84 protein-coding genes, 2 pseudogenes and 1 riboswitch are annotated in these 84589 nt (G+C 43.5%); of the genes and pseudogenes, 57 read left to right on the top strand and 29 right to left on the bottom strand.

Features of this window, described 5'->3' with window-relative positions; translation table 11 throughout:
* Window positions 1-237: 237 nt before the first annotated feature.
* The 3 genes from GX348_11850 (at window position 238) to GX348_11840 (ending at window position 1717) form a co-directional block, all read left to right on the top strand.
* Window positions 238-459 carry a hypothetical protein gene (locus GX348_11850; GenBank protein NLP42849.1) on the top strand — a complete coding sequence of 74 codons (222 nt, stop codon included), beginning with the start codon at window positions 238-240 and terminating at the stop codon, window positions 457-459.
* Window positions 460-530: 71 nt separating this feature from the next.
* On the top strand, window positions 531-749 hold the full coding sequence (locus GX348_11845; GenBank protein ID NLP42848.1) for a DUF1294 domain-containing protein: 219 nt from the start codon (window positions 531-533) through the stop codon (window positions 747-749).
* 35 nt (window positions 750-784) lie between these two features.
* Window positions 785-1717, top strand: a complete 933-nt coding sequence (locus tag GX348_11840; GenBank protein NLP42847.1) for a DUF1848 domain-containing protein — start codon at window positions 785-787, stop codon at window positions 1715-1717.
* 4 nt (window positions 1718-1721) lie between these two features.
* Here the strand turns inward: GX348_11840 and GX348_11835 are convergent, their stop codons facing one another.
* Together GX348_11835 and GX348_11830 are read right to left on the bottom strand one after the other, a co-directional pair.
* Complete coding sequence (locus GX348_11835) at window positions 1722-1982, bottom strand: thioredoxin family protein (GenBank protein ID NLP42846.1); 261 nt, start codon at window positions 1980-1982, stop codon at window positions 1722-1724.
* Window positions 1983-2129: 147 nt separating this feature from the next.
* Window positions 2130-2318, bottom strand: coding sequence for a hypothetical protein (locus tag GX348_11830; protein NLP42845.1), 189 nt, complete (start codon window positions 2316-2318; stop codon window positions 2130-2132).
* 254 nt (window positions 2319-2572) lie between these two features.
* Here GX348_11830 and GX348_11825 point away from each other — a divergent pair, with 254 nt between their 5' ends.
* The 3 genes from GX348_11825 to GX348_11815 all read left to right on the top strand — a co-directional run bounded on the left by GX348_11825 (window position 2573) and on the right by GX348_11815 (window position 6783).
* Window positions 2573-3787: a dicarboxylate/amino acid:cation symporter gene (locus tag GX348_11825; GenBank protein ID NLP42844.1), complete on the top strand. Its 1215-nt coding sequence runs from the start codon at window positions 2573-2575 to the stop codon at window positions 3785-3787.
* Between the two features lie 277 nt (window positions 3788-4064).
* Window positions 4065-4334, top strand: coding sequence for a metal-sensitive transcriptional regulator (locus tag GX348_11820; protein NLP42843.1), 270 nt, complete (start codon window positions 4065-4067; stop codon window positions 4332-4334).
* Window positions 4335-4359: 25 nt separating this feature from the next.
* Window positions 4360-6783, top strand: a complete 2424-nt coding sequence (locus tag GX348_11815; GenBank protein ID NLP42842.1) for a copper-translocating P-type ATPase — start codon at window positions 4360-4362, stop codon at window positions 6781-6783.
* A gap of 50 nt (window positions 6784-6833) precedes the next feature.
* On the opposite strand, the gene GX348_11810 is transcribed toward GX348_11815, so the two are convergent.
* Entirely contained in the window at window positions 6834-7028 is a 195-nt protein-coding gene (locus GX348_11810) for a hypothetical protein (protein ID NLP42841.1), read from the bottom strand.
* 1 nt (window position 7029) lies between these two features.
* Complete coding sequence (locus GX348_11805) at window positions 7030-7950, bottom strand: YIEGIA protein (protein NLP42840.1); 921 nt, start codon at window positions 7948-7950, stop codon at window positions 7030-7032.
* Window positions 7951-8146: 196 nt separating this feature from the next.
* Between GX348_11805 and GX348_11800 the strand changes: the two genes are divergently transcribed.
* Together GX348_11800 and GX348_11795 are read left to right on the top strand one after the other, a co-directional pair.
* On the top strand, window positions 8147-8539 hold the full coding sequence (locus GX348_11800; protein NLP42839.1) for a cytochrome c: 393 nt from the start codon (window positions 8147-8149) through the stop codon (window positions 8537-8539).
* A gap of 29 nt (window positions 8540-8568) precedes the next feature.
* Window positions 8569-10158 (top strand): nitric-oxide reductase, encoded by a 1590-nt coding sequence (locus GX348_11795; protein NLP42838.1) that lies wholly within the window; start codon window positions 8569-8571, stop codon window positions 10156-10158.
* Between the two features lie 21 nt (window positions 10159-10179).
* On the opposite strand, the gene GX348_11790 is transcribed toward GX348_11795, so the two are convergent.
* Together GX348_11790 and GX348_11785 are read right to left on the bottom strand one after the other, a co-directional pair.
* Window positions 10180-11793 carry an FMN-binding glutamate synthase family protein gene (locus GX348_11790; GenBank protein NLP42837.1) on the bottom strand — a complete coding sequence of 538 codons (1614 nt, stop codon included), beginning with the start codon at window positions 11791-11793 and terminating at the stop codon, window positions 10180-10182.
* Between the two features lie 27 nt (window positions 11794-11820).
* Window positions 11821-13230, bottom strand: a complete 1410-nt coding sequence (locus GX348_11785; GenBank protein NLP42836.1) for an FMN-binding glutamate synthase family protein — start codon at window positions 13228-13230, stop codon at window positions 11821-11823.
* A 329-nt stretch (window positions 13231-13559) separates the two neighbouring features.
* Here GX348_11785 and GX348_11780 point away from each other — a divergent pair, with 329 nt between their 5' ends.
* The 7 genes from GX348_11780 (at window position 13560) to GX348_11750 (ending at window position 22065) form a co-directional block, all read left to right on the top strand.
* Window positions 13560-14552: a ketoacyl-ACP synthase III gene (locus tag GX348_11780; protein ID NLP42835.1), complete on the top strand. Its 993-nt coding sequence runs from the start codon at window positions 13560-13562 to the stop codon at window positions 14550-14552.
* 144 nt (window positions 14553-14696) lie between these two features.
* Window positions 14697-15821, top strand: coding sequence for a betaine/proline/choline family ABC transporter ATP-binding protein (locus GX348_11775; protein ID NLP42834.1), 1125 nt, complete (start codon window positions 14697-14699; stop codon window positions 15819-15821).
* A 69-nt stretch (window positions 15822-15890) separates the two neighbouring features.
* Window positions 15891-17396, top strand: a complete 1506-nt coding sequence (locus GX348_11770; protein NLP42833.1) for an ABC transporter permease subunit — start codon at window positions 15891-15893, stop codon at window positions 17394-17396.
* A 14-nt stretch (window positions 17397-17410) separates the two neighbouring features.
* A complete protein-coding gene (locus tag GX348_11765; protein ID NLP42832.1) occupies window positions 17411-17935 on the top strand; it encodes a DUF2179 domain-containing protein in 525 nt (174 codons plus the stop codon).
* A gap of 125 nt (window positions 17936-18060) precedes the next feature.
* Window positions 18061-20784, top strand: coding sequence for a response regulator (locus GX348_11760; protein NLP42831.1), 2724 nt, complete (start codon window positions 18061-18063; stop codon window positions 20782-20784).
* A 19-nt stretch (window positions 20785-20803) separates the two neighbouring features.
* Entirely contained in the window at window positions 20804-21103 is a 300-nt protein-coding gene (locus tag GX348_11755) for an Hpt domain-containing protein (GenBank protein ID NLP42830.1), read from the top strand.
* 20 nt (window positions 21104-21123) lie between these two features.
* Entirely contained in the window at window positions 21124-22065 is a 942-nt protein-coding gene (locus GX348_11750) for a diguanylate cyclase (GenBank protein NLP42829.1), read from the top strand.
* A 51-nt stretch (window positions 22066-22116) separates the two neighbouring features.
* Here GX348_11750 and GX348_11745 read toward each other — a convergent pair whose 3' ends face one another.
* From GX348_11745 to GX348_11735, 3 genes are all read right to left on the bottom strand, one after another.
* Window positions 22117-22584 (bottom strand): hypothetical protein, encoded by a 468-nt coding sequence (locus tag GX348_11745; protein ID NLP42828.1) that lies wholly within the window; start codon window positions 22582-22584, stop codon window positions 22117-22119.
* A gap of 375 nt (window positions 22585-22959) precedes the next feature.
* On the bottom strand, window positions 22960-23340 hold the full coding sequence (locus GX348_11740; GenBank protein ID NLP42827.1) for a GIY-YIG nuclease family protein: 381 nt from the start codon (window positions 23338-23340) through the stop codon (window positions 22960-22962).
* Window positions 23341-23367: 27 nt separating this feature from the next.
* Window positions 23368-24132 (bottom strand): DUF2087 domain-containing protein, encoded by a 765-nt coding sequence (locus GX348_11735; protein ID NLP42826.1) that lies wholly within the window; start codon window positions 24130-24132, stop codon window positions 23368-23370.
* A 215-nt stretch (window positions 24133-24347) separates the two neighbouring features.
* Here GX348_11735 and GX348_11730 point away from each other — a divergent pair, with 215 nt between their 5' ends.
* The 18 genes from GX348_11730 to GX348_11645 all read left to right on the top strand — a co-directional run bounded on the left by GX348_11730 (window position 24348) and on the right by GX348_11645 (window position 43215).
* Window positions 24348-25277, top strand: a complete 930-nt coding sequence (locus GX348_11730; protein NLP42825.1) for a hypothetical protein — start codon at window positions 24348-24350, stop codon at window positions 25275-25277.
* 111 nt (window positions 25278-25388) lie between these two features.
* Complete coding sequence (locus GX348_11725; GenBank protein ID NLP42824.1) at window positions 25389-26174, top strand: 2-keto-4-pentenoate hydratase; 786 nt, start codon at window positions 25389-25391, stop codon at window positions 26172-26174.
* Window positions 26175-26555: 381 nt separating this feature from the next.
* Window positions 26556-27137 (top strand): RNA polymerase sigma factor, encoded by a 582-nt coding sequence (locus GX348_11720; protein NLP42823.1) that lies wholly within the window; start codon window positions 26556-26558, stop codon window positions 27135-27137.
* On the top strand, window positions 27124-28065 hold the full coding sequence (locus GX348_11715; GenBank protein NLP42822.1) for a hypothetical protein: 942 nt from the start codon (window positions 27124-27126) through the stop codon (window positions 28063-28065). The genes GX348_11720 and GX348_11715 overlap by 14 nt, the downstream gene beginning before the upstream one ends.
* Window positions 28066-28270: 205 nt before the next feature.
* Entirely contained in the window at window positions 28271-29128 is an 858-nt protein-coding gene (locus GX348_11710; protein NLP42821.1) for a protease complex subunit PrcB family protein, read from the top strand.
* A 165-nt stretch (window positions 29129-29293) separates the two neighbouring features.
* On the top strand, window positions 29294-30490 hold the full coding sequence (locus GX348_11705) for a multidrug efflux MFS transporter (protein ID NLP42820.1): 1197 nt from the start codon (window positions 29294-29296) through the stop codon (window positions 30488-30490).
* Window positions 30491-30622: 132 nt separating this feature from the next.
* Window positions 30623-31207 (top strand): TetR/AcrR family transcriptional regulator, encoded by a 585-nt coding sequence (locus GX348_11700; protein ID NLP42819.1) that lies wholly within the window; start codon window positions 30623-30625, stop codon window positions 31205-31207.
* Between the two features lie 107 nt (window positions 31208-31314).
* Window positions 31315-32406, top strand: coding sequence for an efflux RND transporter periplasmic adaptor subunit (locus GX348_11695; GenBank protein ID NLP42818.1), 1092 nt, complete (start codon window positions 31315-31317; stop codon window positions 32404-32406).
* Window positions 32407-32418: 12 nt separating this feature from the next.
* Entirely contained in the window at window positions 32419-35520 is a 3102-nt protein-coding gene (locus tag GX348_11690) for an efflux RND transporter permease subunit (GenBank protein ID NLP42817.1), read from the top strand.
* A 211-nt stretch (window positions 35521-35731) separates the two neighbouring features.
* Entirely contained in the window at window positions 35732-36565 is an 834-nt protein-coding gene (locus GX348_11685) for an MBL fold metallo-hydrolase (protein NLP42816.1), read from the top strand.
* Window positions 36566-36658: 93 nt separating this feature from the next.
* Window positions 36659-37150 (top strand): DUF134 domain-containing protein, encoded by a 492-nt coding sequence (locus tag GX348_11680; GenBank protein NLP42815.1) that lies wholly within the window; start codon window positions 36659-36661, stop codon window positions 37148-37150.
* Between the two features lie 64 nt (window positions 37151-37214).
* Window positions 37215-37862 carry an HAD family hydrolase gene (locus GX348_11675; protein NLP42814.1) on the top strand — a complete coding sequence of 216 codons (648 nt, stop codon included), beginning with the start codon at window positions 37215-37217 and terminating at the stop codon, window positions 37860-37862.
* 341 nt (window positions 37863-38203) lie between these two features.
* Window positions 38204-39064, top strand: a complete 861-nt coding sequence (locus tag GX348_11670) for a zinc metalloprotease HtpX (protein NLP42813.1) — start codon at window positions 38204-38206, stop codon at window positions 39062-39064.
* 123 nt (window positions 39065-39187) lie between these two features.
* Window positions 39188-39829: a DUF421 domain-containing protein gene (locus GX348_11665; protein ID NLP42812.1), complete on the top strand. Its 642-nt coding sequence runs from the start codon at window positions 39188-39190 to the stop codon at window positions 39827-39829.
* Between the two features lie 93 nt (window positions 39830-39922).
* Window positions 39923-41230, top strand: coding sequence for an HlyC/CorC family transporter (locus GX348_11660; GenBank protein ID NLP42811.1), 1308 nt, complete (start codon window positions 39923-39925; stop codon window positions 41228-41230).
* A 102-nt stretch (window positions 41231-41332) separates the two neighbouring features.
* Window positions 41333-42103, top strand: coding sequence for a hypothetical protein (locus GX348_11655; protein NLP42810.1), 771 nt, complete (start codon window positions 41333-41335; stop codon window positions 42101-42103).
* A 180-nt stretch (window positions 42104-42283) separates the two neighbouring features.
* Window positions 42284-42706 (top strand): universal stress protein, encoded by a 423-nt coding sequence (locus GX348_11650; GenBank protein ID NLP42809.1) that lies wholly within the window; start codon window positions 42284-42286, stop codon window positions 42704-42706.
* Window positions 42707-42795: 89 nt separating this feature from the next.
* Window positions 42796-43215 carry an EamA family transporter gene (locus GX348_11645; protein NLP42808.1) on the top strand — a complete coding sequence of 140 codons (420 nt, stop codon included), beginning with the start codon at window positions 42796-42798 and terminating at the stop codon, window positions 43213-43215.
* 1 nt (window position 43216) lies between these two features.
* On the opposite strand, the gene GX348_11640 is transcribed toward GX348_11645, so the two are convergent.
* Window positions 43217-43633: a DUF2892 domain-containing protein gene (locus GX348_11640; GenBank protein ID NLP42807.1), complete on the bottom strand. Its 417-nt coding sequence runs from the start codon at window positions 43631-43633 to the stop codon at window positions 43217-43219.
* A gap of 425 nt (window positions 43634-44058) precedes the next feature.
* On the opposite strand from GX348_11640, the gene GX348_11635 reads away from it, so the two are divergent.
* Window positions 44059-44208: an aspartyl-phosphate phosphatase Spo0E family protein gene (locus GX348_11635; protein NLP42806.1), complete on the top strand. Its 150-nt coding sequence runs from the start codon at window positions 44059-44061 to the stop codon at window positions 44206-44208.
* Between the two features lie 42 nt (window positions 44209-44250).
* Here GX348_11635 and GX348_11630 read toward each other — a convergent pair whose 3' ends face one another.
* The 4 genes from GX348_11630 to sdaAB form a co-directional block, all read right to left on the bottom strand.
* The gene (locus GX348_11630; GenBank protein ID NLP42805.1) at window positions 44251-44571 is read right to left on the bottom strand and encodes an AzlD domain-containing protein; all 321 of its coding nucleotides are present in this window, start codon (window positions 44569-44571) and stop codon (window positions 44251-44253) included.
* Window positions 44561-45253, bottom strand: coding sequence for an AzlC family ABC transporter permease (locus tag GX348_11625; protein NLP42804.1), 693 nt, complete (start codon window positions 45251-45253; stop codon window positions 44561-44563). Before GX348_11625 ends, GX348_11630 begins: the two co-directional genes overlap by 11 nt.
* Before the next feature lie 200 nt (window positions 45254-45453).
* Window positions 45454-46350: an L-serine ammonia-lyase, iron-sulfur-dependent, subunit alpha gene (sdaAA, locus tag GX348_11620; protein NLP42803.1), complete on the bottom strand. Its 897-nt coding sequence runs from the start codon at window positions 46348-46350 to the stop codon at window positions 45454-45456.
* 10 nt (window positions 46351-46360) lie between these two features.
* Window positions 46361-47026 carry an L-serine ammonia-lyase, iron-sulfur-dependent, subunit beta gene (gene sdaAB, locus GX348_11615; protein ID NLP42802.1) on the bottom strand — a complete coding sequence of 222 codons (666 nt, stop codon included), beginning with the start codon at window positions 47024-47026 and terminating at the stop codon, window positions 46361-46363.
* Between the two features lie 99 nt (window positions 47027-47125).
* Here sdaAB and GX348_11610 point away from each other — a divergent pair, with 99 nt between their 5' ends.
* The 4 genes from GX348_11610 (at window position 47126) to GX348_11595 (ending at window position 48263) form a co-directional block, all read left to right on the top strand.
* Window positions 47126-47494, top strand: a complete 369-nt coding sequence (locus GX348_11610; protein ID NLP42801.1) for a hypothetical protein — start codon at window positions 47126-47128, stop codon at window positions 47492-47494.
* Complete coding sequence (locus GX348_11605) at window positions 47475-47630, top strand: YezD family protein (protein NLP42800.1); 156 nt, start codon at window positions 47475-47477, stop codon at window positions 47628-47630. Before GX348_11610 ends, GX348_11605 begins: the two co-directional genes overlap by 20 nt.
* A gap of 11 nt (window positions 47631-47641) precedes the next feature.
* On the top strand, window positions 47642-47824 hold the full coding sequence (locus GX348_11600; GenBank protein NLP42799.1) for a YezD family protein: 183 nt from the start codon (window positions 47642-47644) through the stop codon (window positions 47822-47824).
* Between the two features lie 232 nt (window positions 47825-48056).
* Complete coding sequence (locus tag GX348_11595) at window positions 48057-48263, top strand: hypothetical protein (GenBank protein NLP42798.1); 207 nt, start codon at window positions 48057-48059, stop codon at window positions 48261-48263.
* 36 nt (window positions 48264-48299) lie between these two features.
* Here the strand turns inward: GX348_11595 and GX348_11590 are convergent, their stop codons facing one another.
* Window positions 48300-48971, bottom strand: coding sequence for a DUF1624 domain-containing protein (locus GX348_11590; protein NLP42797.1), 672 nt, complete (start codon window positions 48969-48971; stop codon window positions 48300-48302).
* Between the two features lie 122 nt (window positions 48972-49093).
* The gene (locus GX348_11585) at window positions 49094-50173 is read right to left on the bottom strand and encodes a mechanosensitive ion channel family protein (GenBank protein NLP42796.1); all 1080 of its coding nucleotides are present in this window, start codon (window positions 50171-50173) and stop codon (window positions 49094-49096) included.
* Window positions 50174-50318: 145 nt separating this feature from the next.
* On the opposite strand from GX348_11585, the gene GX348_11580 reads away from it, so the two are divergent.
* From GX348_11580 to GX348_11540, 9 genes and pseudogenes are all read left to right on the top strand, one after another.
* The gene (locus GX348_11580) at window positions 50319-51380 is read left to right on the top strand and encodes a cell wall-binding repeat-containing protein (protein NLP42795.1); all 1062 of its coding nucleotides are present in this window, start codon (window positions 50319-50321) and stop codon (window positions 51378-51380) included.
* A 131-nt stretch (window positions 51381-51511) separates the two neighbouring features.
* A pseudogene (locus GX348_11575) lies at window positions 51512-51766 on the top strand (hypothetical protein).
* A gap of 190 nt (window positions 51767-51956) precedes the next feature.
* A riboswitch (SAM riboswitch) is annotated at window positions 51957-52057 on the top strand.
* A 143-nt stretch (window positions 52058-52200) separates the two neighbouring features.
* Window positions 52201-53352, top strand: a complete 1152-nt coding sequence (locus GX348_11570) for a homoserine O-acetyltransferase (protein NLP42794.1) — start codon at window positions 52201-52203, stop codon at window positions 53350-53352.
* 24 nt (window positions 53353-53376) lie between these two features.
* A complete protein-coding gene (locus tag GX348_11565) occupies window positions 53377-53529 on the top strand; it encodes a hypothetical protein (protein ID NLP42793.1) in 153 nt (50 codons plus the stop codon).
* 53 nt (window positions 53530-53582) lie between these two features.
* The gene (locus GX348_11560; protein NLP42792.1) at window positions 53583-54872 is read left to right on the top strand and encodes a homocysteine synthase; all 1290 of its coding nucleotides are present in this window, start codon (window positions 53583-53585) and stop codon (window positions 54870-54872) included.
* 183 nt (window positions 54873-55055) lie between these two features.
* Window positions 55056-55593 (top strand): annotated as a pseudogene (locus GX348_11555) (hypothetical protein).
* Between the two features lie 205 nt (window positions 55594-55798).
* Window positions 55799-56734 carry a cysteine synthase A gene (gene cysK, locus GX348_11550; protein NLP42791.1) on the top strand — a complete coding sequence of 312 codons (936 nt, stop codon included), beginning with the start codon at window positions 55799-55801 and terminating at the stop codon, window positions 56732-56734.
* Window positions 56735-56867: 133 nt separating this feature from the next.
* The gene (locus GX348_11545; GenBank protein ID NLP42790.1) at window positions 56868-58391 is read left to right on the top strand and encodes a PAS domain S-box protein; all 1524 of its coding nucleotides are present in this window, start codon (window positions 56868-56870) and stop codon (window positions 58389-58391) included.
* Between the two features lie 102 nt (window positions 58392-58493).
* Complete coding sequence (locus GX348_11540) at window positions 58494-58901, top strand: cupin domain-containing protein (GenBank protein NLP42789.1); 408 nt, start codon at window positions 58494-58496, stop codon at window positions 58899-58901.
* Between the two features lie 40 nt (window positions 58902-58941).
* Here GX348_11540 and gmd read toward each other — a convergent pair whose 3' ends face one another.
* From gmd to GX348_11520, 4 genes are all read right to left on the bottom strand, one after another.
* Window positions 58942-60027, bottom strand: coding sequence for a GDP-mannose 4,6-dehydratase (gene gmd / locus GX348_11535; protein NLP42788.1), 1086 nt, complete (start codon window positions 60025-60027; stop codon window positions 58942-58944).
* Window positions 60024-61970, bottom strand: a complete 1947-nt coding sequence (locus GX348_11530; protein NLP42787.1) for a glycosyltransferase family 4 protein — start codon at window positions 61968-61970, stop codon at window positions 60024-60026. Before GX348_11530 ends, gmd begins: the two co-directional genes overlap by 4 nt.
* Before the next feature lie 18 nt (window positions 61971-61988).
* Window positions 61989-62867 carry a glycosyltransferase family 2 protein gene (locus tag GX348_11525; protein ID NLP42786.1) on the bottom strand — a complete coding sequence of 293 codons (879 nt, stop codon included), beginning with the start codon at window positions 62865-62867 and terminating at the stop codon, window positions 61989-61991.
* Between the two features lie 93 nt (window positions 62868-62960).
* Window positions 62961-63188 carry a hypothetical protein gene (locus GX348_11520; protein ID NLP42785.1) on the bottom strand — a complete coding sequence of 76 codons (228 nt, stop codon included), beginning with the start codon at window positions 63186-63188 and terminating at the stop codon, window positions 62961-62963.
* Between the two features lie 181 nt (window positions 63189-63369).
* Between GX348_11520 and GX348_11515 the strand changes: the two genes are divergently transcribed.
* Together GX348_11515 and GX348_11510 are read left to right on the top strand one after the other, a co-directional pair.
* The gene (locus tag GX348_11515) at window positions 63370-64704 is read left to right on the top strand and encodes a UDP-glucose/GDP-mannose dehydrogenase family protein (protein NLP42784.1); all 1335 of its coding nucleotides are present in this window, start codon (window positions 63370-63372) and stop codon (window positions 64702-64704) included.
* On the top strand, window positions 64697-65632 hold the full coding sequence (locus GX348_11510; GenBank protein ID NLP42783.1) for an SDR family oxidoreductase: 936 nt from the start codon (window positions 64697-64699) through the stop codon (window positions 65630-65632). Before GX348_11515 ends, GX348_11510 begins: the two co-directional genes overlap by 8 nt.
* Before the next feature lie 59 nt (window positions 65633-65691).
* Here the strand turns inward: GX348_11510 and GX348_11505 are convergent, their stop codons facing one another.
* From GX348_11505 to GX348_11485, 5 genes are read right to left on the bottom strand one after another with little or no spacing between them, the layout of a single operon-like run.
* A complete protein-coding gene (locus GX348_11505; protein ID NLP42782.1) occupies window positions 65692-65997 on the bottom strand; it encodes a hypothetical protein in 306 nt (101 codons plus the stop codon).
* A gap of 60 nt (window positions 65998-66057) precedes the next feature.
* Complete coding sequence (locus tag GX348_11500; GenBank protein ID NLP42781.1) at window positions 66058-66909, bottom strand: glycosyltransferase family 2 protein; 852 nt, start codon at window positions 66907-66909, stop codon at window positions 66058-66060.
* A gap of 3 nt (window positions 66910-66912) precedes the next feature.
* Complete coding sequence (locus tag GX348_11495; protein ID NLP42780.1) at window positions 66913-68001, bottom strand: glycosyltransferase; 1089 nt, start codon at window positions 67999-68001, stop codon at window positions 66913-66915.
* Between the two features lie 21 nt (window positions 68002-68022).
* Window positions 68023-68823, bottom strand: a complete 801-nt coding sequence (locus GX348_11490) for a hypothetical protein (protein NLP42779.1) — start codon at window positions 68821-68823, stop codon at window positions 68023-68025.
* Between the two features lie 21 nt (window positions 68824-68844).
* Window positions 68845-69657: a hypothetical protein gene (locus tag GX348_11485; protein ID NLP42778.1), complete on the bottom strand. Its 813-nt coding sequence runs from the start codon at window positions 69655-69657 to the stop codon at window positions 68845-68847.
* Between the two features lie 265 nt (window positions 69658-69922).
* Between GX348_11485 and GX348_11480 the strand changes: the two genes are divergently transcribed.
* The 7 genes from GX348_11480 to GX348_11450 all read left to right on the top strand — a co-directional run bounded on the left by GX348_11480 (window position 69923) and on the right by GX348_11450 (window position 76116).
* On the top strand, window positions 69923-70882 hold the full coding sequence (locus GX348_11480) for a glycosyltransferase family 8 protein (GenBank protein NLP42777.1): 960 nt from the start codon (window positions 69923-69925) through the stop codon (window positions 70880-70882).
* Window positions 70883-71055: 173 nt separating this feature from the next.
* The gene (locus GX348_11475; GenBank protein ID NLP42776.1) at window positions 71056-71721 is read left to right on the top strand and encodes an amino acid ABC transporter permease; all 666 of its coding nucleotides are present in this window, start codon (window positions 71056-71058) and stop codon (window positions 71719-71721) included.
* Window positions 71702-72379, top strand: a complete 678-nt coding sequence (locus GX348_11470) for an amino acid ABC transporter permease (GenBank protein ID NLP42775.1) — start codon at window positions 71702-71704, stop codon at window positions 72377-72379. Before GX348_11475 ends, GX348_11470 begins: the two co-directional genes overlap by 20 nt.
* A 60-nt stretch (window positions 72380-72439) precedes the next feature.
* On the top strand, window positions 72440-73141 hold the full coding sequence (locus tag GX348_11465; protein ID NLP42774.1) for an amino acid ABC transporter ATP-binding protein: 702 nt from the start codon (window positions 72440-72442) through the stop codon (window positions 73139-73141).
* A gap of 27 nt (window positions 73142-73168) precedes the next feature.
* Window positions 73169-74029 (top strand): transporter substrate-binding domain-containing protein, encoded by an 861-nt coding sequence (locus GX348_11460; protein NLP42773.1) that lies wholly within the window; start codon window positions 73169-73171, stop codon window positions 74027-74029.
* 413 nt (window positions 74030-74442) lie between these two features.
* Complete coding sequence (locus tag GX348_11455; GenBank protein NLP42772.1) at window positions 74443-75594, top strand: hypothetical protein; 1152 nt, start codon at window positions 74443-74445, stop codon at window positions 75592-75594.
* A 3-nt stretch (window positions 75595-75597) separates the two neighbouring features.
* Window positions 75598-76116 carry a hypothetical protein gene (locus GX348_11450; GenBank protein NLP42771.1) on the top strand — a complete coding sequence of 173 codons (519 nt, stop codon included), beginning with the start codon at window positions 75598-75600 and terminating at the stop codon, window positions 76114-76116.
* A gap of 101 nt (window positions 76117-76217) precedes the next feature.
* On the opposite strand, the gene GX348_11445 is transcribed toward GX348_11450, so the two are convergent.
* Window positions 76218-76922: a hypothetical protein gene (locus GX348_11445; protein ID NLP42770.1), complete on the bottom strand. Its 705-nt coding sequence runs from the start codon at window positions 76920-76922 to the stop codon at window positions 76218-76220.
* 475 nt (window positions 76923-77397) lie between these two features.
* Here GX348_11445 and GX348_11440 point away from each other — a divergent pair, with 475 nt between their 5' ends.
* Window positions 77398-78786, top strand: a complete 1389-nt coding sequence (locus tag GX348_11440) for a hypothetical protein (protein ID NLP42769.1) — start codon at window positions 77398-77400, stop codon at window positions 78784-78786.
* 39 nt (window positions 78787-78825) lie between these two features.
* Here the strand turns inward: GX348_11440 and GX348_11435 are convergent, their stop codons facing one another.
* The 3 genes from GX348_11435 to GX348_11425 all read right to left on the bottom strand — a co-directional run.
* Window positions 78826-79554: a hypothetical protein gene (locus GX348_11435; GenBank protein NLP42768.1), complete on the bottom strand. Its 729-nt coding sequence runs from the start codon at window positions 79552-79554 to the stop codon at window positions 78826-78828.
* A gap of 128 nt (window positions 79555-79682) precedes the next feature.
* Window positions 79683-82496, bottom strand: coding sequence for a hypothetical protein (locus tag GX348_11430; GenBank protein ID NLP42767.1), 2814 nt, complete (start codon window positions 82494-82496; stop codon window positions 79683-79685).
* Between the two features lie 144 nt (window positions 82497-82640).
* The coding region (locus GX348_11425; protein ID NLP42766.1) for a hypothetical protein at window positions 82641-84589 on the bottom strand (1949 nt) is incomplete at its 5' end.

Raw genomic sequence — 84589 nt, 5'->3', positions numbered from 1 at the left:
TCCCCGTGTTTCTCCCCGTGTTTCTGTGTAGCAAATTTTTAATATGCAACATTTTAACTAATAAAAATATTTTTTAATTTAAGCTTGAAAATTAAGAGTAGCAGGATATAACATATAATAAGTTTACCGGCACTGAAAAAAAGATCTCCGGAGTAGCCTCGGTCTATGACCAAACTTTAGAGATTTAGCAAGGAGGTAGTCCCTATAGATGCAATAACAAAGGCAGCCGTTTTTCTTATGATGATTGGCTTGGAAAAAGGTCAAAGCATACTAGCATTGATGGATGATAGCGAGATTAAAGCCATTGTTTCTGAAATCCAGAGCGTGACATCGCTTTCGCCAAAAGTACAACAAAGTGTTTGGGCTGAGCTAAAAGAGTTAGGCTATGAGGATAAGATGAAACCTTCTGAGGCGCTAACTATTATACGATTGCTATCTAATGGCAGTAAGATTAGGTAATAAGGGCAGAGAGAGATGGTTTAGTGATTACATTATATATTCTTTGGAATCTCGTCGGTTTTTTTCTGGTGATGCTAGATAAACAGCGGGCTAGGCAAAATGCGTGGCGCATTAGAGAACGAACTTTCTTTTTGGCTGCTTTTGCTTTCGGGGCGGTCGGCATTCTTATTGGAATGCAGATATTCCGTCATAAAACACGCCATTGGTCCTTTAAAGTCGGCATTCCGTTACTGTGTATTTTCAATATTATTATTGTTTATATTTTCTGGCAGCGAGGTTGGCTTGTTTAAACGCAAATTATTGCATTTTGCTAGGAAGTGATTGCTTGATTTTAAGTGTTAGTCGGCGAACGGACATACCAGCTTTCTATTCGGATTGGTTTTTTAAACGTTTAAAGGCGGGGTATGTACTTGTCCGGAATCCAGTAAATTTTCAGCAGGTAAGCAAGGTAATACTAAGTCCCGAGGTAATCGACTGCATTGTCTTTTGGACAAAGAATCCTGTCCCCATTTTAGATAAGTTAGAGTTGCTGGCGGAATATGACTTTTATTTTCAAATCACGATTACGCCATATAATGAAAAAATCGAAGCCAATGTGCTTGCTAAGCCGGCTGTAATAGAAGCATTTAAACAGCTGTCTGCAATTATTGGCAAGGAAAGAACAATTTGGCGTTATGATCCGATTATTTTAACAGACGAACTAGATTTTGAATATCACAGCCGCAAATTTGAAGCTATTGCGAATGCATTGCAAGGACGGACTGATCGCTGTATAATAAGTTTTTTAGATTTGTATAAGAAAGCTGAACGGAACATGAGCAATATTCCGCTAAAGCCCATAAACGTCCAACTTATGCTTGAAATTGGCGGCAGGTTTAAAAACATTGCCAGTAAGTATGGGCTGATAATACAAACTTGCTCCGAGTTAGTCGACCTGTCATCAGTAGGGATTGAACATGGAAAATGTATTGATGATTGTTTGATAGCAAGGATAATTGGGCAAGAACTACGCCTTGATAAGGATAAAAACCAGCGAACTATGTGTGGGTGCGCAGCCAGTGTTGATATTGGTGCTTACAACACTTGTAAACACGGGTGTTTGTACTGTTATGCCAATTTTAGTGCTAATGCGGTGAAAAATAACTTATTAAAGCATGATCCTAATTCACCAATGCTTAGTGGCAATCTTGAACCGGGTGATAAAGTTACTGAGCGCAAGATGAAAAGTTGCAGAACTAAGCAATTGGGGTTATTTTAAATTTTTAGTTTTGCGCTTTTTCAAATACATTTCGAATTTTATCTTTACTGGGAACGCCTTCATGAACCTTAACGCCGTGGACAAAGTAGGTCGGCACATAGTAATAGTCATACTTTCCGGCAATATCAGGATGAATATTCTCATCAATTATTTCAATTTCCAAATTGGCGTAGGCTGGATTTTCCTGCTTTAGCTCGTCCATCCATTGCAGGGCTCTTACACAATGCGGACAAGACTTCATAGTAAACATCAGAATAGGTTTCATAGATATCCTCCTTATGCTCCTGTATTCAACAATAATATGCCGGCAAGGAGGGCGAGCTATACTGCAGTATTTTATTCAACACGAGAGAACAAAAAAGGCAGTTTGATAGGCTTAAATATGCTATCAAGACTGCCTTTGTGATTAAAGCTAATTTGCTAATGCCGCTTTATTAATATTCTGCTGGATCACAAAATCAGATTCGGCTCCGTGCAAGCCGCACTCCGGGCACCACCAAGCTTGGATTTTCTGAATGACCGGCGTCTCTTTGCCATGATAATTAACAAAGGTAAACTTTGAAATCTTTTCCTCATGCTCACACCAAACTTGCTTTTTCAAACAAATCGCTCCTTTATTATTATCATTACTAGTACGGGGTTAGGGATACCCTTGCGCCTATCTCCCAAATCACAATAATGTATATGCGGCGTGCTATGATTTAAGCCTTACCTAAAAAAGGCATCGGTGCATTAATTGCTGAATATTCAATATAATTTAGCCGTTATTTACAACTAGGTAATTTTATTTGTATAATAGCTTTTGTGGGTACTACGGAAAAATTATCTATATTTAATCTTAAAGGAGGTCATTAAATGCATCTATCAACCAAGATTCTTGTCGGCTTAGTACTAGGCGTTATCGCCGGGTTAATTGCTGGGCCGGATAATGTTGGATTTATTAAAATGTGGATTGCGCCAATCGGGACATTATTTATTAATTTAATTAAAATGATAATTGTACCATTAGTATTTGCATCCTTGGTGGTAGGCGCCGCCAGTTTGGGGGATGTTAAAAAGTTAGGCCGCATAGGCGGTAAGACAATGGCATTTTACTTAATTACCACAGGTTTTGCAGTGGCCATTGGCATTGCTATGTCGCTGATTCTAAATCCCGGATTAGGTCTTTCACTGCCTGCTGATGTAGTTTATAAGGGCAAAGAGGCCCCATCAATTATGAGTGTTCTGGTTAATATAGTGCCGACCAACCCGATTCAAGCTATGGGATCAGGCGATATGCTGCAAATTATAACATTCGCCTTATTTGTAGGTGTTGGCATTACAATGGTTGGTGATCGTGCTAAGCCGGTAAATGACTTTTTTGATGGTTTGGCTGAAGTGACTTACAAAATTGTTAACGCTATTATGTTAGTTGCACCATACGGCGTTTTCGCGCTTATTTTACCGGTAGTGGCCGAAAACGGTCCTAAAGTGCTTATACCTTTGGCCAAAGTAATTGGAGCGGTTTATATCGGATGTTTGGTGCATATGGCGCTAACATATAGTGGTATTGTATCTGTCCTAGGGCGTATGAGTCCTGTGAAATTTTTCAAAGGCATAGCACCTGCGCAGTTAATTGCCTTCTCAACTTGCAGCAGCGCAGCAACCCTGCCTGTTACCATGAAAAATACTCAGGAGAACTTAGGGGTATCAAAAGAGGTCTCTAGTTTCGTATTACCGCTTGGCGCAACGATAAACATGGATGGCACAGCAATATATCAAGGTGTATGCGCACTGTTTGTGGCGCAGGTTTACGGCATCGATTTGTCCTTAGGCCAGATGGCTATTCTAGTTTTGACCGGTACCTTGGCATCAATCGGTACTGCAGGTGTGCCTGGAGCCGGCCTGATTATGTTGACCCTTGCTTTGCAATCTGTTAATTTGCCGATTGAAGGAATTGCTTTAATTGCCGGTGTTGACAGGGTATTGGATATGGCTCGTACCACTGTTAATATAACTGGTGATGCTGTTGCTACCGTATTCATCCAGCGTAGCGAAGATATGGCGGCAAACAAAGATTTATCAGCATAATTTTTAACGATTATAACAAAAAAGAAGGTGGCATAGCCACCTTCTTTTTGTCGTTTTACCAGAGTTTATAAATGTTCTTTTGTGACATAAGCGCAACTGGCGGCTTGCGCTTTAGCAAAGCTCGGCGCAAGCCGGGTTTCTAAAAGTTGTGCAGTTTTTTAGCGGTTGTATAAGATATATTCTGTATTGCTATAATAGGAATATTCATTTGACAAGGGCCTTTAATAACTATATTATATACTATACGGGGGTATAGTATATAAAGGAGATGTAAAGCATGCTAAACGACCAGGAAAGAAATGATCTTACTAAGCGCTTGCGAAGAATCGCTGGGCAAATAAATGGCATTGAAAAAATGGTTAATGATAAAAGGTATTGTGTCGACATTTTACAGCAGGTTGTAGCGGCGCGATCAGCTTTAAACCAGGTAGGGCTGAAAATTCTCGAGAGTCATACTAAAAGCTGTGTTGTCAATGCAGTTCAAGAAGACCGCGCCGAAGAATCAATTAATGAGCTCATGACTGTCTTGTCCAAATTTACAAAATAGTGGTCTGACTAAGTAGGTGAAAATTATGACGAAAGAAAATAGTACGACTAAAATAACCTCGGCTACGCTTAAGATAGGCGGCATGTCGTGCGCTGCCTGTGCCAGCAGGATTGAAAAAGGCTTGGGACGTTTGCCCGGCGTTGAAGAGGCTAGGGTAAACTTTGCTGTCGAAAAGGCTTCGGTTGCTTACGATTCAAAGCAAATTAGCTTAAAAGACATTGCGGCCAAAATTGAAGGTTTGGGTTTTCAGGTTATAAAAGATAGGGTTGAGCTCAAAATTACCGGTATGAGTTGCGCTGCTTGCTCAAGCCGAATTGAAAAAGCTTTAAGTAGAATGAACGGTATATACAGCGCGACTGTAAATTTAGCGGCCGAGAAAGCAATTATTGAATTTAATTACGGCGACGTTAGCGTTAGTGATATTAAGGCAAAAATTGAGAACTTAGGATTTGGCGCGCATAACGCGACTAGCGCTGAAGAGTCCGATAAAGCAAAGGAAGTCAGGCTGGCAGAAGTCAGTCACCAAAAATTCCGCTTATTTCTTGCCGCTGTGTTTTCAATTCCCCTTTTAATGGCGATGATTTTTCACGTAATGGGCGCGGTAGGGCCCGTTGCTCATATTCTGCTCAATCCGTACTTTCAGTGGGCGTTAGCAACACCTGTCCAGTTCATCGCCGGGGGGCAATTTTATCGCGGGGCCTATCTGGCCCTGAAAAATGGCAGTGCCAACATGGATGTTTTAGTAGCGCTTGGCACCTCAGCCGCTTATTTTTACAGTATTGTTAATGTATTTCAAAACAATAATGAGTTGTATTTTGAAACCTCTGCAATTCTCATTACGCTCATTATTTTAGGAAAATTATTAGAAGCCAATGCCAAGGGCCGTACATCAGAGGCCATAAAAGCATTGATGGGTTTGCAGGCTAAGACGGCCAGAGTTGTGCGAGAAGGGCAGGAAGTTGATATTCCGGTAGAAAACGTGATGGTTGGGGATATTGTAATTGTCCGGCCCGGCGAAAAGATTCCGGTCGACGGGATAATCACTGAGGGGAATTCAACGGTTGATGAGTCAATGCTAACTGGAGAAAGTCTGCCAGTTGACAAAAAGCAAGCTGATGAAGTAGTTGGAGCCACGATTAATAAATTCGGCACTTTCAAATTTAGAGCAACCAAAGTCGGTAAAGATACTGCTTTAGCTCAAATAGTGCGGATTGTCGAAGCGGCACAGGGTTCAAAAGCGCCTATTCAGCGTTTTGCCGACGTTGTATCGGGCTATTTTGTGCCGGCCGTTGTTGGTATTGCGCTATTAACATTTGCCGGTTGGTATTTTATCTTTGATCCAGGGAATTTCTCTCGCGCGCTTGTAAATTTTACAGCCGTACTGGTTATTGCCTGCCCGTGTGCTCTGGGATTGGCTACCCCGACATCGATAATGGTCGGAACGGGTAAAGGTGCTGAGAATGGGATTCTAATCAAGGGGGCAGAACATCTGGAAAATGCCCATCGTTTAACAACGATTGTTTTAGATAAAACTGGGACCATAACCAAGGGCCAGCCAGAAGTTACTGATATCATTGCCTTGGCCGGGCTTTCACAAGCAGAGGTTTTAACGCTGGCCGTACGGGCTGAAAAAAAATCTGAGCATCCATTGGCCCAGGCAATTGTTGATTACGGCAAACAGCAGAGGGTCGCAGCTGATGATCCCGATGAGTTTGAAGCTATTCCCGGTCACGGTGTAAAGTCCGCAATCGATGGCCGGCAGATTCTTGTCGGTACCCGCAAGCTGATGCGTGATAACAATATTGATTTTAATGATATGCTTGCCGATATAGAGCAGCTCGAACAGCAAGGCAAAACTGTTATGCTTATGGCTGTTGATAATAAAATGGCTGGTTTACTGGCAGTAGCCGATACCGTGAAAGAAAGTTCTGCTGAAGCAGTAGCCGAACTTAAGAAATTAGGTATCGAAGTCTGGATGTTAACCGGCGATAATGAACGGGCCGCTAAGGCCATCGCGCAAAAGGTCGGCATTAATAATGTACTGGCTGAGGTCTTGCCGGAAAATAAGGCCGAAAAGGTACAGGCGCTTAAGCAAGAGGGGAAGGTGGTAGCCATGGTTGGCGATGGCATCAATGATGCTCCGGCGCTGGCGACCGCAGATGTCGGTTTTGCCATCGGAACCGGAACTGATGTGGCAATCGAAGCAGCCGATATTACCTTAATGCGCGGCGATTTAAACGGTATCGTAGCGGCCATAAAGCTGAGCAAAGCAACTATGCTCAATATTAAACAAAACCTGTTCTGGGCGTTGATTTACAACACCCTGGGAATTCCCGTTGCCGCTGCCGGTTTTTTATCGCCGGTCTTGGCCGGTACCGCAATGGCCTTCAGTTCTGTATCAGTAGTAACTAACGCCTTGCGGCTCAAGCGGTTTACGCCTGATAAATAAGCTGAATGAACAAAGACTGGAAAGACGATTTGCGTCTTCCAGTCTTTTAACTACCTAACAAGAATAAATATCCCATTGCTTAACTTTACTACATCGGCTTTGATGGCCTTAGCCACATCCTGCATCAGCTTATATTGCTCTTCTTCATTGGCAGCTTCAATCATAAAAGCCGTGCCTGAGCCAGGGACTTTATGGTGGGGCAGGGTGATTGCCGCTGCAATTTCAATACTTTGTTTGGTTTCCATTTTAGTCTCCTACTATGTTTGATTTCATTACGGAATGACTTTTCTTTACTGATTCCAGTAATGGTGTGTGGCTAACGACGCTAATCAGCTTTTCTTGATCGCGGATGAGTGGGACAAGCACGATTATTGTCTTGCCGCTCTCGTAATCTTTGCGTGTATAGTGATAGCGTTTAACACCGACACTGCGGGTTGCTTCGAACAGTATTGCCTTGCGCTGACCAAAGTTATCCAAAGTAATCCGGTAATGCTCCTCATTAGGTTCAATTACTAACGCCAGCCCTTCAGCGAGAACCATTTTCTGCGCATTCTCAGTGCCTAAAGTGTTGCTGACAAAAATACCGTCAACATAAAGTTCTGAGCCTCTTACTTCGATTTGACCGGGCTTAATTTTGGCAATATCGCCTACCGTCTTACCTTTAGCAAAGCGGCTTAGTCCGATATAAACAAAATAACCGACAAATATTCCTGCCACCGACTGGACAGCCAGATTGGTGAAGCCTAGGCCGCGTAGTGATTCCATGGCTGCTGCTGTGCTTAGCGAGACAAGAAGCGAAAAATAGTTGCGCGCTTCAAAGGTTTTTGCGATGCCGTCTATATACGCTTCGCCTCGCGGGGTAAACTCAGTGCTTTCTAAGCCTCTAAGACTTTCGCGCTCGGTTTTCCGAACGTCGCGAAAGTGCTGAATAGCAATTGCTAAGAAAGTTACCGCAGTGAAGTTGTTGCTTTTTATTGCCGGAATTGCCACAGCACCAATCCCAGCGGCGATGAAAGCAATAACGAGATGAATGAGATATCCGTTAGGATGGGAGGGATACTGCCGGTAATCTACTTTTAATGTAAGATAACGGGCCAGTGTTCCCACTATTGTTGCGACGACAATAAGCGTAAGAGTATCTATCGAGATTGGTCCTTTTCCGTCCAGCTTTACCACATCCTTGTAGTATTGATACTATAAGGATGGCATATGCGCTATTTAATAATTCATTAGTCGATGCAAATTTCATAAAAAAATTGCTCAAGAACGCACTTGCAGGCGGCGCACTTGGCAAGCTAAGTCTTTTCTAATATTTTTTCCTAAATTGGAGAAAATTGTACTAACTGGTTTCGCTGGAGGGAATATGCGCCGGATGCTACTAATTTATTGTGCCAGTTTAATTCTGGCTGGGATAGGTTTTGGTAGTTTAGTTTCACAATCAATAAGCAGTATTGAAATGAATATGATTCCAAGCGCAGCTGCACAGGGCAAACAAATCTTTCAAAGTAAGGCGTGTATTGAATGCCACACGGTATTTGGTAACGGAGGTTACTGGGGGGGAGATTTAACCAAGGCTTATGCTAAGTTTGGTCCTGAGAGGATAATAGGGTATTTAACCGCTGCGCCGCTGCTTAATGGTGCGAAACATAAACGGCATGAGCAGTTAACGTTATGGGAAGCTCAGCAAGTCAGTGCCTATCTTGAATTTGTTAACTCAATAAACACATTAGATTGGCCTCCTTCGGCTAATAAGTAGGTAACTAAAAACTATGGGTTGGAGCGATTATGATTAAGTTGCTAAGAAATATTTGCCAACTAACCGATACAACGCAAGCGCCATTACAGCCAATTTTACCTGCGGCGGTTTTTCAATCGCAACGGCTATCCTATAAATATTCATTGGCAGCTTTTATGTTCTTTGGTATCCAGGGACTAGTTTCGTTAGGCGGAGCTTTAGAAATGGTTTTTCTTGATATCCCCAGTCCAATCCCGTACACAGTCGGAAGATCCTTTCACTTAAATATCAGTGTACTGTGGATGCTAGTAGGCATGACCGGTGGTATTTACTACTTTTTTAGTCAAGAGGCCGAACGTGAGATTTATAGCGCGAAATTGATTAATATTAGCTTCTGGTTCCTAATACTGACGCTTATTTCTATTCTTGGGTCTTTGTTGCTAGGTTTTAATGACGGCAGGGAGTATCTAGAGGCGGTACAGCCGCTCAAGCTAGCAGTGCTGATAGGCTGCCTGGCTTTATTTTATAATCTTCTGCGGACATATATGAGCTGCGGCGTGCCAAAAACGAGGGGGACATTGGTTGGCATTATCTCAGGCTGCTTGAGCCTGATTATTTTTTATTTACCCAATATAATGTCTTATGCTCATCCCACAATCGAAGAGATATTTAAGTTTTGGTATATTCATTTGTGGGAAGAAATGAGCATGGAATTAATCGGGGTAGGTTTGATGTCTGCACTGCTGATAGTAGCGACTGGTGTAAAAAGAGAATCACTCGAAAAATTGATTTATCTTGATCTTATTATGATAGCTGCAGCGGGAATTTTGGCAACAGGGCATCATTATTACTGGATTGGGGTACCGGGCATATGGATTTGGATAGGCGGAATCTTTAGTGCGATACAAGCCATCCCTGTTCTTTTGCTGGTTTTTAGTCTAACTAAGACCAGCGATACAGAACGTTTTAGTCAGTTGTCTCTCCGCGAAAAAATCACCATTGCCTTAGTTGCCTCTAGTGTGTTCAACCACATTTTCGGGGCTAGTATGTTGGGATTAATTATGTCTTATCCAAATATCAACAGATATACACATGGGACGTATATTGTGTCAGCACATTCACATCTTGCTTTATTCGGGGTGTTCGGTTTTTTGGTCTTAGCAGTATGTTTTTATATTTTTTTTACTGGCTTTAAATTAAACCATCGCGATTACCGGTTATGTTGGCTGGCTATTCTTGCCCTGAATGGCGGTTTGATTATTATGAGCATAGCGCTACTGGCTGCTGGGTGGCTGCAGGCGTATCTGCTTAATATAGCCGGATTAGCAATTATTGAGGTTAATGAAACGGTTCGCCCGTATCTTATTGCGCGAGTAGTTGGGGGGCTTGTCTTCTCATTTGGCAGTTCGCTCTTTGCTTGGGTGATTGCAAAGAATGCTTGGTGCCATAGAGATGTTTTCTTTGAGGACGGGGCGCAGTCTGATAACCGCCCTATCCAGAAATTGCAACAAATACAGCTTAGTATACGAAACTTGATGGGTAGTTTAAAAGAAATTGAGGTGTTGCTCGGTGAAGTAAAATACCTATCAAAAATGTTGGCGGTCATAAAAAAGATGAAAGAAAAGAAGAAAAAAGAATGACAAGGATATTCATAAACTTTATTAAGGAATTTTATCTAAGATTCCCTTTTGTTGAACTAACGCATTGTACTCGCTTTTTAAGCTCTGGATACGGGACAGGCTGTTGCTATAGCATAATTCTAGCAACACAGATTCCATTAGCTGTTCCAGGCTGTGAGCATAGCGTAAGGAAGCGGTTAATTGTTCAAGTGACTTCCGGCATTGCTGTTCTTCATAGCTGGACTGTTGAGTAGTGGGATTCTTATAATCAAAAACCCGTTTCACTTTCGTAATTTCCGCAGTATATGAATCGAGAGCAACGAGGTCATCAGGACTAAGCTCTTTCAAGGATGACTTTCCTAAAGCCCGCATTGCCTCTTCCATTTCTAAAACCATAGATGTCATTACATTTGCTACACTTGTGGCAGCTTGGTCAATATTTAGCAGTTTTTTCATTGGTGAGTTATAATATACCAACGTTGTAGGCGGTTCCCATGGGGTCACTTTTGTGGTTTGGTTATGGGCTAGGGCCAAGAGGGGAACGGTACCCAAATAAATGGCGTCCGCCCCTAAGGCCAATGCTTTAAGGCATTGGCCTGGTGTAAAAAATCTGCCAGCCGCGATTATACTAATCTGTGTATTTCTCAAATAGTGTTTTGCCCGAATCAAAGCATGTAAGCTAGGTATGCCGAAATCATCTTGTTTAATTGGCGCAGTTGCGTGTGAACCGGCACCGGCGCCATCAATAACGATAGCGTCAAAACCTAAATCGACCGCAACAGCTAATTCTTCCTCAAGGCGGTTAGTAGCCATAAGTTTTAGGGCGATGGGAATACCTTTGGCCCTTTGCCTCAGATCTTTCATGAACTTAGGCCAATCTTCAGGAGTCTGAATCCCCGGCGGGGCCGGAAGGGCTATCGCCGGTTCGCCGGGAGCGAGGCCTCCCAGAATGCGTGCTCTGCCTTCAATATCTTTAGCCTCGATACGCGCTGTTCCCAGGTCAGCTCCTTGTCCCATTTGGACTTCGAGCATATCAGAAACGGCAATCTGTTGATCAGTTCTCGCGCCCCATGATGGCCAACGGCAAATTTGCAATATAAATTTGCCGGCCGCTTCCGGTTCCTCGGGTAAAAATGGTCCTTCACCGGAATTGGTAGCCGTTTGCAGTATCTTTGATGCTCTGGCCAAGGCGATTTTTGCTTCCTCGCTCAGCGCTAAACCATAAGCCATAGCACCAATCATAAGCGGGATTTTTAGAGTGAGCGGTTTTTCGGCATTTACGCCGATAGTGACGCTCATGTCTATTTGGGCATTTTCAGGCAACGAGAATCTAGTCATCTGCCGGGGGGAGAACATTAGGTTATCAAAGCCTAAAAACTGCTTAGGAGAGCCCAAAGGCCGCGTTATAGCTTTGCCGCTTTCGGCACGTAAACTCATTTCAAGTAAATTTAACAGCGAAAATCGCTTTAAGGACGGAAGTAGTTCTGCAAGATTTTGGTCATAGTCATCCGATAACAGTTTTGCCATAGCATCGTTGGTTACTCGAGAAATAACGTAACGCATTAGCGGTTTAGCCAAGAATAATGATGCTATCACAAGAATTATAAGTGCAAGCGCCGGTATGTACCAATTGATATCAGATATTATTATTTGCATATTAATTATCCTCAGAGTATTTTGTAGCTATTTTTGGTTATTCAGTGGATCAGAAACAAGCTTCACTCCCGTAATATCGGCAGTAAGGGGATCAAGAGCGACAAGATCATCAGGACCAAGCTCATTTAAAGAAGATTTTCCCAAGGCGCGCATTGCCTCCTCCATCTCTAAAACCATAGAGGTCAATACGTTTGCTACACTGAGCGTAGCTTGGTCAACATCAAGCAGTGTTTTGGTTGGAGAGGTATAATATACTAGCGTGGTAGGCGGCTCCCACGGGGTTACTTTTGTGATTTGGTTATGCACAAGGGCTAACAGGGGAACAGTGCCCAAATAAATGGCATCCGCTCCTAAGGCCAGGGCTTTAAGACACTGGCCTGGCGTAAAATATCCACCAGCTACGATTAAACTAATCTGGGTGTCTTTCAAATATCGCCTTGCCCTAATCAGGGAATGAAAACTAGTTATGCCAAAATCATCTTGTTTAGTTGGCGCTGTTGCATGGGACCCACCCTGGGAACCATCTATAACGACAGCATCAAAACCTAAATCCACGGCAACAGCTAATTCTTCTTCGAGGCGGTCGGTAGCCATGATTTTTAGGGCGATAGGAATACCATTAGCCCTTTGTCGCAGATTGCTCATGAACATAGGCCAGTCTTCAGGAGTTTTAACTCCGGGGGGGGCCGGAAGGGCTATCGCCGGTTCGCCGGGAGCTAAGTTACCTAGTATACGTGCTCTGCCATCGAGTTCTTCGGCCGCGATGCGAGCTGTTCCTAGGTCTGCTCCTTGCCCCATCTGAACTTCCAACATATTGGCTGATGCTATCTCTTGGTCGGTTCTCAAGCCCCATGACCAGCGGCAAATTTGCAAGATAAACTTTCCGGCCTCTTTCGGTTCCTCGGGCAAGAAAGGCCCTTCACCAGAGCAGATAGCGGTTTGCACTGCTTTTGCTGCTTTGGCCAAAGCAAGTTTTGCCTCCTCACTCAGACCCGAACCATAGGACATGGCACCAATCATCAGCGGGATCTTTATGGTAAGCGGTTTTTTTGCATTTGGGCCGATTGTCACACTCATATCTATTTGGGCATTTTCAGGTAGGGATAATTTAGTCATTTGCCGAGGGGAGAACATTAAGTTATCATAGCCGAAAAAATGCTTTGGCGAACCTAAGGGGCGGCCTACGATTTTTCCGCTTTCGGCACGTAAACTCATTTCAAGTAAATTTAAAATTGAATATCGCTTTAATGATGGAAGTAGCTCGGCAAGATTCTGGTCATAGTCATCTGATAACAGTTTGGCCATTGCATCATTGGTAACGCGAGTTACAATATAACGTAAAAGTGGCTTAGCCAAGAGTATTAAGGCTATCAGCATAGAAATCAGTATTGTAATCAAGAACAGCAAGAACTGTGAATTAGTTATAATTAGTTGCATACAATTAGTTATCCTCGATAGGCTTTATTGAGAATAGTATTCCGCTTTAAATAAGGTTTAAATCCGCCTTTGAGATGGAATGCCAAATTCAGTTTAAGCGGCGCAGTGCTGCATCTCATAGGTAATGTAGACATGTTTATTTAATGTGGACTTAAGGCCAAATTTACTGTATTATAGTGATTGTCGCACTATTTAATCAAATCGACTTGCCTCTGTATTAATGAGCTTGGAATGACGGCTTTAAGATTTAGTAAGCGTAAATCGAGATTAGTTTGACGACCATTTGGTAATATTGATAATAATAGAAAGTGTTCGAGAGGTGGCCGTAAATGATTGAAAAGTCAGTAGGAATTTTAGGAATTGGCTCGTATGTGCCGGAAAAGATTGTTACAAATTATGACTTAGAAAAAATGTTTGATACATCTGATGCTTGGATTGTTGAACGGACAGGCATTCGCGAGCGGCGGGTGGCCGCCGAAGGTCAGGCTTCATCCGATTTAGCGACTAAAGCGGCTGAACTTGCATTGCTTGATGCAGGAGTAAAGGCTGAAGAAATTGACCTGATAATTGTCGGAACCGTTTCGCCCGATATGGTATTTCCCTCGGTCGCTTGCATAGTGCAGGATAATCTAAAAGCCTATAATGCGGCAGCCTTTGACCTTACGGCTGTGTGTTCAGGCTTTATTTATGGGCTTATAACCGGCAGTACGTTTATTAAGTCGGGAACTTATAAAAAGGTACTTGTTATTGGAGCGGAAACGCTTTCGAAAATTACCGACTGGAGCGATCGCAATACTGCGATTTTATTCGGCGATGGCGCCGGAGCAGTCGTATTAGGAGAGACTGAACCTGGCTATGGCATTCTCGGCGCTTATTTAGGGGCAGATGGCGCCGGCGGTGACCTTTTGAAGGTGCCTGCAGGGGGTTCGCGCCAGCCGGCTTCAGAAAAAACAGTAGCAGAGCGGGCTCACTTTATTCATATGAATGGCAACGAGGTTTTTAAGTTTGCTGTTAAGGTAATGGGGGAAGCCGCCAATAAGGCTCTTGAAAATGCCGGAATGGAACCAAAGGACGTTACATACCTGGTGCCGCACCAGGCTAACATGCGGATAATTCAGTCTGCGGCTAAGCGGCTTGGTTTGCCTATGGATAAAGTTGTCGTTAATGTTGACAAGTATGGTAATACTTCTGCCGCATCCATTCCGATTGCCCTTGATGAAGGCGTAAAAAGCGGCCGGATTAAAAAAGGCGATGTTGTTGTTATGGTTGGTTTCGGGGGCGGCTTAACTTGGGGTTCAAGCGTAATTAGGTGGAATAAATAGAATATGCTTTTGTATCAAACCGTCGTTTTTCGCTGATGAAGCAGGAAAGCGGCGTTTTTTTTTTACGAAATCTAGGTGAAAGATATAAGCAAATTTGGGAATGCTACAAAAATAGCATGGATTTTTGCTTAAAGGGGTGTCACCATGATTCGTTTTGAAAATGTATCTAAAGTATACGAAGATGGTTTTCAAGCCTTAGATAACATCAACCTTGATATCAAACAAGGCGAATTGTTGGTACTGATCGGGCCCAGTGGCTGCGGTAAAACAACTACGATGCGAATGATTAACCGGATGAATGAACCATCCTCCGGTAAAATTTTTGTTAATGGTAAAGATATCAGCCAGGAAAACACGGTTGAACTCCGCCGGAATATTGGCTATGTAATTCAGCATATCGGCCTTCTACCGCATATGACAATAGCCGATAATATTGCGCTCGTTCCTAAACTTAAAAAGTGGGATAAAAACCGTTATATGCAGCGGGTAAAAGAGCTTTTGCAGCTGATTAATCTTGACCCCGACACTTATGCTCAGCGGTATCCGCATGAGTTGAGCGGAGGACAGCAACAACGGGTAGGGGTGGTTAGAGCGATGGCCGCTGACCCAGCAATAATACTCATGGATGAGCCCTTCAGCGCGCTTGATCCGATTAGCCGGGAGCAATTACAGGACGAGCTGGTAAGGCTGCAGGACACCATTCAAAAGACCATTGTCTTTGTAACCCATGATATTGATGAAGCAATAAAGATTGCTAACCGTATTTGTATTATGAGCAAAGGGAAAATTGTCCAGTTAGACACCCCGGAACATATTTTAAGGCATCCGGCTAATGATTTTGTTCGCAGTTTTATCGGCGAGAATCGGCTGAATGAAGTTGGGACAATGCCTACCATTGCCGAAATAATGGTTAAACCGATTGTTACCGGACCAAATCGTGGTTTGGCCGAAGCCATAATGCAGATGCGGCGCCAGAAAGTCGATACACTGTTGGTCGTGGACAGAACCAATACGCTGCTTGGGCGTGCGACAGTCTGGGATGTCCAGCATCATTATTTCGAAGAAAACATTACTTTAAAGGATATTCTCAGGCCTGATGTTGCAGTTGTTAATGTTAATCAGAATTTGAGCGAGGCCATTGCATTGATTCGGGAGCACAGAATCGCAGCTCTGCCGGTAATAAATGACCAGAATAGACTATTGGGGGTTATAACCCGGGCAAGTTTGGTAGATGTTATGGCCGAGCAATTGGGAGATGCCATTACATAGCAAGCGAAAGGGGCGGCAATTTTGGAAACAAACTTACTGGAACTATTTCAAGCTCGCTGGGACGATATTATGCTGGCCTCAATGCAGCATATTGAGCTTACCGTAATATCACTGATTCTGGCCAATCTCATTGCAATACCCTTAGGAGTATTTCTGACGAGATATCAAAGTTTAGCTGAATTTGTAATTGGTATAGCCGCGATGTTCCAAACAATACCGAGTTTGGCGCTGTTAGGTTTTATGATTCCCCTGTTGGGGATCGGTCCAATCCCTGCAATTGTGGCTTTGACGGTGTATGGTTTACTGCCTGTTCTGCGTAATACTTATACCGGGATTCTGGGCGTTGACCGCGCTTCAGTAGAGGCCGGAACGGGTATGGGTATGACACAGTGGCAGGTGCTATTCATGGTTCAGTTGCCGCTGGCCTTGCCGATTATTATGGCTGGCGTCCGTACCGCTACCGTTCTGCTTGTTGGGGTGGCAACGCTGGCGGCGCTTATCGGCGCAGGCGGGCTTGGTGATTTAATTTTCCGCGGCATATCAATGGCTAACCCGCAATTGATTTTGGCCGGCGCGATACCTTCGGCGCTATTGGCATTGGTCTTTGACTACGGCCTTAAATGGGTAGAAAAATCTGTAACCCCGCAAGGACTAAGAGCAAAAGGGGGGGCAGCAATCGTAGTGAACAAATTCTGTTGGTTATTACTTGTTTGTTTCATAACGACCATGCTAGTTGGATGCACCTTATTCGGCGGTGATAAACAGCAGATAATCATCGGCGGCAAAAACTTCAGCGAGCAAGATATTTTAGTGCATATGATGGAATACGTTATTGAGGATAAAACTGGTCTTACAGTAGGCACCAAACCATTTTTAGGCGGAACCAGTGTAGTAGCCCAGGCAATCGAGCGTGGCGATATCCATATATATGCCGAATATACAGGCACTGCGCTGATTAATATATTGGGCGAGTCAATGACGAGTGATCCGGAGGCCGTTTATGAGAAGGTTAAGCAAATTTATGAAGAACAGAAAGGTTTAATTTGGCTCAAGCCGTTTGGTTTTAATAATACTTATACCTTAAGTATGCGAGATGATAGGGCAGCCGCTTTAGGAATCAAAACCTTTAGCGATTTGGCTCAAAAAGCGCCTAATCTGACTTTAGGCAGTACGCAGGAATTCTTGGAACGTTCGGACGGCTATAAAGGCCTGCAAAAGACTTACAATATAGATTTCAAAAGTACAAGCGGTATGGATCCAGGGTTAACCTATGCCGCAGTACGCGACGGCAAGGTCGACGTAATTGATGCTTTTGCAACGGATGGCAGAATAATAGCCTTCAATTTGCGTGTGCTAGAAGACGACAAACACTTCTTTCCGCCCTATTATGCCGCACCTGTAGTCAGAGCGGATACTTTAGCAAAATATCCTGAAATAGCTGACGCCCTTAATTCATTGGCGGGTAAGCTTAATGATAAGGAAATGGCAGCCCTGAATGCCCAGGTTGATTTAGAGAAAAAAGATCCTAAGGTAGTAGCCAGGGCATGGTTAAAAGCCAATGGTTTGATTAAATAAGGAATGTAAAATAAATGGAAACAGGATATATTGGGTATTTTATTGTATTTTTTGCTAGAGTAGCCGACGTAAGCTTGACAACGATACGGACCTTGATGTTGATGCGTGGCAAGAAACTTGCCGCAGCCACGATTGGCTTTTTCGAAGTATTAATTTATATAGTTGCACTCAAATATATTTTCAATACTCTAAACGATATTACTAGCCTTATTTTCTACGCTTTCGGTTTTTCAGCCGGCAATATTGTCGGCCTATGGCTGGAAGAGAAACTGGCTGTTGGTCATCTGACAATGAGGGTCATTACCCGGAGAAATGCGAGTGATTTTGCCGAGAATCTTCGTCAGGAAGGGTTTGGCGTTACGCTGTTTCCATGCCAGGGCCGCGAGGGCTGTTACGACTTGCTGGAAATTGCTCTCGAAAGGAAACGATTGAAAAAACTTGAAAAAATGGTTTATACATGGGACGGCGACGCTTTTGTCACAGTATCTGATACCCGGAATATCCGCGGCGGCCATTTCTATAAAATGAAAAGTAAATAATCATGCGAAAACAGGCTTATCGCGCTGCCGTGGTAAGCCTGTTTTACGTTAAGCTCAGTAACACACACCCTGTCCAGTTGCATAAGCTAAAGTGTCATAAGATTGTGTAAGGGGCTGGGATTATTGTGAACAAAATATTCAATTTACAAACATTAAGAGGAAAACTGAGGCTTTGGGGTCTGATACTTGTGCTGCTGCCAAGTATTCTGCTTATGGCAATCTTCATTTATCACAGCTTGCTTAATACAACAAAAAGTATCTATTCCAGCCTTAACAGCGTTATTACAATCCAGGAGCAGACTATTAACCGCTGGTTCGAGGAGCGGTCTGCCGAAATTAGGGCAGTTGCCGGGTGGAGGGATATTAAGGAACAGGATTTGCCGGCTATTCAAGAGCGGATCTATAACCATATGGGATCGCGCGAAGATTTTATTAATATCGGCTATGCCGATAAAAACGGTAACCTGATAGTTGAAGGTACAGGCCAGTATATCAACATGAATATCGCTGATCGCACTAGTTTCCAAGAGGCGAAAAAAGGTCGCGACTATATTAGTGGGGTGCATGAATCTCCGGGAGCGGGTGCTGGGGAACCTGTCGTAATCTTTTCTTCACCGGTATTTGGTGATGATGGCGAGTTTAAAGGGGCTGTCTTGGGGGCTGTGAAATTAGACAAAATTAAAGCTATCATCAGCAGTTTTCGTTCCGGCAAAACAGGTGAGACTATTTTACTTAATAGCGATGGAGTTGTCCTTACCGAATCGCGCTTTACTCCACAATTAATTAAAGATGGTATTGTTGAAAAAACAACGATTATGAATCTGAAACAAGATATTCGAACTTTTCCTGGTAAAGAAGACTCTAATGAAAGAGTCGCCATTTATAAGGACTATCGCGGCAAGACGGTAATCGGCGCTTATCGCTGGCTCGAGGGACAAAAATGGCTGCTTGTCGGCAAAGTAGACGAAGAAGAGGTTTTCGGACCGTTTCAAAATGATTTAACATCGATGATAGTAATTTTTATGGCAATTTTGCTAGGGTCGATACCAATAACGTTAATGCTGTCGAAAAAGGTAGAGTCTTCGGTTACCGGGCTGATTGCCAGCTTACAGTCGCTGCAGCAAGGAGACTATTATCATAGGGTTGATCAGAAAATCATTGACAAAGCGCCCGAGGAACTGCGCGAATTATGTTTGGCGTATAACAGCATGGTTGAAACGGTTAAGGCAAAAACCGAAGAGCTTCACCAGGTGAACAGTCATTTAGTCAGTGCCCGTGATGCTGCTCTGGCGGCCTCGGTAGCTAAGTCGCAGTTCTTGGCAATCATGAGTCACGAAATCCGCACGCCGATGAATGCAATTATCGGGATGGCTGAACTATTGTGGGACACAAATTTGACGCCGGAGCAGGAGCAGTATGTACGGGTATTCCGCTCAGCCGGTGAAAACCTGCTTTGTATTATTAATGACATCTTAGACTTATCAAAAATCGAGACAGGGTATCTTGAATTAGATAATAGTGCTTTTGACTTAGAGGAGATTGTCGAGAAAACCTGTGAGGTTTTTGCCGTTCGGGCGCATGAGAAAGGAATTGAGCTGGCTTGCCGGATTGAGTCAACCGTACCCTTAAATCTGCTGGGTGACGCCGGCCGTTTGCGACAGGTACTCTCCAACTTGTTAGGCAATGCCGTTAAATTCACGGAAAAAGGCGAGGTGGTGCTTGAGGTAAGCTGCAGCCCGATAGCAGGTAATAAACAGGAAATTGCCTTTACCGTTCGAGATACAGGTATCGGCATTCCGGCTAACAAGATAAACGAGATCTTCGACCCATTTACCCAGGTTGACGCTTCAGTTACGCGCCGCTATGGCGGTACAGGTCTCGGCCTGGCAATTACAAAGCGAATTGTTCAAATAATTGGCGGCTCAATAACAGTAGATAGCATAGTAGGGCAGGGAAGTGTTTTCCGCGTCATCATTCCGTTCACTATCCAAGAAACTAAAGTAGCATTAAGAACATGCGCCAAAGATGTCAGGGGTCTGCGGGTATTAATTATTGACGATAACGAAACTAACCGGATGATTTTACGCGAGACATTACTTACCTGGGGTGCGCAAATAATTGAAGCAGCGAGCGGATTGGCCGGATTGGCCGAGATGCGTAAAGCAAATCAGCAAGGTAATCCGATTAAACTCGTTTTATTAGATGCCTGCATGCCTGAGATGGATGGTTTTGAGGTTGCAGAGCGGATAAAGAATGACCCAAGTTATGCCGGTGTTACTATTATGATGATCACTTCTACCACATGTAGGGGTGACATGGCAAGGTGTGCTGAATTAGGCATTAACGGTTATCTGATAAAACCGGTAAAAAGGGCCGAATTGCTCCAGATGATTCTTTTAGCGCTCGAGAAAACCCCGAAAACTTTGCTACCGGTGCAAGAACAGGAAATGGCAGTAGGGCCGGAAGAGGTTAAGCGGCTGAAAATTTTATTGGTTGACGATTCCCCGGATAACCGGATGCTGATTCAAGCATTTCTCAAAAAACTCCCTTACACTATTCAAACAGCTGAGAACGGTCAAGAGGCTGTAAACAAATTCAAAGCAAATCAGTACGACCTTATCCTGATGGATATGCAAATGCCGGTTATGGACGGTTATACCGCCGTAAGACAGATTCGGCAACTAGAAAAGCAAGAGGGTATGAAACATATACCAATAATAGCTTTAACAGTTTATGCCTTAAGCAGTGACGTGGCAAAATGCTTGGACGCCGGGTGTGACAGCCATATCGCAAAACCGGTTAAGAAGGACACTTTACGTAAATCTATCATAGAATATACAAAAAAGTAAATTATTATGGAGGTAGCTCATGACGGCAAACAGGGTCCTTATTGATCAAGAGTTAGCTCACCTGATACCCGGTTTTTTAGCGAATCGAAGCAATGATATTATTCAGCTTACTACTGCTTTACAGCAGGGCGATTTTGAGAAAATTGCGGTTATAGGCCACACTTTAAAAGGTATAGGGGGCGGTTACGGTTTCCCGGTAATAACCGATTTAGGCACTGCTATTCAGCAGGCTGCCAAAACTCATGATTCTCAAAAGGCAAGTGAGTTAGTCTCAGAATTAAAGGCATATTTGGAGAGTGTTGAAATCGCATACGAATAAGGTCGAAAGGAGGCGGGGATATGTCAATCTTGGTTGTCGATGATTCAACAGACAGCCGTTTGCTGGTTAAGGCGTTGTTAGAGGAGAAAGGTTATTCTGACATAATCCTTGCCCAGTCAGCGGCCGACGCAATGAGGATTTTAGCAAATCAGCAAACAGATAGTCAAAATAAAGTGGATTTGATTTTGATGGACCTAGTTATGCCGAAAATGGATGGGATTCAAGCTTGTCTTATGCTTAAACAAGATGAGGTGTTCAAAGATATACCAATTATTATGGTGACGGCCAGCGGGGAAGTAGAAAACCTTGAACGAGCGTTCGCCGCCGGTGCTACCGATTTTATTACTAAGCCGTTAAAAAAGGTAGAGTTAGTGGCGCGGGTTAGGTCGGTCCTCAAGATGAAAAGTGAAATGGATCAGCGCAAAGCGCGCGAAACCGAATTGCGCAGGCTAACTTCGCTTGATGGCCTTACCGGCATTGCTAATAGACGCTGGTTTGATGAATTTCTTGATGCCGCTTGGCGGCAGGGGTTAAAAAACGGCCAACCGCTAGCGTTGATTATGGTTGACATTGATTGCTTTAAGCTATATAACGACAACTATGGTCATTTGACCGGAGATCAATGCTTGAAAAAAGTCGCCAAGGCTATTCAATCATCAGTCAGCGGACCGTTTGAGCTGGCGGCTCGCTACGGGGGCGAGGAATTTGCGGTTGTTTTAGCAAGCTCAGAACTAAAATATGCAATATCGGTTGCCGAAAATGTTCGAACAGCGGTTTCTAATTTGAAGATACCGCATTGCCGGTCGCCCGTTTCAGCAATCGTTACGGTAAGCATCGGTGTGGCAAATATCGTGCCCTCACCGCAAACGACGCCGCAGCAGCTTATCGAAGCCGCTGATGACGCGTTATATAACGCCAAGCAACAGGGGAGAAACCAGATTCAAATAGCTGTCCAAGGATAGTATGTGTAAAGAGCTGCATTAATTTTGCAGCTCTTTTATTAGTCAAGGGTATTAAAATTTTTCTGGGAACTGCTGAATAATCCCATTCGAAAAAGCATCAGCCATCATCAGTGCCTGAATCTCAACTTTATCAAATATCGCGATACTCTTAGTGTAATTCCTATTAATCATTTGGACGGCCTCGGATTTAGTAAGCCTCAAGTGTTCACGCCACATTCTGCGCATTTCGTCAACCGGCCAATGGGGGTTGATTTCGTTTAATAAATCGACAATATCATCGGCGTTTTGATACCAACGTCTTTCCGCAGCTTGTGCAGCCCTGGTATCGCCTGCTTTGGCGGCTGTTACAAGGGCTGCCGCAATAGTGAGGTGGTCAGTAAACAAACGTTCAATTTCAGCGGCAGTTCTCCGACCGTAGAAAGATCTGAATATTTTCGCAAAATCTGGAGCATTTCTGAGCAGGCGGTTGGTCGTAGCTTCTAAATCAGGTAAATTAAAAACAATACTGATAATAGTCATCCTCGTCCAATATACATGCTGCTCCCAAAGCATACGGAAACAGGCCTTTAACCCTGCCTCAGCGGTAGTAAGTACCCCGTCATTTTCAAGTCCGAAGTCATCATAATCATCATCCCATTCACAGGGACCGCATGGCTCCCAGTAAGGTTTTTTTGACATTCTCACTGCTCCTTTCATACCTTGTTTCTACATAATATGCAAGTAAGGGCGCGTTTGGAAGCTAATTAGCAATGATTTATGTAAGATTTATCCGATGACTAGAATTCAGGTAGTGTTAAAAACGCCATCTGAATTAAGTCTCCATCTATAAGTAAATGTCGTTACATATATGACGAAAAAAAGAGCTGCAGCACGATGCTGCAACTCTTTTTCACTTCATTTTGCTTTAGCAGGGCTATCTTGAATTTTTGGCTTATTATAGCCTTTCTCATCATAAGGCTGTAGATTATCCAGCCATTTGGCTTTAAGGTTAGAAACGGCCTCGCGCCAATCATCTTTGGCAATTTTATCCGGGTTAATTTTTTCCAGTATTTCAAAGGTAAAGACATCGGGGCCATAGGTATTCCAGTCTTGCTGTAATTGCTTATTGCTATGGCCGTTCATATTTAGTTGAAAACGTTGTCCATTAAAACTGCCGGGTAAATTCATGCTGCTATCAATAAATATTTTACCGTTAGCGTTATTTTTAATTTGAAATACTCCCATTGGGCGCGGCGTTTCTTTGTATTCTAACTTAAGTTGCTTTTTTCTATCCATTGTATGCCTCCAGTCTTTTTGTTCGGGCTAGCTTTTAACCCAGTAAGCACTACCGTCACGAGTCCGATCCATGAAACCATATTCAATTAATAGTCGGCGCAACAGAACATAATCATCATAGAACGGTTTTAAGATGGCGTTTACTTCTTTTTCGGTATACTTCTTGTTAGTTTCGAAGTTTTTTAACAAATGTCTTAAGATAGCAACCCGTTTTTTCTCCTTAAGTGGAAATAATTCGAGGGGGCCATTCAAACCTTGTTTGAAGTAGGTTGATAATATTTTGGCGTTTTCTTCTTCGGTTATCGCGAAGCGGTCATCGACATGCTTAGCGGTCCGGGGGATTTCGATGAAGGCCTGTCGCTTAGGCGTGTGCTCACCAAGCAATTCCATAATGGCCAAAAAGATTTTGGCTTGTTTTTGTTTTTCCCTGAGCGAAAAACGGTGGTTGCGAATGGTTGACGTGCTGCCTGTATTAGTTGCTTTTGCTATGTCGTTGTCGCTGTGGCCTTGATAGAACAGCTCAAGAATTGTTTTCTGATGATCAGTTAAACCGGTCAGCTTTTTGTCGAGGTTAAGAAGAACTTGGAAGGTCGAGCCATGCTGTTCAGCGATATGCATAGTAATATACTTTTTGGCCTCGTACAGCTTGTCATTGTAGGGGTAGATGACTCCGTTCGCAAAACTTTCGCCGCAGATAAGACAGACGAATTCGTCGCTATCTTGCTGATAAATATAGCCATGTTTGATTTCCTGTAGGGAAGCCTGCCAAAACAATTCAGTTAAATTACTCATATCTAAACACCTCGGTATATTATCTATCGATTCCATAGATAGCATAACCGACAATCTAGATATCGTCAAGATGTTTTTAGGGAGCGTTTATTTATTGAGTAGATAAATGGGCAGTATGTCCAGGAGGGGATTTAAAATAGATTAAATATAGGCGTTACCTTACGGTGAAAATAACGTTAAATGTAGCGTAGATAATCTTTATATGGAGGTCTAAAGTGTTTAAGCTTATTAAAAAATTTGCAAGTGGTACTTTGATTATTGCTATGGCTTTTGTATTCGGCGGCTGCGCCAATAATCCGCCCAACCCGCCTAATGAACAGTCTCAGCAGCAGATTGAAGCGCAAAATAAAGAGAAGGCTGTTATGGATAACTATAATGCGCTTTTACAGACAACCGATGTAACTATTCCGGAGATTATAAAGTTCATTGATGGCAATATTACTGTTGTTTCGAAGCCGAACGCTTCAGCTATGATAATTGGCCTCGAGAAAGTCCAAAATGACAAATTAAATAAAACGCAAGAGCAGTTTGATAATGAAGCTGTTCAGAAAGTCGTGATGAAGGGTTACAAAGTCGGCTTAGATGACGGCTATATTAATAGTATCCAAAATCAACAGGTAAAAGATTTGCTGCTTGCGACAAAGAACAGCGGCTATAAAATTGAAACAGCTGAGGGCATGTACTACCCTGTTATTGACTATTCTTTCTATAAGAAATATCGTTCCAATGTCACGTCTGATATTGCGGCATTTATCGATATAATGGCGGTCGAATCAGATAAGACGCCGATAAAAGATGCCGCGCTCGTTATAAGCTGGGAGGAGATACTCAAGCGCGCCCAAGCCCAGGAACGCTTTATTAAGGAATACAGCAGTTCAGCTAAGATCGAAGATATGCGGTGTCAGCTTAAACGCTATGCAGTGTTTGCTATGTATGGCGGGAACAACACGCCGCTATTTAGTTATGATACCAAGCAGATGAATCATGAAGCCAAGGAAACCTATTTAGAGACTGCATTTGATGCTAATAATGGCAGCTTTTCGAAGGCGATGATCGGATATCTTGAAGTACTTCAAAAGAACGATTACAAATTAACTAGTGAAGTGCAGGAGTATCGTAATAAAGTTTCCCAAGAAATACACTAAAATGTCCCCGTGACAGCGTGTAGCTTAAATTTATAAGATGAGATATAATTATAATTGTGGTAAAAATGTCCAGGTGCGCAACTTCTATTGGGAGAAGGAGATGATTTGTGTATGGATCTTAGTGTAATTGATAAAATAGCTGAGGAGCTGTACCAAGCTGAGAAAACCGGTAACCCTATTAAACAGCTTACAATCCAATATCCTGATATTACGGTCGATGAAGCTTATGCCATTCAGCTTGCGGGACGGAAACTGCGCGAGGCCGATGGCCGCGAGGTCGTAGGGGCTAAAATCGGTCTGACCAGCAAGGCTATGCAGCATATTTATAATGTGTATGAACCCGACTATGGCTACATACTGGATGATATGGTTATTACTGAAAATGAACCGATTAAAATGTCGGAATGTCAGGCACCTAAAGTAGAGGCCGAAATAGCTTTTATACTTAAAAGACCATTAGAAGGTCCCGGCGTTACAGTGGCGGACGTCCTTAGAGCAACAGCCGGTGTTATGCCCTGTCTGGAGATCATTGACAGTCGTTATGAGCCGGGTGCAATCAAAATCCAAGATACTGTCGCTGATATTGCTTCCATCGGTAAGGTGGTGTTGGGCGGCGCACTAACTCCTGTTGCGGATATTGATCTTCGTTATACCGGTTTGGTTTTTGAAAAAAGTGGTGAAGTTATTAGCACTGCCGCCGGAGCAGCCGTTCTCGGCCATCCCGCAGCAGCCGTTGCCTGGCTGGCCAATAAGCTTTCCAGCTATGGTGTAACACTGCGCAAAGGCGATATAGTAATATCAGGCTCTTTAATTGCAGCCTGTGGTGTAGAGGCCGGGGATTCTGTAAGAGCAACCTTTGACCGGCTGGGTTCGGTGAGTGCTCGATTCGTCAAATAATCGATAAATGAGTTTAGGTATATCAGAAAAATGCCGAGCATCTAAGGTGCTGGGCATTTTTAATTCGCAATTTCTACATAATTTTGACTTATAATAAGATAATACCTTAGCAAATGGGGGAAAAGTAGAGGTTCGCAGCAAGGTTGACAGCGGCAGCAGTTTTTACATTTATCTACCGGTGTCTAATGAGTAACTTATAAAAAAGCAGCGGGACTTTCTTAGTGGAAAGCCGCTGCTTTGAGCTTCTTGGAAAGTTTAGTTATAACTGTGAATTATAAATGCCAAAATAGGGTAACATAAAATCTTTCAAAGACCGTTACCTTTTATAAATATCAGGCGTTAATATAATAGCTACAAGCTTAGAAAGTTGGTGAGCCCGCGGTGAAAAATGATCAAGCCTTGATATTGGACGCCAAAAACGGTGACCGCGAGGCGCTTAATATATTAATTGAAAAGTATTGGCAGCCGGTTTACCGGCTGGTTTGCTATAAGGTCGGCAATAGTGAAGATGCTCAAGAATTGACCCAAGACACCTTTTTGCGCGCTTTTCGCTCTCTAGAACGCTACCATGATACCGGGGCTTCATTTAAAACGTACTTAGGCCGGATTGCTGTTAATCTTATAACAGATTTTTGGCGCAAGAAAGGACGAGCGCCTCAGATGGTCGATATTGGTGAATATCAGGAACCGTTTTCAGATACGGCAGATAGACCGGAAGACGCGGCCATAAGCGCCGAACAGCAGCATGAAATTGCCAAGCTAATAGGTTCGCTGCCGAGTGACCAGCGTCAGGCGGTCGAGTTAAGGATTGTGGCTGGGTTATCGGTTAGAGAAGCTGCTAATATTATGGGCAAGACTGAACCAGCGCTCAAAATGCTGCAACAGCGAGCATTAAAGAATTTGCGAAAAATGTGTATTGAACATGGAATTATAGAAGGGGGTGCTGTAAATGCCAATCGATAGAGAAGAGATAAAAGCGGAGCAGTTATCTATGCTAATCGATGCTTTAAATAATAAAGAGCAGTTGGTGACCAATGATGCTGAACTGCAGGAACTGGCTGATGTTGCTTCGATGGTAAAACAGGCAGCCGGTCAGTCAAAGCCAACGCCAGAGACTATTGATTATATTGCCCGAGAACTTAAAGCTGAGTCTAAAGTTAAACAATCCAAACCACGCTTTGGCTGGCTTTACTCCGGTGCTGCCGGTTTGGCAGCCGCTGTTCTGCTAGTCGCAGTGACTAACTTTATGCCGGCAGTTCCGGATAAAACCGAACAGCAGCTGCCGCCGCAAGTTCAGATTTCTGAGGTCCTGCCGCAGACCAATACTGCACCAGGCAGTCTTGGTGGTACGCAGACGAATATTAGCAAAAAAGCTGATATTCCTAATAGCGCTATGCAGTCCCAGGAAATTGTTTCTAATCGGGCTGCAGTGCGTACAGAAAAACAACCTAATCCGCAAGCCACTAAACAAGCACCTGCCCTTGCAGGACAGGAGGCCGGTGTGGCAGCAGCACGTTCTACCGATGTGAAACAAGCTCGGGTTTTAGCAATCCCGGGCAAAGATGCCAAGGCACTTAGTGTCGATGATGATACCGGTTTTATTAAGCAGGTTTATGCGTTTGAGAACGATAAAGAGGTAACAATAACGCAAAAAGCTAAGGGCAGCGGCGCCCCTGAAACTGATAATGCAGCCAGCGTTGCCGTCATGAAGGAAGAAGCTGCGGAGGATGGCAAGGAAATGAAGGCATCTAAAGAGTCCGCCAACAAAATTACTGCAGCCAAAGATGAATATGAGGTTACTGTTGAAGGCGAACTTTCTAAAGAAGAATTGCAAGAAATTGCTGATTCATTAGTCGAAACTGAAGAGACGGAAGAAAGTGGCAAGGAATAACCCGTTACCTATTGGACGCCTAGTCGTTTTTTAGCGTAAAGGAGAGGAGATTGCAACATGAATAAAAGATATAAAGCAATAGTTTCAGTAATAGCAGGAGCAACAATTCTAGCCGGAGTTATCAATAGAGGGTGAACTGATAGCCGAAGTTACAATTGCCTCTAATGATAGTAAGATCGAGCCGACAGGCCCTGGCACCAACAAAGTGTGGCAGGTAAATTCGATAAAAGAAGTAAGCGTAACGACAAAGGCTGACAGTAACAAGAACGGCAAGATTGACGTCGGTCCCGGTGTGGAAGGGCTAGACTACGATAAAGTAGTAAGATGGCAGCAGAATGTTGACGCCGGCCGTGAGTTATGGCGTCTTGATCCGCTCAAGGTTGCCAAGACTGAAGGCCGCAGCTACGGATTTGATGATACGGACACTTATACAGTTGTTAGAAAGCTCAGTAGCAGTACAATAGCCCGCCACGGTCAAATTGACATTGAAGTCAATCATGACGGCAAACTTTACACTATGATTATCGTTCGTCCGTTTGGCGGCGGTGATGCTATTTGGACAACTTATAAAGTAGTCGGCAAAAAGCCACCGGTGACTGTCCCGACGCCGGTACCGAGCGAAAAGGTCCTATTTGAGACAGACAAGTTTACCGGTTGGAAATGGCTCAAAGAATATTATCCAAAGGACATGGCTTTTGCGACAATCGTCGACTATGAGGCGCAGCTAAAGCAAGACAAGCGAATCCCGGAGGCGGCGCTACAAAAACTTAAAGATGTAGATTTTAATAACAAAGTTGCTCTCTTTGCCTACCTTGGCGGTACGTCAGGCAGTCACGGAATCGGCATTGAAAAGGTAACGATAGCCGGCAATAAAATGACCGTCCAAGTGCGGACTAAAAGCCCGCGGCCGGATGAAATGGTCACTATGATGTTAACTTATCCATCCGATTATGTTCTGATTGATCGCAGCGTATTCGATATCTGGGGCGGCGTAGACATCACCTTTGTTGATCAAAAAGGCAAAGTCTTAGGTAAAAATAAGCTGACAATTACACATCGATAACTAAAATATAAAGCGAGCGGCCACGTCCTCTGGAACGTGGCCGGCCGCTTTTGGGAGATTTATTGATGAATAGGCAGGGGATTCTACAAACTAAAGTTAATATTATGAGGATTGAGACTTGGCTATCCGCTTTTGGATAGTCAGCCGCCTGCTAGGAGTGGTAATTTGAATTGGCAGCGTAACCTTTGGGTTTTGTGTTTAGGCGCAATGCTTTCGGCATCCAGCTATACAATGGTAATTCCTTTTTTACCGTTATTTTTGCTTGAGATTGGCGTAAGCGCTCAGAATGTTCATATGTGGTCAGGAATGGTATTTTCGGTGACATTCTTTGTTGCGGCAGTAATGGCTCCATATTGGGGGCGGCGGGCTGACAAGTCCGGGAAACGCAAGATGGTTTTGCGGGCAGGAATTAGTTTGGCGGTGGTATATTTTATCGGCGCTTTTGTAACAAATCCATATGAACTCTTAATCGTAAGGATTCTGCAGGGTTTTGCTAATGGATTTATTCCTGCGTCAATGGCGATCGTTGCATCGTCGGCGCCAATTGATAAAATGGGGTTTAGTTTAGGAATTGTGCAAACCGCGATTTTAATCGGCGGTATTATCGGTCCGCTGATTGGTGGCAGTCTTTCGCATGTCTTTGGAATGAGAATGTCTTTTGTAGTCGCTGGAACAGCGATATTTTTAGGGACAATATTAGTGAAATTCTTGGTTGTTGAACCTGAAAACCAAGCAGCACCAAGCGAAGGCAGCATAATTGATGATTTTAGGATTGCTTTCGGTAATTCGAAGATTGTCCAGATGCTAGCGTTATTGTTTTCCGTCCAAGTCGCCAGTATGGCGCTGCAGCCGCTTATTGCTTTATACATCGCAGAATTAATCGGAAAAGTAGAAACTGCCGGTTTAACATCGGGTATTGTTATTAGTTTAGCCGGCGTTGCCGGGGCGATATCGGCGCCGTTATGGGGAAAGCTTGGACAGCGGCGAGGCTTTTATAATACATTAGTTGTCGGGTTTATGTGCGCAGGTTTTTTCAACGCGCTGCAGTATTTTGCGGATGATATTTACAAGTTCAGCATACTACAGTGTCTGTTCGGTCTGTTTATCGTTGGCGTGTATCCGGCAATCAACACTATTGCCGTAACTTATGCTGATGAGAATTTTAAGGGACGGCTATTTGGCCTCATGACTACTGCCAACCAGCTAGGTTCAATGACGGGGCCGCTTATTGGCGGTGCAGTCAGTTCTTGGCTGGGGATTAGGCCAGTTTTCCTTGTCACCGGTATTCTGCTGATAATACTTGGTGCAGTGTTAGCCGCAAAGAATCGAAACAGCGCTACTGGACGAATAGCAAGGGAATAAGAAACTGGGACCTTTAGCTTAATTTACCACAGACGAGGGTGTTGGGCGGGATATTTCCGTTGACAGCAAAGCAAAGTTCTGTGATAATTAAAACATACCGTCCGGTAGGTTTGTTGGGAGGAGATGTTGGCTTTGACTAAAGATAATATTACAATTACTGCTTTACGCTTGTTTTTGTTAAATGGGTATAAAAATGTATCGCTTGTCGATGTGGCCAAGGCGGCCGGTATCACTAAAGGTGGTATCTATCATTATTTCGACAGTAAAGAGTCCTTACTGCAAGCAGCGATCCATTATTTATTTGAACGGTTTGAAGCAAAGTATGTCGAGCTATTTGGCAGTTCAAGGAGTTTGCAAGCTACCCTAAACACTATTATAGTTGACAGGGAATTTGAAATATTCCTTGAGCGTCTGCTTGATATCGAACCGGGCTGCTACCGCGATAATCACGCCAGCCTTGCCCTTGAGGTAATCCACAGCTTTCCGGGCTTTCAGGAACGACTTGACCGTAATCATCTGAAACTCCTGCGGGAGATAGAGCAGAAGGTTAAGTCAGCCCAGGATAATGGCGAGATTAGAACCGATATTGAGACTCAGACGTTGGCAATACTTATTTTGTCAGTCATGAGCGGCCAAAATACTCTAAGTTTCAGCTTAAATGATTCGAATGTGCGGAGCAAGGTAATGGATAGTCTGTGGTTGCTAATTAAGGCATAGTATACTTAGAGAGTGTGAGATTGTTGCTTTCAGAACATACCGACTGGTAGGTATGTCTTGAGTAAGTTAAACAGCTAGACTTAAGAAAATTTGGGGAGGCAGAGTAAATGAAAGGTTTCAAGTTAAAGTATTGGGCAATCCCAATTGTGCTGATTATTGGATTGCTTGTTTTTTTCAGAAGCGGTGCTTTTTCCAATGAGAAGGCTCAGCCGGGTAACACCGCTGTATATATTAAAGTCAGTGCTGCCCAGTATGTAAATACCGTGCCGCAACTAATGCTTAATGGCAATATTGAAGGTCAAACTTCAGCCGATATCAGTGCCAAAATATCAGGCCGGATTGAACAGGTAATGGTCGTTGAGGGTCAGCAAGTTAAAGCCGGAGATCCGTTGGTAAAGCTTGAGAGTGTTGAGTTGGCTAACTCAGTGCGTACGGCAAGTGATGCAGTAACCAAAGCGCAGGTAAACTATGATTTAGCGCTTACCGATTATAATCGCTACCAAAAGTTATACGGTCAAGGGGCCATTTCACAACAGCAGCTTGATACCGCTCTTGCCAAGCTAAAAATTGCTCAAGCTGACTTATCCAGTGCGTCCTCCAGTTATAGCAGTGCGCAGCAGCAGTATGGCTATGGTGTCATAACGGCGCCTGTTGACGGTGTTGTCGCCAATGTTACTGCAACTGTTGGTCAGGTTGTTTCGCCAGGCGCGGCGCTGATGGTTGTGCAGGATATTAATGCGGTTTATGCTGTAGTCAATATTGAACAAAAGGATTTAGCGCTTGTTAAAGTTGGTCAAAAAGCCGAAGTTACGGTTGATTCGTATGCCGGTAAAGTATTTGAAGGTACTGTTGATCGTATGAATCCTGAAGCGGGTATGGGTAACCGGATGTTTAAGACAAAGATAAAAATTGACAATGCTGATGGCGCGTTAAAAGCCGGTATGTTTGCTAAGGTTCAGCTGGCAACAGGTGATGCGGTGCAGGTTATGACAGTTCCGCAGACGGCTGTTATCCAGAAACAAGGTCTCTATTATGTATTTGTAATAGAAGATGGCAAAGCTGTTCGCCGTCAAGTTGAAATTGGCACAGTAACCGGTGAAACAATCGAGATAAAAGCAGGCATTGAGCCTGGGGTTCAGGTAGCTGTAACTAATGTAAGTCAGCTTAAAGACGGTGAAGCTGTCCGAATTGTAGAGTAGAGGGGATTTGTCATGAAACTTACTGAGATTAGCTTAAAACGCCCGGTATTTGCCACTGTGATGATTCTAGCGCTCGTCGTTTTAGGCTTATTCAGCTACATGACCTTAAATGTGGACGAATATCCGGACGTCGAAATCCCGGTCGTGGCGATTACGGTTGCTTATCCAGGTGCATCGCCGGAACAAGTAGAGTCTAAAGTTACTGAGAAAGTAGAAGAAACAGTCAGCGTTGTTCCTGGAGTAGAGCATATAACATCAAACGTAAAAGAAGGGGTATCAACAACGGTTATCCAGTTTACGATGGAGACTTCTGCAGCGACAGCTGCCCAAGATGTACGCGATAAAGTCGGCCGTATGAAGGGCATGCTTCCCGATGAAGCCGAGGATCCCATTGTTACCCGGTTTGACCCGTCAGAAATGCCAATTGCCTCAATTGCTATTACCGGCGATATTAGTCAGCGTGAGCTGACCATTATTGCCAATGATACCTTAGCTGAACGGCTGAAAGCAATTAGCGGCGTTGCGGCTGTTAATGTTAACGGCGGAGTGGAACGCGAAATTAAAGTAAATATGGACAGTGATAAAATTGCTGCCTACAATCTTACAGTCTCTGAGGTGTTAAACAGCCTGCGCAGTGAAAATATCGAAACGCCGGGCGGTAAAGTAACCGATGGTAAACGTGAGACCAGTCTTCGTTCAGTCGGTAAGCTTGAAACCCCTGAGCAGCTACTCAACCTTCCGGTTGCCCAGCGCAACGGCGTACAGCTGTTTGTTCACAATATTGCCACCGTAGAGGATACTACAAAAGATGTAACTTCGATCACTAAACTCAACGATAAAAATGCTATCGGTTTAGACATTATGAAACAGTCTGGCAGTAATACCGTTGAGGTTGTTAAGAATGTCAAAAAAGAACTGGAAAAGTTAAAAAAAGAGCTGCCGTCCGGTGTTGAAGTAACGATGGTACGGGATAATTCCAAAACCATTGAAGAGTCGATTAATGACGTATTGTTTAACTTAGTAGTAGGGGGGCTGCTGGCTGTAGCAGTCGTATTCCTATTTTTAGGAAATTGGCGAAGCACAGTTATTGCCTCGATTGCGATTCCGACTTCAATCATTACGGCTTTCGCAGCGATGAAAGCAATGGGTTTTACCCTTAACACCATGTCGCTGCTAGGTCTATCGCTGGCTGTTGGCCTGCTGATTGATGATGCCATCGTTGTTATCGAAAATATTGTGCGTCATCTGGAAATGGGCAAGAATAAATACGATGCTGCAGCCGAAGGTACTGCTGAAATTGCGCTGGCTGTCACGGCTACGACTCTGACGCTAGTAGCAGTATTCCTGCCGGTGGGCATGATGACCGGTATTGTAGGTCAGTTCTTTAAGCAGTTCGGTGTAACTGTAGCTGTCAGTGTGTTGGTATCGTTATTTGTGGCCTTTACCCTTACGCCAATGATGTCAGCCAGATATCTAAAAGAGGATCATGGTGAGTCTAATAATAAATTTTATAAAATGTGGGAAAAGTGGAACGGAAAATTTGACTACTGGACTGAGCGATATGGTGAATACCTAGCGTATATCTTAGGTCACCGTAAGAAAGTAATGACGGTAGCCGCTGCGCTTTTTGTAGGCAGTCTGATGTTGGTACCGTTCTTAGGTTCAACCTTTGTACCGGATTCGGATATTGGAGAAATAACAGTTTCGGCAACCGTTGACCCTGGTATGAGCCCGCAGGCAGTCGGAGAAATAGCAGATAATATTTCCCAAATAATCCGTACAGAGCCTGAAGTAAGCATGACTTACAGCACTGCCGATGTAAACGGTATTAACATTTTTGCCAAGCTAACACCGAAATCCGAGCGTAAGGTCAGCGATAATGATGTCATTGCAGACCTCCGGCAAAAACTAAGCGGACTTGCCGGAACTGAGATAAGTGTATCCAAGAAGTCTGGTATATCAAGCGGTAAGCCGGTATCGATTGTTATTCAAGGGAATAACCTTGATACATTGGCTGGGATAGCTGAGCAAGTTGAGCAAATCGTTGCAAGTACGCCGGGAGCTATTGATGTTTCCTCTAGCTTTGAATCCGGCAAACCCGATGTGCAGATTATTGTAAACAGAGATAAGGCTTCCGATCTTGGTGTATCTACCGCCAGTATTGCCAACACTCTGCAGACTATGTTTAACGGCACAATCTTCACTCAGTTTAAAGACGATGATGATTCTTACGATGTACGGCTAGTCTTAGCAGCCGGCAATCGCGAACGATTAACTGATTTAAATAACGTTTATGTGCCAAGCTCCAATCGCGATAAATCAGGCCAAACTCTGATGATTCCGCTCTCGCAGGTTACTGACACGACATACGCTACCAGTCCGACTCAAATCAAGCGCTATGACCGTCAGGAACAAATTACCATTTCAGCTAACTTAAACGGAAAAACGCTCGGCGACTTCAACCAAGAGGTAAATAAAAAGTTAGCAGAAGTTAAGCTGCCGGACGGCTATAAGTTTGTAACAACCGGCCAGTCTCAGCAGATGGCTGACGCCTTTACAGGCATTATCATAGCTCTTGTAATGGCGGTTCTATTCATCTTCTTCGTACTGGCGGCCCAGTTCGAAAGCTTCATTGACCCGTTCGCTATTATGCTGGCTTTGCCGTTAGCGATAATCGGCGCCATCGTCGGCTTGCTCATTGCCGGAAGCGAACTTAGCATGATGTCGCTGATCGGCATTATTATGCTGATGGGTCTGGTAACGAAGAATGCTATCTTGCTTATCGACTTTGCTAAACAGCAAATTGAAAAAGGTGTTGACCGAAACCAAGCGCTTGTCCAAGCGGCAGTTGTCAGGATGCGGCCTATCATGATGACGACGCTGGCCATGATTTTTGGTATGATTCCGCTAGCGCTGGGCATCGGACCGGGTGCAGAAGCCCGAGCTCCGATGGCTCATGCCATTATTGGCGGCTTGGTAACCTCAACAATTTTAACATTGGTGGTTGTACCTGTCGTTTATACAATCCTTGATGATTTACGAAAAAGAAAACTTAAGATTGAAGTAAAAATTCCGGCTTTAGGCAAAGTAAAGCAACAGGAAGCTAACGATTAAATGAAGGGGTCAGGCGGCTTTAAAATAAGTCGAGCCTGGTCCCTTTATTTTATCTAAACTATAAGCCTATACGACAGCCTTATTCTCCTGACACAAGCTCAAATAAGTACGCTTTACAAATTCCGAGGTGTTGACTTATTTAACCAGATGAATCAATAATAGATTGAATGTTATTTTACAAATAGTCCCTGTCCTAAGGAGGCGTTTCATAATGAAAGCAACAGTCATTATTGAAAACTCAGTGCCAATTTCGTCGCCCAAACCGTTCTGTAGCGAGCATGGCTACTCCTTGCTGATTGAGGTTGATTCTGTCAAGATTCTCTTGGACGCTGGGCAATCAGATGCGGTTATGCATAATATGGCCTTGCTCGATGTTGATCCCAATCAGCTAGACGCTGTCATTGTCAGCCACGGCCACTATGACCATACCGGCGGCTTGAAGTCAATATTACAACATCGAAGTAAACCGTTGCCGATATATGGGCATCAAAGCATTTTCCAGAGCCGATTTTCAATCGGCGGCAACCGGCATTATATCGGTATACCTTATAGCAAGGAAGAACTGACAAGTCTCGGCGCCGAATGGAGATTAAGTTCGGAGATTCAGGAAATAACGCCCAAACTGGTCTTTAGCGGCCAAATACCGCGCGAAACGCCTTATGAAACAGGCGACCCTAAATTAGTGATAGCAGATGGCCAATGCGACTGCCAAGATCCAATCTATGACGATACCGCGCTCTATTATTCGTCGGCTAAAGGTCTGGTTGCAATAGCGGGCTGCAGTCATTCTGGTCTTGTTAACACTGTTGAGTATGGGTTGAAAATAATGAAGCAAAAGAAATTTGCCGGTTGGATTGGCGGTACGCATCTGGGGCCGGCCGGCAGTGAACAGCAGGAGAAGACACTAGCTAAGCTTGAGGAATATCAACCGTATTTCATCGCGGCAAGCCATTGCACCGGTTTTTATATTATGGCTGAGCTGCAGCGGCGCTTCGGGTCCCGGTTTATACCGGCATTTACAGGGCAGATTATAGAAATGGATTAACCGAGACTCTCAACTTTCTTAAAAAACTGTTGTATTTACTGGAAGATAGTATATACTATAATTGAGCATATGCTCAATTGGAGCGTGGTCATTATGGCAAGAAAACGTTGTTGTGGATTAGTAGAGCAAGAGCCTCATTGCAGTCGGTTTTTTCCGGAAGGTCAGAGTGTAAACCGTTCGGTTGAACTGTATGTTGAAGAACTGGAGGCTATGCGGTTGAAAGATTGCGAAGGTTTAGAGCAAGTTGAATGCGCAGCAGAGATGGGAGTATCACGCGCCACGTTTCAGCGGATTTTACAATCTGCCCGAGGTAAAGTTACTTCTGCTCTTGTTGAAGGGCAGATAATTATCATTAAGGGAGGAAATTATATGGTTAAGAATCGAGTTTTTGAGTGTCAGGAATGCAGCCATACCTGGGAGGTGCCGCCATGTACCGCGGGTGGTAAACATGGCTATGAAATTCCTTGTCCTAAATGCGGCAGCTTAAAGAAAATTAAAGTTAATGAAGATGGAACCAAGCATGCCTGCGGCGGTCACGGTCACCACGGCCATGGTCACGGCGGCGGCTGCTGCGGCGGGCATTAGAAGGCCGGCCCTCTCGCTAAGCTAACAGGTGAGAGGGTTTTTCTGAGTTGAGAGGAGTGCAGCAATGTACGATATAATTTTATTTGACTTAGACGGGACACTTACTGACCCAAAGATTGGAATAACATCATCAGTCCAGTACGCACTGGCTAAATTCGGCATTAAAGAAGAAAACCTGGATAAGTTGGAACCATTCATTGGCCCGCCGTTAATCAAAGCCTTCATGGAATTTTATAATTTCAGCGAACAAGATGCCCGCCAGGCAATTGAATACTATCGCGAACGATTTTCTAAAGTCGGTCTGTATGAAAACGCTGTATATAACGGTATACCGGAAATGCTGCAGGAACTAAGAGCCAAGAACAAGAAAATGGTTGTGGCTACCTCAAAGCCGACTGTCTATTCGGTGAAAATTCTTGAACATTTCAATTTATATCAGTATTTTGAGGCCGTTATCGGCAGTAATCTCGATGGTACAAGAATTGAGAAAGGCGAGGTTATTGAAGCGGTACTAGCCGAGCTCGGCGATGTGGATAAAGAAAAGATCATTATGGTTGGCGACCGTAAGCATGATGTTATCGGGGCAAGGCAAAACGGGCTCAAGGTAATTTCAGTAGCTTATGGTTACGGGCCGGCCGAAGAGCTTAAAGAAGCTCAGCCAGATTATATTGCCGCATCGGTTGAGGAATTGCAGCAGCTGCTTTTAAAGTAGTTTTCCTGTTTGAAAAGGCTTGACACTGATTCTGGAGTTAGGTTATACTTTAACCAAAGTAAATATTGCTCTGAAGGGGAGTAGCTTGCAAGGACAGTGTCAACAATCGATGCGTAAGCGTCTGGCACTGCCGTTGGTAAATAGCCGATAAGCGAGACCTTCGGTATGATATTTCGTACCGAGGTCTCTTTTTCATAATGTGATCTACTGAGTTTTTGCCCAAATTAAATGCTTGTCCTTGCATATACCGACAGGAGGTGGGCTGTGCAAGAAAGCAAGTCATTATTTTGCAAACGTTTAAATAATTATCTATAATGAAACACTATTTACGGAGGTGCTTTATGAACTCACTAAAAACAACTCTTCTTTTAGCCGGATTAACAGGATTACTGTTGGCAGTCGGTAATATGTTTGGCGGCACACAAGGAATGACTTTTATGTTTATCATTTCGATGCTCATGAATTTTGGCAGTTATTGGTTTAGTGACAAAATTGTTCTGAAAATGTATGGAGGCCGAGAAGTTACTGCAAGTCAGGCTCCTGACCTGATCCGCATGGTTTCTAATTTAGCGCAGCGCGCCAAAATGCCAATGCCTAGAGTGTTTATAATTGATTCTCAAGTTCCAAATGCCTTTGCGACCGGCCGTAATCCTGAAAATGGAGTTGTGGCAGTTACAACAGGCATTATGCAGGCCCTAAACTACGAAGAACTCGAAGGTGTAGTTGCTCATGAGCTTTCCCACATTAAGAACCGCGATACCTTGATAAGCACTATTGTTGCGACTATCGCAGGCATCATAACAATGATAGCGCATATTGCGCAATGGGCAGCTATTTTTGGCCGCGGCGATGATGAGGACGGCGGTATCGGCGGAATCGTTGAATTTATCTTTTTGATTGTGATTGCGCCACTGGCAGCAACCTTAATCCAACTGGGCGTTTCTCGCTCGCGCGAGTTTCAGGCTGATGAAACAGGCGGTCTTATGTGTGCCAATCCGTTGGCCTTAGCAAGCGCCTTGAGAAAGATTGAATACTATGCTAAGCACGCTGTAATGCCGCAAGCTACCCCGGCCACTTCGCATATGTTTATTGTTAATCCGTTAAGCGGAGTACGGAGCTGGACCTCAAACCTATTTAGCACTCACCCGTCAACCGACCAGCGTGTTGCAAAACTTGAAGAATTAGCAAAACGTATTCGTTAGCAGTTCAGCTAGCCACCTTTCATTATGAGGGGTGGCTTTTCTAATTAGTTCCTCCAAGTTAGTGAAATCTGCAGAATGGGATAAAATAACGATAGTCTTGTTGTTAAAAGGAGAAGATTATCGTTGGACATTTACTTTGTTGCGCAAACGGTTATAACTTATATCTTTGGTGTCTTGGCTCTGCGATTGGCGGGGCGCAAATCGCTATCCCAAATGACTGCGGCCGAGACTGTCGTAATGATAGCTGTAGGCACTATTCTTATTGAGCCGCTTGTCGGCAGAGAGATGGGAAAAACATTTGCGGCAGTAATCATTGTAATTGCCACCTTGTATATACTGGAGATTCTGCAGATACGCTGGCGGTTTCTGGAACGGGTATTTTCCGGGACATCAATTGTTGTTATTGAGAATGGCAAAATTAAGCTGGATAATCTGAAAAAAATCCGGCTGACAGTACACCAGTTGGAAATGCATCTTAGGCAATCCAGTGTTGCTAAGATTGAAGAGGTGGAATATGCCACAATTGAACCAAACGGCCAGCTCGGCTATACCCTTAAAGAATCGGCCCAGCCCGTTACTAAAAGCGATATCGAAGCTATTATGAAGATGCTAAAAGATATTCAAAATCGACTTGGCCCAACGGAGCAGTCCAAGTCCTATACAGATTCAGCAGAAACTTCAGAAACACATAATACTCAAAAAGAATCAATGCCGCAGGACACCTTGTTCCGCGAGGTAGAAGAAGCTGCAATAAAAAAACAATAATACAATTGCATAACTTTATGTTATAATGTAGTTTAAAATATCATGGATATTTAAGGAGAGTGAATATATACATTGGATACGCCTTCTGCGAGTATGGAGATTGCGATTATTCTCGTTCTAATAGTCGCGAACGGAATTTTTGCACTGACTGAGATGGCTGTTGTTTCATCGCGAAAAACAAGGTTGGAACAGAGAGCGGAAGAAGGAGATGCCGGCTCAAAACTAGCCTTGGAACTAGCTGAGGAACCTACTCCGCTGCTATCGACTATTCAGGTAGGAATTACGTTAATCGGCATTCTCACAGGAACATTTGGGGGAGCTACATTATCAAAAGTGTTGTCGGAAGAGCTAAAAGTCATTCCGGCCATTGCCGCGCACAGCGAGGCAATAAGCTTAGCAATAGTCGTTACGGCAATCACGTATTTAACTTTAATTTTTGGCGAACTTGTCCCCAAACGGATTGCGCTCAATAATCCTGAACCTATTGCAGCAACCTTAGCTGGGCCCATGCATACATTTTCGAAAATATCTGCGCCGGTTGTTCATTTTCTAAGTTCTTCAACTGATATGGTAATGCGCTTTTTGGGCATAAAGCAAACTGCCGAAGCGCCTGTTACCGAGGACGAAATACGCATACTTCTCGAACAGGGAACAGAGGCCGGAGCTTTCGAAAAAGCTGAACAAGACATGGTTGATAAGGTTTTCAGGTTAAGCGACTTAAGGGCTTATTCCTTAATGACGCCGCGCACCAGGATGGTTTGGATTGACCTTGAAGATTCGCTGGAAAATAATCAGCAAATTATCTATGAAAGCGGTCATTCCCGATTTCCGGTTGCCATCGGGAGTCTCGATAACTTTCAGGGAATTATTTATACGAAAGATTTATTGTCACGCTGCCTAGAAGGCGAGCCGCTTGACTTTGAAAATAGCATTAAATCACCGCTCTATATTCCTAAGTCAATGAAAGCATTTAAAGTTCTCGAGCTCTTCAAACAGACAGGTGTGCATGAGGCTGTCGTACTTGACGAGTTCGGGGGTGTAGTCGGCTTTATAACTCTCCACGATATCATGGAAGAAATTATCGGCGATATGCCGTCAGTTGATGATGAAGATGAAGAACCGCAGATTATTGAGCGCCAGGACGGCACATGGTTGGCTGATGGCCTGATATCAATTGAAGATTTTAAAGATAAGTTTGATATAGAAGAGCTCCCTGAAGAAGACCGCGACCATTTCAATACGCTTGGCGGTTTTGTTGTCTCGTATCTTGGGCATATACCAACTGCGTCTGAGAGCTTTGTTTGGGACGAATTTAGATTTGAAGTAGTTGACATGGATAGAGTCCGAGTTGACAAGGTTCTGATTTCGCGAGTCCCGCCCGCTGAAGAACAATCGGCATAGTTACCCCCCACTAAAAGGTGGGGTTTTTAATTTTTAACAGGAAGGTTATATCTTGCCGTCAAATATATATGCTAAAGCAAATAACTTAAAGGCGGTGCGATAATGACTAAAGGAAAGACTCTATTAAAAGAAATGCTGTTAACCAAGGCAGCTGCTGTAGGCACGTTTTTATTTTCAAGTGAAACTGCTAATATCGAAATGCTAGGTTATGGCGGTTTCGATTTCATCATCATAGATACTGAACACTCGTTGAACGGCATTCATAACTTAGCCGGTTTGATAAGGGCGGCTGAGGTAACAGGGATCGTCCCCATCGTACGTGTAATGGAAAACAAACCTGCCTTAATAACTAAAGTGCTTGACAGTGGCGCCGGTGGGGTGCTCATTCCGCGCGTTAACACCCCGGAACAGGCAGCATTAGCCGTCAAGGCGGCAAAATACGGTCCACAAGGCGAGCGGGGGTTGGCGGGCATTGTACGGGCGGCGCATTATGGTTTTACACCGCTAAAAGAATATACAGCTGCCCAAAATAGCAATTCATTGGTCATTGTTCAGATTGAAGATATTGCTGCGCTGGATAAGGTTGACGAAATTCTAGCGGTAGAGGGCGTCGATGGAATTTTTGTTGGCCCGGCTGATTTATCGCAGTCAATGGGGATTTCCGGCGAATTCGACAATCCGGAGTTTAAAAAAGTGGTTAAAGATGTTATCCGCCGCGGCAGCCAATCTGGCAAAATCACAGGGATTTTCAGTCCCACTGTTAAAGATGCGAAGCTATGGCAAAGGGAAGGGGCCAACTTCCTCGCGGTAGGCTCCGATACTATGCTGTTTGCTCAGGCCGTGCGGACAACGATTGCTTCCATGAAAGATTGATAATGCAGTTCAAATTGAAAATATCTAATGTTCATTAATTCGATTAAAGACAGTATTTGACTTGGTGAAATTCTCTTGGTATAATTTAACTGGTAATAAATTACAGTTAATATATAATAAAACTCCTACCACTTACGGGTAGGAGTTTTGTTGAAATCGGAGGCAAAAGGAGGCAAAGAGATGAACGTAAAGAGTATCCTTGTCGCTTACGATGGCTCGCGTCAAAGTCAGAAAGCGCTAGAGTGGGCCGTTGATATTTCGGCAAAGACGGGTGCCCAAATTACTACTGTCACGGTAATCAAACCGCCAGACTTTAGTCCGACAGGTGAAATAAACGAATTCATGTACGATGCTGAAAAGTATTATCAGCCATTATTGGATAAAGTCAAGAAACTAGGCCGCAATAATGGCAGAGATATTAATACCATTTTACTGCGCGGCAACCCGGCTGAGGCTATTGTCAGGTATGCTGAGGCTAATGACGCCGACCTGATTGTTACTGGGACTAGGGGAATGGGCGGCTTTAAAAGCCTTGTAATCGGTAGCGTTGCTCAGAAGGTTGTAACCTATGCTAAGGTGCCGGTGCTGGTAATTAAAGATTAACAGCGGGCTATATCTTGACAATCATTTTTTGTTGAGGCTTTGAATATGCTTACTATGCCAGATTATATATCGAAACGAGGAGAGTAAGCATGTTTCTTATCTACGCATTGTTCGGTGTACTGTGCTTAGGGTTGGCGCCTTTATTTGGCAAAACGGCGCTTAACACAGTCAGTCCACTGACGGCTTTCGCTTTACGAACGATAATTGCAGCTGCGCTTGTATTAGGCTGGATGGTTATTTCCAAGGCATTTACTGAACTTCATAATTTGCCAGCATCGTTCTGGGTTATTATCACCATAGAGGCCGTCTTAGCAGCAATATTAGGGGATATGGCTTACTTTTATGCCCTTCAAAACGGCAGTATCCATGAAGTTTCGGTTATTATGGCGTGTGCCCCGTTAGTGACTATCATTCTGGGGCACTTTGTTTATAATGAAATAGTCTCAGTTCATCAATTGATTGGAGCTGTGCTTATAACAACCGGTCTTGTAATTATTAGTATTGAGTAGTTCAGGGCTTTTTGCGGTTGAAATCGCCACGTAAGGCTTTTAGTGCCATTTTTTCATCGTTGATTTCACTGGCAGTTCTAATACCCAGCCTGCGAATAATGGGCAGCGGCGGGCACCAGCCTTGCAAGGCATGTTGGAGTAAGAAAAACGCAACGATGCCGGCTACATAAAACCAGGCGTAATAAAATTGGAACCCAAGTATAATGCTGATTAGAATAAATCCGGCAGCGTTAGCCTCCAACACTCGCTCGGTATCCCATTCATGGTCGAGCTCTTGGAGGCGCAGTGATATTTCGTCCCGGTTTTTATTTGCGTAGCTGGCCGCATTCGACAGCATTTTCCGGTGAATTTCGGCGTTAACGATATGACTGGTATTTAGTTGGACCCTTTTCGCATTGGGCGGAAACATAGCCTTCATAATATACCCCCATATTCTAAGGACTGCGCTGCGAGAATGCAGGCAGTCCATTTTTTTACATGATTTTTCTTGCAGATTATGAATCAAGGTACCATTGATTGATTTAATTGATCTTTATCAACGGCCTTGGCGGGAACGTCAGTTAACTGACCGTACTTTTCCTTAGTAATTGCTTGCGTTGATTTGTTTTTATTTTTGTTGGTTACTGTATCCATATAAATACCACCCGAGGTTAAATTCAGCGTTATTATTGCCGAGAATACAGTTATTAATGCAAAATAAGTGCTCACTAAAGGTATCACGACTAATCTATATAGACAGCATTTTGAAAAGTTTTATAAAATTCCCAATATCTAGTACAAAAGAAATTAATTTTAAGATATAATGTTAAAGTATGCAAGAAATAGTAGAAAGGCAGCGGATTCATGGACAAGCTATTTTACCAAATAGAGTTTTTGCGTCAAATGATGCACGATACAGCTATAGAAAAAGGGATATCACATCCGGAAGTTCTTAAAATCAGTCAAAAGCTTGACGCAGTGCTTAATAAATGCTATAGATCGCAATTAAGCTAAAAAATAACCGCCGAAAAGGCGGTTTTCTAATTTTGTCGCTCATTAACCCCAAAACCGCAAGGCTAGCATCGTTCCCAACCCAAGCGTTAGAGTTGTAACAATATTACGGGTCTTATAAGCAGCAAGAGCTGCAACCAAACCTGCTAGCAGGTAATGATTGTTTAGGGATATATCGATTTGGCCTGTAGGCATTACCAGAGCTGGAACAATTAACGCTGTTAGAATGGCGGGTGGAATGTGCTTTAACCAGCGCTCTAACCAGTCGGGCATTCCAGTTTGCCTAAATAGTGCCACACAACTATATCTGGTCGCAAAGGTTACCAGGGCCATACCCGCAATTATAAAAATAATCTCACTTCGCATTTGCTTTAGCTCCTTCCATCAATCCACCAATCAAGACCGCTCCTAAAGTAGCTGCAATCATATACCATTTGCCCGGAAGATATAAAGCACCGGTCACGGCTATGAGCCCGGCGGCAATACATACAACCAAGCTGATTCGGTCTGTAATCTGCGGAAGTAATAGGACAAGGAAAGTTGCTGGCATCGCAAAATCGAGACCCCAGGCCAGGGGATCAGGAATATAACTACCTACTAGAACGCCGACAATTGTTGATAATGCCCAAGTTAGGTACAGACTTATACTGACGCCAAAATGGTGGGCCGCACTGTAGCCTTGCTGATAAATCCGGCTGATAGTCACAGCATATGCCTCATCGGTCAGCAGAAATGACAGCAGTGCCTGGCGGTAAGTAGACAATTTTACCATGTACTGTGCTAAAGATGCTCCCATCAACATGTGGCGTAAATTTACCAACAGAGTTGTGAAGACGATTACGCTCCAACCAGTAATTCCAGCGCCTAGCATAGTAATAGCTATAAACTGGCTGGCTCCGGCAAACACCAGGAACGACATCATCACCGTTTCGAGCGGAGTCAGTCCGGCAGTTAGGCCCATTACCCCGCAAGTAATGCCGAACGGGATGATTCCTAATAAAATCGGCCCGCTGCTTATGACCCCTTGCCAAAAATCAAGTTTTTCCAAGGTATAATTTGATTCTGCTACCGTTTTTTTTGTAAGCATGACTTTTAACCTCAATTCTAAAGTGACTTAGGCACAAAGTTTTTTTGCTAAAGTAACAACCAGCCTAAATAAGCTGGTTGTTTACACTGCTTGGACAAAATTATATCATTTTAGCGAGATGTATACAATGCATGTGCGTAGAAAAGCGATTAGGTTCTATGCTATAGATCGGCCGGTTTGCCGGCTTGCAGGCGTGTCGTGATACTGCATCCCGTCGGCGTTTTTGCCAGACCGCCTTCGGATGTTTCACGTAAAGACCGGGGGATAGTGAGGCCAATTTGGTGCATGGCGCCGATTACCTCGTCAGCCGGGATAACACTCTCAATACCAGCTAGCGACATTTCAGCCGCTAGCAGCGCATGAGCTGCGCCAAAGGCATTTCGTTTGACGCAAGGAACTTCAACAAGGCCGGCAACTGGGTCGCAGACCAAGCCTAATAGGTTCTTAAGTGCCAAAGCAAGGGCGTGGCTTACTTGTTCCGGAGTTCCTCCGGCTATATCGGCTATCGCTCCGGCAGCCATCGCCGCAGCTGAGCCGCATTCAGCCTGGCAGCCTCCAATCGCACCGGCAATTGATGCATTTTCGGCAATAACTATGCCGATACCGGCGGCTGTAAATAACCCGCGAACCAGGTCATCATCATCAGCGTTTAATATCTCGCCTGCAGCCAACAATGCACCCGGTAGGATACCGCAGGAACCAGCGGTCGGACACGCTACGACTTTACCCATTCCGGCATTAACCTCGCTGACGGCTAGCGCATAGGCCGCTGCTCGGGAACTTGTTACCCCCGTCAGCAATGTCGAAGCATTGATTCTGTTTATTAGACGATTGGCGTCACCGCCGACAAGACCACTGAATGATTTATCGGTTTGGGCAAGACCTTCATTAACAGCGTCGCGCATAACTAACAGGCTGGTTTTCATATCAGTCCATATGTCATTTGGCTGTCGATCGCTGCGTTGAGCTTCGGATTCTAAAACAATACTGGATATTGGTTTTTGTAATGAATTGGCAATTGCAATAAGTTCATCAATACGAGTGAATTGGATTCTCATAATATACCTCCTAGAGGGGCGGAATTAAAAGGGCCAGCTTAACGGCTGGAATCGAGCTGACAGCGGTTAGAATATGTTCCGGTAGCGGATGATCGGCTTCTATAATTGCTAATGCCTGGGAGCCTTTTTCGCGGCGCGATACCCGCATGAAGGCGATATTAACGGTTTCTTGCGCCAACATGTGGGTGATAAGCGCAATAACACCAGGCTTATCTTGATGGATTGAAATTAAGGTATAGTATTCGCCGGTCAACTCTACCGCATAACCATCAATTTCAGTAATTATAATATTGCCGCCGCCCGTTGACGATCCAACAACCTTTACCTTTCGGCCCAATACACCAGTCAGGTGAAAGATGGCTGTATTTGGATGGGCATTATCGCCTAAATCAACGGTCTTAAAGGTTACATTGAGACCTCGCTGTGGTGCTGTCGTCAAAGCCTCTTTTATTCGGGTATCGTCAGTGCTATAGCCTAAAAGTCCGGCGACAAGGGCTTTATCAGTACCATGGCCGCGGTAAGTTTGAGCGAAAGAACCGTGAAGTTCGATTATTGCTGCGGCGGGCTGTTCACCTAGGATTGTCCGGGCCATTTTCCCCAACCGGGCGGCACCGGCTGTATGAGAGCTGGAAGGGCCGATCATTACCGGGCCGATTATATCAAATACTCCATGCATGGAATCACCCTTTCTTCGGAATAGTAAATATACTTCTATAAGTTAAGTATAGTGTGATTTTAACATGTTTTCCGTTTCAACGAAATAAATGATATAATTGTGATAGTTATATATGAAGGGATGATGATGATGCGTTCTGATTTAATGTTGAAATTGCTTCGTACTCATTGTGAAGATACAAACGACGAATACAAAGATGTTATGATAAGCGGTCCCCACGACTATCTGCTCATTGAGATGCGTTTGGAAGAAATTAAGGAAAACCCTGATATGACTAGGATAACCGCTGAAAAGATGAACTTTAGCGATACAATTTTTGCTTTGGCGGTGAATTGGTTGATGAAGAAAGGTTATATAACCGGCGCAATCATCAAATACGGCGAAGACGCTAGAATGCCGATCGGAGCAGATATATCGGCCGTAAAACTTACGCCGGAAGGAATTGAGTATGAAAAAAGACTTGGCTAATTTAGAAATTCCTGAAGAAGTTTTAGATATTATCGAAAAGGCCATTGATGGCATTGACTTTGGTTCGGTTACCCTTATTGTTCAAGACTCACGGGTAATTCAAATCGAGCGGGTAGAAAAAATTAGGTTGTGTTAGTTGGTGATTTTATGACAGATAAAAAAAATCTAACAGCCAAGTCTGCTATTCGGGCTAAAATTGCAGAGTCGATCAGAGGGATGCGGTATGGCCAGATAGCCATTGTTATTAAGAACGGTAAGGTTGTGCAAATTGAACGAACTGAGAAAGAACGCTTCGTTGGAGTTGAAGGAAAATACGGTGACGGAATATAGTATAAAGCGAAATGGAAAAATATTATCCGTTAATAACATTGACGAATAATAAGTTTTATGTTAGAATGCTAAATGATTACATTCCAAGTAAAGTTCCTTCGCTAAAAAAATGGAATAACACTATTCTCTCCCTACTATAATTGGTAATGCTCTGATATTAGCGGCTGAGAACCAGGTTCCAAGTAATGTCATCAGATGCCAATTATTTATTGAAAAAAGGGAGGATAAGAAAATGGGTTTTGAAGATCGTATTAGTCAACTGTGCAAAAAGTTGACTCATTTAGGTTACTATCGGTACCAAATCACTAATATCATCAAAGAAACTATCGGAACCGGCGACCTAGCGGAAGCTGGCTTTCCGGAACGTGCCAAAGTTGTTGATGTTCTTGAGCGGTACACCCAGCTCGGCCAAGAATACTTGGTTAGCTACAGCAAGTAATAAAGAGCCTGTAAAAAGGCTCTTTATTTTTTTGACTTAATGCCAAAGATATAATAGCGCCATTAGAATTGGCTGATGAATTAAATAAATTATAAGTGAATTCTGTCCAAGTCGTACGATTGGTTTGAAGTAGATATTAGAAAAGCGGCTGGTCTTATTGCTGTACAGTTGTTTGCCTATCGCGGCGCCAATTAGGAATATGCCATACCAAGGAATTACTGGATAGTAGTCGATAGACTGAAAAGTAGCGCTTACCAAACCTAAAGGAAAGAGATACGGTGAGTCTGTTTTTAGCGGGGTCAGCATCCATCCGCTGGCAAATAATAGCAGACCAGTGATACTGAGGGAAAGCGAAGGAATTCGCGCTATCAAACGGTATGAAAAAATACTAACCCCGAGGAAGTGTAATATGCCAAATCTAATATAGGTTTGATCATCATAAAAGTAGGTAACCAGTGTAAGTAGCATACCCCAAAGAAAAATTTCCAAGCCATGTTTTAGGGTAGCTGTGCTGAGTGTTGCGCTTATTCCGGCTGTGAATATGAACAATATGGCTGATAGCTTTCCTACATAAAACCAGAAACCGGTTAGGTATTCGACCGCGGCTGAATAAAAATCTCTTAAATCCACGACTAGATGAAAGACGACCATCAATATTATTGCTATGCCGCGTAAAAAATCAATTTCCCAAATGCGTTTTGAATTCATTAGTTAGCTTGCTCATTGTTCATATGATAAATTCCATCCCCCAAGTTTGGCTAAGCTCAGACAAAGTTAAACCTCCACCTGAAGCAAGTCTTACATTATTATAGCAGAAATGGCTGAAAGTTTCAGTGTTGCTCGCTTTTAGCATCTTTTTGATGGATAGCATTTCTGTTATCGTCTTTTTTAAGATAGATGGTCTGGATGGGATAAGGGATTTCAATACCTTCGGCTCGGTAACGCTGGTGCAGCCTTTTTAAGAATTCATGGCGAATTATATATTGATCGGCAAATTCGCGGACTCGCAGCAGTACGTTGAACTGGAGGCTAAAATCACCGAATTTGCAAATTCTGATAACCGGCTGATAGCCGCAGATACCGCCGGCGACATTATGCATAACATCTTGTGCCACCTGGATCGTAATTTTTTCGACCTGTGCCAAATCACAGCAGTAACTGACCCCGATCGGTATCTGAACTAGTACCTCCTTGCCTGGTAGTGAGTAATTGATAATTTTGCAGGAGGCCATTTTGGAGTTTGGTACAATAATCATATTGTCTAAAAGCGCTTTAATTGAGGTGTTGCGCCAAGTTATGTCGACAACATATCCTTCTTCACCCGAATCAAGTTTGACGTAGTCGCCAGGCTTGATCGGCCCCGCAGCCAGTATATGCAGCCCGGCGAAGAAATTTGTCAGCGTGTCTTGAAGCGCTAGAGCAACCGCTAAGCCGCCGACGCCAAGTGCTGTTAAAAGTGGGGTTATTGATATACCCAAAGACTGCATAGTGATTAATGCGCCGATAATAAATACTGATATGATAGTAAGGTTGGAAAAAATAGATGTTGATGAAAAAACGCCGCTGGCTTTTTTGGCGTAAATATTAACTAACCCGACAGCGATATTTGAAGTCGCGCAAGTTACCGAAAGAATAAAAACGACCAGCAATAAGCTATTAAGAATATGAAGCACTTCGTCAGGCAGATACAAAACTTCGAGGGCGCTATAAAAACCAACAATAATAAACAAACGTGTCATCCGCCCTCGCAGAGCACCGACGATGATTTCGTCATATTCCCAGCGCGTTTTGTCAGCTAAGGTTTTAAGGCGGGTTAGTATTACTTTCTCGAATAACAAGCCTAAGAGCAGTGAGCCTGTTAAAATCATCACCGCAATGATAACTTGCATTATCAGCGAAGATTCGTTCATAAAAACCCCCTTATATTTGATGCAATAGTATTATATAGAGTTATGTTGCCCGTAATTGTAGATAAAAAGTCGTTAACAACCTTGCTTTAGCTAGAATAAACTATTACAGGAGAATTATGACTTTTTAGAGCAGGAGGTGACAATTTTGGAATATTATAATACTGTGGATACTACCCGAATTCCCTATGACAATGCTGCTGAAATGGCTGTAGAAGTGACAAGAATGGTATGGCCAGCCGCGCCGCCGACCTTAGGCCCCAGGGTTATCATTCTCGTTCCGGATAGAGTTTTTCAATATGGCTTTATGGCTTCAAGCCTGATACATGACCCCATAAACGGTATGCTGCTAATGACATCCCCAGACGAACTGTGCTCGGTGACAAGAGAAGAAATTGTCCGTATAAATCCCCAGGGCACTGAAGAGATACCGCCGATAATTACGGTTGGACCATTTCGGCCTAAAGTAGTGAGAGATATTGAAAAGATGGGCTATGCGGTACTCCAGGTGCGCGGCAAAAATGTTTTTGAAACGGCTTCGAATGTTGCCCGGTTACGCGCCCAATGTCCTCCTGAATCACCTGATGGGCCGAATAGCTTGTTTATAATATCAGATGAACAGCCTTATGAAGGAATGCCTGTCCCGTATTACAGCGCTCGTTCAGGTGTACCAATTTTACTTGTTCAACCAAAACGCTTACCCCCGTCTACGGCCAGAATTCTAAGAGATATGAGCGATAAAAATGTCTATGTTGTAGGCGGACGAAGGGCGGTTTCAGATAAAGTACTTAATGAAATAGCCGCGATAGTAAGGCCACCGGTACGGCGAATTGCCGGCAGTGACCCCTTCGCAACGGCGGTAGAGTTTGCGCAGTACCGCGACCCGGTAACTAGATTGGGGTGGAACCGCGCCAAGAAGGGGCGAGGCGATGCGTTTACCTTCTGCAACGTCGAAAGCTGGGAACTTGCTATTGCAGCAACAGCCTTGGCTCATCAAGGCAAACATACGCCGCTGCTGGCGGTAGGATGTGAGGAAGTTCCATCGGTTGTTTTAAACTACCTTGAGTTTTTAAAACCGCAACTAAAAATACCGGTAAGGCCGCCGTTCATGCACGGGTTTGTACTTGGCAGTTATGAAGTAATCTCCCGCGAAGCTCAAGTTCAACTCGAATTGGCCGTGAAAATAGATGTTCAGCCTGACAACTGCTAATATAAAAAATTTGCGGCATTAAGCGCCGCAAATTTTTTATAAGCATTTTAAAGTTACTTTTAAATGCTTATTCATAAAATCTTCATATTTGCATGTTATAATACAAATAAATACAAGATGGAGGGAATAGCATGAAAAAGAAAATAATTATTGCGGCTATCTTGGCTTTGGTTGTTGCCATACCTGTTTTCACGGCAGCAGCGGTAGATAATAACCAAAACGATTGGTTTAATAGAATGCTAAGCTGTCACGAGCAGATGATTCAAACTAATGTTAACGATGGTACAATCACTACAGCTGAAGGCGATCAACTCAAGGAACATTTTCGTCAGGATGCCCCTATTATTCGTAAAATCATGGAGAAAAACGGCATGGGCCCTGGCATGAGAATGGGAATGGGCCCCGGCATGGGAAGAGGTCAAGGCATGATGGGCAGTCAAGGTCCTTGCTATTATTATGGTACCAGCCAGTAAACCATTGAGGGTTAATAGCGAAAATAAAATTCGATTGTTGATAAAAAAAATAAATTGACATTGATCGCTCATTGGTGTTAATATCATATCAATTAAATATTTGCTCTTATCCAGAGTGGTCGAGGGACTGGCCCGATGACACCCGGCAACCGGCAGCAATGCAGTGGTGCTAATTCCAGCAGGAGAAATCCTGGGAGATGAGAGGGAATACGTAACGTGTATTTTGCCCCTCTCGTTGAGAGGGGCTTTTTCATTTTAGTTTTGGGGGAATGCTCGTGATTTATAATAAGGAAAATAATTTTACCGAGGCATCTGCTAATCTCCCCGGGTTTAAGAGGCGGCCATATATGCAACTTGCTCAAGTGGCTAATCCTGCTAATCCTTTACAGTTGACGCTGGGCGGTACAATAGATGAAGTCTTTGTTGTTTATGAGACTTATGGTCAACTTTCGGAGGACGGCAGTAATGTCATTTTAGTCACTCATGCGCTAACTGGTGACAGCCATCCTGCTGCTCACGACGAACACGATGAACCAGGCTGGTGGGAACCGTTAATTGGACCGGGTCGGCCATTGGATACGGATAAATACTATATAATCTGCACTAATGTGCTGGGCGGGTGTCAGGGTACAACCGGACCAGCTTCGCCAAGCCCGGTCGACGGCAAGCCTTATGGATCACGCTTTCCCAATATAACAATTCGTGATATGGTTCATGTTCAAAAAAGGCTTTTGGACTATTTAAAAATAGAGCATATTTTTGCTGTTGTCGGCGGCTCGATGGGTGGTATGCAAGCGCTTGAGTGGGCTATAACCTACCCGAAGTATATGGACAGAGTTATTGTAATAGCCGCTCCCGGTTATTCTTCACCGCAGGCCATTGCTTTTAACAAGGTGGCTAAAGATACGATTATGCTGGATCCTAATTGGCAGCAAGGAGATTATTACGGGGGAGCCGCACCAGACAATGGTCTAAGCATAGCCCGGGCGCTAGGTATGATTACCTATCAGACTGAATCGATGATGTATAAAAAATTTGGTCGTATTAGACGCAGCGGTGCTTTTGAGATAGAAAACTATTTAGATTATCAAGGTCAAAGCTTAGTTAAGCGGTTTGACGCTAACTCATATCTTTGTTTGTTAAATGCACTTGACCTTCACGATCTAGGTTATGGCTATCCTAGCTATCGGGCAGCTCTTGCCCGCATTAAGGCAGAAGTATTAGTGGTTGGGGTAAGCTCGGATATTTTATATCCGGCCTATCAGCAGGAAGAGCTAGCCAAAATCCTTAAGAATTTAGGCGTTAGAACAGAATACACCCTTATTGACAGTCTTTATGGGCACGATGGTTTTTTAATAGACTTTCATCTATTGCGGCCGATTTTGAGTAGGTTTATTCGCAACGGTGTTTTTTCCAAAAAGACTGAGAAACATCATCATTCTTTTCTTAAGGCGCGCAGTCTGGCATACTACGGTGCTAGGCTAGTCACTACCGAGTAACTATAAATAAAATGAGGTGTAGTTGTGAGTAGAGATATTGATAAACAAGACCTTAGCGACTGTAATGACCCTCAGCATAGCATTGCAGGGAATGAAACAGAAAGAGTTGATGAAATTACTATCGTTATTCGGGGTGGAAAAGTTGTTAAGTTCGAACAGCGTCTTGTTGCTATCTAGGACTGAATATTAAGAGTTTATAAAGAAAAAATAATGATATGGAGGGTTTTATTATGACATTACCGGAAAATTTAAGGTTTGATACATTAGCAATACATGCAGGACAAGAGCCTGATCCGACGACTGGTTCGAGGGTAACACCTATTTACCAAACAACGGCGTATAGTTTTCGTGACAGTGAGCATGCCGCAAATCTATTCGAATTGAAGGAAACAGGCAATATCTATACCCGTATCATGAACCCAACTACCGATGTGCTAGAAAAAAGAATAACCGCGCTTGAGGATGGTGTAGGGGCGCTGGCTTTTGCATCAGGCCATGCGGCGATTAATGCTACAATCTTTAACATTGCCCAGGCTGGCGATGATATAGTAAGCTCCTCGACTTTATACGGCGGAACTTACAATATGTTTTCATACACCCTGCCGCGATTAGGGATTAAGGTCCACTTAGTTGATGCCAGCAATCCGGAAAATTTCCGGAAGGCCATTACCTCTAATACCAAAGCCTTGTATGCTGAATTAATCGGCAATCCGAAGATTGATATCCTTAACATTGAAAAGGTAGCAGAAATTGCTCACGAAAACGGTATTCCGCTTATTGTAGATGCGACTTTTGCAACACCGTACCTATGCCGGCCATTTAAATTTGGCGCTGATATTATTATCCATTCAGCAACCAAGTTTATCGGCGGTCATGGCACATCAATGGGCGGCCTGGTTGTTGACGGCGGCAAATTTGATTGGGGCAACGGCAAATTTCCGCTGCTTAGCGAGCCCGACCCGAGCTATCATGATTTAAAATTTGCTGAAGCGCTTGGACCGCTAGCTTTCATCACGAGATTGCGGGTACAAATTCTCCGCGATCTAGGGGCCTGCATAAGCCCGTTCAATAGTTTCCAACTACTGCAAGGCCTAGAAACATTACACTTAAGAATGCAGCGTCATACGGAAAACACCCAAAATGTTGCTGAATTCCTAGCTCAGCATGAACAGGTAAGTTGGGTGAGCTACCCCGGGCTTGCGAGCCATCCCGACTATGAACTGGCGAAAAAGTACTTCCCGAAAGGCCCGGGCGCTCTGCTGACCTTTGGTATTAAAGGCGGATTAGAAGCCGGCCGGAAGTTCATTAATTCTTTAAAACTGTTCTCGTTGGTAGCCAATGTCGGCGACGCTAAGTCGTTAGTTATCCACCCGGCTAGCACCACTCACTCCCAACTGACTTCCGAACAGCGGGCCAGCGCCGGAGTTCCTGATGATATGGTCAGATTATCAATCGGTATTGAAGATGTTCAGGATATAATTAATGATCTTGAACAAGCTCTGACTGCTGCGAATAATTAAGATGGGCTGATCAGTAAACTGAAGGCCAAGACTAACCCCGTTGAGGGGGGAGTCTTGGCGTAAGACGACCATTCAAGCCAATTAACGTATGCATATCGGGGCTGGTAAGGAGAGTTTTATGAAACAAACCCAAGAAAAATTAAAGAATTTGTCAGTTTTGCTTGAAAGCTTGAAAGCGCTGTCATTGGGTTTTCGGGCGGTGTCGACAGCACATGCTTGGCTGCAGCGGCATATAAGGTGCTGGGAGATAGGGCTATGGCAATAACTGCTTACTCGGAAACCTTATCAAAGCATGAGGAGCAGGAAGCAATTAGTATTGCCCAGGAAATAGGCATAAAGCATATTTTGCTCAATATTAGCGAGCTAAACTGTGACGATTTTGTAAAGAATACCGCAAATAGATGCTATTTTTGTAAAAAAGAACGGTTTGGAGCCCTAAAAAACTGGGCTCAAGAACATAGTTTTAAATGGGTGCTCGAAGGTTCAAATGCTGACGATACGTCAGACTATCGTCCGGGGATAAAAGCCGTCGATGAATGCGGGTCAGGCATTATGGCGATCTTGCCAGAATTGATGTTTCGTCACCAGATGTTCAAGTTCTTGCTAAGCCTGCTAATGCCGCGCGGATAAGCCAGTTTCTAAAAAACTTGGTTTTACCTTTGTAACACTAGATTTAGCCGGCTATCGCAGCGGCAGTATGAATGAAATTTTAAAAGACTGATAGATAGCTATTGACATATTTGTAAAGATTATGATATAAAATAATTAGCTGATTGGAAGAACCAAAGGCTAAGTTATCCGTTCTCGGATTAACTTAGCCTTTTATTTTTTTCAATTATTTACAAATAGCCTTAGTATAAATATGATTCGAATGATTACGTCTGGTTTTTAAAATACTAATACTAAATTTAGGAGGTAAAAAAACAATGACCAAAATTGCCAAAAATCTTACTGAGCTTATCGGTAATACTCCATTGCTGGAACTGTCTAATTATGGACAAAACAAAGAGCTTGAGGCAAAAATTATCGCTAAACTGGAATATTTTAATCCGCTTGGCAGTGTAAAAGACCGGGTTGGTTATGCTATGATTCAAAATGCCGAAGAACGTGGACTTATCAACAAGGATACATTAATTGTCGAGCCTACCAGTGGAAACACCGGGGTTGGCCTGGCCTTTGTTGCCGCTGCCCGCGGTTATAGACTTATTCTAACAATGCCTGATACAATGAGTGTTGAACGCCGTAATCTCCTTAAAGCCTTGGGGGCCGAGCTTGTACTTACTCCTGGTGCAGAAGGCATGAAAGGCGCAATTAAGAGGGCCGAAGAACTTGTTGCTCAAAATCCCAATTCCTTTATGCCGCAGCAGTTTGAGAACCCTGCAAACCCGGCAATGCATAAGAAAACAACGGCTGAGGAAATCTGGCGCGATACTGATGGTCAAGTTGATATCTTTGTTGCCGGTGTTGGTACTGGCGGTACGATTACCGGCGTTGGTGAAGTTTTGAAAGCAAGAAAGCCTGAAGTGAAAATTATCGCGGTTGAACCATTTGACTCTCCTGTTATCTCGGGTGGAAAGCCTGGGCCGCATAAAATCCAGGGAATTGGCGCTGGTTTTGTACCTAGCGTCCTAAATACCGCTATCATTGACAGCATTGCCAAGGTCCAAAACGAAGAAGCCTTTGCTGCGGCCAAAGAGGTTGCAAAATACGAAGGACTCTTAATTGGAATATCAAGCGGCGCGGCTTTGCATACAGCTACTGAACTTGCTAAACGGCCTGAAAATAAGGGTAAAAACATTGTCGTCCTCTTGCCGGATACCGGTGAAAGATATTTGTCGACAGCTTTGTTTCAAGATTCTTAGGGGTATAAATTACTTTGCTGGCAGGTTAACTGGGCGCTTTACGGCGCCTGGTTTTTTATTTAAGGGGTAATTCTTGCAGGTAAAAAGCTGTTTTGTGGAAAAATATATACCTAACTCACTATGGAGGTTCAACATGAAACCTGATGTGCTAGCCTGTATTCTTGAAAATCTTTCCGATGGCTTTTATGCTATGGATAGCAACTTATGTTTAACATATATTAATAAAAAAGCTCTGGCGTTTTTGGCTAAGCATAAAACAGAAGTTATCGGCAAGAGCTTTTCAGAGGTTTTTCCTACAACTATGGTTAAAGATTTGCGTCAAATGTATAAGCAGGCAGTACAAGCTGATAAAGAAGCTGAATTTGAGTATTACTATGAACCGTTAGCCAGTTGGTTTGAGTTACGCATGTTTCCCAATGCTGGGAATCTGTATGTCTTTTTTTATGATATAACTAAACTTAAGATTAAAAATCTCGAATTGCAAAAAGCTAGAGACGAACTGCAAACCTATAAAAATCAGCTGGAAGAGTTGGTAAAGGAGCGAACCTGCGAGCTAGAGGCTGCAAATAATAGTCTAAAAGCTGAGAATTTACAGCGGCAGCAAATCGAAATGGCCCTGCGCGCATCTGAAAAGCGCTTTGCAATGGCGTTTAGCGCAAGCCCGATTATGATGGGCATTCATGACAAAGATGGACGGTTTATCGATGTCAATAACAAGTTCTTAAGTAATACGGGCTGGTCAAAATATGAGGTGATTGGTCGTACAATAGGCGACCTAAAGCTATGTTATGAATGTGCTCCGGCAGTATTAGAAAAAACTATCGCTGAACGAGCAGGTATTTCTAATTTGGAGACCTATTATCTGACTAAGCGGGGGGAAAGGCGCGAGGTTTTGCTGTCGAACGAGGTTGTTAATTTTAATGGCCGCGACCTTATCCTTTTGCTGATGAATGACATAACTGAACAGCGGGCGTTTGAAAAAGAGCTGTCTAAGCTGGAAAGCCTTAATTTAGTTGGTCAGATGGCTGCCAGTGTGGCTCATGAGATACGCAATCCCATGACGGCGGCGCGGGGGTTTCTGCAACTGCTGGGAAAAAGGCTAACCAATGAAAGAGATCACGGTTATATTGAGATAGTAATTGAAGAGTTGGATCGGATAAATCATATAATTACGCAATTTTTGTCATTGGCGCGTAACAGAACAATCCAAACTGCCTGTATAAATCTAAATGACGTAATTAATTCTCTATATCCAATAATTCAAGCCGATGCTATGATGAATAATAAGGAAATTAAGCTGGATTTGGCAGGCGATATTCCGAGATTAACCCTAGATGAAAGGGAGATACGCCAGCTTATATTAAACCTGGTACGCAACGGACTGGAAGCTATGGAAAGCGGGGGCAAGCTAACAATTCAGACCTACTTAGACAATCAGGACGTAATTTTAGCTATTCAGGATGAAGGGTCGGGAATAGATGCCGCTGTTTTAGATAAACTCGGTACGCCTTTTATCACGACTAAGCCGCAAGGAACGGGGCTAGGACTGTCGGTATGCTATAGCATAGTCGAACGGCACCATGGACGGATTACTGTGGATTCCAGCCTCAAAGGGACTACTTTTTATGTAATGCTTCCCAATAAAAACTGCTGCTAAGTAATATTTTACCAGTCTGCTCAGTCTGGCATGAGGCATAGCACCAGGCCGTTTTTCATACCTTCTAATAGGAATTCGGTAGGCCAATAGGAGGTATTGGAATTGGAGATTAAAAAAGTTCCCGAGATTAAAAAGCTCGAAATCTTAAAGCAGGAACAGTTTGGCCAAATCTTTCGGCAGGTTTTTTTTTCGCCAAGGACCACTTGCAGCAACTTCTTAAAGATGGCGTTCTTGGATGTCCCGCCTGGATCAGTAGGCACGCCGCATATTCATTTGGGTGATGAGATTGTCTATACTATTAAGGGTAAGGCGATACTAACTATCAGCGATAATGAATATGTGCTCGAACCTGGTACCTGTTTTTTGATTCCCACCGATGCACCGCATCCTGCCAAAGTAGTCGGTACTGAGAATTGGGTTGCGATTGCTGCCTACTGCGATGAATGTCCGGTGCTAAAAAAAGAACGGGACCAAGTAGACGTAGATTACCCCATAATACTGCAAGAGTAACAAAGCTGACCTCCCAAACAGGTCAGCTTTGTTATTCCGTTTATTCTTCATACTGAGGGACTCGAAATCCATTGCTTTGGCAGAGTAAATCGCATTTTGCCTGGTCGGTGTCCGCTTTGACCATCATGGCGACTAGCTCCGGAAAGGTGACTTTAGGCTGCCAGCCAAGTTTTGCTTTGGCTTTGGCAGCGTCTCCCAACAATAAATCAACTTCGGTAGGACGGAAGTAGCGCGGGTCGACTCTAACCACGATTTTGCCTGTTGCTTCATCAACACCATGTTCGTCGATGCCGGTGCCACGCCAAATGATATTTATCCCGACATTCTTAAAGGCTAGCTCTACAAACTCGCGGACTGAATGAGTTTCCCCAGTAGCAATGACAAAATCATCTGGCTGCTCCTGCTGCAGCATTAGCCACATGGCCTCAACGTAATCACCGGCATAGCCCCAGTCACGTTTTGCGTTCAGGTTGCCAAGGTAGAATACATCCTGTAACCCAAGTTTGATGCGGGCGACGCCTCTGGTAATTTTACGCGTGACAAAGGTTTCGCCTCTCAGCGGTGATTCGTGGTTAAAAAGGATGCCGTTACAGGCAAATATATTATAGGCCTCGCGGTAGTTAACTGTTATCCAATACGAATATAATTTGGCTGCCGCATATGGGCTGCGCGGATAAAAGGGAGTAGTTTCTCGTTGCGGTACTTCCTGTACTTTACCGAATAATTCACTGGTTGAAGCCTGGTAGAATTTTGTTTTTTCGGTTAAATCCAGAATGCGGATAGCCTCAAGCAGCCGTAAAGTGCCAACCGCATCACTATTAGCAGTATACTCGGGGGTTTCAAAAGATACTTTAACATGGCTTTGAGCAGCTAAATTATAAACCTCATCAGGCTGTACTTCTTGCATTATGCGGATAAGATTAGCACAATCAGTTAAATCGCCGTAGTGCAGAATAAAACGTACATTTTCTTCGTGGGTATCCCGGTAAAGATGATCAATTCGCTGGGTGTTGAACAGCGATGAACGTCGTTTTATACCGTGCACTTCATACCCTTTATTAAGTAAGAATTCAGCCAGATAGGCACCATCCTGCCCGGTTATTCCGGTAATTAATGCTTTTTTCATGCCTTCACCTCGCGGTAAGCTATATCGTTGACGTTAAGATTATAGATGGCAACGTCAAGCGAGTGGTTGCTGATGATTTGGGCAATAATTGTCTGGTATTTTGCTAAAGTCTGGCCAGACAGTTCAAAGGGGGGCGGGGCATATTTAGCCAGAATGCTGCCGAGTGATATCATAATATCAATATCATAATGCTGACTATGAGTGACGTGGTAAGCAAATGGTGTTGTCACATGTTTAATCGGGATTTTATTGATAAGCGGAATAAGAATGGCCCAGTAATCCCACCAGGGCTGGTCTAGACTAAACGTCTCATTCGGATAGCAAGCCAAAATTTGACGGTCGAAAAAGATACAGCCTGGTCCGGGAAAGGCCGTTCCCTCAAAGCAGCGAAGACCTTCGATGCTAGTTTTTTCTTGATATATCAGGCAGTTAACAGCTTCTTTAGCAATGGCGGCCACTAAATTACTTCCATAAAGGCAAATATCAGGCTCTACTATGCCGCAAACTGCGGTATTGCTCTGTCGTAGGTAATTTAGCAAATCATTTAGATAAACTTGTCGCGCGTTATAATTGTTGCCACCGTTATGGCTTAAAACAGCAAAGCTAATATCGGGAAACTCACGCTTAAGTGCCGAAATATCTTCGGGCCTGTTTAATGAGACTACGGCAAACCCTGCTTGCAGCCAACTATCGATAGCATGCCGTTGACTGGACATATCAGCCGATAGTGCAAGTGATGTGGCAATAAGAACTGGTGAGTCAGTCGAAGGCGGTCTGTTAGTGTTGAATAATGCTTGGGCTTGCTCGACCATTTTACAGAAAGATTTTCCATACCCGATTGTCAGCCCTTCAGCTTGCAGCCTGGCCTCGATTTCCCGCATAGTATCTGGGCCCGGTTTAGCGTGATAAACAAGTTGACGCATTTTAGCGGCAAGGTCTTTGCTATCTGCTCGCTTAAAGTAAACTCCATATTCGTGTTCTATATGAACATCCAGATCCGACAAGACGATTGTTTTCCCTAAGGCCCGGCATTCCTGCACGATAAGACTAAGCCCCTCGAACAGTGAGGGCTGCACAACAAACAGTGAGCGGCGGATAAGCTGAATCTGATCCTGGCGCGGAATTTGCCCTAAAATGTGGATAAGGTCAGCAATCCCCAGTTCTTCGATATATGCTTTAAGTTGGTCCATATAGTCCGGGCAGCGGAAATCATTCGGCAAACCTGTACAGGCCAGATGAACATCTTGACCTGTTTGACGCAGTTGGGCAATAGCCGCGAACAACAGACGGTGATTCTTATGTACCCAAAATTGATTTGAGCAAAGTACAAACTCATCCGGTAAGCCATACTTATTTTGGACTGCAATTGGATCACCTTCATACCATTCAGGTTCGGGCTTTATGCGCAGCGCCAATACATACGTCAAAGCCTTGGAATCAGGATAAAACCGTTTAAAATCACTTTCGACCGCGCGGCTGCTGCAGAAAACCAGTTTAGCTTGATCGGCAATACGCTGACAAAGATCGTCGCGCAAGGCAATGTCATGAGCAGGGAAAAAATCTGGCAGGTGTTTATGCTGGAAATCGTGGATCCATGAAGCCGCACAGTGATTTGGAAGGACATTAAAACTAACCGGAAAAAAGAAGTCAATTATGGTAAAAAGCTCATCCCAGCTTTTACAGTGGATAACCGGCAACTCTGTTATAGCTGAAACCTTTTCACAGTCAGATCCTATATAGATCACGCTATCAAACAAAGTGACCCAAGAACGGTAAAATTGGTAACTTTCAAACGAGTCGTCAGTAATAACAAGAAAGAGCTGCGGGCGCTCATCTTTAGGCAGCGCAGTGACGGCTTTAACGTGGAGCTCCATATGTGAAACGCCGCCTAGCCAGCCTTTACTGCCGACAATTGGGATACCAACGCGCAAATCCCTAATCATTATAAATCCTCCGTCATTTTACATCTCTCCGGAATTATAGAGCTGCTGTGTAAATTTATCGGCCTCGACGTCCGGCAGCATAATAGGTGGGTGCCGGAGCGGAAAATCCATTTGCCCAGTCGGCAAATTGGCAACCCGGGACGAAGTGTTGGTTGTGTGTGTTCCTTCAGCATTAAAGCCAATGTTTGAAATTAAGTTGATATTAGGTAATATACAAAGCCCATTTTGACTCCAACAGTTAAAAACCCATTGATAGTCCCAAGTGTTGATATAGCCGTGATAGGTGACATCGAACACTTTGTGCCAGTAGGCCAGCGCCTGGTCATGAACTAATAGCGATTGAAGTAAATCACCTTGAGAAACCTCGGGCCACAGCGACATAGTGATGTCATAATATTGCCAAGCTCGACGCCAAGATGCCCAGCCCCAGCAATGTACACAACGTGAGAAATAATAACTGTAATTGGTTCGTTGGTTGCCGAATTGAAAATTACAGCCCGAGATGTTCATGACTCGGTTATCGTCGTGATATTGTGTCAGCAGTTCCTGACAAAAGCGGAAGAAGGACGGGTGGGGTAAGGTGTCGTGTTCAAGGATAATGGCTTGATCGACTGTATTGAAGACCCAATCAAGACCTGAAGACATACGAACCTTACAGCCCAGATTTATGTCGGAGTAATTAGTTAATACTTGACAGTCCCAGTCAATTGTATCGATGATTGACCTGGTCGCGGCGCATTTGTCGATATCCGCAGCGTGTGTTGTTCGGGGGCCGTCGGCAACGACTAATAGCTTCTGCGGTTTAGCCTGACGTATCTGTTCAAAAACTTGAGCAGTTGTATCAGGACGGTTAAAAATAAAAAATGCTACCGGCGTTGTTAAGGTAAAATCGGCCATAATTCACCTCTATAGATTTTTAGCATACTAATAAGCCCCGCAGTAGAAGGAGTACACGCTGTGGGGCTTATTTTCTATTGAAGTCTAATTAATTTACTGCGGGCATTTTAAATGGCGTATAATGCGATTGAGCTTGTGATCAAGCTCTTTAATTTCGCGCAGAATTACACAAGTAAGCACCTTAGCTTTAGTTTGGTTATCACAATGACCTAACGCTTCTTCGACGCATTCAAATTCTTTATCAAGGCTGCAAACGCAGGCAACAATATCGCGAATGTCGTTACAACAGTCACAGCAACCAGACTTTCGGTCATCGACCACTCTAATTACCCTCCTTTTGCAAACTTTTAGTGTAATATATGAATTGTCGCAGACTTATGTTACAGCTGAGTTTTAATTTTTAAAAAGGCCTGTGTACAAGTACTGTAACCCTTTAACTATCTGGTGAATAGCATGAAAATGATGATAATGATTTAGCATGAGCCAGATAGGGGTGGTGACCTTGAAAATCGCTGTTGCAGGAACGGGTTATGTCGGTTTGGTAACAGGTGCATGCCTGGCTGAAACAGGTAATACTGTTTGGTGTGTTGACAAGGATCAAGCCAAGATTGATAGCCTAAACCAAGGCAAATTGCCAATTTTTGAACCAGGCCTTGCAGAGATTGTTGATAAAAATACTAAGGCAGGGCGGCTGTATTTTACAACTAGCTTAGAGAGGGCGCTAGAGGATGCCACTGTTGCGTTTATAACAGTCGGTACACCAACAGGGAAAGATGGTAAGGTAGATTTATCGCAGGTATACGCAGCTGCCCGCGAAATCGGGCAGCTAATCGTCAACCCAATTGTTATCGTTAATAAGTCGACGGTGCCGGTCGGTACTGCACAGGCGGTGCGGCTGATTGTCAGTGATGAATTAGCCTTGCGGGGTGTTGAAATTCAGTTTGATGTTGTTTCAAATCCTGAGTTTTTAAAGGAAGGCGGCGCAGTAGAGGATTTTATGCGGCCGGATCGGGTAGTCATTGGCGCAAGTAATAAAGCGGCGGCTGACTGTGTAAAACAGTTGTATCTGCCGTTTATTCAAGATAAAGATTCTATTTTGCTAATGGATGAAAAATCGGCTGAAATAAGCAAATACGCAGCCAATGCTATGCTGGCAACACGGATTAGTTTTATTAACGAGATTGCCCGTTTATGCGATAAGGTTGGAGCAGACATCAATAGTGTCCGGCAGGGTATGGGGACAGACCGTCGTATCGGTATGCATTTTCTTAATGCAGGTGCCGGATATGGTGGATCGTGTTTCCCTAAAGATGTTAAAGAACTTATTGCCACCGGACAGCGATACGGTATTGAAATGGAAATAGCCCGTGCCGTTGAAAATGTTAATGAGTGCCAGAAATGTTATCTGGCAGACATGATTTGTCGCTATTTTAAGGGAGAATTAACCGGAAAAAAGATTGCTGTATGGGGGTTGGCCTTCAAACCGCAGACTGATGATATGCGGGAAGCGCCGTCTGTTGTGATTATTAGAATGCTGACCGAGATGGGAGTAACTATTTCAGCCTACGACCCTGAGGCAGCATCTCAAGCCCGGCAAATGCTCGCGGACTGTGCCGAGCATATTGACTTTGCCGGCAATATGATGGCAGCCTTGGATAGTGCTGATGCCATAGTGTTAGTGACAGAGTGGCAGCAATTTAAGCAGCCTGACTTCGCAGAAATGAAGCGCCGTATGCGGCGGCCGCTTATTTTTGATGGACGGAATCAATATGACCCCGAGCAAATGGCTCAATTAGGCTTTGAGTATTTTTGCGTTGGGAGGGGCTATTATGTCTAAGCGGATTTTAGTAACAGGCGGAGCCGGTTTTATTGGCAGTCATCTGTGTAAACGTCTGGTCAAACAAGGCCATAAGGTACTATGTTTAGATAATCTTTATACCGGATTCAAGTCGAATGTGGCTGAGCTCTTAAATACCCCGTTTTTTGAGTTTATCGAACATGATGTTACAGAACCACTAGACCTCGCGGTAGATCAAATTTACAACTTGGCATGTCCGGCAAGCCCGGAGCATTATCAGAGAAATCCATTGAATACCCTGAAAACCAGTGTTTTTGGCCTTAACAACATGCTGGAACTTGCGCAGGCCAATGGGGCCAAAATATTGCATACATCAACTTCGGAAGTATATGGTGACCCGCTTGTCCATCCTCAACCGGAAAGTTACTGGGGAAATGTCAATCCAATCGGAAGGCGCGCCTGTTATGATGAAAGTAAGCGCTGCGCCGAAACGCTTTGTTTCGATTATCAACGGGAATTTGGCTTAGATATTAAGGTTGTCCGTATCTTTAATACCTATGGACCTAATATGGACCCAAATGATGGCCGGGTAGTTAGCAACTTTATCGTGCAAGCTTTGAGAAATCAAGATATTACGGTGTATGGAACCGGCAATCAGACCAGGTCTTTCTGCTATATCGATGATCTAGTCGACGGTCTGATAGCTATGATGGAAACCGAAAGAGGTTTTAACGGACCGGTAAATTTAGGTAATCCAAGCGAATTTACCATCTTACAACTGGCTGAAAAAGTTTTGGCCTTAACAGCATCTAATTCAAAATTGATATTTCAAAAGCTGCCTGCCGATGACCCGCGCCAGCGGCAGCCTGATATCACGTTGGCAATGAGTAAACTTGGCTGGCAGCCGCGGATAACACTGGATGACGGATTAAAGGCAACAATTAATTACTTTAAGGATACGATTTAGGTTATTAAACTTAACCCCCGATTTTCGCAGACCGCGTCATCGGGGGTTTAAATTTGAAACTATTTAGTGTCAGCAGTATTCTTAACAGCAATGGGCCTTTCCGCATTAGCTTTATCGGGTGAATTGCCGAGATGAGAGTTGTACTTGCTGTTGACAAATTTATTAAAAAGCTGTGCCGTGGTACCGCCGCCGCCGGTGATATATGCGAAGGTATCATAGTGCGGCCAGACTTGACCTTTGACCATTAGGTATGCGGAACATAACAAGAATGCGGCGAAGGCAATCAAGCTAAGAACCCGTGTCAAACTGGGAACGCCATTCTCATAGAGCATATTTTTAAAAAAATTGCAGCAATCTCTAAACACGCAAAAATCGCCTCCTGTCGGTAAGCTCATATAATCAAGTAATTAGTTTGTCATATGAATTCAGCTTTCGTGATATTGGCTGATAATATCGTCGGCGATACTTTGATATTTGCTGCGAATAACATCTCTGGGGCTCATACTGTTATAATCTTCTATCAGTTTTAGTTTAAGCGCAATCGAAAAGCGATACATTGCCATAAGTACAGCGACGCCTAGACCATATATACCGTCTTTCATGAACCCTTCTTCGCTGATAGCTATGTCTTGGATTTGTTTCATACTTTCTCTGAAGTCGTTTTCAAGATTAAAGGTTCTTCCGGATAAGTGAGCCGTTTCGGCCTCTATCGTTGTATAACAGTTTAATCTCTCAATAAATTGTTCAATATCAACGTAATTAAAATGAATCAGTGCCTGATCTTCCCCGGACAACCAGCCAATCTGGGCGTCAGGGCGGATTTGGGGGAAAGAGTGAATCTTAGGTGTATAGGTTATAAAGCTCTTTTTAAAGAACCGGCACTGCCGATCTTCGTCCGCGCCGCGCCGACTGCCTTTCATTAATTGTCCGAACAAATAATTAACCCTCGGAATTATAACAACATCGTACATATCTCTATTGACAATTGTTCGCAGCAAGTCGCGTGTTTTAATTGGGACAAGCTCGTCGGCGTCAATAACAAGCACCCATTCGTGAGAAGCTTGTTCAACAGCCCACTGGCGAGCCGGTTCGACATAACGGCAGCGCTCATGCATTAGGATTTTGTCAGTATACTTCCGGGCAATCTCAACTGTTTTGTCGTCACTGTACATATCTACTACGATTATTTCATCTGCCCACTTAACGCTTTCTAGGCAGTTGCCAATGTTATTTTCTTCATTTAGGGTATGGACTATCACTGAGATAGGCTTATTCATGCATTACCCTCCCAATAGACCCTGCAGGGCGGTATAAAAAGATTGAGAAAAGTGGTTTGGTGTGTAACGGGAATGGACAGTTTCTACTGCCTGCAAGGATTCTTTTTTCACCCAATTGAGGGGTTTTTTAGCAAAGGCTGTAAGGGTATCTTTGATACAATTTATACTACAGTCTTGAAAATGGAAAACTTCATCATCACTAAAGCCGCATGCGCGGCTCACGATTGGAATGAGTCCAGCCGACATGGCGGTTAGTACGCTGCCTGACATGCCTTCAGAACAGGAGGGCAGGACAAAGAAACTTGCAATCTGACGAATCTTTTCAAATAAATTGCTAGTTACATCAATTACCCCTACCGGCAGAATGTTAGGACACTGATAAAGCTCACGGCTATAGATAGCGCAGAAATCTTTTTCGGCCTCGTACTGACCGGCAATTACTAAACTGATATTCTGATTGCGTCCAAAGACCTCCAACAATAAGTCCAGTCCTTTTAAAGCTTGAGGATAGGTGGCCATATACAAGAAGGTGTTAGGTGTCTTTTTATTTAGCTCGCAAGCAGGGAAAAGATAGGCGGAATTTTTTATCATATAGATTTTATTGATTGGTAAATTATCGTAGGTGCTTCGGGTGAACTCGTTGCCAATCAGAAACATAGCGTCAAATGAGGCGATTTCGGGACCAAATGGCTGGACAATTGATTTTGGGCGCAGACGGGCATGGCGTCTGGCATTTAACGCACTGACACGAGCGCGTTGCTGTGTGTTCTGCCAATCAGGTCCGGCGCCGGTGCTGTAAAGTACCTTTATGCAGTTTGAAGCTAAGTTGTTTTGATATACCTTGTTGTTTTGCGGGTAAATATCAATCAGCAACTCATACTTTTTTCCAAGCTTGGTTTGCTGGTCATCATAATTAATTACGTCCACATTATAGTCGTAATGGCCAATTATTCTGGCTATCTCCGGCACCTGCCACATATTTTGATGGCGATGATAAAGCGGAGGACTGTGAAATGGTAGCGTGATATATTTTAACAGGCAGTTTCTTTTGTAGTGTGTACGATTTACGTTCTGCAGAAAGACTGAGCTCATGGAAACACCTCATTCTACTCGTTAATTGTTATTTGACTGATAAGCTTTTGTTTCCGAGCCGTGGATTATTATCGTCGGCATTAGCCAGAAGGCTTTAGCATGAAAACGTTGCATAAAATAGGTTAATTCCCAGTCGCAAGGAGCGGTAGGCGGGGTATTGAGATTAATTATTTCTCGGCAGAACCTATTGCTAATTAGATAGCCGCAGGCCGTACGGGTACGGGGTGGCTGAATTGAGAATAAACCGGGAATGACTTCAGGATCGTGCTCGCGAGGCGTAAGCCCCGCCCCGCCGGCTATATCGATGAAATCCCAGTCGGCCGGAGTATTGCTGAGTAAAGTTTCTAATTCCGTAATCGAAGTGTCTTTTAAAATAAAATCATCTTCTAAAATAATTCCAAACTTATAATTATTAGCAACTATTTTTTCATATGCGGCGCGATGCTTAAGAAGGATGCTTATCTCAAATATTCTTAAGTTGCGCGGCCTATATTGGGGAAAGTCGCACATTACTTTGGGTATTTGACTGTTTTTGACATATTCTTCAGCGCCTTCAATTAAGTAGGACCAGGGTGTATTTTGATACTGCGGGTCGATGCCTAACCGGTGAGCAATTAAAATTGCAAGCTGCGGCCTTAGTATTTCGTACCAATTATCTTCATTAAACTGATAGATATTGTTTAGCGAATGGCAGATTTGTTCTCGGTCAAAGTCAGTAATCCAATAAATCAGCTTATCGTTAGTTACAAAGTTATCAAAGATATAGTTGCGTCTATCAACATTCTTTTTGTAGTGCATTATAAAAAAGGCATAATCGTTCATCCAGATCACCTCGATTGTCAGTTACTTTTCGCGGTAATAACTATTGACGAACTCTATCAGGTCTTTATGTCGGTCATATTGATGGACGATGGCTGCAACAGGATTATTCTGAGTTACTATCTTGTTTTGCGGGTTAATCGTAATTTGATCTAGGTCTTCAAGAGCAAGCGTTAGAAAGATTCCGGCGCTGTTATCTGCAAAAGCGGCCGGCGTGACTTGGTTTGTGTATAGAAGATAATTATGAACGCCTTGGTCAATTAATTGAAAATAACCGCCCTGTAAGAAGATACAGGTAACCATTTTATCCAGATAACTGCACATTAAATCCACAGGGGCGATCGTTGTTCCTGAGCAGATAATTGGAAAGCCGCAGATAGCTTGGAATATATGGGATCCAAACTTAGCTAATATCCACCTAGTGTTGCATACATCGTCCCAAATCGATTTTCGCTTTGATTCAACGGCAACCGATATTTTGTCCGTTGGAAGATACCAGGGGAATGGCGCTGCCTGGAAGATTACGTCACGTACGTCGGTTAGTAAGACGAACCTGTATTTATCTTTATTTTGCTGTAAGTACATAAGGTACAGATAATAACGATAGTCATTAGGACTGATAATTTGCTCGAGGCCAATCCTTTGAAAAGGCACAACGGTAACACCATATTCCTGGATTTTTTGTTGGACGTTATCAGTGGTATTTGAAACGAAGATAACCACGTCGCCGCTAAAGCCAGATTTTCGAAGTGACACAAAAAATGGTTCTATCATATTCCAGTCATAATTCATAACCATGCCCATAATAAGATCCTTTGTTTGATCAGCACTCTCCATTTTAATCCCCCTGCTTTAGTTCACAGTCACTACTTTAGCCTATTCAGCAGCATAATTGATGGTGATAGTTAGTCGTATCATTGAGGAGTAACATTTGCCGTTTATGCATCATAAGCTAAGGTGTCACAAGATAAAGTTTGACTAAGCTTTAGATGGAGATTTTAACTCCACCTGAAGCTAGTCAAATTTATTCAGGGATTTAGACGCTGACAACTCCCGCTAAGAAGAAAGGAGTCTTACAGCGTACGGTATAGAAGGTGGGAGAATGAGCGAGATGTTGAGTTTTGATGTTAGACTAGACTATTTACTGCCGCAGCGTCAAGATGAGGTACATATTGCTTTTGCGGTTGATTCCAATTATGTCCAGCATATGGGAGTAGCAATTACGTCGATTATTGTGAATAATCCTAAGGTCAATTTTACTTTTTATATAATGTACGACACTATGTCTGAGGCTGATTTTGACAAACTCAAGAAACTCTCAGACATCTACCAGCAACCACTCCAGCTATTTAAAGTAACTTTCCCTAAGCTGTTTGACAGTCTAAAGACTATGCCGCATATTTCAAAGGCGGGGTACTATCGGTTAATGCTTCCTTACGTACTTCCGCAGTTTTTAGAAAAGGTAATATATTTAGATGCTGATTTAATCTGCTGCGGTGATATTACCTCTCTCTGGTCTACACCGATAGGAAACGCTCCAGCAGCCGCAAAACTTACTGATGCCTTTGAGGATCAGGCATTGCGTCTGGGACTTACTAAAGGTCAATACTTGAATTCCGGTGTAATGCTTATAAATTTGCCGGCGTGGCGCCAACAGGATATACCGAGACGGATTATTGAATTCATGATAACTTATCCAGATAAAATAGTATGGTTAGAACAAGATGCCATAGCAGTAGTGCTGGAGGGACAGATAGCTCCGCTTAATGACTGTTTCAATACAACAATCGACTGTGCTAAGGGCGACGGAACAATCGAAGAAAGCTCGGTAATTGTCCATTATGTAGGATCATGTAAACCGTGGCAGCGCTGGTGTCCTGACGAGAGAAAGCAAGTCTATTGGAAATATCTAAGACTGTCGCCTTGGCATGAAGCGGGGCCGGAGGAGCCGCAAAACATTATTCAGTACCTATATGCCGCACGTCTCGAGAATGCCAAGTCCAATCCGGCCGGGGTTGAGGAAATGCTAAGAAAAGTATTTGCAAGTTTGCCAGACTTCTGAGAAAATACTGCTTGACACTCTTATGCTAAGTGTTGTATTCTTTAATACAGTTACATAAAGTGTGCTGATCAGAAAAACTGAAGGCCAAAGTTTCTTATTGAAACTTGGCCTTTTTTGTTGTTTTCGATTGTATTTTAAATTCTGTAGAATTTGTTAAAGAGAGTGGTAAATAGATGGCTATTAACTGGGATTTTATAATAAGCGTTTTACCATTATACGAAAAAGCGGCCTGGCTCACGCTAAAACTGGCTTTTGGGGGAATAGTTGCGTCTCTGCTCATCGGCTTGTTGTGCAGCATTATCTTATATCAGCGGACAAAAGGGCTGAAGTGGCTGGTGAAAGCATATATAGAACTTTCACGTAACACACCGCTGCTCATTCAGCTATTCTTTTTATACTATGGTCTCGCTAAAGTCGGCGTAAAGCTTAGCGAGCAAACGTGTGCTGTTGTGGGTCTGGCCTTTCTAGGCGGAAGCTATATGGCCGAATCTTTCCGGGGCGGAATTGAATCGGTAAGTAAATCGCAAATTGAGTTAGGACTGAGCATTGGGCTTTCCAAGATGCAGTTAATGAGATATGTAATTCTTCCGCAAGCCTTTTCGGTAACGATACCATCCTTGGGAGCAAATTGTATCTTCTTATTAAAAGAAACATCAATTGTCGGCGCAATTGCGATTGCCGATCTTATGCATGTAACCCAGGATTTAATCGGGATGTATTATCAAACCTTTGAAGCGCTATTAATACTTGTAATAGCTTATCTTATCATGATCTTACCATTATCAGTCCTACTGACTTGGCTAGAGAGGAAGGTGCGCTATGCTGAGTTCGGGAATTAACGTGCTTGCTGAAGGCAGCAATATGGAGCGGCTGCTGAAAGGATTGTTAGTTACGGCGCAGATTGCCTTTGTTTCAATAATCATCAGTTCTTTTCTGGGCATTGCATTTGGTTTGGTTATGACAACAAAGTCAAAGGTAATAAGGCTTCTTAGCCGGTTTTATCTTGAAGCCTTTAGAATAATTCCCATTCTCGTATGGTTATTCCTGGTTTATTTTGGTATTACAAATATGTTCGACATTCATCTAGAGGGCGAAATAGTGGCTATCCTTGTGTTTAGTCTCTGGGGGGCTGCCGAGATGGGGGATATCGTCAGAGGAGCATTGGAGTCTTTGCCAAAACACCAGCAGGAATCTGGTAAGGCTCTTGGTCTCAGTTTATTGCAGCTGTATCGGTTCGTACTAATACCGCAGGCTATCCGCAGGATGCTGCCGGGCGCTATAAATCTGTCGACCAGAATGGTGAAAACTACTTCCTTGGTCGTTATGATTGGAGTTATCGATATCGTAAAGGTTGGGCAGCAGATTATCGAAGTGTCCAGTTTGAAAGTACCTACCGCATCTTTTTGGATATATGGGCTGATTTTTGTATTCTATTTTATAATTTGTTATCCGCTGTCAGCTTTTTCGAAGAAATTGGAAACTAAGTGGGAGAGTTAGGAGGTGGTTATTCTGAACGAAAATAAACAGGCACTGCTTGAAATACAGGGGTTGCGCAAAATGTATGGCTCAGCGGCACCGGTACTCGATGACATTAATCTAAGCATAAATAAGGGCGAGGCTGTTGTTGTCTTGGGGCCGTCGGGATGTGGAAAGAGCACCTTGCTCAGGTGTTTGAATGGTCTGGAAAGTGTTCAGGGCGGCGACATTAAGTTTTCCGGAAAAAGTTTAACCGGAAAAGATGTCAGTTGGCAGGAAATACGACAAAAGATAGGCATGGTGTTCCAAAGTTATGACCTGTTTCCGCATATGACAGTTATGGAAAACATCATTTTGGGACCGGTGAAAGTACAAAAGCGCCAAGAAAAGGAGGTGTTGGAACAAGCAGCTCAGCTGCTTGACAGAGTAGGGCTGCTTAATAAAAAGGACGTCTATCCGCGTCAGCTTTCCGGGGGACAAAAACAACGTATTGCTATTGTCAGGGCTTTGTGTATGAATCCCGAAATTATGCTTTTTGATGAGGTTACAGCCGCTCTTGATCCCGAAATGGTACGAGAGGTTTTGGACGTAATTCTAGGACTTGCCAAGCAAGGCATGACAATGTTAATTGTTACCCACGAAATGGGTTTCGCCAAGGCGGTTGCCGACCGCATTGTTTTTATCGATTCCGGTAAAATATGCGAAGTAGCCAAGCCGGATGAGTTTTTTACTAATCCTAAAACAGAGCGCGCCAAGCAATTTTTAAATATATTTCAGTACTAATATTAAAATTGGAGAGGAAGAACTATCATGAACATTAAAAAAATTATTGCCCTGGTTTTAAGTACTTTATTAATGGCAGGAGTGTTGGCAGGCTGCGGATCAACTGCCGGCACTAAAACAGATTCAGCAAATAAAAGCAGTATTGAAGAAATTACGAAACGCGGCACCATTAAAATTGGCGTATTCGGCGACAAACCGCCGTTCGGCTATGTTGATGCCAATGGCAAAAACCAAGGTTATGATGTCTATATTGCCAAGCGTTTTGCCAAGGATCTTTTAGGCGATGAATCAAAAGTAGAGTTTGTATTGGTCGAAGCAGCCAGTCGGGTTGAGTATTTACAAGCTAATAAAGTTGATATAATTTTAGCGAACTTTACCGTTACCGATGAACGCAAACAAAAAGTTGACTATGCCAACCCGTATATGAAGGTTGCGCTTGGCATAGTATCTTCAGACGGCACTCCTATTACTTCGGTTGAGCAATTAAAAGGCAAGAAGCTGATTGTTAATAAAGGTACTACGGCTGAAATGTACTTTACTAAGAATCATCCCGACATTGAACTTTTAAAATTTGATCATAATACCGAGGCTTTCGAGGCGCTAAAAGATAAACGCGGCGTTGCTTTAGCCCACGATAATACCTTGCTTTTTGCCTGGGCAAAAGAAAACCCTGGCTACACTGTCGGCATTTCAACCTTAGGCAACCTTGATACTATTGCTCCTGCCGTTAAAAAAGGCAATAAAGAACTTCAGGATTGGATTAATAAAGAATTAGAAGCTTTGGGCAAAGAAAAGTTTATGCATAAAGCATACGAGGCAACTTTAAAGCCTGCCTACGGCGATTCGATTAATCCGGAAGATATAGTAGTCGAAGGCGGAAAGCTATAATAACAGCAAGTCCGTAAATTTAGTGGTAAAGCTGCTTCTGACCTGTATAATGCAGGCGGGGCAGCTATTTAGTCTACCAGATTTTCTAAATATAATTTTGGTGACATAAGCGCAACAAGCGACTGTGCTTTCGCAAAGCGCGGCGCAAGTCGGGTTTCTAATAGTAGCAGCGGCAACTTGGTTTTCATATAATGGAATATAAATGGAGACTTAATTCAGATGGCGTTTTAACGCCACCTGAATTCTAGTCGAAATTATCCAGGGACTTAGCTGCTCTTACTCCCGCTGTTAGAAGCGGGAGTCTTAAGCGGATTAGTCATCGGATAAAATTCTGTGATGCTCAATGTTTGATATATGGTGAGAACTCGGTGCTATACTGACGGCAGTTCAGTGCTAGAGCTACTGCCCGATGAATGGAAAAGAAGGTGAATGCTGTGGCGGATTACGGAGAAATCCGGGAAACGGTAGTTTATGCGCATAATGCGCGCTCAAGTATACCTTTTTCAACGGTTTTAGTTGAGGGCGGTACAGTAGATTTAGCGACCGTCAAGTTAGATTTATCAAACGGTTTTGGCGGAGTGCTGTTACAGGGGGAAGTTAATTGGAGTGCTGCTTTTACTATCCCGCCTTCAGAAGAATTAGATGAAAACGGCTTTGCTGAAGTAACTTTTCAGCTAGTGAGGGAGGGGGAAGTCATCTACCAGGTGACGCAAACCCTGCGGCAAAAAGATTTCGGGGTTGCTGCTGTTACGCAAACAACCACAACCTACGAAGTAGCGTCCTTATTATATTTTGATAATAACTCGTTGCTGAGTCAGGACAAGGAAATTACTTATACTTTGCGAGCTGCCGATATAGCCTTATTTACGCAAACCGGCGTTTTTTCAGGTGACGAGGTTCCCGTCGTTACAGCTGCAGCGGGGGCAGTTACACTTATTGCGCAAGAAACAGAAGCCTGGACTCGCAGTGAGTCGGCAGATGAAAATAATGAGCCGGAAATTAACGGTGTCGAAAAGGTATTTATTAATCAAAGTAGTGCGCCAATGCCCGCAACTATCCCGTTAGTTACGGCGCTGCCGGAAGGAGAGACAGTTGAATTAGCCTGCCTGGAAGTGGGGGCGGACGATAAAGAGGGCATATTCCTGACGGCATTAGTCAACTGGTGCCTAAGAGTAACAAGCAATGAGGAGCCGGCCAAGATTATATCGTCTGGCTTAGCTAACGTTACATTTGAACTATTGCGCAACGGAACAATAATTTATCGCACAACCCAAACAGCGGTACAGACTTTCATCGCCGAAGCGACAGGTTCAATCGAGACGGCAACCTTTGAAATTGCAGATTTAAGTTATCTGGATATGCCGCTAGCCGGGGAAATAGAATCGGGCATAAATACTTACATTTTAAGGGCTTCCAATACAACGATAATCGACCCTGTCATGGCTGACGGGTCGTCGGTTTCAATTGCTGCAAGCGTCGGGCCGGTAACTTTGGCAGCTCAACTAATTGAGCGAGATAATGTCAAAAAGAAAAGCAAGCATAGGCATATGAAAAGGAGGCGGTAGCGGATGGTTGAGTTTACAAAGGTCCGTAAAGTTATGAACAAAGAAAGAAGTTCTGTTTTACCGCCTTCTAATTCCTTGCCAGCAGGAAAGACTGTTGAGTTGGCTAAAGCTAAGATTAATCTCAAGCATAAACCATCCGGCGTGCTGCTGTATGCTAATGTCAATTGGAGCGCCACATTTAACGACAGCGCAGACGGCAGTTGGGCTGAAACGACCTTTGAACTGCTGCGGGACGGCTCAGTAATATATCACGTTCATCAGAGCGCTATACGGGGGGAAAGCAAAGGCGCTGAAACATCGTCAGCCACTGTTTTTCGCAATGCCGTCCTTCTTTATTTTGATACTGTACCGGCAATTGATAAGATTGGTAAGGTAACTTACACCCTGCGGGCGACTAATATTATCGTTGCCGCTCTAAACGGAGAACATGATGCGACTACAACAGTCAATGCAGGAGCAGTCATATTGACGGCCCAGCAGATTGAGGCTTGTCTCCCCGATAACGAGCAAGCTGCCGATTAGACTTATCAACTAATAGAAGCGCTGTCGACTATCGACAGCGCTTCTTCGTCTACCGGAATTTATAAATCATGCCCTATCACTAACGGACGGTTTATAGGCAGTTATGGCAGAATTACCTGGGTTAGGGTTCTTAGATTGCTCCATACTCTAAAAGTTTCTAGCAAGACGATGAACCCAAGTGGGAAGGCCGGTCCGAAGACTAAAACTACGCCGAGGAAAACAGTGGGCGGGAATATACTGGTACCGGTGCTGATTACTGATACACAATCATCAATTTCACCAAGCTGACCGCCAATGGTCCATCCGCCAAGTGTTGTAATAGCAATGTTTTGACCTTCTAATTCACATAGTTCTTCAAGTAACTCACACTGCTGGCGGCCTGGGACAACTGCTGACGCCTCGCTTCTCATACCTTGGGTTCCGGTAGTAATTTGTTCTACGATTGATTGTACGGCGGGAGGAACGGTGGAATCTGTTGTTACGCCGTTTGAGCACAATAGCGGTAATAGCGGTGAAACTATAAAAGGACCTTCGATAACATGGGCAATGTCGCATACATCAATAAATATTTGGCTTACTATTAACGGCAGGGGCAGAGTTCCGTTAGGCGGACGAAACTGAACAAAGTTCAAGGAAGTTACGCCTATCGGAGGTACGACGCTAAGGACACAGTCATCAATCCTGGCAATACGGCCAAAGACAGCAGACCCGTCAACCATTAAAAGCAATACATTCCTATCTTTAAGATCACATAACTGTTTTACAAATTCTATATTACACAGGTGATGTAATGGTGTTTTACTCATGGATTTAAACCTCCTTGCATATGATTTAGATTACTTTATATAACCTATGAGAATTTAACTAAATATGTTACAAAAGCAGTGTTGTTTAGAATATTTTAAGGGAAAGCAATACTAAAAATCTCATAGATAACTTTGAAATAAAGTCAAATTGAGGCCATCCTGAATAGTATACATTAGAAAGATTATGTAGTTTAACATTTGGGGGGGATGGTTTTTGAAAAACAGAATGAACAGTTATGAGGATATCAGGGATTACTTGGAAAGGGAAACCGGCAATGTAGTGGAACTAGGTTTAAACAATCAGATATTCGTAGTTGGAAAAGTAAGTTATGTAGACAATGATATTGTAATGCTGGAAAATGCGTCATTAAGCAACCCGGCAAGATTTCACACGGCATTTCCCGAATACATTGTAAGCTTGAATTCGATAACGAGCTGGGGGTTGGCAAACCAACTTTTAAGCCCGGCTCCTAATATTGGCGGATTCAGGAAAATTACGCCGGTTAGAGGTTTTGATTCAGCAAACCGTGATAACGCTAAGCAAAATAACTATGCTTGGTCGATGGCTGAATTAGGAGAGTATCTTTATGTCGGTACTGCCAGGAATATACCCTACTCAATCCTAAGCAATCAAATATTTGGCGATATCCCAATACCTGAAATTCTTATACCGCAGAACCCGGATTTTGCAGGTGAGATATGGCGCTACAAGAAGGATGGATCTGAGTCGTGGCAAAGAGTATACAAAGCGCCGCAGGATCCAATGAATATAGGTTTCCGGTTTATGGTCAATTATAACAATGCATTGTATGCCGGCGCACTCACCCCATTAAGTCCTAACGTAATAATTCTAAAGTCGACCGACGGTTTAACTTGGAATACCTTGCCGCAAAGCGTACAGGGATTCTCAACCCGGTATATGGTTGAACATAACGGCGTTTTGTATATGGGTGCTCTCCCACTGATGGGTGTTGCCGCAGCAGCGCTGTTCTCCAGCACTGATCCGGAAAATAACGGCTGGACTCAAATTGATTTAAACGGCGATCCAGATAAAAACCCGCGCGGCAATGTTGACGTGCTGTTAAGCTTTAATGGTCACCTATATGTTGGCACGGCGCTTCCGACAGGCTTTGAGCTTTGGAGAACAAATGGGGCCACACCACAAAAAGATGATTGGGTTTTGGTAGTTGATAAGGGTGCCGGTGATGCCCGTAATGAGCATCCATGGTCACTTGATGTGTTTAATGATTATATATATATAGGAACGGCAATAGAGGTCGGGATAAGAAGCATAAATCCGGACGATCCTATCGTGCCGCCTAAGGGCTTTGACGTTATTAGAGTAAGCAAAGATGATAGATGGGAACTTGTTATTGGCGGTAAACCGGTTGTGCCGACCCAACCTATTACCGGTGTGCGCGGGCAGGCTTTAAGCGGTTTTCCATCCGGATTCGGGGATATAACCAACGGCTATTGCTGGCAGATTCAAGCTTTTAATGGCGAGTTGTATCTTGGAACATGGAGCTGGAATGATCTTATTCCGATATACGTTCCCTATTTCCCGGCACTGCTTGACGAGCTTTTGCCGCAGGTTGGGAGTTTGTCACCTTTCCTCGATTTCCTCAGCTCAGTATTCAATCCGGGAATTACCGAGCTGCTTTATACTCTTGGCGCGCGAAGAATAGGCTGTGACTTATGGAAAACAAGAGACGGGGTGCATTGGGTGCCGGTATCGCTTAACGGATTGTGCAATCGCTATAACTACGGCATTAGGACGTTATTTGTCTCGTCTGAGGGAACTTTATATTTAGGAACGGCAAATCCATTTCAAGGCTGTGAAGTATGGGAAAAAAGAGCAGATTAAAAGAAAAAACTGTCGGCTTGCCGACAGTTTTTTTGTTAGCTAGGGGAGAATTACCTGGGTTAAAGTCTTGAGATTGCTCCAAACTCTGAAAGTGCCTAGCAGAACGATAAACCCAAGCGGGAAGGCAGGGCCGAAGACAAGGACGACACCGAGGAATACAATTGGCGGGAAGATACTGGTGCCGGTGCTGATAAGGGATACACAATCATCGACTTCGCCTAACTGGCCGCCAATCGTCCATCCGCCGAGTGTGGTAATAGCAATATTTTGGCCTTCCAAGTCGCAAAGTTCTTCAAGCAGTTCATGCTGCTGACGGCCTGGGAGAGCAGCTGACGGCTCGCTCCGGAATCCTTGGGCGCCCGTACCGGTAGTGATTTGCTCGATAATCGACTGAACTGCAGGCGGAATTTGGGTTCCTGCCGCATCTACGCCGTTTGGGCCTATTCCGCCTGGTAAGTGTAACGGGAACAGCGGCGAGAAAACAAACGGGCCTTCGATAGCATGGGCAATGTCACATACATCAATGAATATTTGACTGAGGATTAGCGGTAATGGCAGTGTTCCATTCGGCGGACGGAATTGAACAAAGTTTAATGCTGTTACACCTACAGGGGGAACGACGCTAAGCACACAATCATCAATACGGGCAATACGGCCAAATACTGCTGAACCGTCGACCATTAATAACAATACGTTCCTATCCTGAAGGTCACAAAGCTGTTTTACGAATTCCCTATTACAGAAGTGATGTAGGGGTGTATTACTCATTAAGATCTTCCTCCTTATGTTTAGTGGATATGTTTGCTCTATTATAATTTATGAAGATGAAACTTGATGTGTTACTAAAACAATTACTTAAACCGCAACTTCTCAAATTTAATACATAATATGGTTTACTAAAGCGCAACTTCCTGTGACAATTTATCAATAATCGTCAATGTCTCATTAGCGTAACGGGTCATGGTTTCGGGCGATAGGTCAAAGGGTGGATGAAAATGAGAGCTTAGAGCCATGCCAAGGTTAATCCAGGTTATAGCATCAGCGGTTTGGGGGTGTTTTACGTGCAGGACTACAGGAGCTGTTACTCGCTTTACAGGCACTTTTCGCATAAGCGGCACAATTACAGCCCAATAATCTAGCCATGGGAGGCCAAGGCAGAAGTTCTGCTCAGGGTAATACTGGAGTATTTCGCGATCAAAGAAAAAGTAATCAAAGCCGCTATTATAAAATTGACCTTCCGGCGATGACAGTGAATCAACATCGACCCTTGAACCGAAAATAAATGAGTCAGGTGCCTCTTTTTTGATAAAGTCATAAAAACTATTATTCAATAGGCAAATGTCTGGGTTGATAATTCCGCAAAGCGGGATTTCGCGGTTTTTGAAATATGACAGTAAATCATCAAAATAGACCAAAGGTTTACCGTATTGCTGACGTCCGTCGCGCGGCGCAGCAATAAATTCGACATCCGGAAATTGATGCTGTAAGGCGGCGATTGAATCGAGCGGATTAACAGAAACAAGGCGGAACCCGGCAGTTTGCCAAGTTCGCATAGCGATTTTTTGAATGTTGACATTTTCCAGACTCAGCGAAGTAGCGATAGTGATAGCATCGGTGTTTCTATGGTACTCGCCGGAAAACTTCCATGTACGGCGGGCCGTTTCCTCAAGCTCAGCCCGGCTGCATTCCTGCTGATAAATGTCGGTAAGGGCCTGTTCGTAATCAGGTTGGGCGGCGGGGCCATTAAATAGGACGTCTTCAACCTTAGCTGTTATTTGCTCGCTTATCCATTTACGCAAGTTCTCATCATTAGCAAAACGTACTGCCCAGTCGATATATTCCTGCTCATTGGCGGCAATACCCTCATTGATATTAAGGGCTCGGAGCAAGCCTGCCCCCCAGCGGCTGCGAGCCAGCTCACCTTCTTGAGTAACTATGGGGAGCCCGGCGTGCAGCGCTTCCATGTTTGTCGTCCAACCGCCATAAGGATAGCTGTCCAACTGAATATCGGCAATGGCCAGCAAGCCAAGGACATGCTTTGTCTGGCCGATTGGCGGCAAAATGAGTAAGCGATTATTAACTCCGGCATCGCGGGCCTTGCCGATTATGCGTTCAGTAAAAACTCGGTCAATGCTAGCATGGGTCGCAAAGGGCTTTAAGACTATCCATGCGTTCGGAGCCTGTTTAAGAATTTCAACAAAGAGCTCGTCGCGGAGATGACCGTGCTTAATGCCATTAGCACACGAGATAAAAACAACAGCATCTTCAGGTATACCTAATTCCTCACGGGTTACCTGTGGGTCAGGGGTCATAGGCAGGTACTGGGCGGCACCGGATTTTGGCAGTGTTATAAGCTTTTCGCGATAATGCTGCTGCGCATTCGGTGCTTCGAAGTCGCCGCTGATGTAGTATTGAATAGTCGGCATACCGGTAGAAGTCCCGTGCCCAACCAAGGCGCACTGAATAGGGGCTAGCTGCAGGCCTGACAAAATATAAGTAACAGGGTCCATGCCAATATCGGTGTATATTAGGATATCTAAGTCGTTCTCCCTAATTTTTCCGATAATGCCGGGAAAGTCTGTCATGTTTTCAAGGCGGATAAATTTGTCGCTATGTTGCTCGAACATATCTGAGACATTGTCATGATAATCGCCGAGCGCAAAGGTAATTATCTCGAATTTATCAGGATTATGATTAACAACTCGATTGATCATATAACAGCTAACGGCCTGTTTGTAAAAGTTGCGCGAGATGTAGCCGATTCTGATTTTTTCACCTTTGCTCAAATCCTTGCGGACAAGTTTAGGTTTTGGTTGAGGCATCGCCCGGTTAATTGTGAAGCTGATAAAATCGCCGAATGCGGCAAGAGCGTTCAGGTTATTGCCGCCGATATAGGAACCTCGCCACAAACCGGTCATGACTTCCTGGACAAAGGTAAGAAAGAACATAGTAGAGAGAATTTCCGGATGACGGGTAATAGCCCGGCAGAGGTTGGGAATATATTTCATAAGCTTTTGACGGTGTTTTTCTTCAGCGTTAAAGTAAGGTGTATTTACCATCCAGTAGACGATAATTGCCTTATAACAAAATGGAATGGGGGCGGTAATCAGCTGTTCTGAGTCAATATTAAAATCGTCGGCCGAAAAGGGATCATACATACTGGCGGCAACCAATCCTTTGTACCCGCTGTGCCTGCATTGCTCCAGTAATTCTTCTTCCGGGTGGGTAGGGTTCCAGTAGAGATTCATGGCGGCAAAAGGCTCAAAAAAGAGCATACGCCATATAGCTAGTAACATTCGTTGATGTTCGTCGCTGAGTTTTTCAACTTCACTAAATGGAACAAGAATTACAAATTCACGCAATTTTTGGCGCAGATTAAGGCAAAAATGGATAAGGGCAATTTTCTCATTGGGCGATAAATGGCCGTTGCGGCTTTCGAGCTTGCGGGCATTAAACCACTCTTTTACAAGGTCCCAGAACTGTGAGATGTCGATTGCAGGTGAGATGCTTTTAATGATTTGGCAAAAAAAGAGATCGATAAAAATACATTTTTCTTCTTCGCTGGCGAAGTTTTCCTCGTTTACGATTCGATTGAACTCTTGACATACATATGGCCAACCGCATTCAGCTGCGGCAGCAATGGTATCAGTTATATTGTACTTCTCGAGAATTTCATCAAGGGAATTTAGATTGTTTTCAGTTGCGCACATTTTTCGGCCTCCTACCATCAGATGGATATAGCACTCGTGGTATATTATTCATAAAGCGGCGGATATGTGAAATGCCCCGCTGTACGGGGCATTTCACACAAACGCTATATTCTAAATGATTGGTTCATTCGATACTACAGCGGATTAATCGACGGGGCAAGGTGTATTAAACACCCGGGCGAGGAAGTCGCCGCTTTTAAACGTATTTGCGGAAACTAGATCTCCATTAGGTTCCGAAGATGCGGTAAATACATAGATGCCTGGAACAATTCCTGAAATGGTAACTTCGTAGTTATTCAGTTTCGGATCCATTTCTCCTGGTCCGAATATTTCAATGGATTGTTCATTTGAGCAGCGCGGTGCCACGTTAAACGAATTAGTGAAGAAGCAATTTGCCGGGCAGACCCCATAATTCCAAACTGTCCAAGAAACGTTGACGGCATTTGGCGAAGTATTAATAACCTTAAACACCATGCATCTGGCTTCCATACTGCGGATGACTGCTCCGGTTGTCAAATCGAATACTTGACCAGGTATTTCATTGACTAGCATCTTTATTTCATTCTTAATTTCGCAGAGGCCGAATTCGCTGTTATTTACACTGTTATTAATCTGGTTTACAGTGTTGTTAATTTGGTTGAAAATACTCGTGTTGACATTGAAGGATAGGTTGCCGACAATATTTTCAATATTGCGTACTTCATTCTTTATTTCGTTAAGACCAAATTCGCTATTGGTTATTAGTATTGTGTGATTCTCGATATTGCGGATTTCATTCTTAATTTCGTTTAAGCCGAAGATGTCGCTGTTGACGGAGTTATTTATAAGATTGACGGTATTGTTGACTTCATTGAAGATATTGGTATCAAAGTTAAAGGAGAGGTTGCTGACAATATTTTCAATATTACGAACTTCGCTCTTTATTTCGTTAAGGCCGAATTCGCTATTGGTAATTAAAACAGTGTGATTCTCAATGTTACGGATTTCGTTCTTAATTTCATTGAGGCCAAAGATATTGCTGTTGACAGAATTGTTGATCAGGTTGACGGTATTGTTGATTTGATTGAAGATAGAAGTATCAACATTGAAAGACAGGTTACCGACAAGGTTTTCAATATTACGGACTTCATTTTTAATCTCGTTAAGACCAAAGATATTGTTGGTAATGAGTGTAGTGTGGTTTTCAATGTTTCTGATCTCATTTTTAATTTCGTTCAGTCCAAAGACGTTATTAGTGATTAGGGTAGTATGGTTTTCAATGTTGCGGATTTCGTTCTTAATTTCATTTAAGCCGAAGATGTTGCTGTTGACAGAGTTGTTAATTTGGTTAACTGTATTATTAATCTGATTGAAAACGTTAATATTTATATTGCCGACGACATTTTCGATGTTTCGTACTTCGTTCTTGATTTCATTGAGGCCAAAGATATTGTTAGTTATCAATATTGTATGGTTTTCAATATTCCTAACTTCATTCTTAATTTCATTGAGGCCAAAAATGTTGTTGGTGATAAGCGAGGTATGGTTCTCAATGTTGCGAATTTCATTTTTGATTTCATTTAAGCCGAAGATGTTGCTGTTGACAGAGTTGTTAATTTCGTTGACGGTATTATTGATTTGATTGAAAATGTTGATATTTACATTGCTGGCAAAGTTTTCAATGGCGCGAATTTCATTCTTGATTTCGTTAAGGCCAAAGACTGTGTTAGTAATTAGAACGGTATGATTTTCGATATTGCGGATTTCATTCTTGATTTCGTTGAGACCGAAAACATTGTTAGTGATGAGCGTAGTGTGATTCTCAATATTGCGAATTTCGTTCTTAATCTCATTGAGGCCGAAGATATTGCTGTTGACAGAATTGTTAATTTGGTTGATTACATTGCTCTGATTAAAAATATTGATATTAATGTTACTAACGACATTTTCAATGCTGCGGACTTCGTTTTTAATTTCATTTAGTCCGAATATGTTATTAGTAATCAGCACAGTGTGATTTTCAATGTTGCGGATTTCATTTTTGATCTCATTGAGGCCGAAAGCACCGTTATTAACGCTCTCATTGATTATGCGTACAGTATTTTCAATATCTC

The sequence above is a fragment of the Veillonellaceae bacterium genome, from assembly GCA_012523975.1.
Lineage (GTDB): Bacteria > Bacillota > Negativicutes > JAAYSF01 > JAAYSF01 > JAAYSF01.
Note: the sequence above shows the minus strand (reverse complement) of the source record. Positions and strands in the feature narration are given on the sequence as shown.

Excerpts from the sequence above, each read along its gene's own strand:
- GX348_11850 (NLP42849.1), top strand. The coding sequence starts at position 238 with ATGATGATTGGCTTGGAAAAAGGTCAAAGCATACTAGCATTGATGGAT.
- GX348_11845 (NLP42848.1), top strand. The coding sequence starts at position 531 with ATGCTAGATAAACAGCGGGCTAGGCAAAATGCGTGGCGCATTAGAGAA.
- GX348_11835 (NLP42846.1), bottom strand. The coding sequence starts at position 1,982 with ATGAAACCTATTCTGATGTTTACTATGAAGTCTTGTCCGCATTGTGTA.
- GX348_11825 (NLP42844.1), top strand. The coding sequence starts at position 2,573 with ATGCATCTATCAACCAAGATTCTTGTCGGCTTAGTACTAGGCGTTATC.
- GX348_11820 (NLP42843.1), top strand. The coding sequence starts at position 4,065 with ATGCTAAACGACCAGGAAAGAAATGATCTTACTAAGCGCTTGCGAAGA.
- GX348_11815 (NLP42842.1), top strand. The coding sequence starts at position 4,360 with ATGACGAAAGAAAATAGTACGACTAAAATAACCTCGGCTACGCTTAAG.
- GX348_11810 (NLP42841.1), bottom strand. The coding sequence starts at position 7,028 with ATGGAAACCAAACAAAGTATTGAAATTGCAGCGGCAATCACCCTGCCC.
- GX348_11800 (NLP42839.1), top strand. The coding sequence starts at position 8,147 with ATGCGCCGGATGCTACTAATTTATTGTGCCAGTTTAATTCTGGCTGGG.
- GX348_11795 (NLP42838.1), top strand. The coding sequence starts at position 8,569 with ATGATTAAGTTGCTAAGAAATATTTGCCAACTAACCGATACAACGCAA.
- GX348_11790 (NLP42837.1), bottom strand. The coding sequence starts at position 11,793 with ATGCAAATAATAATATCTGATATCAATTGGTACATACCGGCGCTTGCA.
- GX348_11785 (NLP42836.1), bottom strand. The coding sequence starts at position 13,230 with ATGCAACTAATTATAACTAATTCACAGTTCTTGCTGTTCTTGATTACA.
- GX348_11780 (NLP42835.1), top strand. The coding sequence starts at position 13,560 with ATGATTGAAAAGTCAGTAGGAATTTTAGGAATTGGCTCGTATGTGCCG.
- GX348_11775 (NLP42834.1), top strand. The coding sequence starts at position 14,697 with ATGATTCGTTTTGAAAATGTATCTAAAGTATACGAAGATGGTTTTCAA.
- GX348_11770 (NLP42833.1), top strand. The coding sequence starts at position 15,891 with ATGCTGGCCTCAATGCAGCATATTGAGCTTACCGTAATATCACTGATT.
- GX348_11765 (NLP42832.1), top strand. The coding sequence starts at position 17,411 with ATGGAAACAGGATATATTGGGTATTTTATTGTATTTTTTGCTAGAGTA.
- GX348_11755 (NLP42830.1), top strand. The coding sequence starts at position 20,804 with ATGACGGCAAACAGGGTCCTTATTGATCAAGAGTTAGCTCACCTGATA.
- GX348_11750 (NLP42829.1), top strand. The coding sequence starts at position 21,124 with ATGTCAATCTTGGTTGTCGATGATTCAACAGACAGCCGTTTGCTGGTT.
- GX348_11745 (NLP42828.1), bottom strand. The coding sequence starts at position 22,584 with ATGACTATTATCAGTATTGTTTTTAATTTACCTGATTTAGAAGCTACG.
- GX348_11740 (NLP42827.1), bottom strand. The coding sequence starts at position 23,340 with ATGGATAGAAAAAAGCAACTTAAGTTAGAATACAAAGAAACGCCGCGC.
- GX348_11735 (NLP42826.1), bottom strand. The coding sequence starts at position 24,132 with ATGAGTAATTTAACTGAATTGTTTTGGCAGGCTTCCCTACAGGAAATC.
- GX348_11725 (NLP42824.1), top strand. The coding sequence starts at position 25,389 with ATGGATCTTAGTGTAATTGATAAAATAGCTGAGGAGCTGTACCAAGCT.
- GX348_11715 (NLP42822.1), top strand. The coding sequence starts at position 27,124 with ATGCCAATCGATAGAGAAGAGATAAAAGCGGAGCAGTTATCTATGCTA.
- GX348_11695 (NLP42818.1), top strand. The coding sequence starts at position 31,315 with ATGAAAGGTTTCAAGTTAAAGTATTGGGCAATCCCAATTGTGCTGATT.
- GX348_11690 (NLP42817.1), top strand. The coding sequence starts at position 32,419 with ATGAAACTTACTGAGATTAGCTTAAAACGCCCGGTATTTGCCACTGTG.
- GX348_11685 (NLP42816.1), top strand. The coding sequence starts at position 35,732 with ATGAAAGCAACAGTCATTATTGAAAACTCAGTGCCAATTTCGTCGCCC.
- GX348_11680 (NLP42815.1), top strand. The coding sequence starts at position 36,659 with ATGGCAAGAAAACGTTGTTGTGGATTAGTAGAGCAAGAGCCTCATTGC.
- GX348_11675 (NLP42814.1), top strand. The coding sequence starts at position 37,215 with ATGTACGATATAATTTTATTTGACTTAGACGGGACACTTACTGACCCA.
- GX348_11670 (NLP42813.1), top strand. The coding sequence starts at position 38,204 with ATGAACTCACTAAAAACAACTCTTCTTTTAGCCGGATTAACAGGATTA.
- GX348_11660 (NLP42811.1), top strand. The coding sequence starts at position 39,923 with ATGGAGATTGCGATTATTCTCGTTCTAATAGTCGCGAACGGAATTTTT.
- GX348_11655 (NLP42810.1), top strand. The coding sequence starts at position 41,333 with ATGACTAAAGGAAAGACTCTATTAAAAGAAATGCTGTTAACCAAGGCA.
- GX348_11650 (NLP42809.1), top strand. The coding sequence starts at position 42,284 with ATGAACGTAAAGAGTATCCTTGTCGCTTACGATGGCTCGCGTCAAAGT.
- GX348_11645 (NLP42808.1), top strand. The coding sequence starts at position 42,796 with ATGTTTCTTATCTACGCATTGTTCGGTGTACTGTGCTTAGGGTTGGCG.
- GX348_11640 (NLP42807.1), bottom strand. The coding sequence starts at position 43,633 with ATGAAGGCTATGTTTCCGCCCAATGCGAAAAGGGTCCAACTAAATACC.
- GX348_11635 (NLP42806.1), top strand. The coding sequence starts at position 44,059 with ATGGACAAGCTATTTTACCAAATAGAGTTTTTGCGTCAAATGATGCAC.
- GX348_11630 (NLP42805.1), bottom strand. The coding sequence starts at position 44,571 with ATGCGAAGTGAGATTATTTTTATAATTGCGGGTATGGCCCTGGTAACC.
- sdaAA (NLP42803.1), bottom strand. The coding sequence starts at position 46,350 with ATGAGAATCCAATTCACTCGTATTGATGAACTTATTGCAATTGCCAAT.
- sdaAB (NLP42802.1), bottom strand. The coding sequence starts at position 47,026 with ATGCATGGAGTATTTGATATAATCGGCCCGGTAATGATCGGCCCTTCC.
- GX348_11605 (NLP42800.1), top strand. The coding sequence starts at position 47,475 with ATGAAAAAAGACTTGGCTAATTTAGAAATTCCTGAAGAAGTTTTAGAT.
- GX348_11600 (NLP42799.1), top strand. The coding sequence starts at position 47,642 with ATGACAGATAAAAAAAATCTAACAGCCAAGTCTGCTATTCGGGCTAAA.
- GX348_11595 (NLP42798.1), top strand. The coding sequence starts at position 48,057 with ATGGGTTTTGAAGATCGTATTAGTCAACTGTGCAAAAAGTTGACTCAT.
- GX348_11590 (NLP42797.1), bottom strand. The coding sequence starts at position 48,971 with ATGAATTCAAAACGCATTTGGGAAATTGATTTTTTACGCGGCATAGCA.
- GX348_11585 (NLP42796.1), bottom strand. The coding sequence starts at position 50,173 with ATGAACGAATCTTCGCTGATAATGCAAGTTATCATTGCGGTGATGATT.
- GX348_11570 (NLP42794.1), top strand. The coding sequence starts at position 52,201 with ATGCAACTTGCTCAAGTGGCTAATCCTGCTAATCCTTTACAGTTGACG.
- GX348_11560 (NLP42792.1), top strand. The coding sequence starts at position 53,583 with ATGACATTACCGGAAAATTTAAGGTTTGATACATTAGCAATACATGCA.
- cysK (NLP42791.1), top strand. The coding sequence starts at position 55,799 with ATGACCAAAATTGCCAAAAATCTTACTGAGCTTATCGGTAATACTCCA.
- GX348_11545 (NLP42790.1), top strand. The coding sequence starts at position 56,868 with ATGAAACCTGATGTGCTAGCCTGTATTCTTGAAAATCTTTCCGATGGC.
- gmd (NLP42788.1), bottom strand. The coding sequence starts at position 60,027 with ATGAAAAAAGCATTAATTACCGGAATAACCGGGCAGGATGGTGCCTAT.
- GX348_11530 (NLP42787.1), bottom strand. The coding sequence starts at position 61,970 with ATGATTAGGGATTTGCGCGTTGGTATCCCAATTGTCGGCAGTAAAGGC.
- GX348_11525 (NLP42786.1), bottom strand. The coding sequence starts at position 62,867 with ATGGCCGATTTTACCTTAACAACGCCGGTAGCATTTTTTATTTTTAAC.
- GX348_11510 (NLP42783.1), top strand. The coding sequence starts at position 64,697 with ATGTCTAAGCGGATTTTAGTAACAGGCGGAGCCGGTTTTATTGGCAGT.
- GX348_11500 (NLP42781.1), bottom strand. The coding sequence starts at position 66,909 with ATGAATAAGCCTATCTCAGTGATAGTCCATACCCTAAATGAAGAAAAT.
- GX348_11495 (NLP42780.1), bottom strand. The coding sequence starts at position 68,001 with ATGAGCTCAGTCTTTCTGCAGAACGTAAATCGTACACACTACAAAAGA.
- GX348_11490 (NLP42779.1), bottom strand. The coding sequence starts at position 68,823 with ATGAACGATTATGCCTTTTTTATAATGCACTACAAAAAGAATGTTGAT.
- GX348_11485 (NLP42778.1), bottom strand. The coding sequence starts at position 69,657 with ATGGAGAGTGCTGATCAAACAAAGGATCTTATTATGGGCATGGTTATG.
- GX348_11480 (NLP42777.1), top strand. The coding sequence starts at position 69,923 with ATGAGCGAGATGTTGAGTTTTGATGTTAGACTAGACTATTTACTGCCG.
- GX348_11475 (NLP42776.1), top strand. The coding sequence starts at position 71,056 with ATGGCTATTAACTGGGATTTTATAATAAGCGTTTTACCATTATACGAA.
- GX348_11470 (NLP42775.1), top strand. The coding sequence starts at position 71,702 with ATGCTGAGTTCGGGAATTAACGTGCTTGCTGAAGGCAGCAATATGGAG.
- GX348_11465 (NLP42774.1), top strand. The coding sequence starts at position 72,440 with ATGTATGGCTCAGCGGCACCGGTACTCGATGACATTAATCTAAGCATA.
- GX348_11460 (NLP42773.1), top strand. The coding sequence starts at position 73,169 with ATGAACATTAAAAAAATTATTGCCCTGGTTTTAAGTACTTTATTAATG.
- GX348_11455 (NLP42772.1), top strand. The coding sequence starts at position 74,443 with ATGGAAAAGAAGGTGAATGCTGTGGCGGATTACGGAGAAATCCGGGAA.
- GX348_11450 (NLP42771.1), top strand. The coding sequence starts at position 75,598 with ATGGTTGAGTTTACAAAGGTCCGTAAAGTTATGAACAAAGAAAGAAGT.
- GX348_11445 (NLP42770.1), bottom strand. The coding sequence starts at position 76,922 with ATGAGTAAAACACCATTACATCACCTGTGTAATATAGAATTTGTAAAA.
- GX348_11435 (NLP42768.1), bottom strand. The coding sequence starts at position 79,554 with ATGAGTAATACACCCCTACATCACTTCTGTAATAGGGAATTCGTAAAA.
- GX348_11430 (NLP42767.1), bottom strand. The coding sequence starts at position 82,496 with ATGTGCGCAACTGAAAACAATCTAAATTCCCTTGATGAAATTCTCGAG.